This is a genomic window from Pseudomonas sp. SR18 (genome assembly GCF_023701505.1).
GTDB classification, from domain to species: Bacteria; Pseudomonadota; Gammaproteobacteria; order Pseudomonadales; family Pseudomonadaceae; genus Aquipseudomonas; species Aquipseudomonas cyclaminis.
On sequence record NZ_JAMQAU010000001.1, the window covers coordinates 512573 to 627915 of the forward strand.

The 115343-nt window shown below is 61.4% G+C and carries 88 protein-coding genes and 1 tRNA gene (2 of these 89 running past the window's edge); 42 read left to right on the forward strand and 47 right to left on the reverse strand.

Features of this window, described 5'->3' with window-relative positions:
* Both NDJ82_RS02475 and NDJ82_RS02480 read right to left on the reverse strand, forming a co-directional pair.
* Positions 1-27: transfer RNA gene (locus NDJ82_RS02475), tRNA-Asn, on the reverse strand (it extends 49 nt beyond the left edge of the window).
* A gap of 60 nt (positions 28-87) precedes the next feature.
* Positions 88-984: a LysR family transcriptional regulator gene (locus NDJ82_RS02480; RefSeq protein WP_099586317.1), complete on the reverse strand. Its 897-nt coding sequence runs from the start codon at positions 982-984 to the stop codon at positions 88-90.
* Between the two features lie 101 nt (positions 985-1085).
* Here NDJ82_RS02480 and lldD point away from each other — a divergent pair, with 101 nt between their 5' ends.
* Positions 1086-2228: an FMN-dependent L-lactate dehydrogenase LldD gene (gene lldD, locus NDJ82_RS02485; protein WP_250924885.1), complete on the forward strand. Its 1143-nt coding sequence runs from the start codon at positions 1086-1088 to the stop codon at positions 2226-2228.
* A gap of 281 nt (positions 2229-2509) precedes the next feature.
* Positions 2510-3436, forward strand: a complete 927-nt coding sequence (locus NDJ82_RS02490; RefSeq protein WP_250924886.1) for a GGDEF domain-containing protein — start codon at positions 2510-2512, stop codon at positions 3434-3436.
* 22 nt (positions 3437-3458) lie between these two features.
* Here NDJ82_RS02490 and NDJ82_RS02495 read toward each other — a convergent pair whose 3' ends face one another.
* The 5 genes from NDJ82_RS02495 to trhO all read right to left on the reverse strand — a co-directional run bounded on the left by NDJ82_RS02495 (position 3459) and on the right by trhO (position 10214).
* Positions 3459-4226, reverse strand: a complete 768-nt coding sequence (locus NDJ82_RS02495; RefSeq protein WP_194733786.1) for an iron-containing redox enzyme family protein — start codon at positions 4224-4226, stop codon at positions 3459-3461.
* Between the two features lie 78 nt (positions 4227-4304).
* A complete protein-coding gene (locus NDJ82_RS02500; RefSeq protein WP_250924887.1) occupies positions 4305-6767 on the reverse strand; it encodes an EAL domain-containing protein in 2463 nt (820 codons plus the stop codon).
* A gap of 71 nt (positions 6768-6838) precedes the next feature.
* Positions 6839-8641, reverse strand: coding sequence for an ABC transporter ATP-binding protein (locus NDJ82_RS02505; RefSeq protein ID WP_158878653.1), 1803 nt, complete (start codon positions 8639-8641; stop codon positions 6839-6841).
* Positions 8634-9269: a DsbA family protein gene (locus NDJ82_RS02510; RefSeq protein WP_099586323.1), complete on the reverse strand. Its 636-nt coding sequence runs from the start codon at positions 9267-9269 to the stop codon at positions 8634-8636. Before NDJ82_RS02510 ends, NDJ82_RS02505 begins: the two co-directional genes overlap by 8 nt.
* A gap of 3 nt (positions 9270-9272) precedes the next feature.
* Positions 9273-10214 carry an oxygen-dependent tRNA uridine(34) hydroxylase TrhO gene (gene trhO / locus NDJ82_RS02515; RefSeq protein WP_099586324.1) on the reverse strand — a complete coding sequence of 314 codons (942 nt, stop codon included), beginning with the start codon at positions 10212-10214 and terminating at the stop codon, positions 9273-9275.
* Between the two features lie 237 nt (positions 10215-10451).
* On the opposite strand from trhO, the gene NDJ82_RS02520 reads away from it, so the two are divergent.
* From NDJ82_RS02520 to NDJ82_RS02530, 3 genes are read left to right on the forward strand one after another with little or no spacing between them, the layout of a single operon-like run.
* On the forward strand, positions 10452-13232 hold the full coding sequence (locus NDJ82_RS02520; protein ID WP_250924888.1) for a Tc toxin subunit A: 2781 nt from the start codon (positions 10452-10454) through the stop codon (positions 13230-13232).
* 44 nt (positions 13233-13276) lie between these two features.
* Entirely contained in the window at positions 13277-18079 is a 4803-nt protein-coding gene (locus NDJ82_RS02525; protein WP_250924889.1) for a Tc toxin subunit A-related protein, read from the forward strand.
* Positions 18076-22566: a SpvB/TcaC N-terminal domain-containing protein gene (locus NDJ82_RS02530; protein ID WP_250924890.1), complete on the forward strand. Its 4491-nt coding sequence runs from the start codon at positions 18076-18078 to the stop codon at positions 22564-22566. Before NDJ82_RS02525 ends, NDJ82_RS02530 begins: the two co-directional genes overlap by 4 nt.
* A gap of 161 nt (positions 22567-22727) precedes the next feature.
* Here NDJ82_RS02530 and NDJ82_RS02535 read toward each other — a convergent pair whose 3' ends face one another.
* From NDJ82_RS02535 to NDJ82_RS02545, 3 genes are all read right to left on the reverse strand, one after another.
* On the reverse strand, positions 22728-25451 hold the full coding sequence (locus NDJ82_RS02535) for an RHS repeat-associated core domain-containing protein (RefSeq protein WP_250924891.1): 2724 nt from the start codon (positions 25449-25451) through the stop codon (positions 22728-22730).
* 124 nt (positions 25452-25575) lie between these two features.
* Entirely contained in the window at positions 25576-25869 is a 294-nt protein-coding gene (locus NDJ82_RS02540) for a BolA family protein (protein WP_099586329.1), read from the reverse strand.
* A 6-nt stretch (positions 25870-25875) separates the two neighbouring features.
* A complete protein-coding gene (locus tag NDJ82_RS02545) occupies positions 25876-26391 on the reverse strand; it encodes a DUF2059 domain-containing protein (RefSeq protein ID WP_099586330.1) in 516 nt (171 codons plus the stop codon).
* A 180-nt stretch (positions 26392-26571) separates the two neighbouring features.
* Between NDJ82_RS02545 and NDJ82_RS02550 the strand changes: the two genes are divergently transcribed.
* A complete protein-coding gene (locus NDJ82_RS02550) occupies positions 26572-27960 on the forward strand; it encodes a class II fumarate hydratase (protein ID WP_099586331.1) in 1389 nt (462 codons plus the stop codon).
* Here NDJ82_RS02550 and NDJ82_RS02555 read toward each other — a convergent pair.
* The 12 genes from NDJ82_RS02555 to pap form a co-directional block, all read right to left on the reverse strand.
* Complete coding sequence (locus tag NDJ82_RS02555; protein WP_250924892.1) at positions 27957-28913, reverse strand: DMT family transporter; 957 nt, start codon at positions 28911-28913, stop codon at positions 27957-27959. The genes NDJ82_RS02550 and NDJ82_RS02555 overlap by 4 nt on opposite strands.
* 93 nt (positions 28914-29006) lie before the next feature.
* On the reverse strand, positions 29007-29975 hold the full coding sequence (locus NDJ82_RS02560) for a fimbrial protein (RefSeq protein WP_112196323.1): 969 nt from the start codon (positions 29973-29975) through the stop codon (positions 29007-29009).
* 127 nt (positions 29976-30102) lie between these two features.
* Positions 30103-30651, reverse strand: a complete 549-nt coding sequence (locus NDJ82_RS02565; protein ID WP_250924893.1) for a fimbrial protein — start codon at positions 30649-30651, stop codon at positions 30103-30105.
* An 11-nt stretch (positions 30652-30662) separates the two neighbouring features.
* Entirely contained in the window at positions 30663-31142 is a 480-nt protein-coding gene (locus NDJ82_RS02570) for a fimbrial protein (RefSeq protein ID WP_158878646.1), read from the reverse strand.
* Positions 31143-31155: 13 nt separating this feature from the next.
* Positions 31156-31650 carry a fimbrial protein gene (locus NDJ82_RS02575; RefSeq protein WP_158878645.1) on the reverse strand — a complete coding sequence of 165 codons (495 nt, stop codon included), beginning with the start codon at positions 31648-31650 and terminating at the stop codon, positions 31156-31158.
* A 10-nt stretch (positions 31651-31660) separates the two neighbouring features.
* Complete coding sequence (locus tag NDJ82_RS02580) at positions 31661-32242, reverse strand: fimbrial protein (RefSeq protein WP_250924894.1); 582 nt, start codon at positions 32240-32242, stop codon at positions 31661-31663.
* Positions 32243-32267: 25 nt separating this feature from the next.
* A complete protein-coding gene (locus NDJ82_RS02585) occupies positions 32268-33026 on the reverse strand; it encodes a fimbria/pilus periplasmic chaperone (protein WP_191959193.1) in 759 nt (252 codons plus the stop codon).
* Entirely contained in the window at positions 33023-35626 is a 2604-nt protein-coding gene (locus tag NDJ82_RS02590; RefSeq protein WP_250924961.1) for an outer membrane usher protein, read from the reverse strand. Before NDJ82_RS02590 ends, NDJ82_RS02585 begins: the two co-directional genes overlap by 4 nt.
* Before the next feature lie 20 nt (positions 35627-35646).
* Positions 35647-36207: a fimbrial protein gene (locus tag NDJ82_RS02595; protein ID WP_099586339.1), complete on the reverse strand. Its 561-nt coding sequence runs from the start codon at positions 36205-36207 to the stop codon at positions 35647-35649.
* 51 nt (positions 36208-36258) lie between these two features.
* The gene (locus NDJ82_RS02600; RefSeq protein WP_099586340.1) at positions 36259-36780 is read right to left on the reverse strand and encodes a fimbrial protein; all 522 of its coding nucleotides are present in this window, start codon (positions 36778-36780) and stop codon (positions 36259-36261) included.
* A gap of 489 nt (positions 36781-37269) precedes the next feature.
* Entirely contained in the window at positions 37270-38454 is a 1185-nt protein-coding gene (locus NDJ82_RS02605; protein WP_250924895.1) for a thiolase family protein, read from the reverse strand.
* Positions 38455-38911: 457 nt separating this feature from the next.
* Positions 38912-40426 (reverse strand): polyphosphate:AMP phosphotransferase, encoded by a 1515-nt coding sequence (gene pap, locus NDJ82_RS02610; protein WP_158878642.1) that lies wholly within the window; start codon positions 40424-40426, stop codon positions 38912-38914.
* Between the two features lie 141 nt (positions 40427-40567).
* Between pap and mnmC the strand changes: the two genes are divergently transcribed.
* Positions 40568-42565 carry a bifunctional tRNA (5-methylaminomethyl-2-thiouridine)(34)-methyltransferase MnmC2/FAD-dependent 5-carboxymethylaminomethyl-2-thiouridine(34) oxidoreductase MnmC1 gene (gene mnmC, locus NDJ82_RS02615; RefSeq protein ID WP_158878641.1) on the forward strand — a complete coding sequence of 666 codons (1998 nt, stop codon included), beginning with the start codon at positions 40568-40570 and terminating at the stop codon, positions 42563-42565.
* Between the two features lie 10 nt (positions 42566-42575).
* Here mnmC and NDJ82_RS02620 read toward each other — a convergent pair whose 3' ends face one another.
* Positions 42576-47411, reverse strand: a complete 4836-nt coding sequence (locus NDJ82_RS02620) for an NEL-type E3 ubiquitin ligase domain-containing protein (RefSeq protein ID WP_250924896.1) — start codon at positions 47409-47411, stop codon at positions 42576-42578.
* A 240-nt stretch (positions 47412-47651) separates the two neighbouring features.
* On the opposite strand from NDJ82_RS02620, the gene NDJ82_RS02625 reads away from it, so the two are divergent.
* The 4 genes from NDJ82_RS02625 (at position 47652) to NDJ82_RS02640 (ending at position 52869) form a co-directional block, all read left to right on the forward strand.
* The gene (locus NDJ82_RS02625; protein WP_099586345.1) at positions 47652-49424 is read left to right on the forward strand and encodes an N-acetylglutaminylglutamine amidotransferase; all 1773 of its coding nucleotides are present in this window, start codon (positions 47652-47654) and stop codon (positions 49422-49424) included.
* A gap of 3 nt (positions 49425-49427) precedes the next feature.
* Entirely contained in the window at positions 49428-51176 is a 1749-nt protein-coding gene (gene ngg, locus NDJ82_RS02630) for an N-acetylglutaminylglutamine synthetase (RefSeq protein WP_099586346.1), read from the forward strand.
* 221 nt (positions 51177-51397) lie between these two features.
* Positions 51398-52582 (forward strand): osmoprotectant NAGGN system M42 family peptidase, encoded by a 1185-nt coding sequence (locus NDJ82_RS02635; RefSeq protein WP_099586347.1) that lies wholly within the window; start codon positions 51398-51400, stop codon positions 52580-52582.
* A gap of 59 nt (positions 52583-52641) precedes the next feature.
* Positions 52642-52869 (forward strand): YheU family protein, encoded by a 228-nt coding sequence (locus NDJ82_RS02640; RefSeq protein WP_003192759.1) that lies wholly within the window; start codon positions 52642-52644, stop codon positions 52867-52869.
* Positions 52870-52874: 5 nt separating this feature from the next.
* On the opposite strand, the gene NDJ82_RS02645 is transcribed toward NDJ82_RS02640, so the two are convergent.
* Together NDJ82_RS02645 and NDJ82_RS02650 are read right to left on the reverse strand one after the other, a co-directional pair.
* Positions 52875-53072 (reverse strand): carbon storage regulator, encoded by a 198-nt coding sequence (locus NDJ82_RS02645; RefSeq protein WP_099586348.1) that lies wholly within the window; start codon positions 53070-53072, stop codon positions 52875-52877.
* Between the two features lie 127 nt (positions 53073-53199).
* Positions 53200-54015: an SDR family oxidoreductase gene (locus tag NDJ82_RS02650; protein WP_099586349.1), complete on the reverse strand. Its 816-nt coding sequence runs from the start codon at positions 54013-54015 to the stop codon at positions 53200-53202.
* A 330-nt stretch (positions 54016-54345) separates the two neighbouring features.
* Here NDJ82_RS02650 and NDJ82_RS02655 point away from each other — a divergent pair, with 330 nt between their 5' ends.
* Positions 54346-54498: a DUF3309 family protein gene (locus NDJ82_RS02655; RefSeq protein WP_015885095.1), complete on the forward strand. Its 153-nt coding sequence runs from the start codon at positions 54346-54348 to the stop codon at positions 54496-54498.
* Positions 54499-54550: 52 nt separating this feature from the next.
* On the opposite strand, the gene NDJ82_RS02660 is transcribed toward NDJ82_RS02655, so the two are convergent.
* From NDJ82_RS02660 to NDJ82_RS02680, 5 genes are all read right to left on the reverse strand, one after another.
* On the reverse strand, positions 54551-56638 hold the full coding sequence (locus tag NDJ82_RS02660; protein ID WP_099586350.1) for an LTA synthase family protein: 2088 nt from the start codon (positions 56636-56638) through the stop codon (positions 54551-54553).
* A gap of 850 nt (positions 56639-57488) precedes the next feature.
* Positions 57489-57680 carry a PLDc N-terminal domain-containing protein gene (locus NDJ82_RS02665; RefSeq protein ID WP_003172956.1) on the reverse strand — a complete coding sequence of 64 codons (192 nt, stop codon included), beginning with the start codon at positions 57678-57680 and terminating at the stop codon, positions 57489-57491.
* Between the two features lie 67 nt (positions 57681-57747).
* Positions 57748-58278: a hypothetical protein gene (locus tag NDJ82_RS02670; RefSeq protein ID WP_191946554.1), complete on the reverse strand. Its 531-nt coding sequence runs from the start codon at positions 58276-58278 to the stop codon at positions 57748-57750.
* A gap of 41 nt (positions 58279-58319) precedes the next feature.
* The gene (locus NDJ82_RS02675) at positions 58320-58835 is read right to left on the reverse strand and encodes an ankyrin repeat domain-containing protein (RefSeq protein WP_112196335.1); all 516 of its coding nucleotides are present in this window, start codon (positions 58833-58835) and stop codon (positions 58320-58322) included.
* Positions 58836-58930: 95 nt separating this feature from the next.
* The gene (locus tag NDJ82_RS02680) at positions 58931-60757 is read right to left on the reverse strand and encodes a long-chain-acyl-CoA synthetase (RefSeq protein WP_250924897.1); all 1827 of its coding nucleotides are present in this window, start codon (positions 60755-60757) and stop codon (positions 58931-58933) included.
* Between the two features lie 395 nt (positions 60758-61152).
* On the opposite strand from NDJ82_RS02680, the gene NDJ82_RS02685 reads away from it, so the two are divergent.
* Positions 61153-61431 (forward strand): DUF3509 domain-containing protein, encoded by a 279-nt coding sequence (locus NDJ82_RS02685; RefSeq protein ID WP_010208870.1) that lies wholly within the window; start codon positions 61153-61155, stop codon positions 61429-61431.
* A gap of 60 nt (positions 61432-61491) precedes the next feature.
* Here NDJ82_RS02685 and NDJ82_RS02690 read toward each other — a convergent pair whose 3' ends face one another.
* From NDJ82_RS02690 to aroC, 4 genes are all read right to left on the reverse strand, one after another.
* On the reverse strand, positions 61492-61761 hold the full coding sequence (locus NDJ82_RS02690; RefSeq protein ID WP_099586354.1) for a response regulator transcription factor: 270 nt from the start codon (positions 61759-61761) through the stop codon (positions 61492-61494).
* Between the two features lie 207 nt (positions 61762-61968).
* A complete protein-coding gene (locus NDJ82_RS02695) occupies positions 61969-62499 on the reverse strand; it encodes a 1,2-dihydroxy-3-keto-5-methylthiopentene dioxygenase (RefSeq protein ID WP_099586355.1) in 531 nt (176 codons plus the stop codon).
* Positions 62496-63656, reverse strand: coding sequence for an MFS transporter (locus tag NDJ82_RS02700; protein WP_250924898.1), 1161 nt, complete (start codon positions 63654-63656; stop codon positions 62496-62498). The genes NDJ82_RS02695 and NDJ82_RS02700 overlap by 4 nt, the downstream gene beginning before the upstream one ends.
* A 70-nt stretch (positions 63657-63726) precedes the next feature.
* Positions 63727-64818 (reverse strand): chorismate synthase, encoded by a 1092-nt coding sequence (gene aroC / locus NDJ82_RS02705; RefSeq protein ID WP_099586357.1) that lies wholly within the window; start codon positions 64816-64818, stop codon positions 63727-63729.
* A 143-nt stretch (positions 64819-64961) separates the two neighbouring features.
* On the opposite strand from aroC, the gene NDJ82_RS02710 reads away from it, so the two are divergent.
* Together NDJ82_RS02710 and NDJ82_RS02715 are read left to right on the forward strand one after the other, a co-directional pair.
* Positions 64962-65924, forward strand: coding sequence for an alpha/beta hydrolase (locus tag NDJ82_RS02710; protein ID WP_099586358.1), 963 nt, complete (start codon positions 64962-64964; stop codon positions 65922-65924).
* A 100-nt stretch (positions 65925-66024) separates the two neighbouring features.
* Positions 66025-66831, forward strand: coding sequence for a hypothetical protein (locus NDJ82_RS02715; RefSeq protein WP_099586359.1), 807 nt, complete (start codon positions 66025-66027; stop codon positions 66829-66831).
* A gap of 67 nt (positions 66832-66898) precedes the next feature.
* Here the strand turns inward: NDJ82_RS02715 and prmB are convergent, their stop codons facing one another.
* The gene (gene prmB, locus NDJ82_RS02720) at positions 66899-67807 is read right to left on the reverse strand and encodes a 50S ribosomal protein L3 N(5)-glutamine methyltransferase (RefSeq protein WP_158876835.1); all 909 of its coding nucleotides are present in this window, start codon (positions 67805-67807) and stop codon (positions 66899-66901) included.
* Between the two features lie 239 nt (positions 67808-68046).
* Here prmB and NDJ82_RS02725 point away from each other — a divergent pair, with 239 nt between their 5' ends.
* The 5 genes from NDJ82_RS02725 to NDJ82_RS02745 all read left to right on the forward strand — a co-directional run bounded on the left by NDJ82_RS02725 (position 68047) and on the right by NDJ82_RS02745 (position 70828).
* A complete protein-coding gene (locus NDJ82_RS02725; protein ID WP_099586361.1) occupies positions 68047-68637 on the forward strand; it encodes a cysteine hydrolase family protein in 591 nt (196 codons plus the stop codon).
* A 142-nt stretch (positions 68638-68779) separates the two neighbouring features.
* On the forward strand, positions 68780-69100 hold the full coding sequence (locus NDJ82_RS02730) for a hypothetical protein (protein WP_099586362.1): 321 nt from the start codon (positions 68780-68782) through the stop codon (positions 69098-69100).
* A gap of 74 nt (positions 69101-69174) precedes the next feature.
* A complete protein-coding gene (locus NDJ82_RS02735; RefSeq protein WP_032888029.1) occupies positions 69175-69732 on the forward strand; it encodes a Smr/MutS family protein in 558 nt (185 codons plus the stop codon).
* A gap of 77 nt (positions 69733-69809) precedes the next feature.
* Complete coding sequence (gene folE, locus NDJ82_RS02740) at positions 69810-70355, forward strand: GTP cyclohydrolase I FolE (RefSeq protein ID WP_003442011.1); 546 nt, start codon at positions 69810-69812, stop codon at positions 70353-70355.
* Between the two features lie 101 nt (positions 70356-70456).
* A complete protein-coding gene (locus tag NDJ82_RS02745) occupies positions 70457-70828 on the forward strand; it encodes a glutathione S-transferase N-terminal domain-containing protein (protein WP_250924899.1) in 372 nt (123 codons plus the stop codon).
* A gap of 46 nt (positions 70829-70874) precedes the next feature.
* On the opposite strand, the gene NDJ82_RS02750 is transcribed toward NDJ82_RS02745, so the two are convergent.
* Together NDJ82_RS02750 and NDJ82_RS02755 are read right to left on the reverse strand one after the other, a co-directional pair.
* Positions 70875-71477 (reverse strand): glutathione S-transferase family protein, encoded by a 603-nt coding sequence (locus NDJ82_RS02750; RefSeq protein ID WP_099586364.1) that lies wholly within the window; start codon positions 71475-71477, stop codon positions 70875-70877.
* A gap of 10 nt (positions 71478-71487) precedes the next feature.
* Positions 71488-72654 (reverse strand): aminotransferase-like domain-containing protein, encoded by a 1167-nt coding sequence (locus tag NDJ82_RS02755; RefSeq protein ID WP_250924900.1) that lies wholly within the window; start codon positions 72652-72654, stop codon positions 71488-71490.
* A gap of 82 nt (positions 72655-72736) precedes the next feature.
* On the opposite strand from NDJ82_RS02755, the gene NDJ82_RS02760 reads away from it, so the two are divergent.
* The 3 genes from NDJ82_RS02760 to NDJ82_RS02770 all read left to right on the forward strand — a co-directional run bounded on the left by NDJ82_RS02760 (position 72737) and on the right by NDJ82_RS02770 (position 75362).
* On the forward strand, positions 72737-73171 hold the full coding sequence (locus NDJ82_RS02760) for a MarR family winged helix-turn-helix transcriptional regulator (RefSeq protein ID WP_099586399.1): 435 nt from the start codon (positions 72737-72739) through the stop codon (positions 73169-73171).
* A 187-nt stretch (positions 73172-73358) separates the two neighbouring features.
* Entirely contained in the window at positions 73359-74705 is a 1347-nt protein-coding gene (locus NDJ82_RS02765; RefSeq protein ID WP_250924901.1) for an NCS2 family permease, read from the forward strand.
* A 15-nt stretch (positions 74706-74720) separates the two neighbouring features.
* The gene (locus tag NDJ82_RS02770) at positions 74721-75362 is read left to right on the forward strand and encodes a LysE family translocator (protein WP_112196342.1); all 642 of its coding nucleotides are present in this window, start codon (positions 74721-74723) and stop codon (positions 75360-75362) included.
* A gap of 324 nt (positions 75363-75686) precedes the next feature.
* Here the strand turns inward: NDJ82_RS02770 and uraH are convergent, their stop codons facing one another.
* Positions 75687-76040, reverse strand: coding sequence for a hydroxyisourate hydrolase (uraH, locus tag NDJ82_RS02775; protein WP_099586368.1), 354 nt, complete (start codon positions 76038-76040; stop codon positions 75687-75689).
* Positions 76041-76054: 14 nt separating this feature from the next.
* On the opposite strand from uraH, the gene NDJ82_RS02780 reads away from it, so the two are divergent.
* From NDJ82_RS02780 to NDJ82_RS02815, 8 genes are all read left to right on the forward strand, one after another.
* The gene (locus tag NDJ82_RS02780; protein ID WP_250924902.1) at positions 76055-76399 is read left to right on the forward strand and encodes a hypothetical protein; all 345 of its coding nucleotides are present in this window, start codon (positions 76055-76057) and stop codon (positions 76397-76399) included.
* A gap of 24 nt (positions 76400-76423) precedes the next feature.
* Positions 76424-77350, forward strand: a complete 927-nt coding sequence (gene puuE / locus NDJ82_RS02785; RefSeq protein WP_158876847.1) for an allantoinase PuuE — start codon at positions 76424-76426, stop codon at positions 77348-77350.
* Positions 77347-77862 carry a 2-oxo-4-hydroxy-4-carboxy-5-ureidoimidazoline decarboxylase gene (uraD, locus tag NDJ82_RS02790; RefSeq protein ID WP_099586370.1) on the forward strand — a complete coding sequence of 172 codons (516 nt, stop codon included), beginning with the start codon at positions 77347-77349 and terminating at the stop codon, positions 77860-77862. The genes puuE and uraD overlap by 4 nt, the downstream gene beginning before the upstream one ends.
* A 41-nt stretch (positions 77863-77903) precedes the next feature.
* Entirely contained in the window at positions 77904-78899 is a 996-nt protein-coding gene (gene alc / locus NDJ82_RS02795; RefSeq protein WP_099586371.1) for an allantoicase, read from the forward strand.
* Between the two features lie 126 nt (positions 78900-79025).
* On the forward strand, positions 79026-79529 hold the full coding sequence (locus NDJ82_RS02800; RefSeq protein WP_003192823.1) for an ureidoglycolate lyase: 504 nt from the start codon (positions 79026-79028) through the stop codon (positions 79527-79529).
* Positions 79530-79580: 51 nt separating this feature from the next.
* Positions 79581-80864, forward strand: coding sequence for a urate hydroxylase PuuD (locus tag NDJ82_RS02805; protein ID WP_099586373.1), 1284 nt, complete (start codon positions 79581-79583; stop codon positions 80862-80864).
* 175 nt (positions 80865-81039) lie between these two features.
* Positions 81040-82389: a nucleobase:cation symporter-2 family protein gene (locus NDJ82_RS02810; protein ID WP_250924903.1), complete on the forward strand. Its 1350-nt coding sequence runs from the start codon at positions 81040-81042 to the stop codon at positions 82387-82389.
* 230 nt (positions 82390-82619) lie between these two features.
* Positions 82620-83405: an outer membrane protein OmpK gene (locus NDJ82_RS02815; RefSeq protein WP_099586375.1), complete on the forward strand. Its 786-nt coding sequence runs from the start codon at positions 82620-82622 to the stop codon at positions 83403-83405.
* Positions 83406-83448: 43 nt separating this feature from the next.
* On the opposite strand, the gene NDJ82_RS02820 is transcribed toward NDJ82_RS02815, so the two are convergent.
* Entirely contained in the window at positions 83449-84579 is a 1131-nt protein-coding gene (locus NDJ82_RS02820) for a patatin-like phospholipase family protein (RefSeq protein WP_250924904.1), read from the reverse strand.
* 31 nt (positions 84580-84610) lie between these two features.
* Positions 84611-85546 carry a lipid A biosynthesis lauroyl acyltransferase gene (locus tag NDJ82_RS02825; protein ID WP_112196346.1) on the reverse strand — a complete coding sequence of 312 codons (936 nt, stop codon included), beginning with the start codon at positions 85544-85546 and terminating at the stop codon, positions 84611-84613.
* Between the two features lie 119 nt (positions 85547-85665).
* On the opposite strand from NDJ82_RS02825, the gene minC reads away from it, so the two are divergent.
* The 7 genes from minC (at position 85666) to NDJ82_RS02860 (ending at position 92400) form a co-directional block, all read left to right on the forward strand.
* Positions 85666-86403, forward strand: a complete 738-nt coding sequence (minC, locus tag NDJ82_RS02830) for a septum site-determining protein MinC (RefSeq protein WP_099586400.1) — start codon at positions 85666-85668, stop codon at positions 86401-86403.
* 200 nt (positions 86404-86603) lie between these two features.
* Positions 86604-87416 (forward strand): septum site-determining protein MinD, encoded by an 813-nt coding sequence (minD, locus tag NDJ82_RS02835; RefSeq protein ID WP_017737535.1) that lies wholly within the window; start codon positions 86604-86606, stop codon positions 87414-87416.
* A gap of 3 nt (positions 87417-87419) precedes the next feature.
* Complete coding sequence (gene minE / locus NDJ82_RS02840) at positions 87420-87674, forward strand: cell division topological specificity factor MinE (RefSeq protein ID WP_003175252.1); 255 nt, start codon at positions 87420-87422, stop codon at positions 87672-87674.
* A gap of 96 nt (positions 87675-87770) precedes the next feature.
* Positions 87771-88406, forward strand: a complete 636-nt coding sequence (locus NDJ82_RS02845) for an RluA family pseudouridine synthase (RefSeq protein ID WP_057721392.1) — start codon at positions 87771-87773, stop codon at positions 88404-88406.
* Positions 88407-88565: 159 nt separating this feature from the next.
* Positions 88566-89855 carry a M18 family aminopeptidase gene (locus tag NDJ82_RS02850; protein WP_099586379.1) on the forward strand — a complete coding sequence of 430 codons (1290 nt, stop codon included), beginning with the start codon at positions 88566-88568 and terminating at the stop codon, positions 89853-89855.
* Between the two features lie 147 nt (positions 89856-90002).
* Positions 90003-90179, forward strand: a complete 177-nt coding sequence (locus tag NDJ82_RS02855) for a hypothetical protein (RefSeq protein ID WP_010208820.1) — start codon at positions 90003-90005, stop codon at positions 90177-90179.
* Positions 90180-90231: 52 nt separating this feature from the next.
* On the forward strand, positions 90232-92400 hold the full coding sequence (locus NDJ82_RS02860) for a mechanosensitive ion channel family protein (RefSeq protein ID WP_250924905.1): 2169 nt from the start codon (positions 90232-90234) through the stop codon (positions 92398-92400).
* 96 nt (positions 92401-92496) lie between these two features.
* On the opposite strand, the gene NDJ82_RS02865 is transcribed toward NDJ82_RS02860, so the two are convergent.
* From NDJ82_RS02865 to NDJ82_RS02885, 5 genes are all read right to left on the reverse strand, one after another.
* On the reverse strand, positions 92497-92718 hold the full coding sequence (locus NDJ82_RS02865) for an MbtH family protein (protein WP_017527671.1): 222 nt from the start codon (positions 92716-92718) through the stop codon (positions 92497-92499).
* Between the two features lie 83 nt (positions 92719-92801).
* Entirely contained in the window at positions 92802-94214 is a 1413-nt protein-coding gene (locus tag NDJ82_RS02870) for an aspartate aminotransferase family protein (RefSeq protein WP_112196347.1), read from the reverse strand.
* Positions 94215-94375: 161 nt separating this feature from the next.
* Entirely contained in the window at positions 94376-95143 is a 768-nt protein-coding gene (locus tag NDJ82_RS02875; RefSeq protein WP_158876851.1) for an N-acetylmuramoyl-L-alanine amidase, read from the reverse strand.
* Positions 95144-95267: 124 nt separating this feature from the next.
* On the reverse strand, positions 95268-96590 hold the full coding sequence (locus tag NDJ82_RS02880) for an ATP-binding protein (RefSeq protein ID WP_112196349.1): 1323 nt from the start codon (positions 96588-96590) through the stop codon (positions 95268-95270).
* Positions 96587-97267: a response regulator gene (locus NDJ82_RS02885; protein WP_099586384.1), complete on the reverse strand. Its 681-nt coding sequence runs from the start codon at positions 97265-97267 to the stop codon at positions 96587-96589. Before NDJ82_RS02885 ends, NDJ82_RS02880 begins: the two co-directional genes overlap by 4 nt.
* A 176-nt stretch (positions 97268-97443) precedes the next feature.
* Between NDJ82_RS02885 and dsbD the strand changes: the two genes are divergently transcribed.
* From dsbD to dsbG, 3 genes are read left to right on the forward strand one after another with little or no spacing between them, the layout of a single operon-like run.
* The gene (dsbD, locus tag NDJ82_RS02890) at positions 97444-99171 is read left to right on the forward strand and encodes a protein-disulfide reductase DsbD (protein ID WP_250924906.1); all 1728 of its coding nucleotides are present in this window, start codon (positions 97444-97446) and stop codon (positions 99169-99171) included.
* The gene (locus NDJ82_RS02895; protein ID WP_112196351.1) at positions 99171-100022 is read left to right on the forward strand and encodes a TlpA disulfide reductase family protein; all 852 of its coding nucleotides are present in this window, start codon (positions 99171-99173) and stop codon (positions 100020-100022) included. The genes dsbD and NDJ82_RS02895 overlap by 1 nt, the downstream gene beginning before the upstream one ends.
* Complete coding sequence (gene dsbG / locus NDJ82_RS02900; RefSeq protein WP_250924907.1) at positions 99998-100759, forward strand: thiol:disulfide interchange protein DsbG; 762 nt, start codon at positions 99998-100000, stop codon at positions 100757-100759. Before NDJ82_RS02895 ends, dsbG begins: the two co-directional genes overlap by 25 nt.
* Positions 100760-100848: 89 nt before the next feature.
* On the opposite strand, the gene NDJ82_RS02905 is transcribed toward dsbG, so the two are convergent.
* Both NDJ82_RS02905 and NDJ82_RS02910 read right to left on the reverse strand, forming a co-directional pair.
* Entirely contained in the window at positions 100849-113736 is a 12888-nt protein-coding gene (locus NDJ82_RS02905) for a non-ribosomal peptide synthetase (protein WP_250924908.1), read from the reverse strand.
* Positions 113737-113790: 54 nt separating this feature from the next.
* Positions 113791-114543, reverse strand: coding sequence for a thioesterase II family protein (locus NDJ82_RS02910; RefSeq protein WP_250924909.1), 753 nt, complete (start codon positions 114541-114543; stop codon positions 113791-113793).
* Positions 114544-114842: 299 nt separating this feature from the next.
* On the opposite strand from NDJ82_RS02910, the gene NDJ82_RS02915 reads away from it, so the two are divergent.
* Positions 114843-115343, forward strand: the 5' portion of a protein-coding gene (locus tag NDJ82_RS02915; RefSeq protein WP_034117025.1) for an RNA polymerase factor sigma-70. It continues 51 nt past the right edge of the window; 501 of the gene's 552 nt are visible here — the first part of the coding sequence; its start codon is at positions 114843-114845; the stop codon falls past the right edge of the window.

Sequence of the window (115343 nt, forward strand, 5' to 3'; positions counted from 1 at the left end):
TTGCTCTACCAACTGAGCTATCGCGGAATGCGCCGTATGTTACTGATTGAAAAGGAGAAGTCAAGCTTTCCCTGACAATCCTGGCGATTAATCCGGATGGCCGGTTGAACGCTGCGACTCCTTGGCCAACTCCAACCAGGCCCGGGCAGCGGGTGGGAGGTGGGCGCTGGCGCGCCAGGCCAGGGCGATGTGCCAGTCGGTATGGGGTTCGTCCAGGGGGATCAGGGCGATGCCGGGGTGTTGGTGCTTGTGCGCCAGCATGCGCGGCAGGAAGGCCGCGCCGAGGCCGGCGGATACCAGGTCGACAATGAAGTCGATCTGGCCGCTGCGCGCCGCCACGCGAGGTTGCACGCCTTTACGCTCACAAGCGGCAAGGATCTTGGCGTTAAGGGCGAAGCCGGCTTCGAACAGGATAAATGGCGAATCTGCCAGGTCGCTGAAATCGATCCGTTTGCGCTGGGCCAAAGGGTGGCTGATCGGCAGGACAGCCATCAGCGGTTCGTTACGTACGGGTTGGTAGTCGAACCCTTCGTCTATGGGCAACAGGAGGGCCGCCAGGTCGACCTCGCCTGCCTCCAGGCACTCGCGCAGCCGTTTGCTGCCGTATTCGGTGAGTTCGATGTCGATGTCCGGGTAACGGCGGCGATAGGTGGCGAACATTGTCGCAAACAGCACGCCGCAACCCACCGGCGGCAGGCCGATGCGCAATACGCCGCGCTTGAGGCCACGCAGGTCGTTGATCTCGGCCACCAGGTCGCTGTGTTCGGCGAGCAGGATTAGGGCGCGGCTGTAGGCGATTTCGCCAGCGGCGGTGAGTTCATTACGGTGACCGAGGCGGTTGAGCAGTGGCATGCCCAATTCATCTTCCAGGGTCTTGATCGCCTTGCTCACGCTCGACTGGGTCAACGCCACCACATCGGCGGCTTGGGAGAAACCGCCTTGGCGCACCACTTCGACAAAGGCACGCAGTGTTCTCAGGTTCATCAGTATTCCTTTCTCGACTGACCACTAGCGATAAAAGTTGCTTTTATCATGACAGAAGTTTGCCTATCTTGGAGGCACCTTGCCTTGCCGAGATTCCGTGCATGATCATTTCGTCCGCCTCTGACTACCGCGCAGCCGCCAAACGCAAGCTGCCGCGCTTCCTGTTCGACTATATCGACGGCGGCGCCTACGCCGAGCACACGATGCGGGCGAACAGTTCGGACCTGGCCGAGATCAGCCTGCGCCAGCGCGTCCTGCGTAATGTCGACAACTTGAGCCTCAAGACCACGCTGTTCGGCCAGACGCTGGACATGCCGGTGATCCTCAGCCCCGTAGGCCTGACCGGCATGTATGCGCGGCGCGGCGAAGTGCAGGCGGCGAAGGCGGCGGCCAACAAGGGCATCCCGTTCTGCCTGTCGACGGTGTCGGTGTGCCCGATCGAAGAGGTGGCCTCCCAGAGCCCGCAGTCGATCTGGTTCCAGCTGTATGTGCTCAAGGACCGCGGCTTTATGCGCAATGCGCTGGAGCGCGCCCAGGCGGCCGGAGTGACCACGCTGGTATTCACCGTGGACATGCCGACGCCGGGCGCACGTTACCGCGACGCCCACTCGGGCATGTCCGGGCCGTTCGCGGCGCAGCGGCGCATGCTGCAGGCGGTCACCAAGCCGCAATGGGCCTTCGATGTGGGCTTGATGGGCCGGCCCCACGACCTGGGCAATATCTCCAAGTACCTCGGCAAACCCACTCACCTGGAAGACTACATTGGCTGGCTGGCCAACAATTTCGACCCCTCCATCAGTTGGAAAGACCTGGAGTGGATTCGCGAATTCTGGAAAGGCCCGATGATTATCAAAGGCATTCTCGACCCCCAGGACGCCAGGGACGCCGTGAGTTTCGGCGCCGATGCCATCGTGGTCTCCAACCATGGTGGCCGCCAGCTGGACGGCGTGCTGTCCACTGCCAAAGCGTTGCCACCGATTGCCGAAGCCGTGGGCGATGACTTGACGGTGCTCGTGGACTCCGGCATCCGCTCCGGGCTCGACGTGGTGCGCATGTTGGCCCTGGGCGCCAAGGCCTGCCTGCTGGGCCGCGCCACCGCTTACGCATTGGCCGCAGGCGGCCAGCAGGGGGTGGAGAACCTGCTGGACATCTTTGCCAAGGAAATGCGCGTGGCGATGACGCTGACCGGCGTCACGTCGATTGACCAGATTGACCACTCCACGTTGGTCCAATCAGCCAAATAACTGACGTCATGCGCCAACAGCCGTTTTCTGCTTAGAAAACGGCCTTTGATTTATAAGGTTTTTTATTAAAGTAAACGAAGTGGCATGAATCTAGCTCTAACCACCTTCAAGCAGGTCAAGCGATGACAAGACGTGCGGCGGTGCCCAGGGGTTATAACCCCCTGTAAAGCGGTCTAGACTGTTACTCATGTTTTACGGAACTGAAGGAACAGTTAGACGCTTGGCACTCGCCACTCTCATCGAGCCTGTAAGACAGCTAAGTGCTTAGAGGCCGATCGCTTATGAAAACACCTACCCAGACCAACGCAATTGACTTTGACAGCGCTAAATTGCAACGCCTGGGCTTTGGTCAGCCATCGATCCTGCCCCACCGCTCGACGACCGTCGCACAACTTCGGCAGCAACTGGGCATGCAGTTGCAGACCAGCCTGGAGCCGGAGCGCATCCTGGCGGTGTTCTTCCGTGAGATCCAGCGCCTGGTGCCCCTCGACGCCCTGCACTACCGGCACCAAGCCAGTGACCTGCGCCTGGAATTCGGTCAGCGCGGCCACCACTCGGTGAGCTACAGCCTGAGCCATGAAGGCGAGCACTTGGGTGAGCTGATTTTCCGTCGCAACCAGCGCCTGGCCGAAGACGAACTCGGCCAACTCGAATCCCTGTTGGCCACCCTGCTCTATCCGATGCGCAACGCCCTGCTCTACCGCGCCGCGACCCGCAGCGCCCTGCGTGACCCATTGACCGATACGGGCAACCGTATTGCCATGGACCAGACCCTGCAGCGGGAAATCGACATGGCGCGCCGGCACCTGAACCCATTGTCCTTGCTGATGCTCGACATCGACCACTTCAAGGGAATCAACGACACCCACGGCCACGCCGCCGGCGATAGCGTCCTGCGCAGTGTCGCGTCGGCCATCAAGGGCCAGTTGCGGAACGTGGACATGGTGTTTCGGTTTGGCGGGGAAGAGTTTCTGATCCTGCTGTCCAACACGGGCCGGGACGCGTCAGCGATGGTCGGCGAACGGCTGCGCCAGGCGGCACAGGCCCAGGATTACTGGGTCGATGGCACACGGATTGAGTTGACGGTGAGCCTCGGCTGTTCGACTTTGCTGGCCGCCGAGTCGGCCGAGAGCCTGTTGCGCCGGGCGGACAATGCCTTGTACGTAGCCAAGCGCGAAGGCCGTAATCGCCTGGCGATGGCGGGGTAAAACCCCCGCCATCGCCGTTACCTCATGCCTCGCTGGCGACGCGCAGCGGGCGTTCACGCACGACGCTGGCCGGCTTGTCCATTTCCAGGCGCATGCAGCTTTCCAGGAACAGGTACATATAGTCGTAGCTCTTGCACACGGCCTGGCGAAGCTCTGTCTGCAGAGCCTTGGTCGGGTTCATCCCGGCCAGGGTGCAGATGATTTCCAGGGCTTCCCAAGGATGGGCATCGTCGTACTGGGCGTGCATCTTCAGCCATTTCATCGCACGCTTGCGGTCTTCCTCGGGGAAAGCCGCCGCATACACACCCGTGGAACACACCACGGCTGACCATTCCCCTGTCGCACCCTCGATGGCGTAGTTGGTCGCGGCTACGGCTACGATCAACGCATCGGAGGAGCTGGTGTGCCAGCACCAGTGACTCAGGGCATGCAGCTCCGGCGGCACGTTCTGGGCCTGCAACTCCTCAAGGCTGACGCCATGGGCGCGGGCCCAGTGCACCCAATAGTCGGCGTGGTTCAGCTCCACACGGATATTGCGCATCAGCCAGCGTCGCGCCATGTCCTCGCCGGGATGGCGGGCAAATTTGGTCTTGGTGAGGTTCTGTGCCATGTACAAGGCAAACTGTTCCACCACGGGCCAGCCACCGATCAGGTAGTGACGCATGGTCTTGGCGCTGAGCGTGTTGTCACGCATGCGTTGGTACAGTTCGTGCTCGACAACTCGGCGCTTGCTCTCGCTACAGTCCTGGATCAATTGCTGAGCCCAGACGGGGTAGCTTGAGGCTTCCATAAGCGGGCCGGTTCTGTTGAAGGTGTCGATCACTGTTAAGGCTCCTTTTTAAGTGTGATTTACAGACCAGCAAATGTTTCAGCGGAATGTGCCGGGCGCCCTGAACAACAGAGGCTGCGGCCGCACAGGTCGACACTGCAAGCTATCAAAGGTAAACAATTGCGGTCGTTCAATCAGGTAGCCCTGAGCGTAATCCACACCAATATCGAGCAATGCCTGTTCGATTTGCGGTGTTTCAACAAATTCGGCAATTGTGCGCTTACCCATGACGTGGCCGATATGATTGATCACTTCGACCATTGCGCGGTTAATCGGGTCGTCCAGCATATCCTTTACGAAACTTCCATCGATCTTCAGGAAGTCTACAGGTAAATGTTTCAGATACGCGAACGAGGACATTCCGGCGCAAAAGTCGTCCAGGGAAAAGTGGCAACCTAAGGCTTTGAGTTCATTAATAAAGCGAATAGCACTGCCTAAATTGGCGATAGCACTGGTTTCAGTTATTTCAAAACAAATCATTTCTGGCGGAATGCTGTAAGTGTCGAATTTCTCATGCAAAAACCCGAGAAAGTCATCATCGCCAATGGTTATTCCTGACAGATTGATCGCACACATGGCCATAGGTCGGCCCGGACGCTCGTGCATGCAACGGGCGATGATCCTGAACACGTTCTCCACCACCCAACGATCCAGCGACGTCATCAACCCGTAACGCTCCGCGGCCGGGATAAAGCTGTCGGGCAGGATGATCCGACCCGCCTCGTCATGCAGGCGCAGCAGGATTTCAACATGCCCGTTGCCCGCGTCGGTATTTCCCAGAGGCGAGATTTCCTGGGCGTACAGGCAGAACCGGTTCTCTTCCAGCGCCATGTGCAATCGTTGCACCCAGGCCATTTCGCCAAAACGCAGGGACAACTCCGAATCATCGGCGTGGTACACCTGTACCCGGTTGCGGCCTTTTTCCTTGGCCATGTAGCAGGCCATGTCGGCGGCGCGCAGCGAGGTCTCCAGAGTGGTCGGGGTCTGGGAGATATGCACCAGCCCGATGCTCACGGTGGTCATGAACGGCCGGCCCTTCCATACAAAATGCAGGCTCTGCACCGTATGCCGCAGGCTCTCGGCGATTTTTTCCGCCGCCGCCGCCGGGCAGTGTTCCAACAGGATGCCGAATTCGTCGCCGCCCAGGCGCGCCAAGGTGTCGCCTTCGCGCAAGGCAGATTGCAGCAGCGCGCAGATATGGCGCAGCAACTCGTCACCTGCCGCATGGCCGCAGGTGTCGTTGACCAGTTTGAACTGGTCGAGGTCGAGGAACATCAATGCATGCCGACCGCCTTCAGGCTGCCCGGCCATGTGCAGGACCTGTTCCAGGCGATATTCGAATTCGCGGCGGTTGGCCAGGCCGGTCAAGGCGTCATGCGTGGCTTGCCACGACAGGTTGGCAATATATTGGCGCTCCTGGGTCATGTCATGCAGCACCAGCACTGCGCCGCTGATCTTGCCGGCGCTGCGAATCGGCGCCCCCACCAAGGTGACCGAAACCGTGCTGCCGTCCAGGCGCTGGATGGTTTTTGAATGCTCGCTGCCGCCCCGGAAGTGGCCGTTGACGATGTGTTCGATCAGGGTAAAGCCGTCGGGTTGGGCGTTGTCATCCAGCAGGTTGAACAGTGCTGCCAAGGGCAGGCCCTGGGCCTGGGTTGAATTCCAGTGGGTCATGGCCTCGGCTGCCGGGTTCATATAGGTAATGGCACCGTCGACATCGGTGGTGATCACCCCGTCACCAATCGACTCCAGGGTGATTTGCGCGCGCTCCTTCTCGGCCTGCAGGGCATCGGCGAAGGCATGGCGCTGGGTCAGCAGCTTATGGGTACGTAACAGCGCCAGGACGATCAGGCCCAGCGCCGTCGCCAGGTTGGTGATCAGCAGCAACCGCAGGATCATCCGCGAGCCTTCGCCCAGGGCATCGCTGAAGGCTTTGGCGGCCGGCGTCACACCTTCGTTGATGGCGGTGATATGGGCCTTCCACTGCCGCACATCGTTAGGGTTGACCTGGTCGACGCTGATCGCGCTGTGCATTTCACGGGCCAGTTCGTCCAGCTGAACCAGATAGCGATCACCCACCGTCCACAGTTCGATGGCTTTTTCCAGGTAGCTGAAATGACGAAAGTTGAGGTACAGCCAGATCAGGCTGGTGGCATCATCCGGGTGGTTGCCGCCCTTGAGGATGCCCAGACGCGCGGCATCCAGGTCGGGAGTGGGACGGTCCAGGGCGATACGCAACTCATGGCCGCCCTGGGGCACGGCGATGGCTTGCTGGTATTTGAGATAGGTGGCCTGGTTGCGGTCATCGGCGTACAGCGTCAGGTAATAGATAGCGTCCTTCTGGCCCTTGGACCATAAGCTCTCGCCGCCCACATAGCCTCGTACCGCTGAAAGCATGTAGAGACTTCCGCAGCCCAACAATGCCTGGAACAGCACCACGGCGATAAAGGGCCAGACAATGCCCAACAGCCGAGGCGTTCCGAGAGTCCGCTTTTGCTTCATGAAGTCCCTTGCATATGCACTGCTGGATACGCACGCAAACACCCACTTCCGATAGCACAGCCTAGGCTAAATCAACGTACTTGTTGCAAATGCCCATAGAGTTTCGCGTACAAACCGCCATCGGCAATCAATTGCTGATGGTCGCCATCCTCAGCGATATGACCACCGTCAAACACTAAGACCCGATCGGCTTGTTTTACCGCCGACAGACGGTGCGCAATGATCAGTGTAGTACGCCCGCTGAGGAACCGCGCCAATGCCTGGTGCAGGTTGTACTCGGTGGCGGCGTCCAGGGCGGAGGTCGCTTCGTCGAGTATGACCACCTTGGGTTCGGCCAACACCATCCGCGCGATCGCCAGGCGCTGACGCTGACCGCCGGAAAAACGCACGCCGGAGCGCCCCACCACACTGTCCAGGCCGTGGGGCAGCGCTTTAACCGTAGCTTCCAACTGGGCAATTTCAAGGGCCTGCCAGCAAGCCTGGTCACTGCGCTCGCGGCCCATGGTCAGGTTGGCGCGCACGGTATCGTTGAACAGCGCCGGGTGTTGCAGCACCACCGCGACGTGCTCGCGGATCGTCTCCAGACCGATCTCCTGCTGGGTTGCACCGCCAAATCGGATGCTGCCCGCCTGCGGCGTGTACAGCCCGAGCAGCAGTTGCACCAGGGTGCTTTTACCGCCGCCGCTGGCGCCGACAATCGCGACTTTCTCGCCAGGCGCAATCTGCAGGTTCAGTTGATTGAGCACCAGGTCGTCGCCATAACCGAAGTCCAGGCCGCGCACTTCGATACCGACGGTTTCACGCCCGCTGAACGGGTCTTCGCCGCCCGCGTATTGCGGCTCATCGGCACGTGCCAGCAACTCATTGATACGGGTCAGTGCGCCGCCCGCCGCGTAGTAGGCGTATTGCAGGTTCAGCAACTGCTCCACCGGGCCGATCATGAACCACAAGTAGCTGAACACCGCGAGCATCTGGCCGATGGACAGGTCGGAAAACAGTACGGTGAGCATCGCCGCCGCGCGGAAGATGTCGATGCCGAACTGGAACAGCAACCCGCTGGCGCGGCTCGACGCGTCGGTTTTCCATTGGGAATGGATCGCGTAGTCACGCACTTCCTGGGCGCGCTGGCCCAGGCGCCCAAGGAAAAAGCCCTGGCGGTTGCCGGCGCGGACTTCCTGGATGGCATCCAGGGTTTCGGTCAGGGCCTGGGTGAAACGCGAGGTGCTGTCGTTTTCCAGCTTCTTGAGGTGTTTGACGCGCTTGCCCAACTGCACGGTGGCGTAGATCACCAGCGGGTTGAACAGCAATATCAGCAACGCCAGTTGCCAATGCATCCACACCAGGATCGCCGAGGTGCCGACCAGCGTCAGCATCGCCACCAGAAAGCGGCTGAGGGTTTCGCCGACGAATTTATCCAGGGTATCCAGGTCGGTGACCAGATGAGTCGTGACCGTGCCGCTGCCCAGGCTTTCGTATTCGCCCAGGGAGATGCGCTTGAGCCGCTCGATCAGGCGCACGCGGATGCGGTACACGATGTCCTTGGCCAACCGCGCAAACAGCCGCGCCTGCACCACGTTGAACACCAGTGCGCCACAACGCAGGGCCAGGGTGACCAGCAGCATCAGGCCGATATAACCGGCAGCTTTCTGCCAACCCAGTGGCAGCGCGTGATTCATCACCTTGAGCGCGGCATCGCCGTGGCCCAGCAGCACTTCGTCCACCAACAATGGCAACAGCAAGGGGATGGGCACACTGCACAGGGTCGCCAGCACGGCGACGCCATTGGCGATCCACAGGGATTTCTTGTGACGCAGGGCCAGGCGGCGAATTTCCGCCCAGGTCAGGCGGTCGGTGCGTGGGGCTTGCTCATGCACAGGTTGCTCGCTCCAGCCATCGGGCGAGCAACGGCGACAGCTCGGACAGCGGCTGGTAGCCGTTGGTCAGCAGCGCCAGTTGACCATTGCGCTCGGCCAACAGCGTCGGGAAACCGGCGATCCCCAGGTCCTGCACCCAGGTGAAATCAGCGGCCGTGGCGGCGTGCTGCTCGGAGCGGTCAAACTCGCCGGCAAACTCGATACGCGGGATGCCCGCCTGCTCGGCCAGTTCCACCAGCACGCTGGCGAGAGTCACGTCGCGGCCCTCGACATAAAACGCACGCTGGATCAGGCCCAACAGTGTCCACGCACAATCCGGCGCCAGGCTGCGGGCAGTGACGATGGCGCGGCAGGCAGGTTCGGTGTCATACACAAAACCGTCGGGCAGCGCGCCTTCGCGCTTGAACGGCTGGCCGGTGGCGTCGGTGACGGCCTGCCAGTGTTCGAGGATGTAGCGCCGCGTGGTCGGCTCCAGCGCCGCGCCGCTGCCGGTGCGCAGGCCGCCCACCACCAGGTGCACGTCCACACCGGCCGCGTGGGCCTGCTCAACCAGCGCCTGCGCCACCGGGGCAAAGCCCCAGCACCAGGAGCACATCGGGTCCATTACATAGAGCAGGCGCGCGGACATGGGTCAGGCCTCGGATGGAGTTTGCTTATAGTTGAAGCCAATCGGGTGCGGCATATTGCGGGCCTTGGCCAGTTCAATCTGCTTTTGCCGGTCGATTGCGCTGCGACGGGTTTTCTCCGGCAGTTTATCCCAGCAATGCGGGCAACTGATGCCAGCCACGTAGTGCTCGCTGGCGCGGTCTTCAACACTTACCGGTGTACGGCAGGCATGACACTGATCGTAGTCGCCTTCGCTCAAGTCGTGGCGTACGGTCACGCGATTATCGAAAACAAAGCAGTCGCCCTGCCATTTGGTTTCTTCCTGGGGCACCTCTTCAAGGTACTTCAGGATGCCGCCCTTGAGGTGATACACCTCACCGTAGCCTTCGCTGAGCATGTAGCTCGACGCCTTCTCGCAACGAATACCGCCGGTGCAGAACATGGCGACCTTCTTGTGCCTGGCCGGGTCGAAGTTGGCTTTGATGTAGTCGGGAAATTCGCGAAAACTGGTGGTTTTCGGGTCGATTGCGCCTTCAAAGGTGCCGATGGACACTTCGTAGTCATTCCGGGTGTCGATCAACAGCACTTCGGGATCGCTGATCAGGGCGTTCCAATCCTTCGGGTCGACGTAGGTGCCGACCTTTTTGTTCGGGTCGACGCCTTCGACGCCCAGGGTCACGATCTCTTTCTTGAGTTTGACCTTGGTGCGGTAGAACGGCTGGTCGTCGCAGTACGACTCTTTGTGGTCGATGTCGATCATGCGCGGGTCGTTCTTGAGCCAGGCCATCAGGCCATCAATGCCTTCGCGGCTACCGGAAACAGTGCCGTTGATGCCTTCTTCGGCGATCAGCAAGGTGCCTTTGATGCCGTTGTCGACCATCGCCTGCAACAAGGGCTCGCGCAGGGCGACGTAATCTTCGAGGGTGACGAACTTATACAGTGCCGCCACGACAATCGGTTGAGTCATGGGTGTTCTCTCCAGGTGGCTACCCTCGCAAAGGGTGAACCGGATGCAAAAAAAATGCGCCGACTGGCGGCGCGTAACGCATTCTAACAAATCCCTGGTCTCGATGGCATCGGCACGCTTGTTGATATTTCCTCACTGTCGTCGCGGCGTCGGCTGACCCCGGCCCTCGCAACCTGCGTGATAGCGTCCCTCGTCACTCACCGGACCCGCCGGTGGGACCGATGGAGACGCATGTACATGGAAGATGAACGCAGCCCGCTGCTCGCCCGGCTGATCGATGAATCGCTGCCGCCGGCGCCGGCGCCCGGCCGCCGCGACATGAAAGACACCTTGCAACTGCTGAGCATCAATTCGGTATTCGACATCGTCCGACTGCCCGAAACCGAGTTTTCCAGACAAGTGGCCCAGCACACCGATGACGATGCCACAAGCCTGCACCTCAAGGCCCGCAGCGCTGCCGCGCAACTGGAAACGCTGTTTCGCGAGCAACAGGTATCGCCACCCTCCCCCGCAAAGGCCACCAGCGGCGTGACCTACAACGCCCTGTTCAAGGAGGACTGGCAACACTTTTGCGCCAGCACCTCCATTGCCGCGATGGACTCACCCGTGGCGTATCTGCGGGCGCTGTATCTGTTCGCCCTGCAACTGGAAAAAAACGCCCACGGCACGGCAGTGACCACACTGGAGCAACGTCGACCCGACCTCAAGGACCTGCAGATCAACCCCCACAGCGTGTCCGGCCAACGCCCCATGCTGTCGATCATCAACCAGACGCTGCTCGACAATCTCACCGGGGGCGATCAGAAAAAAGCCTGCCAGCTCTTGAGCACCACGTGGTATCCGTTTTCCTTGCCCTATCACGCCCATCACCATCAGTGCGTGCTGGGGCTGTCTGAAAGCGGGCTGTCGCTGGGTGAACTGAACTACCGAATCAGCCGCAAGCTGCCCATCACCACCCGCGCCGTGCACGCCTACGGGCACGTCATCGCCGAGCATGATGACGCCCTGCCTCTATTATCCGGGCTGAGCCCACAGCAACAGGCCCTGCTCAAGCAGCCGTTGGCAAGTACGTCCGGGGCCCTCGGTTTTTATCACGACTACTACAACTGGGAGCCGGACGCAGACCTCAAGGGCCCGGAACAGGTCGCTGACTTCCTGCGCCTCACCGGCCTCAATGCCGAAACGCTTCAGGTATTGCTCGCGCAGACCACCCACAAGCCGCGTCGCTCTCCTAACTGCTTACTGGTCGCCGATATGGCGTATGGGGCCTGTTACATCAATGGTCCGACCGGCCCAGCGATCAACCAGGTCAGCAGCCGTCCGGCCCGGCTTGTGAATGTCACGGTCGAAGGCTTCGATCGCCTGCAACGCATGATTCGCCTACAGCGCTGGCTGGATATTCCGTTCGCCCAACTCGACACGCTACTGGTCAGCGCCATGCGCTGCGAAGGTGACGCCAACCCCTCGCTGTTGATCACCCACAACACCCTGCGGGCGCTGGGGGTTTATCGTTATTTGCACACGAACTACGGGCTGCAAGCCGAAGAATTTGCCGCGATACTGCACCAATTGCCGGTCGACGCCTCGGGCGAGCGCCTGTCGTTGTTCGATCAGGTATTCAACCCGGCCGACTCGGCGCTGCCGCCTCTACAACTGGATTCACAGCCCTTCGACGCCACGACCCGGCAACAGCTATGCGCCGGCCTGGGCCTGCAGGACTCGCCGAACTCGCTGCAACTGGTGCTCAGCGCCGACCGGCACCCCAGGCGCACCGTTGTCACGGTCAGCATCCTCTATCGGCATGCGCGCATCGCAAGGTTGTTCGGTTTGACGCTCATGGACTGCAAACACCTGCTGCACCTGCTCAAACCGGGGGGCTACCAGCAGCAACTGTCCAAACCGACACTGCGCACAACCTTGAAAGGGTCGCCGGACGTACTCGATGTACTGATGCATCTGGACTGGGTCAGTCGCTGGATCAAAAACAACGGCGGCACCCTCGCACGGGTGCGTCACCAACTACTGCTGGAACCGGTGAGCCTGGACCCGGGCGTCGGCATGCTGCTCAACGTGTTCAACAGCCATCCACAACCATCGCTCTCAACGAAGCTCAAAGAGCACACCTTCGTAGCGCAACCTGCGCAAGAACAACCGCGCTTGCCGGCGGTTGATTGGGAAGCCACCGCCCATCGCGCCTTGAAGCTGATGCGCCAGGGCAAATCCCAGAGTGCCGCACTCGATGACGCCCTGGCCACGCTCAAACTGAGCAATAACAGCAGCCACGCGTCCATGCTGATCAGGCAGGCCAAGGACACACTGCTGTCGACCCTGGACTCACTCAAGCACGACTTACGGCCTTTATACGCTCACCTCAAACAAACCCTGCAGAGCCTGCCCCACGCGCAGGGCAATCAAATCCGCTATTTGAAATACGACGAAGACGATCAATTACTGCGCCTGCTCGCCCCCGCCGGAGCCGCCGGTTCGCCGCTGCGAACCCTCGGCCACTTGGTGTTGCTGCTGCCTCACGCCGTGGACCTACTGCAATTGCCCGTCAGCCGGCAGGCGCTGGACCACTTGCTGGCCAATCCCCATTGGCTCAATGACACCTATCAACGCCCTTCACTGCTCGAACTGACCCTGCACAACCTGTTTTTGATGGAACAGTTCAAACACTGCATCGACCACTACGGCGTGTCGGAAGAACAACTGCTGGACTACTTCAAACAGGCCAACGCCGTTTCCGACGCACCGGAGTCAAGCAGCGCCGAAGCCAACAGCCAACTCGCCCGGTTGCTGGGCTGGAGCGCCAGTGAAATCGAGGTCTTGAGCCGCGCCTTGCAGCCCCCCCATGTCACCTCCGTCGAACGTCTGGAATGGATCCTGCGTTGTCGCCAGGCCAGCGCCGACACCGGCCTGCCCGTTGAACAGCTGCTGGAGGTCTGCGGCCTGCACGGCGGCTCGACGTTCGATGAATGGCAGGCCGTGGGCGAAGCGCTTACTAGTACCCATCAATAACGCTGCCTGGCAGCCCTCTTACACGACCTGTTCAAGGACTGATCATGTCTCACGTGCTCAATCAACGCCTCAATGAAAGCCTGCGCGACGCCATGCTGGCGTACTACCTGGCGCACACAATACCTGCCGCCCAAAAGGGCAAGATCAATAACCCGGACGACCTCTACGAGTACTGGCTGCTCGACGTGCAAGTTAGCCAGGCTGTGCCCACCAGCCCGGTGGCCTGCGCGATTGCCAGCCTTCAGCAATACATCACCCGCATCCAGCTGGGCCTGGAGCCGGGTTACGAAAAACAAGGCATGACCGCGCAGCAGGACCAGGTGTGGCGTGAACAACTGCACGCCTACCCTCTCTGGAGCGCCAGCCAGCAATTGCGCTACCACCCGGCCAATTATCTGGACCCCACGCTGCGCCGTAACAAGACCGACAGTTTCCAGCAACTGGAAAACGACCTGAGCCAATACCGGCTGCAACCAGACACGGTGCTCACCGCCGTGCAGAGCTACCTGGGCCGGTTCGAGGAAATGGCCAACATCCGCACCCTGAATGGGTACATCGATGGCAATGCCTCTGAGCTGCACACCAGCCGCTATTACTTTGTCGGTAAGTCCACCTCCGAAAAAGCCTATTACTGGCGCTCGCTCGACCTGTCCAAACGCTCGCCCAGCAATCCCCTCAAGCCCTCGATACAGGCCTGGTCGGACTGGAAGAAAATCAACCTGACGCTCTCTGATGACACGGTCGAGCAGAGCATCCGCCCGGTCTTCCTCAATAACCGTCTGTATTTAATCTGGGCCGAATGCGTCAAGCCCGAACCGACCCGCAACTTCAAGACGCCTGGCAACAAGGACGACGACGACAATCACCTGGACGAATGGCTCAACAGCCACTACGTCAGGTTTCGTCTTAATTATTCCTACAAAAAATACGATGACAGTTGGAGCGTGCCCCTGGCATGCATCAATCAGCACTGCGCAACCGAGGAGGTCAATGCTTGCACGGCCGCGTTTCTGAAAGCCGTCACCCAGACCGTCGCCATTGTCGATGCCGACTCACCGGCCACCTTGTTCCTGGGCCTGCATGTGCCGATGCGCAAGGATCCAAAACAGCAGGACTCGTTCACCGGCAAATTTTTCCAGGCGGTCCACCTCGATCCGCATTTCAACATTACCAAAGTCGCCGACGGCGGCAGTCCCGAGCGCTACAAAGTACTGCCGGGGTCAGAACTGTCCGAAGAGATCAGTCGCCTGCTGGAAGCCTTCGATTTTAACCAGCGCGAAACAGTACAGAACGTGCTCCGCGGGGAAGCGAGCGACCACAACGGGTATTACAGCGAGCTACTGCCTGATACGGCGCGGCAGTACTTCACGTACTTTGGTTATATCAACAAAGGTAACTTGCAGTTCAAGATTGCGCCTTACACCCAACGGCATGTCACGATCAAACACCAGCACGCGCCTTTTTCAGAGAAAGACAACTGGAACTTTGAAAACAAGCAACGCCATATTGATGAGGTAGTTGCCGGCTCGCCAACGTTCGACTCAAACACCAACAAACTGATTATCACCTCAACGCTCAAGGACAACTTTCGCCAAAACTACAGCGTCACGCTAACAAAAGAAGGTATCACCCTCACCTTGATGACCCAATCTTCGCTTGACGACCCAAAAGCCATGCAGCTCGAACTGGGCGAAGGCTCGGCCATTACGGGCCCCGCAGAAACACTTAAAACTGATTTTTATGCGCTGTACTTCAGAAACTCGCTCACCCATGAAGAGTTCCCCAACTTTGTGCACGACAAAGACAAACTCTTGATCACCGCCGATACAACACCCGCGCCGAATGAATCGATTTCGTTGGCGGGCAAGTTCATTGACAAATCGGCCTTTGTGCACCTCTTTACCCACGCGCATACCCCTATGCATGTGTCCCTCAATCGCTACGGCATTTATGCGGAACCACAGACAGGCTTGCATCTGCAAAACGCGCTGAAGCTAACAAATGTAGACGTGACCACCTCCCCGCTGCGGGCCTACAAACACATCATCATGAGCGCCAACTTTGATGACTACCCACTCACCGACACCATTGACGCCAACTCGAACCGCATCCTCAATTTCCAGGACACGGCCCACGACAGCCTGGCTGGATCGAGCCCGGAGTTGCCGGCAGGGCATCGGGTCACCGCACACATTCCAGTGCCAGATTCCACTGAATCGCTGATCACGCTGATCCACGGCGTATTGACCCTCAGGCCCAGCGAAGACGGGCCGCAGATCCTCGGCTATGCACTCAAGGCCGTCACAATCAACGTCGCGGCCGCCATTCCCGGCGCCGCACCGGTGCGGCAACGCGCACCCACCATCACCCGGCTGTCTTCAGACGCGCTGGGCACTGCCGAATTCATTGACTTCTCCGCCAGCACGCTGATCAAGGACCCGCTGGCCGCCATCCGCTTGAATACCTGCTTTGCCGGCAAACTGGCAGAAGCCGCCAACATCAGCCTGGAGCGTCTGTTCTCGTTGACGCCAAAGCAGTGGCAAGAACCGCCGCTGACAGCCAATGGCCCGCCCCAGGACGTTGACTTCCAGGGCGCCAACGGCAAGTACTTCTGGGAATTGTTCCTTTACCTGCCCTGGCTGGTGGCCCACCGACTGAATCATGAACAGCAATACGTCGAGGCCCTGGCGTGGCTCAACTACATTTTCGACCCGGGACGAAGCGCCGACGCCGCCAGTGATCGCCCGGCGTACTGGGGCTTTCGCGAACTGACGCGCCACGATCAGGCTACGGGTGAAGCGAGCGCTGATCCCCATCAATTGGCGCTGGCAGCGCCGGTGCATTTGCGTAAAGCGGTCTACCAGTTTTACCTCGATATCCTGCTCAATCGCGGCGATGCGGCATACCGGCAACTGACCGCTGACAGCCTGACGCAGGCCAAGCTCTGGTACACCCGCGTCAATCAGTTGCTGGAGGCTCGGCCGCGGATTACACAGGTCGAGCCCTGGGCCAGCATCACCCTGGATGCATTGGCAAAGAGCCAATCCACCGCGTTGAGACGCCTTGAGTGGCAAAGCCCGCACATCGACGAAAACCTCGCCGTTGACGGGTGTTCGTTGCCATTACTGACCGACACCGACAACCTGTGCCTGCCCTTCAACCCTGAGCTGGTTGCGCGGTGGGACAAGCTGGAAAGCCGCCTGCACAACCTGCGGCACAATCTGGACATCAGCGGCAAGCCGCTGCGCCTGGCGCTGTATGCCACCCCACTGTCACCCCAGCGGCTGTTGGTCAGCCAGGCCAAAGGCGCGCCGGACCAGGACAGCCTCGCGTCATTGACGCCTGCGCCGTCCACTCACTATCGCTTCCAGGTGATGCTGAGCCACGCCAGAGAAGCCACCGAGACGCTTATCCAGTTCGGCAACACGATGCTCAGCCTCAACGAACGCAAGGAGCAGGCTGAATTGCTTGAGCTGCAACAACAGCAGGCCTGGGACTTGGCCAATATCATCGTGAGCCAACAGCAGCAGGCCGTATTGCTGGACGAAAAAAACCGCCAGGCGCTCGCTGCCGGCCGGCGGGTCATTGAGCAAAGGGCGCATTACTACGAGCGCCAACTCGCCGAAGGGGTCAGCGGCGCGGAGGCTCAGGCCGGCCTGCTGCACCTGCGCAGCGCCGGCTTCGAGGCCGCTGCCGCAATCGCCGGCGCAGCCGCGGGCGTCGCGATGCTGGCGCCGAATATCGTCGGCACGTCGGTGGGTGGTTCGCGCTGGGAAGGCCCCTTCCATGCGGCGCAAGCCGTGGCCCAGGGCGCCGCCGGCGCCATGCGCAGCAGCGCCGCCGACCTCGACCGTACCGAGCAGTTCAACCGGCGTGCGCAGGAGTGGACCCTCGCGCGGGATCAAGCGCACCTCGAACTTGCCCAGATCGACGTGCAGCAACAAGCCTATGCCGAACAGGAAAAAGCCACGCGCCTGCAATTGCGCCTGGCCGAGACTTCGCTGGCGCAAGCGTGGTCCAGCTATCAATTGCTGACCAAGCGTTTTGCCAAGGCGCGACTCTACGATTGGCTCAATGTCCAACTCGGCCAGTTTTTCTACCAGGCCTATGACCTGTGCCTGTCCCTGTGCCAGGCGGCCGAAGCCTGTTGGCAATATGAAATGGCGGACTTCGAGCACACGTTCATCAGGCCCGGCGCCTGGAATAACAGTTATCGCGGGTATCTGGCAGGCGAGGCGCTGAAGTTGTCCCTGCTCAACATGAACCGGGACTACCTGAGCCATCACGTTCGCGACCTGGAGATCGTCAAAACCCTGTCCCTGCGCGATCGCTTGAGCGAATGCGAAGTCAACAGCTTTGGTGCCACCCAGCCAGTGGACACACGGGACCCGTGGAGCCTGCATAAAGGCAACTTGGTTGAAAAAGGCACGCTTGGCTTCAAGCTGACCAAGGCGCTGTTTGACCAGGACTACCCCGGCCACGTGCTGCGGCGAATCAAGAGCATCAGCGTGTCATTGCCGGCGATACTCGGCCCCTATCAGGACATCAGGGCCCTCCTGACCCAGACCGGTAACGAAATCGAACTGCCCAACGGGGTCTCGCGCAAGGATGTTCGCGCGCACCAGCAAATCGCCCTGTCTACCGGCCTGGATGACAACGGGCTCTTCACGCTGATGTTCGAAGGCAATGATCGTTACCTGCCGTTCGAATACACCGGCGCCATTTCCAATTGGACCCTGATGTTTCCCGAACCGGCCCGGCAGAAAGCCATGCTGGAGTCGATCAACGACATCGTGATTCACGTGCGCTACACCGCCAGGGCGACAGGCAAGGGTGAGCGCTTATGAACAGCACGCCCATCAACGCCCCGGCGCTGCCCAAGGACGGCGCCTCGATTCAGGCCACGAGCAAGGGCTGGGGCGATATCGGCTTGAGCGGTGGCGCAACGCTTGAAATCCCCCTGCCCGTTTCTGCGGCGCGCGGCTTCGCTCCCGCCATGACCTTGGCGTACCACAGCGCAGCGGGTAACAGCCCATTCGGAATGGGCTGGACGGTCCCCGTGAACACGGTGAGCCGGCAAACCTCCCTGGGCGTGCCGGCCTACACCGTCCACGACCGGTTTATAGGCCCCAATGGCCAGCCCCTGCTGCCCGAACAGGACGCCGAGGGCAACCCGATCAGCCGCCACGAGACTGGGCAAGCCGCTACCCGTTACGCCGTGACCCGCTATTGGCCCAGGGCCGAGCGTGAGTTTGATCGCATTGAGCGCTGGCAATCGGCGGGCGACCCGACGGGGTTCTGGTTGATTCACAGTGCCGACGGCAGCCAGCACCTCTATGGCAAAACCGCCGCCGCGCGGATTGCCGACCCGGACCAGCCTGAACACGTCGCACAGTGGCTCTTGCAGGAAAGCCTGAGTGCCCACGGTGAGCACATTTACTACCACTACATACAAGAAACCGAGACGTCGCGCGCGCCACGCGACTGCCGCGCCCAGCGCTACCTGGACAAGGTCTGCTACGGGAATTTCACCGCTCGGGACAAGGAGCGTCTGTACCTGCTTGAAACCGACGAGGCTGCATCCAGGGGCTGGCACTTCCAGTTGCTGTTCGACTACGGGCAACGCACCGCCGAACTGGACAAGGTGCCGTCCTACGCACCGGACACGCCCTGGACGCTGCGCAAAGATCCCTTCTCCAGCTTCGCCGACGGTTTTGAATGCCGAACCTTGCGCCTGTGCCGGCAGGTGCTGCTGTTTCATCATTTTCCCGACGAAGCCCAACTGGGCGGCTCACCGGTGCTGGTCAAGCGCTTGGTGCTTGAATACCAGACGCTGCGCAATGGTGTGAACCTCCTGCTCGCCACCCACGAACATGCCATCGACCGGCACGGCAGGATCAGCAGCCTGCCCCCCCTCGAATGCCTGTACCAGAAAGTCGACCTCAAGCTTGATACCACGCGGTTCCAACGCCTTGACGACTTCCCCGGACTGAACGACGGCCAGCGCTATCACCTGGTCGATCTGTACGGTGAAGGGTTGCCGGGCATCCTGTACCGCTCCGACAAGGCCTGGTACTACCGCGAACCGCAACGGGCCGAATCCGCCGCGGCAGATGAGGTGAGCTACGGCACTGCCCGGAAAATCCCCGCAATCCCGACAGCGGACAGCGCCTATCCCATGCGCCAGCAACTGACCGATGTCACAGGTGACGGGCGCCTTGACTGGGTGAGCGGCCGCCCCGGCCTCAGAGGTTTTTTCAGCCTGAGCGCCCAGCTCAATTGGTCAGGGTTCATCGGCTTCGACGCACTCCCCCAGGAGTATTTTCACCCCGACGCGGTCTTCGGCGACCTGATGGGCCGTGGCAATAACGACCTGGCCCTGGTCGGTCCGCGCAGTGTGCGCCTGTATGCCAACCGCCAACACGCCGGGTTCGCCCCGGGTATCGACGTGCCCCACGCGCCAGCCGATGACGCGCTACCCACCGTCTCCCGCTCAAACCGGGAATGGGTCGGTTTCAGCGATGTCCTCGGCAGTGGTCAGCAGCATCTGGTGCGCATCCGCCACGACCGGATCGAATGCTGGCCCAACCTGGGGCGTGGTCGATTCGGCAAGGGTTTTGTGCTGGCAAACCTGCCCTTCGACCACGAGACGTTCGACGCCGCCCACGTAGTGCTGGCGGACCTGGATGGCTATGGCGGCGCCGACCTGCTGTACCTGACGCCCGATGAGCTGCGCATTTTCAGCAACCAGGGCGGCAACCGCTTCGACATCACGCCCCGCGTGTTGTCATGGCCTGAAGGCGTGCGGTATGACGCACTCAGCCAGGTCAGCCTGGCCGACTTGAACGGCCTGGGCTGCCCCAGCCTGATCATCAGCGTCATGCACCCACAGCCTCGCCATTGGCGCTATGACTTCTACACCGACCGGCCCTACCTGCTCGCGTACACCACCCACCACCTCGGCAACCGGTCAAGGGTATTCTACCGCAGCAGCGCCCAGGAATGGCTGGACGAAAAAAAACAGTGCAGAGACCAGGGCAACCCGGCCATCAGCCAATCGCCGGTGGCCATGCCTGTGGTCAGCCGTCAAACCCAGCACGACGAAATCAACGACAGCACCCTGAAGCGGCGTTTCAGTTACCGACAGGCGTATTACAACGCCGTTGAGCGGGCCTTCCAGGGCTTCGGCCTGATCCTCCAGACCGACACCGAGAACGCCGCTGACGGCGCGACGCAAACGCGACGCCTGGCCAAGCGCTGGTTCCATACCGGCCAAGCGCTGGATATGCCGGTTGCGGGCTACAGCCAGCATGATTTACAAGCGATCAGCCTGGGTAAAACCCTGTTGTGCAGTTATCAGGCGCCGGGGCAAGCGCACCCCACCGACCACAACGACGTGCAATTGCCCGCCCCCACGCCAGAGACCCTGGACGACGCGGCCTACGCGCTCAAAGGCGTGCTGCTGCGCGAGGAAATTTTCGCCGATGACGCCGCGCAGAATGTGCCCTATTCGGTGCAACAGCATCGCTATCTGGTACGCCAGCTTGCCAACACACAACCGTGGGCGCGCATGCTGGTATTGCCCGTGGAATCCATCGACTGCCAATACGACCAAGTGCCCGATGACCCCGTGTGCAAACAGCAGATCAACCTGCGCTGGGATGCGTTTGGCAGCCTGGTCCACAGCGTCACCGTGCACCTGGCACGCAACAAGACCGCCGACGACGCTCCGCCCGCCACCCTGGATGACGGCCATCGGCAACAGTGGTGGCGCGACAGCCATGACCCGGCGCAACAAGCCTATTACCTGAACGAAACCCTGGCACAGTGGATTCATCTGACACAAGACTCGCAATGGCGCCTGGGCCTGCCCTATCGCCAGCGTGACAACGCCTGGGTGTTGCCCAAAGGCCAGCCAGGTGGGCTGAGCGGTTCGGCGCTGTCCTATGAACACTTTATCGACCGGCGCTCCGGGCCGTTAGGGCCGCAGGCGCCACGGGTGCTGAGCGGGCTGTCGGTCCAGTATTACCGCGAAGCCGGGCCCGGCGGTCATGCGCTGGAGGCCGGCACTGCCACGCTGCAGGCCCTGAGCGACGGCCTGGAAACCGCTGAACTGGGACCCGAGGCGCTGCAGGCTTACCAGGCGATACCGCAAATGCCCGGCCAGGCCCCCTGGAAACTCACAGCCCAGTTGCAACAGAGCGGCTATCGCCCGATGAGCGTATTTTTCTCTATCGGCGACGCCGAACAACAGGCGCCACCGCAGCTCTGGTCGATGTGCCAACACAGGTCTCGGTATCTGGACGCAACGGGGTTTTACCAGTTGCACAGCTGGCGCCTGACGCAAGCCCTGGGTGAAACCACGCTGACCTACGACCCATACGGGTGCCAGGTCACCCAGGTACAGCAGGCCGACGGTTGCGTCAGCCGAGCCGAGCATGATTACCGGCTGCTGCTGCCGGTCAGCCTCACCGACGCCAATGGCACCGTGCAGCAGGCGCTGTATGACGGCTTCGGCCGACTGATCGCTACACGTTATGAGGGACGCGAATCAGGCAAGACCCAAGGCTTCGGACCCTTGCCGCAGAGCACGCGGTTGCTGGACACCACTGTCGAACAAGCCATTGAGACCCCTCAAAGCTGCCTGGGGCAGGCGGCCAGTGCGCATTTTTACGCGGCACTCAGTTGGATGGGCACGATCGCCGAGGCCGATAGACGAGACGAATGGGTGACTAAGGGTTATCTGCTGCCCGGTGGACAGATCCGCGCCAAAGCCAGATTGCGCGCAAGCAACCCGGCGCAAATAACCCATGCCGACACCCAACGGCTCGCCACCTTGATTGCCCAGGCACGCCGAGAGCCGGCCCATCGCCTGACGCTTTTGGCCGACCGCTATCCCGACGACCCCGAACGCACTGTGCGCCTCAGCCTCACCTATTGGGATGGCAGGGGTCGCCCCTTGCAGCGCGTGCACCAAACCGAGCCGGGCGACGCTTGCCTGATCCTGCCCACCGGAGAGGTGAGCGCTGAACACGGGGTCATCAACCAGGTGCACGCCAACCCACGCTGGTGCGTCGTCGAACGCGTCGAATACAACCACCAGGACGCGATGACGCGCATCTACCGCCCTTACTTCGCCAGCCGGCCCTCTTACAGCCACGATCGCGCCTTACGTGACATCGCCCACAGCGACCGGCAGTTCCATGATGCCCTGGGGCGTGCCATACGCACCGACACCGCCAACGGCGCGATAAAGCGCATGCGCTATTGCGGATGGTATGTGGTCAGCGAGGATGAAAACGACACCTGGGAGGAAACGGCCGGCGGCACTTGACCCGAATGGCACAGGTATCCGCACTTCTTCATACAAGCAGCTGTCGAGCGCAAGCGAGGCTGCGTTGGCGCCCCGCAGATCGCGGGGTGTCAATACGTACGCCACGCAGCCTCGCCAAGGCTCGGCAGCTGCTACATAAGGGGTTCACTCGAAATGTGTAGTCAGCGCCGAGCGGCCGTTCGCACAGCGGCGCTGCGTGGACGGTAGGCTTTCCAGGCTGACGCACGTGTGTCCCAGGGCGCATCGACACGCTGCTGGCCTCGATAGAAAATCACCCTGCCTGCCAGTTGCTGGCGATGCCGGTAGAGCCAGCGCAGTTCGGAACCGGTCACCGAGCGCCGGGTCTTGCGAATCACTGCCTCCATATCCACTCCCTCCAGCGCAAAATGCACCACCGCCCTGCTCTGCGGGCTCGTCAGGGTTGCCAGTGCCGACTTGCTGCTGCGGCTGATCACCTTTTCTTGAATCGCCCTCAGCCCATGGCCCATGTGCTGACGTACAGTCGTGGTAAACGAATAATCGCTTTCAGCCAGTTCTTCGACAAAACGCCTGACGAACTGCCGATTGGCGGTGGTTGATGAACAACCTGAATAACGCGCCAGAATATTTTGATAGAACTGTCGCGCAACCGCTGGAACTTGAATGGCAAGAGTGCGCTCACGTCCGGTGTCGCGCTCTTGGGGTTCGGGTGTGCCCATTTCTCGAAAACGCCCGAACTCACTCAACGCGCTCGCTAATCCACCTGTCCACCGCTCCACATCGGGACCGGAAAAATACGCCGCCAGAATATCCCCCCGCGCAGTCAGCTTCGACCAGAAGCTCCTGTAGTGGGTCACCGCAGCACTCAGTCCAAAAATCATGTCGCCACGGCTGGGCTGGAACTGCTCACCAAAGGTCGCCTGCCCACCCCATGCATCGGTGAAACGCAAGGGGTTGCCCCTCACCATGGCGTACAGATTCAAGCCATCCCCATCCCCCGCCGGGTCCGGGCTGATCCAGCGCTGCAGCCAGGGCGCGTAATACCGCGCGCCGTAGTAATACAGCCCGGTGGCGTCGCGCTCCTTGCCCGCATACCGGTAAAGCCTGTCGTCGCCCTGGATCGCCGTCCTGCTGGCGCTCCATGACGTCGCGCCATAAGGGTAGTAGCCTTCCTGGCTCAGCAACCGCCCCTGCTCGTCAACCACCAACAGGCTGCTGTTGAGATGGTCGAGCACGTGAAACTGAACCTGCTCGGCGTCCAGGCCATCGGGGCGGCCATGCTCCCATTGCAGCACCGTTACTCGACTGCCCTCCACGTCGAGGTCCAGCAGGTTGAGACGCTGGCCCCTGCGCCAGTGCATCTGCAGGCCCGGCAAATAATAGGTGCGTTGGGTATGCGAGGTGTCGCCGACCTGATTGCGCCTGACCTTGAGTACGCGCTGGCCCTGGGCATCGTAGAGGTAGGCCTCGACGTCCGGCTCGCCCTCCGCGCGCACGACCTGGGTCACGTAGGCCAACTGGTTGCGCACATTCCAGACCATCTGCTGGCCGCTGCCCAGCATGCGCTGGTTGCCATTGCCATCAAACGCCGCAGCGGTAGGCGGCGAGTCGCCGGGCACGGCGCGATTGCTGTCGGGGGCGAGGGTCATGCGTCGGGTATAACCGGACCCAATGCCCGAGGCATGGCGCACCAGCGTCAGGTTGCCACCTTCGTCGTAGGTGTAACGCTGGGTGTAAGGGCGCCACAACCCATCATCCGTCGCCCCGAACAACACCTGCGGCGGCGGCGCCTGACCCGCCGTGCTGCGGGCGTTTTCCCACCCCGTGGCGAGGGTGAGTTGGTACAGCGTGTCGTATTCGTAACGGTTGCGCGCCTCGATGCGCGTGTTGCTGTGCCATTGCGTGGGCTGTGCCCGGTCGCTGAGGCTGAGGATATTGCCCACCGGGTCGTAGGTGTACGCCAGGTCCTGCAAGGGCTTGTCGGCTTCGCCCTGACGATAGGTCTTCATCTGCAAGAGCCGCGCACTTTGCGGGGCATAACGCAGGGTCTTGATCAACGTGGTGCCGGCCCGTTCGAAGGTCAGTTGCCCGTTGGCGTTGTACGCGCGCTCGTGCAGCAGCAGGTTGCGCACGCCACCCTCAGGGGTGATGGCGAGAGCCTTGAGACGCCCATGCAGCCCATAGGTCCGATGCTGGCGATTGCCCTTTGCATCGATCTGCTCCAGCAATCCACCCACAGCGTCATAACGACGAGTGGTGGTGTATGCCGCCCTTTCCAACAGCAGATCCTGCGCCTCGACCGTTGCAGGCCAGTCGACCGGTGCGGCATCAAGCCGAAAGCGCCGGGTTTGCTGCAGCTCGCTCTGGTCAATCGCATAGGCATTGATCAGCAGGGTACCGGCAGGATCGGCATGCCGGACCAGGCGACCGCAGCTGTTCAGCGCTGCGGCTTCGGGGGTGGCCCCCGCGTATGTGAGGCGCTCGACACACCGCTCGCGAGGCTCGTCGGCCGCCTGTTCGAATACGGCGACCGGGCGTTGCAACGTGTCGTAGGCGTAGCGTTGACAGGCGCCCCTGTTGTCCCAGGTACGCAGCAATTGCCCCGCCTCGCTCAGCAGCATCAGGCGGCGGCCGGCGTCCGCACTGTCGCGCAAAAGCGTCGTCCCGGAGAGGCTGTGGACCAGGGTTTCGCAAGCCCGTGCCCGGGGCGCCTGGGCACTCGCGGCATACTGACGCGGATCCCACTGTTGCTGCACAAAACCGCTGGCGCCATACACCTGGCGACTGATACGCGGCTGCGGTTCAGTCTGGGCGTTGGCGCGATGATAGGCCAGGGTGCGGACCGTTAACCCGCGGGGGTCGAACGCCACAATCGTGGGGGTGTTTCGATGGAGTGAAGCAGACATGATCACATGACCCAAGTTGCACTATGGTCAGCAGAGCCTAGGGATCAAGGAAAGGAAAAAGAGGTAGCGGGTTATGGCACCCCCGCTTCAACCGGCGGCTGCCGGTTGAAGCCAGGGCGGGGGTTTAATGCCCGCCAGCACAGGTCGGCGAAGCAGGCGCCGCGCCGATTTGCACCCACTCTTCAGGGGTGTAGGTATGCAGCGCCAGCGCATGAAATTCGCTCATCAGGTCACCCAGGGTGGCGTAGACCTTCTGGTGGCGCTTGACGCGGTTGAGCCCCTCGAACTGCTGGCTGACCAGCACGGCCTTGAAGTGGGTCTGCAACCCACGGCTGTGCATGTGGCTTTCATCCAGCACGCTCAAGTGTTGCGGGTCCAGGGCGGCGAGCGCCGTTTCGATACGCTGTTGCATGGTCATTCCTGCTTACTTCTTCTTGGCCGGGGCAGCTTTGGGCGACAGCTCGTTGGTCATGTCTTCCAACAGCTTGTTGACCACCGGTACGGCGCTTTCCAGTTTGGCCTGGGTCATCTGGGCCGATTGCTGGGTCAGTTGCGGCATTTTTTCCAGGACTTTCTTGCCCAGTGGCGACTGGTAGAACGCAACCAGGTCCTTGAGCTCGGATTCGCTGAAGTTGGTGGTGTAGAGCTTGACCATGTCCGGCTTGAGCTTCGGCCAGCCGATGGCTTGGTCCAGGGCGGCGTTGGCCTTGGCCTGGTAGCTGTCCAGAACGGACTGCTTGGCGGCTGGCGCCTTGGTCTGTTCGAAACGCTGGGCGAACATCTGCTGCACTTGCATGTACACCGGGGTACCCAGCTTGTCGGCATGGGCCAGGGTCAGGAAGGCTTCGGCACTGGCGTTGTGGCTGGCGGTATCGGCAAAAACCTGGCCGCTGGCGCAAACCAGAGCAACCGCGGTACAGATGGCACGAAGACGAGTCATCGAGTTTCCTTTCTAGCTGGCGAGGTAAGACCCCAAGGGCGCCCATTCTGCGCCTAAAAAACCTCGCGGCTCAACCCCGAGCCTTGTCGGGCGCGGATTGCCCGATGAAAAGTCTTTTAGGGAACCCACCTGGCCGATCACGGCCTAAACTGCGCTAACTGACTTCAAGGAGAGTGCCCGATGAGCCGTATCGAAACCGACAGCCTGGGAGACGTGAGCGTCCCGGATGATGCTTACTGGGGCGCCCAGACCCAACGCTCGCTGGTGAACTTTGCCATCGGTGAGCAGCGCATGCCCTTGGCGGTATTGCACGCCCTGGCCCTGATCAAGAAGGCCGCCGCACGGGTCAACGACCGCAATGGCGACCTGCCCGCCGACATCGCCCGCCTGATCGAACAGGCCGCCGACGAAGTGCTCGCCGGCACCCATGACGACCAGTTCCCGCTGGTGGTGTGGCAGACCGGCAGCGGCACTCAAAGCAACATGAACGCCAATGAAGTGATCGCCGGTCGTGCCAACGAACTGGCAGGCAACCAACGCGGCGGCAAGAGCCCGGTCCACCCGAACGATCATGTGAACCGCTCCCAGAGTTCCAACGATTGCTTCCCGACGGCCATGAGCATTGCGGCGGTGCAGGCTGTCCACCAACGCTTGTTACCGGCGATCGCCACGCTTTCCGGCGGTCTGGCCGAGCAGGCCGCACGGCATATGAAGCTGGTGAAGACCGGCCGCACCCATATGATGGACGCCACGCCGATCACGTTCGGCCAGGAACTCTCGGCGTTTATCGCCCAGCTCGACTACGCCGAACGCGCCATCCGCAGTGCCTTGCCCCAGGTGTGTGAGCTGGCCCAGGGCGGCACGGCCGTCGGCACCGGGCTCAATTCGCCCCATGGTTTCGGCGAGGCGATTGCCGCCGAGTTGGCGGCACTGTCCGGGCTGCCGTTCGTCACCGCGCCGAACAAATTCGCCGCGCTCTCCGGCCATGAGCCGCTGGTAACCCTTCACGGCGCGCTGAAAACCCTGGCGGTGGCGCTGATGAAAATCGCCAACGACCTGCGCCTGCTGGGTTCCGGACCGCGCGCCGGGCTGGCGGAAGTGAAGCTGCCGGCCAATGAGCCGGGCAGTTCGATCATGCCCGGCAAGGTCAACCCGACCCAGTGCGAAGCGCTGTCGATGCTGGCCTGCCAGGTGCTGGGCAACGACGTGACCATCGGCATCGCCGCGAGCCAGGGGCATTTGCAGTTGAACGTGTACAAGCCGGTGATCATTCACAACCTGTTGGAGTCGATCCGCCTGCTGGCCGATGGCTGCAACAACTTTCATGAACACTGCATCGCGGGCCTTGAGCCCGATGCCGCGCAAATGGCCGAACACCTGGAGCGTGGGCTGATGCTGGTGACCGCGCTCAACCCGCATATTGGCTACGACAAATCGGCAGAGATCGCCAAGAAAGCCTACGCCGAAGGCCTGACGCTACGGGAAGCGGCGCTGGAACTGGGCTACCTCACTGACGAAGAGTTCGACCAGTGGGTACGCCCGGAAAACATGCTGGAAGCCGGGCATTAAGACGCCAAACGCAGCCGCCGGGCCTTGAGCCCGGCGAGCAGCGACGGCGCCAGCGCAACAGCCGCCGAACCCAGCACCACCACCAGCGCCCCGACATAGCCCAGGGCGTTGATGTCTTCGGCCTGCACGTAATCCGGCCACAGCCAGGCCGCCAGGGCCACCGCCACAAAGGTCACCAGCGGCGTGAGCGCCAGCGTCGCACTGACCCGCGAGGCTTCCCAGTGGGCCAGGGCTTCGGCGAACGCGCCGTAGGCGACCAGCGTATTCATGCAGCACGCCAGCAGCAGCCAGCCTTGCAGAGGACTCAGTTGCAGCGCCTCCAGCGGATGGGCCCAAGGCGTGAGCAACAAGGCGCAGGTGAGGTAGATCACCATCATCACTTGCAGCGAATTCCACACCGTCAACAATTGCTTCTGGCCCAGGGCATAGAACACCCAGACCGAGGTGGCGAGCAGGACCGTCAGCACGCCGGCGGTGTAGGCGCCGAGGGACGTCAGCAATTCTTCCAGGCGCTGGTTGAAGAACAAGCCGAACCCCGCGATCAAGACGAACAACCCCAGCACTTGCCCGCAGCTGAAACGCTCCTTGAACACAAACACGCTGGCGATCATCAAGAAGATCGGGCCCATCTGCACCACCAACTGGGCGGTGCCGGGGCTGAGCAGCTTCAGGCCCACCAGATACAGCACGTAGTTACCCACCAGCCCGCACACGGCCATCGCTACCAGCCAGCCGCCCTTGGGGCCGAGCACCTTGCGGCTGGGTAAACGCTTGGTCGCGGCGAGGTAAACGAACAGGCACGCACCGGCCACGGTGAGGCGAAACCAGGTGACGGTGACCGGGTCCATCACTTGCAGCACTTGCTTGAGTTTGATCGGCAGAATGCCCCAGAGGAATGCGGTCAGCAGGGTCAGGAGAAAACCGTAGACCCAGCGGCCGGAGGAGATGTGCATGAGTGCCCCAAAAGCCAGAGGTGTAGGAGCACGCATTCTAGGGGTATGCAGTGCCCTTTGGGTACTGCCGCAAAACCTGCCCTCGCGCAGGCGTCATGGCACCCCCATCACCAGCACACCGCTGCCGCTGATCGCCCCTGGGGTCGGCAGGGAGCCGTTTCGCCGGACCAGGGAAAACGTGACGTCGTCGCCGCCCACGCTGTTGGTGATGCGGGTCAGGAACGAACCGTTCACTTGAACCGCAGAGCCTGCACGGACAAGGGCAGTGCCCACATCGGGGTTGGTCATCCTCAGCAGGCGCGAGTCAAACCCCGTTGAAATGCCTTTGTAGGTAATGGTGATCGGTGTGTTAATCCCACCGTCCGGGCATGAGTAGGTGAGTCTGCGGTTGCTGACAATGGTCGATGTCAGCGGGTCGGTGCCGATTGCTCGCTGGTGTACGTTGCCGAAGTTGATTTCGATAGGGTTGTTATTATTGATCGTGCAGGTTGACGGAGAAATACTGAAGTTGTTGGCAGCGGTGTACGTGAGTACAAGCACCGTACTCGTGGAGGCGTAATTATTAGTCTGGCGCAGTCGTAACACACCAAGAACGTCCCCTATGCGCACGTCAATCGGGTTAGTCGGGTTGTTGCGTATCAAAATATAAGGTGTTGCATTGATCGGGACACCCACCCCGTTGTTGGGCATGGAGGCCAGGTGTATTTCATACGGGACAGGGGTGTTCAAGTACGCTCCGTTTATTCGTAAGCCAGTGCCTTGGCTAGCGAATTTTGGGCCGGGCGTCCAAGGAGCACCGGCTAGCGCTGAGGTTCTCCAGAAATCCACAAACGAAGGGAACGGTTGACCGGGAGTGAATCGGCATTCCAACCTGGCTCCTTCCAGCACGACACGGCTACTATCCGAGTCCAATCGGACAGTTACAGGGACCTGCAGGTTCAGAGTACCACCAGCCCCTACGTGTACCCACTGTCCACCATTTACCCGGCAATCGGCTGCTCTCACGGTCGTAGTAACACCAATCAAGACGAGAAGCACAACGGCTCCATATAGTCGTTTCATTTTGATCTCTCGTTGCCCCTCCCCCCAGGCACAGCCCAACGCAAACTTACGTCCGGGTTTTAAGCCGCCTGGCAGAGAGTTGAGGTTTATCTGAGGCTGTTTTCAACCTATAAATGGCGGTTCGCAGCTATGGGTAATCCAACGTAAACGTGGAGGTCACCGTGTACGCGCCATGCCCTATGGTTTGATCGCGGATGGCGTCCGGCTCCCCCTGCACATAGGCTTTGAGCTCGATCACGTTGTTGCCATTGCTCAGCACCTGTTTGTCGCTGACGGCATTCAAGGGCAGCGGCTTGTCGCTCAGCGTCTCGATACCCACCCCGATACCCGAGGCACCACTGCCACCGTCCAGCGCGAGCAAGCCGGGAAGCGCCGTGTTTTCCCTGCCGCCGAACATGATGGTGACCGTGTTGCCGACCGTGGTATTGCAGTCGTCCAGGTGCAGCCTGAACCCCTTTCCCCGTGAACGGGTGTTGAGGTACAGATGCTTGCTGGTCAAATCCCAGAGTTCCAGCGTGATCGCCTCGTCGCCGGGCCGAATGGTGCAGGCCTGCTCAACCAGGTTGCCCTTGAAACTCAGGTTGTCCGCCGCCCACCCCTGAGGCATCAGGCCGAAGGTGAGCAGAAATATCAGCCCGACACAGGACCAGCACTTCAGCGTCATTTCATGTCCCATGGACTCAACTCCTACTGGTATTCGGCCAACAACGTGGCCACCGCCGAAAACCTGGCGGGCGTCAAAATGGCACCTGGCCGTTTCACCGGGACCACATCCAATGTCGGCGGTGATGACAGGGTGATGTTCAGCGGCTTATTGAGCGCAAACGGCAGGTTGTCCTGGAAAATCCGAATGCCCAACTCAGGCACGCTGGTTTGCACAGCGGCGCCATCAAACGTCGTTGAGGTGCCGTTGACGCTCAATTTCAAGACCCACGGCAGTGTGTCGGTACCACAACTGATGGTGTAACCAACGCCCTTACGGTATTTCTCGCCGTCGACGCGCTGTACCCCGACATCCCCAAAGTCGACTTCAATCGTGTTCCCCGCATCAATCGTGCAGGGAGGAGGCTCGTTGAGCGTTCCACTGAACGTCAAATTGGCTGACGCACCACCGCAAAGGCCAAGAGAACACAAGGCGAGCAACGCTCGCCGCTGCCAATCGCTCATTGATCGTTCCTCTTCATTGGTATTCGACCACAAGGGTGGCGGCGGCATCGAACGCCCCGCCCGTCAGTGTGCTGCCCGCGCGTTTGACAGGCACCGCCTGCACCACCGGAAAGTTGGGGTGCGTAAAATTCACCGCGGTGTTGAGCGGCCAGTCGGCACCATTCACAAACAGCTTTACCCCCAGGTCCGGCTTGCGGGTCAGGAGCACCCGGCTGTCGAACGCAGCTCCCGCCCCCTTGAGTTCCAGCGTCATCGCGTTGCTGAACGGTGCGCCGCAGGTAACGGTGTAAGGCACGTCCCGCCGATAGTTGACCCCGTCAACCCGTGACGTCAGCAGGTCATTGCCAAATGGCACATCCAACGTACTGCCACCGTTGATGACACACGGCGGTGGCGCAACGATGACCGCACGGACGGTCAGGCTGGTCTCGGCCTGCACACCCTGGCTGACAGCCCACAGCATGCTGCTGCCGACAAAAATGGCCAGCGGGCCAATTGATTTCGCCATTGCTCTGCCCTTACTCATAATTGAGCCTGAATTCCACCACGGCCCGAAATACCCCACTGGTCAACGGCGCAGCGGTGCGCGTGGGCCGAACATTCCAGGTCTGGGTGTTTCGGCCAACGGGCAAGAACAGCGGCTCGCCCCTTGAACCCAACTGCACATCACGGCCCAGGGCATCGGTCAAAAGCAGGCCCATCCCGGTGACGCCCTGGACTTTGACCAGCCGTGAATCCTGCGCATCGGCAGGCGCGCTGAACGCCACCGACAGCACGGGTTGGTAGGCACTCCATGTCAGGTTCCCCGTACGTTCGCTGCGCACCCGGCCTGCGGTGCGCTGGCAATCGGTAAAACGCAGCTGGAATGCCTTGGCCGGCGCCTGGTCACCCGGCCGCTGCAACTGGCTGGTCGACACAGCGTCCAGGTCAACCGTCTGATGCAGTGATGCCATCTCCACACTGCACGGCGATTCATGCATGGAGCCGAGCACATTGAGCAACCCACTCATGCCTTCGATATCCTCTTCATCCTCGGCATGCGCCCCCACCGCCAGGACCCACAGCAGGCCGCCCAGGACTTTCACACGTTGCGAGGTCATAACGTTCTCCAGCAGCAGGCAAGACTTATTCAGGCGATACAGCCTGCACGTTCACGTTGCAGGTGCCGCCACTGCAGGTGAAGACCAGCAGGGGACGACCGCCGTAATCATTCACGTAGGTCAGGTGAGGCGTGGCGCCCAATGCAGTGGCCGTCGGCCCCAGCGTCATCGCACCTTTGGGCGGGACCATAAGGGGCGCGAAGCCCGGCACGGTCTTGCCATCCTTGCTGCTGCGCGCATCCACCAGGGTCACGTAGTAAGGCGTAGGGTTATTGACCCGGTATTGATCGCCCTCTCGGGTGAGGGTCAATCGTTGCTGCCAAGGGTTGGAAAAGTCCTGCTGGCTTGGCGTGATCGCTTGCGGTCGGTAGAACAGCTTGACGCGGGTCTGCAACGCGATCTGCAGCGTGTTGGACTTATCGCTGCGTGGCGGGATTTCCCTCAAGTTGAAGTAATAGACCGTCTCTCGATCCTGCGGTAACGACTTGGCCGCCGGCAACGCCTGGACTTTCACCTGGCTTTGTTTGCCGGGCTCCAATCGTTGAACCGGTGGGAGCACGATCAAGGGCGAGGTGATTTTGTTACCCGACTCGTCCTCGATCCAGCCCTGGGCCAAATACGGCAACTGCTTATTGTTGTTGGTGATGTTCACACTGGTAGCGTCTTTGCCACCATCGAAAATCACTCGGGTACGATCCAGGCCGATTGCGGCGCTGGCGCTTTGGCTCAAGCCCAGTGCCAGCAGCAACAGGGCGCTGGAGGTAAAGCGTGTGTCAAGCATCATGAGGCTGTGTTCTCCGTATCGTTGGGCTGGCCGGTCATCGCGGCCGGCTCGGGCGAGGATGGGGCAGCGGCTACGCGCTGGCAGTGCAGTTGCAGGGCATCGGTCAAGCCATCAGCGGGCAGAATGACCGGGAGCGTGAGGACGCATCGCTCATCACCGCCCCAACTGACGACCATTTGCTCGCCGGCCCGAATACCGCTCAGGTAGACATGGCCGCCGTCATTCACAATCCCGGTGTCCTGTTGTTTCAGGTTCTTCACTGTCGCGCCGAAGGGCGGTGAGCTGCCATTTGGAAGACGCAGAACGGCCATGGCCTTTTCCCCGGCAATCACATCCAGCGTGCGATAACCAATCGCCCCCTCTGTGAGCGTGAGTTGCGTGACGGATTGAGTCGCTTCGACATTGCTCGGCAAGCGCTCCAGATCAACACTGGCCGCCGTACGCTGATAGCTGCTGATATCGGCGATGACCGCTTTGCCGAACGCGTTACTGCGCGTCGGTGAGCCGTAACCGCGCACTGGAACATCGGGCACACCGCCGGTATCGATCATCAGGCGAGTGCCGCCCGTACTCGTGGTCCGGTGCAATGCAGCGCCGTAGGCCGTGAGCGTGCCGCCACCCCGCGCAGACACACCGAGGGTTCTGGAGTCGCCCTCTTGGGTACTGGCGCTTAGATCGATGTCGGCCCGGTCGCCCATGTGGTTCAGGTAACCACTGACGGACGTGTCGCTTGCACTGAGCTGATAACTGTTGCGCTCATCGAGGCGATCGCTGTAGCGCGCTGCACCGCCGTTTTTGCCGGCGGTCCTGTTGGCATCCAGCGACAATGTGCCGGAACGCCCCAATGGCAGGCTGACCGTGATTGCCATCCCGTTGTCGCGGTAGTTGTATTCCTGGGTGCGAAACAGATTCATGGACAGGCTCATGTTTTTAACCGAGCCCACGTTGAAGTACCGCGACAGCGAGAGGTTCCAACGCTGAGTGTCCGGCCGGTCCCAGTAGGTTTGTTTGTGGTAGCTGGCGTAGACCGTCGCACTCAGCTCACGCAGCTGCTTGTTGACCGTCACCGTATACAGCGCCTTGCTGCCGCCAATAGGTCTCCACCCCTCATCGGGATCCCGGTAATCCCCGCGCCCGCCAAGTTCGCCGTTCAACCCGTAATACCGGGCATCCAGGTATTCACTCATGGTCAAGAAATTCTTCTCGGAAAACCGGTAACCGGCGAAGGTCACCTGGCTGTCGTACTCTTCAAAGTTCTTGGAATATTGAAGGCGATAGGATTTGCCCGAGAGCGTCTCGCCCCACACGCTCGCATGGGACTGCGTCACGTCCAGCGAGACGGCCCCGAACGCCAGCAAGTCGCGCCCCGCCCCAACGGATAACGCCCGATAGTTGTTATCGCTCACTGCGCCGCCAAACAACGACCAGCCGTTGCTGATCCCCCAGGAAAACTCTCCGGTACCGAAAAAGTCCCCATCAGAGCCGTTCTGAAGATTGGACGGTCGCCCGGCCGCCAATTTGTAGCGAACTTGCCCGGGCCGCGTCAGGTAGGGGACACCTGCCGTATCGATCTGGAAGCTGTGTACCGTGCCGTCCTGTTCCTCCACACGCACGTCCAACTTGCCCGTTACCGCGTCCTGCAAGTCTTGAATACGAAACGGACCTGCCGCGACCAGGGTTTCGTAAAGCACACGCCCCTGCTGACTGATGATGACTTTTGCATTGGTTTTGGCTACCCCAACCACTTCCGGCGCGTAACCACGCAGGTTGGGCGGCAACTGGCTCTCATCGGAGTTGAGCGCGGCACCGGTAAAACGAAAGCTGTCAAACAGATCCGAATACAGGTAGTTCTCGCCCACCAGCAGACGCGCCTTCAGCGAAGGAATTGCGCGATACGCGTAGTAGCGGCTCCACTCCAGCTTTTGAGGCCCTGCCGCCTCTTGCCGACCACTCTCGACACGCCCCTGCCAATCCGCCCTCAAGCGCCAGGCGCCAGCATTGGCCCCGACGGTGCCGTTGCCACTGAGGTTCCTGCGACTGCCATCGCCCCTCTGGTAGTTGGACTGCGCCGTCAGGCTGTAGTCAATCAACACCCCCGCGACCCCCTCATCCCAACGGGAGGGTGGATCCCAATTAGTGGCGTTGTACTCAAGATACGCCTGTGGCAGGTTGATGCTCAGCGTGGAACTGGCCAGATCACCAGTGACCTCCATGCCGGGCATACTTTGAATTTCCAGGCACTCCCCGTCCTTCCACCATATAAGTTTGCTGGCATCGGAAACTTTCAGGCCCAACTGTTCCACAAGTGTGCGGGATAAACAGGCCTGACTGCCCTTGGGATCTTCATCGGGGGGATAGAACGCCACCGGTTGTTCCGCAATAGGCTGGCCGTTGATGTGCACTACCATCGAATACGTGCCGGGCAAAATAAACCCGCTGCGCGCAAATTGAGACAAGTCAATATTGGTGCGATCAATCAGGTCGAGAACGTCGGTATTGAACTCGATATCCGCGCCACCCAATGCAGTTCCCGCCAGTGACATCAGCCCGCCAAACAGTCCAGGGCGCAGCGTATTTTTAATCTTCGCTGTATTCAACATGAAAGCCTGCCCGTCAATATTCAAAAATATTCCAACTTGAACCGCACTGCGGCACTGTGGGCCCCCACCACCAGCGGCAATCCATTACCGACCAGGAAGAATCTGTAGTTGAGTGTCATATCGCCCTCTCTCAACGGAGTCGGCGTCATGCGCTGCCCGGGAATACTTTCTTCGCCAGCAGCGTCCACAATGTGCAAGGCAACGCCCTGCGAGGCGCCAAAGACAGCAAAGGAGAGCCCGGACCTGTCGGTAGGGCCGTCAAATGTCACTCGCATATGCTCCCAATCAGGCAGGGTTTGCCCTGGGCGCAACGGGTCCGGACGAGTCAATGAGCAATTGACCAGACGCAACTGGAAGGGATGGTCTTCCCCACGCGCGTTGCGTAACAGCCGGCCAACCGGCTCCGGCGGCATCTCGATGGTTTGATCGGCATTGCCCAGTTCCAGCCCGCAGGCTGAGTCAACAACCTCTCCCCCTAACAGCACGACCCCTTCGCCCTGCGAAGACACCTGGGCGAAAACGCAGGGGTTGATAAGGGTCGTCAAGGAAGAAGCGAGAGCGAAACGTATGAATGTTTTCACCTGGAACTCCCGTCAGCGTCCCCCGCCACACTGGGTGACGGGGGGGGAAACTTACTGATAAGCCAAGGTGAAATTGGTGATGGCGCTGAAATCGCCAGGAATGATGGGGGCCGTCGCGGCGCCTTGCACGTAGGCACCGAACTCCAGCGTGTTGTCGCCAGTGGAAATGATCTGCGGGGCGGTAGGAACGCCCAACTGAACCAGGTCGCCGCCGTGGGTCATCATGATGCCCACGCCGCCTGCGCCACCGACCGTACCGATCGCGCCAGGCACAACGCTGGAGGGTGCACCGGTGAATGTGGTGGTCACGGTGTTATCGGTGAGGTCGGATAGATCGCAGCCTTCAAGCTCGATCAATACACGCCGGGCCTCAGACTTGCCACCCGCTTGCAACTGATGCTTTGCAATCGCACCCAGGCGCACGGTCTGGTCGACAGAGTCCGGCTTGATGGAACAAGCGCCCGAGTGGACTGACCCCAAAAACGTGACCGTACCATCTGCCGCCTGAGCAACGGACACCGAGCCCGCCAACAGACCGCCAGCCAACAGCGCAACTTTCATTTTGGTTTTCATTCACAGATTCCCACTTAACAAATGTCATTAAAGGCGCCCGGCAGCCGATAAGTGCAGGGCTGATTTAAACGAGCGGTGTCGCCCGCGCCATTAAGTCGGTTGATCCTGAAGTACTTTTACAACTTTTTGTATTGCTATTCAGGCTCCGCTCAACGCCAGGAAAGTCTCCACCCTGCACTTTAAAAATGTAAGTCGTATACGTCCTATAACGTAGTAGTCGCAAGGCACTAGGACGCGCAGGAAAACATGGCTGTTTTCCAACAAAAATTAAAATGGCTGAAGGAAATGAACTACACGCCGACCCATATCAAAGCCTCAGCGTGCGAGATATCTTTAAGAAATAGACTACATACACTAAAAATAACCGCAGAGACGGGCCAACACTAACTACCGAGTTAAAAAAGTGGTGCCTTGTTATTACTGAACAGTAGATGCGCAGAGAGGGAGCACGCTCCCCCTCTGTATCGATGCGCCAGGAACCCTCGACGACTAGCGAACGGCTTCGAACAAACCCGTCGCCCCCATGCCGCCGCCCACGCACATGGTGACGATGCCGTAACGCAGGTTGCGTCGCTGCAGCTCACGCACCAGATGCCCGACTTGCCGCGAGCCGGTCATGCCGAAAGGGTGGCCAATGGAGATCGAGCCCCCGTTGACGTTGTACTTGGCATTGTCGATTTCCAGGCGATTGCGCGCATACAGGCACTGGGAAGCGAACGCTTCGTTGAGTTCCCACAGATCAATATCCGCCACTTGCAAACCACGCGCCTTGAGCAGCTTGGGCACCGAGAACACCGGGCCGATACCCATCTCGTCCGGCTCACAGCCGGCCACGGTAAAACCTCTGAAAAACGCCTTGGGCTTGAGGCCCAGTTCCAGGGCTTTTTCCAGGCTCATCACCAGGGTCATCGACGCGCCGTCGGACAGTTGCGACGAGTTGCCTGCGGTCACCGAACCGTCCTCGGCAAACACTGGCTTGAGACCCTGCAGGCTGACCAGGGTGGTGTCGGGGCGGTTGCAGTCGTCGCGCTCGACCACGCCGTCGAGAATCTGCACCGCGCCGGTGTTCTTGTCCTCGACTTTGTACTTGACCGCCATGGGCACGATTTCATCGTCAAATAGGCCATCAGCCTGGGCTTGGGCCGTGCGTTGCTGGCTTTGCAGGGCGTATTGATCCTGCTCTTCACGGCTGACGTTGTAGCGGCGCGCGACGATTTCGGCGGTCTGGCCCATGGGGAAGTAAATGCCCGGCACCTGCTCTTTCAGCAGCGGGTTGATCAGGTTGTCGGTGTTGACGCTTTTCATGGTCAGGCTGATGGACTCCACGCCACCGGCGACAATGATGTCGCTGCACCCCGACGCAATCTGGTTGGCCGCGATGGCAATCGCCTGCAAGCCCGACGAGCAGAATCGGTTGAGGGTCATGCCCGCCGTGCCAGTGCCCAACTGCGACAGCACCGCCACGTTGCGCCCGATGTTGTAGCCCTGTGCGCCCTCGTTGGAGCCGGCACCGACGATGCAGTCTTCCACCGTGGCCGGGTCGATGCCGTTGCGGGTCAGCAGCGCATTGACGCAATGGGCCGCCATGTCATCCGGGCGGGTCTGGTTGAACTTGCCGCGAAAGGACTTGGCCAGGCCGGTTCGTACGCTGTCGACGATGACTACTTCACGCATGGGCTACCTCGATCTTGTGGTTATGGGGTATGGATCGAGAATAGATGCAGGCCCCCACAGCCGCGATGATCATTCATCCGGCATATACAAAACCATGGCCGGGCGAGGCGATAGGGCTATTGGGGGGAACCGGCTCGTTGTGGTGAACCTGATATCTCTGGCGAACTTGGTCCCTCTGATTAACCTGCTCCCTGTGGTGAACCTGATCCCTCTGATGAACCAGGTCCCTCTGATTAACCTGATCCCTCTGATTAACCTGATCCCTGTGGTGAACCTGATCCCTGTGGTGAACCTGATCCCTGTGGTGAACCTGATCCCTGTGGTGAGCAGGCTTGCCCTGCGCTGGGGCGCGAAGCGGCCCCAATCCAATCGACGCGTTTTTTCAGACAAAACTGATCGGCAGTGTTGGGGCCGCTTCGCGCCCCGGCGCAGGGCAAGCCTGCTCACTACAAAAATCTTATTTCTTTTTCTTCTTATCGTGCTTGTCGGTTTTGTCGAACGCCTCCTCCAACGCCCGGTTGATCGTGCGCAGCACCTTGACCCGCGCCCAGCGCTTGTCATTGGCCTCCACCAGGGTCCAGGCCGAGATTTCGGTGCTGGTACGGTCCACCATATCGCCCACCGCAGCACGGTAGTCGTCCCATTTGTCGCGGTTGCGCCAGTCGTCTTCGGTGATTTTGAAGCGTTTGAACGGGATTTCCTCGCGGGCCTGGAAACGCTCCAGCTGGGTGTCCTTATCAATGGCGAGCCAGAACTTGACCACGATCACCCCCGCATCGCGCAGTTGCTCTTCGAAGTCATTGATCTCGCCATAGGCCCGCATCCAGTCTGCCGTGCTGCAAAAGCCTTCGACGCGTTCCACCAGCACGCGGCCGTACCAGGAGCGGTCGAACACGGTGAACATGCCGCGCGCCGGGATCTTCTGCCAGAACCGCCACAGGTAAGGCTGGGCGCGTTCGTCTTCAGTGGGCGCAGCTATCGGCACGATGTGGTACTGGCGCGGGTCCAGCGCCGCGGCCACCCGACGGATCGCACCGCCCTTGCCCGCTGCATCATTGCCTTCGAAGACGCTGATCAACGCGTGCTTGCGCATGCGTTTGTCGCGCATCAGGCCAGAGAACCGTGCCTGCTCGGTGATCAGCTGTTCTTCGTAGTCGTCCTTGTCCAGGCGCAGGGACAGGTCGAGGCTGTCCAGCAGGTTTTTCTGGTCAACCGAAGGGATCAGGGGTGCGGGGTTCATCCCGCTGGCCTTGCCTTTGGCCTGCTTGAGCGCATTTTGCAGGCCATCCAGAAGGATCTTGCCCACGGTCAGGCTGCGGTAATGCGCGTCCACACCTTCGATCACATGCCAAGGCGCATAGTCGCGGCTGGTACGGCGCAGAATGCGTTCGCCGAAGTGCACAAACTTGTCGTAGGTCTCGGACTGCTGCCAGTCCAGCGGGCTGATGCGCCAGCTGTGCAGCGGGTCGTCGGCCAGGGCCTTGAGCCGCGCTTTCATCTGTTTCTTGGACAGGTGGAACCAGAACTTGAAGATCAGCGCACCTTCGTCACAGAGCATTTTCTCCAGGCGCTCGGCGCCGGCGATGGCCTGGTCGAGCCGTGCGTCCTTGATCTGCCCGTGCACGCGGCCTTGCAGCATCTGGCTGTACCAGTTGCCGAAGAAGATGCCCATGCGCCCCTTGGCCGGCAGCTGGCGCCAGTAGCGCCAGGCAGGTGGTCGGGCCAGTTCTTCGTCGGTCTGCTGGTCGAAGGTGCGCACTTCGATCAGGCGCGGGTCCATCCATTCATTGAGCAACTTGACGGTCTCGCCCTTGCCCGCGCCTTCCACGCCGTTGATCAGGATGATCACCGGGAAGCGTTTCTGCTGTTGCAGCTCGTACTGCACTTCCAGCAAGGCCTCGCGCAGGGCCGGCACTTCGGCCTCATAGGTGTCTTTGTCGATGGCGTGACCGATTTCGGCGGATTCGAACATGGGCAGCTCCGTTTCAAGATGGCTCAAGACTAGCGGATTGGGCCGCAACACGCGGGAGGAAATTGCACACGCGCTTGCCATGGGTCAATTCAATGGCGGTTGATCAGCTAGAATGGCCGCCTTGTCTTCTTCGAGCCGCCCATGAACCCCGTATCCCACGCCCAGCTCGACTGGGATGACCAAGGCCGCCCGCACTCGCGGGTCTTCGACGATGTGTACTTCTCCGACAAGTCGGGCCTGGAAGAAACCCGCTACGTGTTTCTCGAACAGAACCGTCTGCAGGCGCGTTTTGCCGACCTGCCCGAGGGCGCGTGCTTTGTGATCGGCGAGACCGGCTTCGGCACCGGGTTGAATTTCCTCTGCGCGTGGCAGTTGTTCAATGAGCACGCACCGGCCAGCGCCCGGCTGCATTTTGTCAGCGTTGAAAAATACCCCCTCAGCCCCGCCGACCTGACCCGCGCCTTGTCCCTGTGGCCGCAGCTCAAGGCCCTGGCCGAGCCACTGCTGGCGCAGTACATCGCGATTCATCAAGGTTTCCAGCGCCTGGTGCTGGACAGCGGGCGCGTCACCCTGACCCTGTTGATCGGCGACGCCCTGGAGCAATTGCCGCAGCTGGATGCCCAGGTCGACGCGTGGTTTCTCGACGGTTTCGCCCCGGCGAAAAACCCCGACATGTGGACCGCCGAGCTGTTCGCTGAGCTTGCCCGGCTGGCGGCACCCGGTTCAACCATCAGCACGTTCACCAGCACCGGCTGGGTCCGGCGTCTGATCAATGCCGCCGGCTTCAAGATGAAACGCACCCCCGGCATCGGCCACAAATGGGAAGTGCTGCGCGGGGAGTTCCTCGGCTGGCCGGACGACGTGCCACCTCCCGCCGCCCTCAAGCCCTGGTTTGCCCGCCCGCCCGTGCACACGGGCGAGCGCCGCGCCTTGGTCATCGGCGGCGGGCTGGCCGGTTGCGCCAGTGCCGCCAGCCTCGCGGCGCGGGGTTGGCAGGTCAGCCTGCTGGAACGTCACGCAGGGCTCGCTCAGGAGGCTTCCGGCAATCCGCAGGGCGTGCTCTATCTCAAGCTGTCGGCCCATGGCACGGCCTTGTCGCAGATGATTGTCAGCGGGTTCGGCCACACCCGGCGCCTGCTGCAACACTTGCAACGCGGTGTGGAGTGGGACGGCTGCGGCGTGCTGCAACTGGCCTTCAATGCCAAGGAGGCCGAGCGCCAGGCGCAGCTGGCCCAGGCGTTCGCGCCGGAACTGTTGCATCTGCTGGATAAAGACCAGGCCCAGATTCAGGCCGGCGTTACCTTGGCCACGGGCGGGATGTTTTTCCCCGAGGGTGGCTGGGTTCATCCGCCGGCGCTCTGCCAGTGGCAGGCGCAGCAACCGGGGGTTCAAGTGCTGGCCCACCACGAGGTGCTTGAACTGCGCAAAGTCGACGGACACTGGCAGGCCTGGGAAGGCCAGACGCTGCTGGCCAGCGCGCCGGTGGTGGTGCTCGCCGGCGCTACGGAGGTCAAGCGCTTTGCCGCCTGCGCCGAGCTGCCGCTCAAGCGCATCCGTGGGCAGATCACCCGCTTGCCGCAAACCGCCGCCAGCGCCGCGCTGGCCACGGTGGTGTGTGCCGAAGGCTATGTGGCACCCGCACGCCTGGGGGAACATACCCTCGGAGCCAGCTTCGACTTCAAGAGCGATGACCTGGCCCCGACGCCCGCCGAACACGCCAGCAACCTGGCCCTGCTGCAGGAGATCTCCACCGACCTGACGCAACGCCTGCACGCTGACACGCTCGCCCCGGAGACGCTGGACGGTCGCGCCGCATTCCGCTGCACCAGCCCGGACTACTTGCCGATTGTCGGTCCGTTGGCGGATCACCCAGCCTTTGCTCACACCTTTGACGCGCTGCGCAAAGACGCGCGCCATGTGCCGCAGACGCCTTGCCCGTGGCTGCAAGGCCTTTACGTCAACAGCGGCCACGGCTCCCGTGGGCTGATCACCGCGCCGCTGTCGGGCGAACTCTTGGCGGCCTGGCTGGATAACGAGCCCCTGCCCCTGCCGCGAAGCGTGGCCGAGGCCTGTCACCCCAATCGATTCGCCGTGCGGTCGTTGATTCGAAGCAACGCGGCCAAACCCGAGCAAGGTTGATCAGGCATCCTTAACCAATGGGGAGCGCACACACCTGGGGCGTTTCATCGAGCTTCAGCGCTTCGAGGGTCAAGCGCTCAATTTCGGCTTTTTCCGCCAGCCCTTGTTCGCGCAGTATTTCGTTCATCTGATCACGGTAATCAACGTCGTCAAGGGTCAGGCTCTGGTCGAAGACCGTTTGCATGCGCTGGTCAAACGGCTCATTCAAGGCGTCGAAGGAAGCGCTGGAGGTGCGTTTCAAATAACGCGTCCAAAACGGTAATTCCATCAAAAACTTTATAAGCCTGGGAGACAATTCATCCGCTTTGACTTTAAGTTCGGCGGTGTTCAGCGCCGCTTGCGAAACCCCGGCCAAACGGGAAAAGCGCATGTGCCGGGGTTGCCCCGGCAAATAGAATTTGTCGACCAGCCCCGTTCGGTACGCCAGGCTGACTTCCAACGGATCGGCAGTGGGATGCTCCGTACTGTGGGTTTGCGCCATGCGCTCCAACCGGTCCAGACGGAACAGACCTCGACCCAGCCTCAACAGTGACTGGGCCGTCACGTGGCCGCCTTCGACCTGTTGCGCCGCCTCGTGAATTTCGACCAATACCTCCAGGTTACTGAAGCTCGTGGCGGCAGCATCGTCGCAATTCAAAGGTGTCGCTGCGCGCTCAAACACCTCCTCACGCAACTCCGCGTGGGCACTCGCAGCCTCCAGTACCCGCCAGACCCGGTGTTCAAGGTCCTCACGCACATGGGTGGAGTCCGCCGTCCCCCCCAACTCCGCCAGCAGCTTGAACAGACCATCAGATCCCGGTTCATCCCGCAGCCCTGACCACGTCGTGCTCCGTTGGGAGTAGTGGGCAAGCCACTCATCCGCCAGCCACAACTCCCGGGCTTTCTGCTCGTTCAGGCGGGCAATGTCGTCCTCCAGGAACCCCATGCCCACGCCTACGTTGTTGCGATAGTTGCGCAACAATTGACGACTGCGCAGGCCCAGCGGGTTATGGCGCAGATTAATCACCTCGGCGCGCGTGCGTGGCGCGCTGAACAGCCAATCCGGCAGCTCAAGCAGATCATTTTCACGAAGATCGACATGCTCCAGATAGGGCAGGCGCAACAAGCCGACGGGCACGTTTCTCAACCGGCAATTTCGCAACGCCAGGGTGCGCAGATCAAACATTTTGCTGATCGCAGGCGGATCTATCAGAGGGTTGTTGTTCAGATTGAGCAATGTAAGGCCAGTCAGGCCGGCCAGTTTTACACGGGTGTGCTCCGTCAGTTGCAAGCGATTGCTGTCCAGGTACACACGCTTGAGTTCCGGCATCCGCGACAGCACCTCAGGCAGCCGCGTGAGCTGATTGTCGGAGAGTTCCAGCGTGCGCAATTGCTTGAAGTGCTTGAGGAAGTACGCCACATCATCATCAAGCCCCATATGATTCAACGACAAGCGCTGGACATGATCAAAGTTGACCCCTGGCGGCAAGGTCGGCAGCGAGCCCAAGGCCATGCCATCAAGCATCAGGCCGGGCACCTTTTCCCCCAACTCATCGGGCAGCAACGAGGCGTGCTGCCAACTGCTCTCGATTGCCTGCACCGCTTGCAGGCGACTGAGTCGATAGTCCGCCGACGTATAACCCGCCGGCGTCGACGCAACCCTTTCCCTGGCCCACCGGCCCAATGCTCGACGCAATTGCTCAAACTGTTCTTTAAGCGCCTTGACCGCTCTGGCGCGAGACAAGTGATCGGTTCCCAGCGCTTGGAGGAATGTCGCGATGCGCTGATCGTTGAACGACGGGTAGAGTTTGCGCACCTTGCGCACCAGGCCCCTGGGAAACCGGGCCGGCTCCCCAGGCCAGGACTGAATACAGGATGCTGGCATTTCCTTGGGCTCGGCACGTTCGGGCCAGACGAAACGCGAGAGTTGCCTTCGCTGCTTCTGCGCCTGCTCGGTTATCCGATAACGCAACTGACTCGCGCTCTGCACGTCCATACCGGCCAAATCAACAGGGAGCAACGCATCGACGAGGGCCTGATACAGCCCCTCACGCCCATTGCTACGTATCCCCAGCGGCGCCCCCGTCTCATCGAACGCCTGGAAGTCTGCGCCCACTTTGACCAGGGTACGCGATGCCGTGGCCGTATCGCTGCCGACCTGGCCCAGCAGCCGTCCTGTGGGCGACCCGTCGCGCAATTGCAGCCTCAGGTCAGCCGGCCACCCCTCAAGGCCAGGGGCCAAGCCGAGCACCATGCGGCGTGTCGCATCGTTAGCCAACTCCGGCAGGTACAAGCCGATCAGCGCTTGGTCCTCGACCAATGTATCCAGGGCCTCGCGCGCCTGCTGAGCCAGCCGCAGAGGCACCCGCCCGGTCTGGCGCAACCGCCAGCGATTGGCGGCCGATGCCTGACCTACAACCTCCCTTGACACGCCCAGAGGCAACTGCGGGTAATGGCCCTTGAGCAACCCATGATCGGTCTGATCGATAACATCGCCGTTTTGGTAAAGCGCCTCATAGACCTGTCGATGGCGTTGCTGCAGCGATGCCATCAATCGTTGCTTGAGCACGCCGTGCTCCGCGCCGGACTCAACAGCTCCCCCCAGCAACAGCGCCTTCTCCTCGTGATCAAGCGCGGCCAGCGTGGTTGACATCACCTCGCCTTCCTTCAGTTGTTGCTCGGTGAGGTGGATACTCAAGTCTTCATAGTCAAACGGCGCCGTATCGGGGTGACGCTCAAGCACATACCCTTCAGGGTCCAGTACCTCGAAAAAGCGCCCTTTGGGCCATCCCTCCATAAAGGGCAAGGCCATCATCTGGACCTTTGCGGTAGTGGGATCAAGCGGCGCATCGTGTTCCATTTGCCAGCGCAGATCACGCACCTCCTGGTTGTATTCAAAGCGCAACGCGCATTCATGAAATCGCTCGGACAGCGGGCGGTTCTGCCTCGCCAGTTGTTGCAAGCGCGCCAGGGTCATGTCGGTGATGGCGGCAATATCCTGCAGGTGCCCCTCTGGCAACGAGGCCAGGCTGGGGTCCAATCGCTGCAAGATATAGTTGGGGTTATCCCATTCTTCAGGGCGTTCGAACGCAAACTGCCACCCGCCCTGGCCGTTGTGCTGCAACGAGGGTCGGTAGGCAGTGTCGCGTTTCGGGTGACGGGCTCGCCAACGACCGATCCGCTCATCGTAGGCAATCGAGTAAACGCCGCCATCGATCTTGACGTATGACTGGCCATTGGCCTGATACACCCCTTTTGGGCTGGCAACCTTGCCTTCCAGCGTCAACGGCTGTCGATACGGCGTACTGCTTCTACGCCACAAGCGCACCGCGTCATCCGACGGACTGACAGCCTCCACGCCTTCAAAAAAATCGGGTGCCCTGCTGAGTACCCGCCTGGCCACCCCGCCTACCACTTGGACCCCAGTGGCGAACAGCGCCATGGACGCGATGCTTTGCGCCACGTTAATCAGGTGCTCAAGGGCGTGGGCGTTGTCGCGATGTTTCCAGTCTTCCACGCCCTCAAACACCTCACCCAACAACTCGCCAACGGCCACGCCCATCATCAACTGCCCCAACGCCGGCACCACCAGCCCGGCGACATTCAACAGCGTCAAACCGATATTCAGGTAGCGCTGCAGACGCTGCTTACGCGCGTCTTCGTCGACGTCCGCAACCGGTACTGCCAGCTCCCTGGCATCCAACTGCAGTTTTCCGACACAACTGTTGAAAAAGAATGTGGTCAGGCTGGTGAGCACCGGCAAGGGATCCATTTGATCCAGGTTTTTGTCTTTATCGAACTGCTCAAAAAAACTAAGCCGTTCGGACTCATCCAAATAAGCGGCGAATGCGCTGCGATAGCTGGCGACTTCGAGTCTGGAGGTCAAGTAGGTGCTGAAATCGTGCAGCGTCGAGTACTCGAAAAGAGGACGCAGCGGATCTTTGGGCATGTACACCACCAACGGACCGTGGACAAAGTCGGTCTGTGAGTTACCGCAAAACACCAACACACTCCATACACACGCGCCACGAATTTTCAGGCCATGCCATACCAGCGGCCGCCCATTGAACAACAGTTCGTTGAGTTGACTGGCTGCCAGGCCGGTGTTGACGGCCTTGAGTAACAGACCGTACGTCGATTCCGCGATGTCGCCCTTGGCGCAGGCGATGTGCAAATCAACTTTCATATCACTGCAGCGCGATTGGCCAATATCGGAGACAGCCGGGTTGTAACCTCGCAAAGTCTCCATGGGCGCTTCATCGGGGCCCGGCAGGTTGAAGTGCTCACGCAAATGCGCCTGGTAGGCTTCGCCCACATCCAGCTCCCGGCAATAACCAATGAACTCATGGGCCTTGGGACTTGCCAGCACCTCCCCTTTGGCACCCTGGCGGATCACGGTTCCTTGCGGCAGACCATCAGGTTCGGCGCGGGATGCGGGAAAGTTTTGCATGGCCGCCTGCAGCAGGCTGTGGTGCTCCAAGGTCTGCGTCTCGATAAGCATGCCGCCCAACAAAGGACTTATGCCGCTGATGGTGCGCCAGGGAATTTCCAGCAGATCATGGTCGAGGTCCAAAGAGCCAAGGCCCTTGGCCGCTAAATACGCCTTGAGCTTTTCGCGGCAAAATTCGTCGAGCGGTTTGATCTGCTTCAGCAGCCGCAAAGCACGCTCGCGTGGGAACTGACTATCGCGATAATCGTCTTCCAGGGCTTTCAAAACCTCAGGTTTGGCTTTGATCAGCCAAGGCGGCAGCGTTGCCTGGAGCACCATGGCTTTATCCAGGTCGCCGGTTATTTCCAACAGCGCGCCGAGCAGTTGGTCCTGCGTCAACGGGTGGGTGACTTGCGCCAGTGAGTGTTGCTGTGTCATCAGCAGGGGTCCTTATTGAGTCGAATGGGCTCGAACAATAGGTCCGGTATCACGGCCAAAGGCGGTATAAAAAGCCGCTGGTTGTACGCTTGCTCCGAGGCCTTTCAAGGGCTGCGGCCATCTGCCTTATAACAGATTGATCTAAAACTCCGCGCATCCACCCCGGTCAGTTTCTGGGTACCCGCCGTTTTGGCGCTTGGTACTTCTTCCCTCCCCAACGGAAAAACCGGTAAGGACTTTATGTGCGGATTAGCTGGAGAACTGCGTTTCGATCACCAACCTGCCGACCTGGCAGCCGTGGAGCGAATCACCCATCACCTGGCGCCACGCGGACCTGACGCGTGGGGTTTCCAGGCTCAAGGGCCGATTGCCCTGGGCCATCGACGCCTGAAAATCATGGACCTGTCGGACGGCTCCGCCCAACCGATGGTCGACGCCCAATTGGGCCTGTCCCTGGCCTTCAACGGTGCGATCTACAACTTCCCGGAACTGCGTGAAGAGCTTGAAGCCCTGGGCTACGCCTTCTATTCCGGCGGCGACACCGAAGTGCTGCTCAAGGGCTACCACGCCTGGGGCGAAGCGCTGCTGCCCAAGCTCAATGGCATGTTTGCCTTCGCCATCTGGGAACGCGACGCCAAGCGCCTGTTCATCGCCCGTGACCGCCTGGGCGTGAAGCCTCTGTATCTGTCGCGCACCGGCCAGCGCCTGCGCTTTGCCTCAAGCTTGCCGGCGCTGCTCAAGGGCGGCGATATCAACCCGATCCTCGATCCGGTGGCGCTCAATCACTACCTGAACTTCCATGCTGTGGTGCCTGCGCCGCGCACCCTGCTGGCGGGGATCGAAAAACTGCCGCCAGCGACCTGGATGCGCATCGACGCCGACGGCAAGACTGAACAGAAAACCTGGTGGACCCTGCCCTACGGCCCGCGTGAGGACGAAAAAAACCTCACCCTGCAAGACTGGACCGACCGCGTGCTCGACAGTACCCGCGACGCCGTGGCGATCCGCCAACGGGCGGCGGTGGATGTGGGCGTGCTGCTTTCCGGCGGCGTCGATTCGAGCATGCTCGTCGGCCTGCTGCGGGAAGTCGGCGTACAGGATCTATCGACCTTTTCCATCGGTTTTGAAGACGCCGGCGGCGAAGCGGGCAATGAGTTCCAGTACTCGGACCTGATCGCCAGGCATTACGGCACCCGTCACCACCAACTGCGCATCGCCGAAAGCGAGATCATCGAACAACTCCCGGCCGCGTTCCGCGCCATGAGCGAACCGATGGTCAGCCACGACTGCATCGCCTTCTACCTGCTGTCGCGGGAAGTGGCCAAGCATTGCAAAGTGGTGCAAAGCGGCCAGGGCGCCGATGAGCTGTTCGCCGGTTACCACTGGTACCCGCACGTCGATGGCGCCAGCGATCCGTATGCGGCGTACCGCGAGGCGTTTTTCGACCGCAGCTACGACGACTACGCCGCCACCGTCGCGCCCAAGTGGCTGACCGCCAATGACGCCGCTGGCGACTTCGTGCGCGAGCATTTTGCGATGCCCGGCGCCGATGCAGCGGTGGACAAGGCCTTGCGCCTGGACAGCACCGTGATGCTGGTGGACGACCCGGTCAAGCGCGTCGACAACATGACCATGGCCTGGGGCCTGGAAGCGCGCACGCCGTTCCTCGACTACCGCCTGGTGGAACTCTCGGCCCGCGTGCCAGGCCAGTTCAAGTTGCCCGACGGTGGCAAGCAGGTACTCAAGGAAGCGGCGCGCCGCGTGATCCCGAGCGAAGTCATCGACCGCAAGAAAGGCTACTTCCCGGTGCCCGGCCTCAAGCATTTGCAAGGCGACACCTTGAACTGGGTGCGTGAACTGTTGCTGGACCCGAGCCAGGATCGTGGCCTGTTCAACCCGGCCATGCTTGATCGCCTGCTGACCGACCCTCAAGGCCAATTGACCCCGTTGCGCGGCTCCAAGCTGTGGCAATTGGCGGCGCTGAACCTGTGGCTCAGCGAACAAGGAATCTGATTGATGAAACCCCACGCAGCGGCTTATAGCCAACGCTTGCTCAAGGGCCAGGCGCCGACCTACGAGCGCCTGCAAGCCCGACTGGCCGAAGATGGCAGCCCCCTGGCCGCCGAACCGATTGCGGTGCATTGCGGCTGGGGCCGGTTGTTGATCGGGCATACCTTTCCTGATCCAGCAAGCTTGGCGCAGGCGTTGCTCCACGAGCAGCCCGGTGAGCGCGACATCGCCCTGTATGTGGCCGCGCCCCAGCAGATTCTCGGGATCGACCCGCAGCAGTTGTTCCTCGATCCGTCCGACACCCTGCGCCTGTGGTTTACCGACTACCGCCCGGCTACGCGGGTATTTCGCGGCTTTCGTATCCGCCGGGTGCAAACCGAAGCTGACTGGCTGGCCGTGAACCAGCTGTATCAGGGACGCGGCATGTTGCCCGTCGACGCCGAGCGCCTCACGCCGCGCCATCAAGGTGGCCCGGTGTACTGGCTGGCGGAGGATGAAGACAGCGGCGCGGTGATCGGCAGCGTCATGGGCCTCAATCACCAGAAAGCCTTTCACGATCCGGAGAACGGTTGCAGCCTGTGGTGCCTGGCGGTCGACCCGCAATGCACGCGGCCCGGCGTCGGCGAAGTGCTGGTGCGCCACTTGGTGGAGCACTTTATGAGCCGGGGCCTGAGCTACCTGGACCTGTCGGTGCTGCACGACAACCGTCAGGCCAAAAGCCTCTACGCCAAGCTCGGTTTTCGGGCGTTGACCACATTTGCGATCAAGCGCAAGAACGGCATCAACCAACCGCTGTTTCTCGGCCCCGGCCCGCAGGCAGGGTTCAATCCCTATGCGCGGATCATTGTCGAAGAAGCCCATCGTCGTGGCATCGATGTGCAGGTGGACGATGCCGACGCGGGCCTGTTCACCCTCAGCCACGGCGGGCGCCGTGTGCGCTGCCGTGAGTCATTGAGCGACCTGACCAGCGCCATCAGCATGACCCTGTGCCAGGACAAGAGCCTGACCCACAAGGTGCTCAAGGCCGCCGGTCTACAATTGCCGTCGCAGCAACTGGCGGGCAGCGCCGATGACAACCTGGAGTTCCTCGACGAACATCAGCGCATCGTGGTCAAGCCGCTGGATGGCGAACAAGGCCAGGGCGTGGCGGTGGACCTGCACAGCATCGAAGAGGTGCAACAGGCCATCGAAGCGGCGCGCCAATTCGACAGCCGCGTGCTGCTGGAAAGCTTCCACGAAGGCCTGGACCTGCGCATTCTGGTGATCGGCTTCGAAGTGGTCGCCGCCGCGATCCGCCGTCCCGCTGAAGTGATTGGTGACGGCCATCACTCCATTGGTGCGTTGATCGAAGCCCAGAGCCGACGCCGCCAGGCGGCTACGGACGGCGAAAGCAAAATCCCGCTGGACGCCGAAACCGAACGCACCCTGGCCGCCGCCGGCTACGACTACAACAGCATCCTGCCCCCCGGTAAAACCCTGGCCGTGCGCCGCACCGCCAACCTGCACACTGGCGGTTGCCTGGAAGACGTGACTGCGATCCTGCACCCGACCCTCAAGGACGCCGCCGTGCGGGCCGCCCGCGCCCTGGATATTCCCATGGTGGGCCTGGACCTGATGGTGCCCGCCGCCGACCAACCCGAGTACGTGTTTATCGAAGCCAATGAACGGGCCGGCTTGGCCAACCATGAGCCGCAGCCGACTGCGGAAAAGTTTGTGGATCTGTTATTCCCCCATAGCCAGCCGACGGCCCAATAACCTTGTGGTGAGCGGGCTTTTTGTGGTGAGCGGGCTTGCCCCGCGCTGGGCTGCGAAGCAGCCCCTAGCCCAGGCACCGCGCTCTTTCAGTCAAAACTCATTGCCAGGTTTTAGGGCTGCTTCGCAGCCCAGCGCGGGGCAAGCCCGCTCACCACAACAAGCCCCTTCGCCACAAAAGCCACACAGGCCAAAGAATTGCCCTTATTTCATCAGGAGTTTCCATGAGCCGAACCATCCCCGAACCGGATCTCAACTACCTGCAAAAAGTGCTGCTGGAAATGCTCGCCATTCCCAGCCCCACCGGGTTTACCGACACCATCGTGCGCTATGTCGCCGAGCGCCTGGAAGAACTGGGCATCCCATTTGAAATGACCCGGCGCGGCACCATTCGCGCCACCCTCAAGGGGCAGAAGAACAGCCCCGACCGCGCTGTCTCTGCGCACCTGGACACCATCGGCGCCGCCGTGCGCGCGATCAAAGACAACGGCCGCCTGACCCTGGCGCCCGTGGGCTGCTGGTCCAGCCGCTTTGCCGAAGGCAGCCGCGTCAGCCTGTTCACCGACAACGGCGTGATTCGCGGCAGCGTATTGCCGTTGATGGCGTCCGGGCATGCGTTCAACACCGCCGTGGACGAAATGCCGGTGAGCTGGGACCACGTAGAACTGCGCCTGGACGCCTACTGCGCGACTCGCGCCGATTGCGATTCCCTCGGCATCAGCGTGGGCGACTACGTGGCCTTTGACCCGCTGCCCGAGTTCACCGAGAGCGGGCATATCAGCGCCCGTCACCTGGACGACAAAGCCGGCGTCGCCGCCCTGCTCGCCGCGCTCAAAGCCATCGTCGACAGCGGCGAACCGTTGCTGATCGATTGCCATCCGTTGTTCACCATCACCGAGGAAACCGGCAGCGGTGCAGCCGCCGCCCTGCCGTGGGATGTGAGTGAGTTTGTCGGCATCGACATTGCGCCGGTCGCCCCCGGCCAGCACTCCAGCGAGCATGCGGTCAGCGTGGCAATGCAGGATTCCGGCGGGCCGTATGACTATCATCTGTCCCGCCACCTGCTGCGCCTGGCATCGGAAAACGACCTGCCGGTACGCCGCGATCTGTTTCGTTATTACTTCAGCGATGCGCACTCGGCAGTGACCGCTGGCCACGATATCCGCACGGCGCTGCTGGCGTTTGGTTGCGACGCGACCCACGGATACGAGCGCACCCATATCGACAGCCTGGCCGCTCTGAGTCGCCTGTTGGGCGCGTACATCCTCAGCCCGCCGGTGTTCGCCAGTGATGCGCAACCGGCCCAGGGTTCACTGGATCGGTTCAGTCATCAGTTGGAGCATGAGACGCAGATGGAGAGCGACACCCGCGTGCCGTCGGTGGACAGTCTGGTGGGTCAGAAGTCCTGATACTGGCAACCAGCGTCCCGGCGCAGTAGCATCGCCGGGACTTAACCCCTGAGGCTTGTATGCTGATTCCCTACGATGCACTTGAAGTCGACACCCTGACACGCCTGATCGAAGACTTCGTCACCCGCGACGGCACCGACAATGGCGACGACACGCCCCTGGAAACCCGCGTACTGCGCGTGCGCCAGGCGCTGACCAAGGGCCAGGCGCTGATTGTGTTCGACCCGGAAAGCGAGCAATGCCAGTTGATGCTCAAGCACGATGTGCCCAAGCATCTGTTCGATTGAGGGGGTCAAGGGTTGGTAGCAGGTTGGGGTTGAGTGGCTTGGCGTTCGAGGATTTTGCGATGCACCTCGGCGCGGTGCACATTGATTCCCGCTGGCGCGACAATGCCGAATTTCACCTGGGTACCGTTCAGTTCGAGGACGTGCAAGGTGATGTGATCCCCGATGGAGATGATTTCGCCTACAGCGCGGCTTAAGACCAGCATGGCGGTTGTCCTTTTGGAGTGACAGGACCCCGACCATGCGCGATGACTGGAGTGGCTTCAATGGCTGGCAGCCAAATCAGGCAACACCTACAAACGCAGGTAAATTGCCTGACAGACCAACACTGAATCAGCCCTTCACTGCCTGCGCCTTGGCGCGCATCTTGTCGGCCATGGTGGTCATTTCGTTGTAGAGCAACTGCGGGTTTTTCTGCTTTAGCGCCCACGCCATGCGGCCCTGCTCGTGGGGCAGGATCATGAATTCCCCTTCAGCCACGCGTTGATAGATGTAATCAGCGATATCCGCCGCCGAGATCGGCGAACTCTCCAGTAACTTGCCCACCTGGGCCTTCATCGCCGGCGTCGGCCCACGGAACGAGTCCAGCAGGTTGGTCTGGAAGAACGACGGGCACACCACATGCACGCCGACTTCCTGTTGCTTGAGCTCGACCAGCAGGCTTTCCGACAGCGCCACCACACCGGCCTTGGCCACGTTGTAGTTGCTCATGGCCGGCCCTTGCATCAGCGCCGCCATGGAAGCGATGTTGATGATGCGGCCCTTGCTCTTTTCCAGCAGTGGCAGGAACGCCTTGCAGCCCTTGACCACGCCCATCAGGTTGATCGCGATCTGCCAGTCCCAATCCTCCAGGGACAATTCTGCGAAGAAGCCGCCTGAGGCGACGCCGGCATTGTTGACGATCACATCAATGCCGCCCAGCTTCACCTCGCACGCCTGGGCGAACGCGGTGAGCTGACTGTAGTCGCGCACGTCGCAACGCTGGATAAAGCCATCGCCCCCGGCCTCACGTACGAGTTTGAGGGTTTCCTGCAAGCCCGGCTCGCTGACATCCGACAAGGCCAACTGCCAACCCTCGCGGGCCCAGCGCAGAGCGATTTCACGACCCAGACCGGACCCGGCGCCAGTGATCATCATGCGATTTTGCATAGGAAGTAGCCTTGTGGTTCACAGAAGAAGTGATCGGCAGTGTAGCGAAGGTTTTTCCCCCACCCACTCACCATCAGACTGCTGAATGCCCCAGGCAAACCGTGGGCCGGGTCGGATGCCTGCCTATAGCCTAAGTTCAATCTTTTTCAACTAGGACGGGGTAGTCGCGAGCGTATTAAAAGAAATAAGCACGTTTGCAAAATGCTTTAAAAAAACACGGAATTTTCTGCGACGCGCAGCAGTCGGAGTTGTTAAGGCGCCCGTAATTAAACCTGCGGTCCTAATGTTTAATCATCAGTCCTTGCACAAGGCCTATAAGGAAATAAAACCATGAGCCTCATTCTAATTATCATCCTGATCCTGCTGCTGGTCGGTGGTCTGCCAGTGTTCCCGCATTCGCGCAACTGGGGCTATGGCCCGTCGGGTATCCTGGGTGTCGTGCTGGTTGTCCTGCTGGTCTTGTTGTTGCTCGGCCGGATATAAAAACCGCATAAAAAAAGAGGCCTGAAAAGGCCTCTTTTTTATTGCCGGTTAGTTAGTCCGGCTTGCCGTCAATTACGCCGGCGGTGTTATCCAACAGGCTTTTGGTGGCCGTCTGCAGGAACGATTCAAGTTTCTGCTTCAGCGCGGCCTCGTCCGGCGATTCAGCAATCACCTTACCGGTCGGGTTGGCGCCCAGTTCGTATTGCCACAATTTCGGTGGCATCTCCTTGGGCAGCACGAGGATGCGGTCTGCGGTAACCAAGGCCACGGTCTGGTCGCTGCCCGAAGGCTTGATCACGCCGAAGCCTTTATCGCCTTCCGGCAGGTTCAGCAAGTCACGGCCCCAGCACTGGTGCAGGGTGTCGCCACCGAGGCGGCCCATGATGGTCGGCACAATGTCGATCTGAGTGCCCACGGTGTGGTCACGCTCGCCGAACTTCTCCTGCATGCCCGGTGCGATCATCAGCATCGGCACGTTGAAGCGGCCCAGGTCCATCTCGGTGATCTGCTGTTCGTTGCCAAAGCCGTGGTCGCCCACGATCACAAACAGAGTTTCCTTGAAGTACGGCTCCTTGCGGGCCTTTTCAAAGAACTGGCCCAGGGCCCAGTCGGAGTAGCGCATGGCCGTCAAATGCTCGTTGAGGCTGCCACGGTCAGTGACTTTCTCAACCGGCAATGGGGTTGGCAACGCGTACGGCGTGTGGTTGGACAGGGTTTGCAGCAGTGCGTAGAAAGGCTTGCCACCTTCGCGGGCTTTCAACTCCTGCAGGCCACGGTTGAACATGTCCTGGTCGGACACGCCCCACGTCGGGTCGGAGAACACCGGGTCGACGAAGTCGTTACGGCCGATGAAGTTGGTCATGCCCTGATTGCTGAAGAAGCCCGACTGGTTGTCCCAGGCGAAGTCGCCGTTGTAGACATACACGTCGTTGAAATCACGCGCGCTGAGCAACTGCGGCAGGCCAGACAGCTTGTGGCTGCCTTCCGGCGTCTGCATCAGGTATTCAAAACCCGGCAGGTTCGGGAAGCAGGCCATGGTGGCGAACATACCCTGGTGGGTATGGGTGCCGTTGGAGAAGAAGCGGTCGAACAGCAGGCCTTCCTTGGACAGTTTGTCGAAGGATGGCGTGATATTGCCCGGACGACCCAATGCACCCACCGAGTGACCGGCGAAGCTTTCCATCAGGATGACCACGACGTTCTTGATCGGCAGGGTCTTCTCGGCCGGTGGCATGTAGTCACGGCGCACGGCGGCGGTGTCGGTATCCACCAGTTTCTCTTGGGGCAGTACCAGCATGTCGCGCACGGTCTGAGTCGCCAGCGGCTGATCCAGGGTGGCCTTCCAGATATTGGCACGGTCTTCACCGAACCGGGCCTTGGCCGCCGCGATCAGCGACAAGGTGCCATTGAGGCCCAACTGGTTGGCGAAGTTCGAGTCGGTGGTGTACACGTCACCCCAACGCAGCGGCGGGCCCTGGCGCAGGGTGCCACGAGCGGCAACCACGGCGATCAGCAGGCAGACCACGAACACCGCGATGCGGTTGTACCACGGCGCCACCTGGCGCGTGCCAATGCTGCCACCGCTGAACGGGCCGCGTGGGCGCGTGGCGCGGTCGGCGCCTTTGAAGGCGATGCTCAGGATCAGCGTGCCCACGGCCCAGGCCAGCAGGTAGCGCACCACCGGGAAACCGTACCAGAGCATGCTCATCACGGTTTTCGGGTCTTCCTTCACATACTGGAAGACCAGGCCGTTGAGGCGCTGGTGGAACTCGCGGTAGAAGTCCATCTCCATCAAGCCCAGGAACAGGGCGATGCTGGACGCGATGGTCAACCAGAAACGGAAGAAGCCCCGCGCTGCCATGGCCCGTACGCTGAACAGTGCCAGCAGCAGCGGGATCAGCAGGTACACCACCAGGCGCAGGTCAAGACGCAGACCGTTGGCGAACGCTTCCAGGAAAGTCGAAGCCGGTGTGTCGAGGATCATCTCGCGGTTGTAGACCAGCAGCGCCAGGCGCAGCAGGGAGAACATCACCATCATGACCAGTGCGCAGAGCAGCGTGTACGCCAGATGGGATTTGACGGTCGGTTGCAGCAGGCGATTAGAAGCTCGCTGCTGACTCAGGGCGTCCGGGTTTGCCATGTCGTTTCAGGACCCATTGGAAGTTTAAGTGACGAAATATCGCAGTGGCGCGAATGGTGCCCGATCAGTCACAGCAAGGCTATTAATTACTGAACGTGCGCCGCTGCAGCGCCTTTAATGGCAGGCAGAAAAAGCCGGGGAATTGTCTTGGATGAGTTGTGAAAATTGTGTGCAGCGAATATTTCGATACACAAATGTCGCGGGCGCCCTAAAACCAAATGTGGGAGAGGGCTTGCCCCCGATAGCGGTGTGTCAGTGCCAGATGAGTGGCTGATACACCGCTATCGGGGCATAGGTAGCTACACAACTGCTTGCTCTTACGCTGTTGCTGTTGCTCTGGCTTTTGATCTTGATCTCAGGCGCCCCGTCAAACACGCTGGCCGAACGCAGGCTTGAATCCGTGGGTAACCCGGCAGGACGCCGGGTTAGCCGCCCTGCGCCATGGATGGCGCGTGGCGGCGGCCCACGGATTCAAGCCTGTGTTCGGGCACACCGAGCCTAAGCGAGGTGCCGAGTGTTGGGGCGAAGGCCTTTTGGTTACTTTTGTGCCTTTACAAAAGTGACACGCCGTAAGGGCGTAACCCTAAGTAGCCGTTACCGCAGAAACGGATATGTACTCGGTCAGATCCAACATCCTGGTCGGCTGTCAAGCCGCCATCGGGGGCAAGCCCCCTCCCACATTTAAATCGCGGGGCATCAATTAGATACGCGTCGGCTATCAGGTTGTCACGGGAGCAAGCCCCTTCACCACAGGTTCAGGGCCACGCCAAAGTTGTGTAGATACCTATGGCCATCGGGGGCAAGCCCCCTGCCACACTGGATAGTGCCTACTCCGGGTAGAGTGAGGCGATCAGATCCGCACGTTGCCCCGTGGCCCGGCAATCGCCCAGATAATCAGGCCCAGTACAGGCAGCAGCAGGATCAACAGGATCCACAACACCTTGGCGCCCGTGCTTGCGCCACTTTTGAACACGTTGATGATCGCCCAGATATCCAGCGCGAGGATGATCAACCCAATCAAGCCATTAAAAGTGGAACCCATGGTGTCGCTCCTAAGTGAGGGCATGCCCTTGTAGGATAGTCAGCCCTGGCCGGGGTTCCGTTTTATTTCAGACGTGGATTGCCACCTTCAGCGCTTCCAGGGATGGCTCGGCCTTGATGCCGACTTCGCCACACAGCTCCAGCACCCGTGGCAGGTCGTTGCCGAACACCAATACAGCCTGGATCTCATCATCCAGCGGCTGGCTGAAATCAAGCAGCACATAGCCGCCATCTTCCGGGCTCAGGGCACTCATCTGGATCTGAATGCGGTTCAGGGCAGTGAGGCTTTCGGTCTTGGCCAATTGCTTGGGCTTGAGGTTGAACGCAACGCCCGGGCCGAACGAGGCGACGATCTGCGCAAACAGCTCACCGTACGTGTCGGCCTGGAACAGCACGGTCTCCGGCAGGCTGCCCACCACCACCCACTCCCCCAACGGAATCGGGAAGCTGTCGTCGTAGTTGATGTCCGGGTTGGCGGCCAGAAATGCAGCAGGATCCGCGTAGGCTTGGGCAGCCTCATCGGCGATCTTCGCGACCTCGTCGTCGCCCATGACCCCGGCGCTGATTTTGCTGATGAGTTCGACGAGGCTGGTTTTCATGGGGCGATCCTGTAGCGGGCTGGTTTTTGAGGGCGCAAAGCCTACACCAGTTTCTGCAACTGCGCCGCCGTATCCACTGCGCCCATGGTCTGGGCGGCTGCCAACGCGGTTGCGCCTTGGGCATCCGTGGCCTTGGGGTTGGCGCCCTGGCCCAGCAGGTAGTCAACCATGTCGACGCGGTTGAACATGGCCGCCATCATCAGCGCGGTGCGGCCATCAGAGGACGCGGCGTCTACCGGCGTACCGCCTTCGATCAGCGCCTTGACCACCGGCAGGTTGCCTTTGAAGGCGGCACCGGCAATCGGCAGTTGGTTCTTGTCATTGGCGATCAGCGGGTCGGCCTTGAACTCCAGCAGGACTTTTACCGCCTCGGCGTGGCCGTGGTAGGCCGAGAGCATCAGCAGGGTGTCGCCATTGTGATTGCGGAAATTGGCTGGCAAGCCTTTGGCCAGCAGCGCGGCAAGCATGGCCGCGTCACCGCGGCGGGCAACGTCGAAGACTTGCTCGGCAAATTCAGCGGCTTCATCTTCGGTCATTTGTTTCGGCTGGTCGGACATGTGGGGCTCCTTATCTGGTGCTTATAGGGCGCCAAGTGTCGCGAGGGAGTTCCCACCTGTCATGGTTTTTTTGTCAAAAGCCCCGATAGGCACAATCAATAGCGGAATTGACCGCCCTGGATCTGCGCCAGCAATTGCCCGGTGACCGGCACGTAGCAGTCCGAACCCGGCAGCCAGGCATACACCGGGTCATTGCCCGACTTGCCCGGATCAAAGGCCTCCTCCTTGAGCTTGACCTTCTGGTACTTGAAGGTGCCGGTGGTTTCCATCTTGACCTTGATCCGCAGGAACAGCGGCACCGCATAGGCCGGCAATTGGCCGTGGGCGAACTGCAGCAGTTCGCGCATATCCAGCGCGGCCAGGGATTCGCTCGGGGTGATGGCGACCATGCCCGCACGGCCGTTGGTGTTTTCGATCTCGACGCCATAAGCCACCACTTCGGCGATCTGCGGGTGTTGCAGCAGGACGTTCTCGACTTCGGTGGTGGAGACGTTTTCACCTTTCCAGCGGTAGGTGTCCCCCAGGCGATCGACAAATTGCGCATGGCCGAAGCCAATGCTGCGCAACAAGTCGCCGGTATTGAAGTAGCGGTCGCCCTTTTCAAACACGTCGGTGAGCACGACCTTGCGGTTCTTTTCCGGGTCGGTGTAGCCGTCGAAGGGGGATTTTTCATCGATTCGTGCCAACAACAGGCCCTGCCCGCCCGTGGGCACTTTATGCATGAAGCCATCGCTGCCACGCAGCGGCTCGCCGCCTTCGTGGTCGTAGTCGACGAGGGCCCAATGCTGCAGGCAAAAGCCAATGGTGTTGTCGAAATTCAAGACGTTGGTAAAGCCGATATTGCCGTCGCTGGCCGCGTACAACTCGCAGATATGCTCGACGCCGTAGCGCGTCTTGAACTGCGCCCACACGCCAGGGCGCAGGCCGTTGCCGACCATCTTGGTGACGCGATTGTCACGGTCGTTCTCGCCGGGCGGCTGGTCAAGCAGGTAACGGCACAACTCGCCGACGTAACCGAGGGTGGTTGCCTTGAACTTACGCGCGTCATCCCAGAACTGGCTGGCGCTGAACTTGCGGCGGATGGCAAAGCCCGACGCGCCGACAATCGCAGAGCCCCAACACACACATAATCCGGTGGCGTGGTACAGCGGCAAGGTGCAATAGAGGACGTCATCCGGGCCCATGTCCAAGGCGATGCCGCCGAAGCTGACGGCAGTCTTGGTCCAGCGACCATGTTTCATGATCCCGGCCTTGGGCAGGCCGGTGGTGCCTGACGTGTAGATATAAAAGCACGGGTCATTGAAGAAGATCTGCGCGGTGCTGGCCGGGTTCTGCACCGAGCACCCGGCACTGGCCGCCATCAGGTCGATGTAACCGTCCGGCACCTCGCTGGACGGCTGGTCGGCGACGAACCAAGTTCGATCAGCCGTGATCGCGACCTGATCACGCACGTCTTGATAGGACGCCACCAGTTCCGCACCGACAATAATGGCTACCGGGCTCACCAGGTTCAGGCTGTGCACCAGGGCCGCTTGGGTTTGCGCAGTATTGAGCATCGCGCAGACGCCCCCCAGCTTGGCCACGGCCAGCACGTTCAAGAGTAATTCGGGGCGATTTTCGACAAACAACGCCACTACGTCGCCTTTGCCAATGCCCTGGGCATGCAGGTGATGGGCGATACGATTGGCACGCTGGTTGGCTTCGGTATAGCTGAGCGCCCGGTCGCCGTACAGCAACGCATTGCCATCGGGATTGCGCAGGGTAGCTTGCTCAAAGTGCCACCCCAACCCGCAAGGCTGCGCGGGGTCGGTGACATTGGCGGCACGCATGCCACGCACGACGCGTGGCAGGGCACGAACAATGGAGGGCACCTTACGCAGCAACTTGCCCCAGGTGATCATGTCGTTGTGCGGGTGGCTCATGGCGGAACATCCTTTTTCTTATTGTTCGTATGATCCCAACGCATCCATACCTCCGTAAGAGGGAGGCCGAATGCATTGCAGGAAAATACGTCAGCCCTTCTTCGACTGTACACGCGGGATTTGAAAAGTTTTGTATCCCGACCGACGACAGCGGAATAACGGAATTTAGCGGCGCAAAGGCAGTCTTCATAAATAACGGGGCGCCGATTCGACCGTCCCGAGTAGCGCAAAATGCAGGATGCATGATGGCCATTCATGCAAATTGCACGAAACCGAAAATTTTATATTTTTATAAACTGCTGATTTATAACGATATTTTAATAAATCAGAAGCTGGCACAATCACTGCACCTATCACTCCATGCTTGCCAACTTGAGCCAACGGAGCTGATAGACATGAGCCTGATCCAAGATAAATTCGCTTCAGTATTCTCCAACTACGACGTGACCACCCAGCCACGTCCCGACGGCGGTATCCTGTTGACCCTGCGCAACAGTGAAGGCAAACAGGTCAAGCGCTCGATTTCCTACCAGCAGTTGCACACTGCCGATCAACTCACCTGGGTGATCAGCGCCATCCGCCGCGACCTGGCCGAACAAGCCAGTGACCTGCCACAGATTTCGATGCTGCAAAGCCAGAACCGCTTTGCACTGCCGACCTACCATTCGGCTTAAGCACTGCACTATAAAAAGGGCCGCGACGCCGTTGAGCGTCGCGGCCCTTTTTCGTTGAAGTCAGCACAGGCCTTGGCGAGTCGCCTCGTTCATCGCCTGCACACGGTTGTTGACTTCCAATTTGCCGTAGATGTTGCGCAAGTGAAATTTGACCGTGGCTTCGGAAGTGGCACGAATCTGACTGATTTCCCAGACGGTCTTGCCCTCCGAGGCCCAGCGCAAGATCTCCAGTTCCGCAGGGGTCAGCGGCTTGCCGGACAAACTCAGGCGTCTCCTGACGGCATTGGGCACGAAATACGACGACTGAGACGGCTCCTCTGGGCCATTCATTACATCTCTCCTATTTATTGGCTGATGCCCAATCACCTCTCGGATTCCTCCTATTGACAGGTGATACAGCTGGTGCCGCAAAGAGTTACATAACGAACGGTTACAGTGCGCATGGGTCGCGATAAACAGCCAAACCCTACAAGCAACTAAGCTTCTTCCCACAACAACTTCCAACTTGCCGGGGTTGAAGATTCCAGTTGCCTGGTTTCAATCGTCCAAACCAGGGAAACGGCTGGCAATATCGTCGCCGGTGAATGCCGGCACCGCCCCTTGCGCGCAGTTAAACAAGTGCAGTGTGACCAAGTGGGGGTTCTCGCCCATATCAAACCAGTGCGCCATGCCGGCCGGGATCACCAGCAAGTCGTTTTTCTCGCAGCGCACGGCGTAGACGTAGTCGCCGATGTGCAGGGTGAACAGGCCTTGGCCGGCGATGAAAAAACGTACTTCATCTTCGCTGTAACGGCGCTCATGGAGGAACCGGGCACGCAATTCGTCCTTCTGCGGATGGTCGCTCGTGACACTGAACACCGCCACCGCACCGTAGCCCAGCGCATCGATCTGCAGCTTATAGGCCGCAATCAGTTGCGCCTCGCTGGCGCCCTTCTCGATCAGGGCGGGCTGCCAGCGCTCGAACCGCACGCCGTGCTCGGCCAGCGTCGCGGCGATGTCGTCGGTGTGGGTCAGGACCTTGTTCGGGGTGTCCGGCGTAGCAACGTGGTAGACAGCGACATAACTCATTGAAGGGTTCCTTGGTTCTGCTCGTGCAATCGAAGGCCAATGATAACGGCCGCAGCCAGGGCGGCGACGCTGGCAATACTAAAGGTGAAGGTCGGCCCCAGCAGGTTCCAGCTATAGCCGGAGTACAGCGCGCCCAGCGCACCGCCGGTGCCCGCCAACGCGGCGTACAGCGCCTGGCCCTGGCCTTGTTGCTTGTCGCCAAAGCTGCGTTGCACAAAGGCAATCGCCGCCGCGTGGAAGCTGCCGAAGGTGGCGGCGTGCATCACCTGTGCCAGCAGCAGTACCCAGAGGAATTCGGCAAACGAGCCCAACAGCAACCAGCGCAGCGCCGCCAACAGGAAACTGGCGAGCAGCACGCGGCGTACCGAGAAGCGCGTGAGGATGCGGCTCATGGCCAGGAACATCAGCACTTCTGCCACCACCCCGAGGGCCCACAGCATGCCGATCACGCCACGGCTGTAACCCAAGTGCTCCAGGTGCAAGGTGAGAAAGGTGTAATACGGCCCATGGCTCATCTGCATCAACGCGACGCACGCGTAAAACGCCAGTACGCCGGGGCTGCGCAACTGCTTGAGGAAACCATCACCGGCCAGGCGATTGCCCTGGGTGGCAGGCAGCGCATTCGGCACCCACAGGCTGGCGCCGATGATCCCGGCCATGATCACCACGACCACCACCGGGTAGATATCCAGACTCAGCCAGTCGAATAGCCGGCCCATGATCACCACGGTGAGGATAAACCCGATGGAGCCCCACAACCGAACCTGGCTATAGCGCGACGTCTGTTTTTGCAGGTGCGCCAGGGTGATCACTTCAAACTGTGGCAGCACCGCGTGCCAGAAAAACGCGTGCAGCGCCATCACCAGAGCCAGCCAGGCGTAAGTCTTGCTGACGAAAATCAGCGAAAAGCTGATCAGGGTGCACACTGCGCCAAAGCGCACGATGCCCAGGCGGCGACCGGTATAGTCGCCCAGCCAGCCCCACAGGTTGGGGGCCACGCAGCGCATCAGCATGGGGATGGCCACCAGCTCGCCGATGCGCGCGCTGGAGAAGCCCAAGTGATCGAAGTACAACGCCAGGAAAGGTGCCGTCGCCCCCAGCAGGGCGAAGTAGAACAGGTAGAAGCTGGAGAGGCGCCAGTATGGAAGAGGAGTCATGCAGGGGGCTGCTTCGCAGCCCGGCGCGAGCAAGCTCGCTCACCACAACAAGCTCGCCCGCCACACATCGTCACAGTTGGCCCAGTACCGGGGTGTCCACCTGCACATCAGCATTTTGCCCGCGGTTGCGCAGCAAGTGGTCCATCAACACAATGGCCATCATTGCCTCGGCAATTGGCGTGGCACGGATGCCGACGCACGGATCGTGGCGGCCCTTGGTAATCACGTCCACCGAGTTGCCGTTGACGTCAATCGAGCGGCCTGGGGTAGTGATGCTCGACGTGGCCTTGAGCGCCAGGTGCGCAACGATGGGCTGCCCGGAGGAAATGCCGCCAAGGATGCCGCCGGCGTTATTGCTGAGGAAGCCTTGTGGGGTCATCTCGTCACGGTGCTCGGTGCCGCGCTGGGATACGCACGCGAAGCCTGCGCCGATTTCCACGCCTTTGACGGCGTTGATGCTCATCAGCGCATGAGCCAGTTCGGCGTCCAGGCGGTCGAATATCGGCTCGCCCAGGCCCGGCTTGACGCCCTCGGCGACCACGGTGATCTTGGCTCCGACGGAATCCTGGTCACGGCGCAACTGATCCATGTAGGCCTCCAGCTCAGGTACTTTGTCCGGGTCAGGACTGAAGAAAGCGTTGTCATCTACGCTGTCCCAGGTCTTGAACGGGATTTCAATCGGGCCCAACTGGCTCATGTAGCCACGGACCACGATGCCCTGGGTGGCCAGGTACTTCTTGGCGATGGCACCGGCGGCCACGCGCATGGCGGTTTCGCGCGCCGAACTGCGGCCACCGCCACGGTAGTCGCGCTCGCCGTATTTATGGTGATAGGTGTAGTCGGCGTGGGCCGGGCGGAACAGGTCCTTGATCGCCGAGTAGTCCTTGGACTTCTGGTCGGTGTTGCGGATCAGCAGGCCGATGGCGCAACCGGTGGTGCGACCTTCGAAGACACCGGAGAGGATCTCGACTTCGTCGGGTTCCTGGCGTTGGGTGGTGTGGCGGCTGGTGCCGGGCTTGCGGCGGTCGAGGTCGCGCTGCAGGTCCTCCAGGGACAGTTCCAGGCCGGGCGGGCAGCCGTCGACAATGGCGACCAACGCCGGGCCATGGCTTTCGCCCGCGGTGGTGACAGTGAATAGCTTGCCGAAGGTATTGCCGGACATGCAGGGCGCTCCGTGAAATCAGTTGAATCAAGTCAACCGTAATAACTTAAGGCGGCCAGTATACGCAGGCTAACCGACTAGTTCATCCTCGAAACCTTACCGGTCGACACGGGTCCAACCGGCACTCCCCGGATAATGGCACGATAATGCTGCGAGCTTTGCTGTTCACCCTCACCCTGTTCACCGCCCTGGCTCATGCCGCGTCCCCCGTCGTACTGCAACGGCCCATCAGCCTGGACACCGGCAGCGGCGAACTGTTTGGTTCGCTGCTGCTGCCCCAGTCCGACAAACCCGTGCCCGTGGTGCTGATCATCGCGGGCTCCGGCCCCACCGACCGCAACGGCAACAGTGCCGACGGCGCGCGCAACGACAGCCTCAAGCGCCTGGCGTGGGTGCTGGCCCGGCACAACATCGCCAGCGTGCGCTACGACAAGCGCGGTGTGGCCGCGAGCCTCGCCGCTACACCGGACGAACGCAACCTGACCCTCGACGCCTATGTGGCCGACGCGGTGGCATGGGGCAACATGCTCAAGGCCGACAAACGCCTGGGCCCGCTGATTGTGCTGGGCCACAGCGAAGGTGCGCTGGTCGCCGCCCTCGCCGCCCCGCAACTCGACCCGGCGGGCGTGATTTCCCTGTCCGGCAGCGCCCGCCCGGTGGACCAGGTGATCCGCCAGCAACTGGCCGATCACCTGCCCCCTGCCCTGCTGCTGCGCAGCAATGAAATCCTCGATCACCTCAAGGCCGGCCAAGTGGATGCCGATGTACCTGGCCCGCTGGAGGCCATTTTCCGACCCAGTGTGCAGCCTTATCTGATCAGTCTGTTTCGCGCGGATCCGTCGGCAGCCTTTGCCAAACTGCGCATGCCCGCCTTGATCGTTCAGGGCACCAACGATATTCAGGTCGGTGTCGGCGACGCTCAGCAACTGAAGAGGGCCAAGCCCGATGCCGAGTTGACCGTGATCGAAGGCATGAACCACGTCATGCGCATCGTGCCCAACAACGTGAAGCAGCAACTGGCCTCCTACAATGACCCGCAATTACCCCTCGCCGCGGAGCTGGGCAACCGCGTGGTGCGCTTTATCGACGGACTTCAACCCCGTTAAGCGACAATTTGCCTCCAGTCCTGGGAAAACCGGCCGATAAGCCCAGTGTCGACAGCAAAAAAGACTGTCGGCTCGCTGGGCATGGACAGGATCGCGCCGCATGACAACCACTGAAGAAACACCCGAACAGACCGCCGACACCCCGGCTGAAAATACCGAGGCCGTCGACGCGGCGTCGTTGCCGTGGGCGGATGTCCAGGCCGAACACTTCAAGATGCTGCGCCTGGCGCCCCTGGCCATAGATCGCGCCACCGGCGTGCGGCCGTTGCGGTTTGTGCAGTTCGGCTATGCCGAGCGCAATGACAAACACCACAGTCTTTTGCGCATGGTCATTCAATTGCCCGGCCAGCGTGTACGGCGCGAGCAAAACCATCTGGATATCTGGGTCGACCACGACACCCATCGCGTGCATTTCGGTCCGGGCAACAGCCTGGAAATCGAGCCGGCCAACCGGGGCATCGGCCGTTTCCTGGTGGCTCAAGGCGCGGCCTGGGCGAAAAAGAAGTGGTCACACTACCGCGTCGACGGCGTCGACCTGGCCAACAAGGACGCGCTCAACGAAGCCACGCGCCTGCGCCGCGATCACTTCCTGCGCGTGCAGGGCTTTGATGTGGCCTACGCCGACGTGCAGCACCTCAAAGGCAACGTACAGCCGGGCAAGGTCAGCGATGTGCTGGACAGTTGGAACACTGAGAAGGTGCAGTTCGTCGAGATCCTCGAAGCCGCACAGATGCTGCAACAGGCCGATCAGAACCTGTTGGAGCAGGAAGTGAAGCTGCGCAAGGAAGAGGAAAAGGTCACCAAATTCAAGCGGGAGGACAGCGGCTTGCGCTTTACCATCACGTGTCTGGTGGCGTTTACCGTGTTTCAGGCGGGGTTGTTGATCTGGATTGCCACGCACCGCTGATGGGTTGTAATGCAATAAAAATGTGGGAGGGGGCAAGCCCCCTCCCACACTCACCGTGCTTCTTCAGTCAGATCCTGGCGGCGAAGACTGCCTGATGTTCCCGGCACTGCTCGGCCGTGAGCATGAATACACCATGCCCACCGCGCCGGAACTCCAGCCAGGCAAAGTCCACTTCCGGGTACAGCGCCTCGACGTGAACCTGGCTATTGCCCACTTCAACGATCAGCAAACCCTTTTCGGTCAGGTGATCCGCCGCTTCGGCGAGCATCCGGCGCACCAGGTTCAAGCCGTCGTCGCCACAGGCAAGGCCCAGTTCCGGTTCGTGCTGGTATTCGTCCGGCATGTCGGCGAAGTCTTCGGCGTCCACATACGGAGGATTTGACACGATCAGGTCGAAACGCTGGCCCGGCAGGCCGTCGAAGCCATCACCCTGCACGGTGTAGACGCGCTCGTCGGCGCCATGGCGCTCGATGTTCTGGTTGGCCACTTCCAATGCTTCGAAGGACAAATCGCCCAGCACCACTTCGGCGTCCTGGAACTCGTAGGCACAGGCAATGCCGATGCAACCGGAACCGGTGCACAGGTCGAGAATGCGCGCCGGGGGTTGGGCCAGCCACGGTTCGAAGCGGTTTTCGATCAGTTCGCCAATGGGGGAGCGCGGGATCAACACACGCTCGTCGACGATAAACGACATGCCGCAGAACCACGCCTCGCCCAACAGGTAGGCGGTCGGTACACGCTCATGGATACGGCGGTGAAGCAGGCGCTGCACATGGGAGATTTCCTCTTCTTCCAGGTTGCAGTCCAGGTAGCTATCAGCAATTTCCCATGGCAGGTTCACGGCGCCGAGCACCAATTGCCGGGCTTCGTCCCAGGCATTGTCGGTGCCATGGCCGAAAAACAGGTCTTCCCCATGGAAACGGCTGACAGCCCAACGGATGTGGTCGCGCAAGGTGCGCAGGCGGGAAGTGATCACGGGGGCAGACTCCTGGAAAAAACGACTGGCGATTCTAACAGCCTTCACCTGCACCGACGATCCACGAAAACCTGGCACCGCACGTCGGATTTTGTCCAAATCGCCATCATTCGGTTAAATACGCGACCCTCTTGACAGAGCTGCACGCCAGCAACGGCGTACCTTACGATAGTAGCGATTCACAGAACCGCTCAGCCAGTGGACAATGTCGCAAAAGCCCCCCTCACAGGAGCCCCAGAATGTCCGTTCCAAAGACGATGTTTCAACTCAGCGGTCGCGGTTACGCAGCAGCCAACCTGAATCATGCGACCCTCGTGATCATCGACGCCCAGAAGGAATACCTCAGCGGTCCACTCGCCCTCTCGGGCATGGACGCGGCGGTTGACCATATCAAGCAGTTGGTTGATGCGGCCCGCAACGCTGGCCGTCCGATCGTGCATGTGCGCCACCTGGGTACCGTCGGTGGCCTGTTCGACCCGCAGGGCGAACGCGGTGAGTTCATTCCCGGCCTTGAGCCTGCAGGTGACGAAACCATTATCGGCAAGCTGCTGCCCAGCGCCTTCCACGGCACCGGCCTGGAAAAACACCTGCAAGACCTCGGCTCCCTGGACCTGATCGTCTGCGGCTTCATGAGCCATTCCAGCGTCAGCACCACGGTGCGTGCCGCCAAGAACCTGGGCTTTCGCTGCACCCTCGTGGAAGACGCCTGCGCCACACGCGATCTGCCTTACAAGGGCGGCGTCCTGAGTGCCGACCATGTACAGCAGACCGAAATGGCCATCATGGCTGACAACTTCGCCACCCTTGCGCTGACCAAAGATCTGATCTGATCGCCCTTCTGATGAGCGGCGCGGCACTGTTTATTGCCCCGCTCATCCGCTAAGCCCTCTCATTTGGCGCATTTACCTCGGGTACAGGAACAACCTGTGTATCTTCCGGTCGAAGGGCCGATACCCTGGAGGAAAGGTCGGAATGAAGATATCCGATGGTTTTGACGCTCGTCGCTTGCGCCCCAAGGGCCCAAGCAACTGGCGTCTGCGCCTGGTGGCGTGCATTGCCGCGCTGCTGGCGATGGTTGGTTTATTGTTGGCCGGTGCTGGTGGCGCCGGTTTGTTTGGCCATTCGCCGGCCCTTGGCGAACTGAATGCCAGCCCCGGTGGCTCTGCTCTTCTGCTGGGCATCGGCCTGCTGGTGTTGTGGTTGGGCGTGTGGTTGTGGCGTCGTAGCCGTCGCAAAATGCGTCAGCCGTTGTCACTGAATATCGCTGCGCACCTGATGAAAAAACACGACTGATGGCGCTTGGATAGCGTTTCCTGCGCCCGGCTGCCGCGAATTAGGTAAACTGCCCGCCCTTCGCGGAGGCCGACATGCAAGACGACGATTTTTCCCTGTTCAAAAACGAGCTGCGCGGCGTCAAGCCGATCAAGCACGACCGCGCCGACACCGGCAAACCCAAGGCTGACCGGGCGCAAATCGCCAAACTGCGCCAGGCCGCGACCGTGCGCACCGATGCCACCACGGTGGATGGCCTGTCGGACCAGTTCGTCATCGACGTAGGCCCCGAAGACGAACTGATGTGGGCCCGAGATGGCGTGCAGGAAAGCCAGATGCGCAAGCTCAAGGTCGGCCAGATCCCCTTCGAAGGCAGCCTCGACCTGCACGGCATGACCGTGGAGAAAGCCCGGGAAACCCTGTGGGCCTTTCTCGCCGAAGCGACCAAATTCGAAATCCGCTGCGTGCGCGTCACCCACGGCAAGGCCGTGCGGCTGGACGGCAAGCGGCCGATGATCAAAAGTCACGTCAACACCTGGCTGCGCCAGCATGCCCAGGTGCTCGGTTTTACCTCCTGCCAGGCCCGCCACGGCGGCGCGGGGGCGGTGTATGTGATGCTCAAGCGCACCATGATGGAAGGGCGCGACGAGTAACAAGGCCATCGTCAGGCTTGCAGCGATGTGTCCGCCACCGTAACCTTGCGCTTTGCGAAAATCCCACAGGTAGTTTCATGTCCCTGGAACAGAATTATACGGCGATCCTCGGCCAACTCGGCGAGGACGTCTCCCGCGAGGGCCTGCTCGACACGCCAAAGCGTGCCGCCAAGGCGATGCAGTACCTCTGCCGCGGCTATGAGCAGACACTCGAAGAAGTCACCAACGGTGCCTTGTTCAGCTCCGACAACAGCGAAATGGTGCTGGTCAAGGACATCGAGTTGTACTCGCTGTGCGAACACCACCTGCTGCCGTTTATCGGCAAGGCCCACGTCGCGTATATCCCGAGCGGCAAAGTGCTGGGCCTGTCGAAGGTCGCGCGGATTGTCGACATGTATGCGCGCCGCCTGCAGATCCAGGAAAACCTCAGCCGCCAGATCGCCGATGCAGTGATGCAAGTGACCGGCGCCCTGGGCGTGGCCGTAGTGATCGAGGCCAAGCACATGTGCATGATGATGCGCGGTGTGGAGAAACAGAATTCGTCGATGATCACTTCGGTGATGCTCGGTGAGTTCCGCGAAAACGCGGCCACCCGCAGCGAATTCCTCAGCCTGATCAAGTAACCGGCCGAGCAGGAAAAAACCGGCGTTCATCGCCGGTTTTTTTTCGCCCGCAGAAATCAGGTAAGCTGCGCCCCCTCAGTTATGGGCAAGAGGTATCAGCCATGTTCGTCAAAGCACTTCGAGTGGGCCTCGGCCACGTCATCATCGCGGGCGACTTCCTGACCCGCCCACGTAAAAAGCAGCGCACTGCCGAGCAACAGGCCAAGGTGAACGAGGCGGCCAAGGCGTTGACCCTGTATCAATTCCACGCCTGCCCGTTCTGCGTGAAGACCCGCCGCACCCTGCACCGTCTGAATGTGCCGGTGGCGTTGAAGGACGCGAAGTACAACGAGCAGGACCGCCAGACCCTGCTGGAGCAAGGTGGCAAGATCAAGGTGCCGTGCCTGCGTATCGAAGAGAATGGCCAGACCACCTGGATGTACGACTCCAAGGTCATCATCGATTACCTGGACAAGCGCTTCGCCGCGATCTGAATGTGGAAGGGGGCAAGCCCCCTCCCCCATTTTTTGACCGCGGTGATCAGTCGAGCATGGCCACATGCTTGGGATGGCTCGCCACGCGCTGCAACCAGGCTTGCACGGCCGGGTACGGCGCTAAATCAAAACCACCTTCGTGGGCCACATGGGTGTAGGCATACAGCGCGATGTCGGCAATCGAATACCGCTCGCCCACCAGGTACGGCGTGGTCTGCAACTGGCGCTCCATCACCCTCAATGCCTTGTAACCGCCCTTGTGGGTGGTCTTGTATTCCTCAAGGCGATCCTCGGGCATGTTCAGGTAAAACTGAATAAACCGCGCGACCGCGATATACGGCTCGTGGCTGTATTGCTCGAAGAACTGCCACTGCAACACTTGCGTGCGCAAACGCGGCTCGGTCGGCAGGAACTCGCTGCCATCGGCCAGGAAGTTGAGAATCGCGTTTGACTCCCACAGGCACGTGCCGTCTTCCAGTTCCAGCACCGGGATTTTGCCATTGGGGTTCTTGGCCAGGAACTCGGGAGTTTCGGTGCCGCCGTTGAGAATGTCGACATCCACCCACTGGTACGGGATACCCAGCAGGTTGAGCATCAATTTGATCTTGTAGCAGTTGCCCGACTTGTAATCGCCATAAACCTTGTACATGGGGCTCCCCTTATGCCGCTTGCGCGTGCTGTGCGTGACGGACCACCGCGGCCAGGCGCTTGAGACCTTCGTCCAGGCGGGCCGGGTCGATATGGCTGAAATTGAGCCGCAACGAGCCCAGGTGTTGGTCCGGCTCGGCAAAGAACGGTTCACCGGGCATGAACGCGACGTTCTGCTCCAGCGCTTGGGCCAATAAGGTGCGGGTGTCCAGCGGCTGTTTCAAGGTCAGCCAGAAGAATAATCCGCCCTGGGGCACTTGCCAGTCGGCCAGCTCGCCGAAATGACGCTCAAGCGCGACCTGGAATGCATCGCGGCGCTGGCGGTAAAAACGGCGCAGTTCCACCAGGTGTTGCTGGTATTTTTCGCTGCCAATCCATTGCATCGCCTGCCATTGGCCGACACGGTTGGTGTGCAGGTCCGCCGATTGCTTGAGCTTGAGCAGGTGCGGGAACAGGTCCGGGCTGGCGATCAGGTAACCCACGCGCAGGCCAGGTAACAAGGTCTTGGACACGGTACCGGTGTAGATCCAGCTGGCCTTTTTCAAGCGACCGGCGATGGGTTTGGCGCTGCTGCCATCAAAAGTAAGCTCGCGGTAGGGTTCGTCTTCGATCAGCGTCACGCCGAACTCATCAAGCAAGGCTGCGACGGCCTCACGCTTGGCCTCGCTGTAGCGCACCGCCGACGGATTCTGGAACGTGGGAATCAGATAGATGAACGCCGGGCGATGGCGTTCGAGGTTGGCGCGCAGCGCGGCGAGGTTCGGTCCATCGGCTTCCAGCTGGACCGTGAGGCACTCGGCACCGAACAGTTGGAAAATCTGCAATGCCGCCAGGTAGGTCGGGCCTTCCAGCAGGATCTGCGTGCCTTTGTCGATATACAACTTGGCCGCCAAATCCAGGGTCTGCTGGGAACCGCTGACCACCAACACCTGGCTGGCCCCGCACGGCAAGCCCAGTGCCCGCGCCTCGGCGGCAAGCAATTCACGCAATTGCGGCTCGCCTTCGCTCATGCCGTATTGGCCAATGTTCAGCGGCATTTCATCCCAGTTCAGCGCAGGCAGCATGGCTTCGGCCGGCAGGCCTCCGGCGAAGGACATCACCTCGGGACGCTGGGCCGCCGCGAGGATTTCACGGATCAAGGAGCTTTTGAGGCGCGTAACACGTTCAGAGAAGGCCATGGAGGTCACCGCTAGCGAAGGCTGTGGGAAATACGTCAAACTGGTTGACCGAAATTACGACAGCTTGAGTGGATACGTCAACATGCTTGACCTTAAAAACCAGAGCAGCCAGCAACAGGCCATGGAAGCGTTCTTCTTCGGCTACCAGGCGTTTACCGCCAAGGCTGACGAGATGCTTGAACGCCGAGGCCTGAGTCGGGTGCACCAGCGCATCGTGTTTTTTATCGCGCGTTACCCGGCGCTGAGCGTTAAGGAGTTGCTGGAATTGCTCGGTGTCAGCAAGCAGGCGCTGAACATGCCGCTGCGCCAATTGCAGGAAATGCATCTGGTGGACAGCGTGGCGTCCGAAGCCGATAAGCGCAAACGCCTGCTGCAACTGACCGAAGAAGGCCTGCGTTTCGAGCAGTCGCTGCGCCGTGAACAGGTGAAACTGTTGCAGCGCGCGTTCAGTGAAGCCGGGGAAGAAGCAGTGATGGGCTGGCTGGCGGTCAACCAGGCACTGAGTGCCGGGAATTAGCCTTTCATCCCCTTTCGCACAGTTAATCGAAAACATTATTTGCTTTCTTTGTATACAAAAGCATAATTCGCTTCGTGCGAGTTCCTGACCTATTGGTCAACAAAACCCGCCAGTACCTCAAAGCGCTGTTGCCCACTCATGTGACCGGCGCTGGAAATAACAATAAAACTCTTGAGGAGTACTCGCTGTGGATAGCCGCAAATCCGAAGCACCAACGCTGGATCTCTCCCCCTCGCAGGGTGGCTGGCTGGAACGCCTGTTCAAACTGCGCCTGCATGGCACCACAGTGAAGACCGAGCTGATCGCCGGCCTCACCACCTTTATCACCATGGCCTACATCATCTTCGTCAATCCCAACATCATGGCCGATGCCGGCATCGATCACGGCGCGGCGTTCGTCGCCACCTGCATCGCCGCCGCGCTGGGGTGCCTATTGATGGGCCTGTACGCCAACTGGCCGGTGGGCCTGGCGCCGGGCATGGGTCTGAATGCGTTTTTCACCTACACCGTGGTCGGCACCATGGGCTACCACTGGGAAACCGCGCTGGGTGCGGTGTTCATTTCCGGAGTGCTGTTCATGGGCCTTACGCTGTCGCGGGTGCGTGAATGGTTGCTCAACAGCATTCCGGTAAGCCTGCGCCATGCCATGGGCGCGGGGGTCGGTTTGTTCCTCGGGGTGATCGGCCTGAAAACCGCCGGCATCATCGTCGACAGCCCGGCCACGCTGATCAAACTCGGCTCACTGCATGAACCGGCACCCCTGCTGGCGGCGATCTGCTTTCTGCTGATTGCGATCCTCAGCTACCACCGTGTGTTCGGCGCGATCCTCATCAGCATCATCGCTGTGACGCTGGCCGGTTGGGGCCTGGGCCTGGTGCACTACAACGGCATCCTCTCCACGCCGCCGAGCCTGGCGCCGACCTGGATGGCGATGGACGTAAAAGGTGTATTCAATATCAGCATGATCAGCGTGGTATTTGCGTTTCTTTTTGTGCACATGTTCGATACCGCCGGTACACTCATGGGCGTTGCACAGCGCGCCGGGCTGGTGAATGCCGATGGCAAGATCGATAACCTGTCCCGCGCGTTGAAGGCCGACAGTGCTTCCAGCGTATTTGGCGCCATGGTCGGCGTGCCGCCGGTGACCAGCTACGTGGAAAGCGCCGCCGGTGTTGCTGCAGGTGGTCGCACCGGCCTTACCGCCGTGACCGTGGGCATTCTGTTTGTGGCGGCGATGTTTTTTGCCCCGCTGGCCGGCATGATTCCGGCCAACGCCACCGCCGGCGCGTTGATCTACGTGGCGATGCTGATGATGGCAAGCATGGCCCACATCAATTGGGATGAGGCCACCGACAGCATTCCGGCGATCGTCACGGCGATCATGATGCCGTTGACCTTCTCGGTCGCCGACGGCATCGCGCTGGGTTTTATCACCTACGTGGCGCTCAAGGCCGGCACCGGCAAGTACCGCGAGATTTCCGTGAGCCTGTGGGTGCTGTGCGTGATCTTTATCGCCAAGTTCGTCTTTCTATAACAAAAGGAGCAAGCAATGAGTCTGGAAACCTGGCTGCTGTTCAGCGGCGCTGCACTGGTGGTGATCCTGATCCCGGGGCCGCTGTCGTTGCTGATGATCAGCAACAGCCTGAACTACGGACTGCGCCGCTCGTACCCGGCGTTTCTCGGCGGGGTGATCGCCTCGATCTGCCTGCTGAGCGCGTCGGCCCTGGGCCTGGGCGCATTGCTGCTCGCTTCCGAACAACTGTTCAGCGCGCTGAAAATCGTCGGCGCGTTGTACCTGTTCTACCTCGCCTGGCAAAGCTGGCAACAGTCGCGGCAACCAGCCCAGGGTGCAACCGTGCCGCAGGCTGCGCCAGTGCCACGCTTTCGCGCACTGTTCGGCCGCGCCTTTGTGCTGGGCGCCAGCAACCCGAAAGACATCCTGTTTTTTGCCGCGTTCCTGCCGCAGTTTCTCAGCACTGAGCAGGCGTTCCTGCCGCAATTGCTGATCATGATCGCCACCTGGGCCGCCCTCGACCTGCTGTGCAAGTTGGCGTACGGCCTGGGTGCCCACGGCGCTGCACGGTATCTGCGCAGCGGTGCCGGCCAGAGCTGGTTCAACCGCGTCAGCGCCGCACTGTTTTCAGGCGCTGGCGTCTTGTCGCTGATCCACGTCAGGACCGGCTCACTTTGACGAAATAGACGCTCGTAGGGACCGTGCCCGTAGTAGGCCGTTGAATGCCTGCCACAATCCGAACCAGGCGATTGTGTTCCATCGCCTGCTTGACCTGCGCAAGTGGTGCCAACGTTGGATGACTGCTGGGCCGTGAATTGGTTGACGTTGATCGACAACGAAGGCCAGGTCATAGCCGCAACGCGCGGTATCCTCTTCAAGGAAAACACCCGCCTATGCAGCGCAAACACCCATGAGGCGCTAGATAGTTAAACGAAAAAAAGCCCGCAGTGTGCGCGGGCGAAACCAACGAAGAGCTTTGGGGGTGTGAAGCGAGGTGACGGCTCAGCTACCGCGATAGGTGGAGTAGCTGTAAGGCGAAATCAGCAGGGGCACGTGGTAGTGATCCTGTTCGGCACTGATGCCGAAACGCAGTACGACGACATCAAGGAAGGCCGGCTCCGGCAATTGCACGCCACGGGCACGGTAGTAATCGCCGGCGCTGAATTGCAGCTGGTACACGCCGCTGCGGTAGGCGTCGCCTTGCAAAAGCGGTGCGTCGCAACGGCCGTCGCTGTTGGTCAGGGCGCTGGCGACCAACTCCAGCTGTGCGCCTTCGACGCGGTACAGTTCAATCTGGATGGCGCTGCCGGGGCAGCCGTGGGCGGCGTCCAGTACGTGTGTGGTCAGTCGTCCCATGGAACGGGGCTCCCTTGAGTGGAGTGAAGATAGGCCGCACCTTTACAGGGCATGCAAAAGCCGGCGATGGGCTGATTAAGACACTTTTAATAAAAATTGTACACAATAAAAATCACAAAAATTTGCTGACGGTTGCGATGGAAGATTCTTGCGCTGGATTCTCAGTAAGCCTTGCTTTTAAACGACCTTTCATCCTTTTATTGACCCATCAGGCAAGTTTCTTGCAGTACAAGCCCGTGGCAACCGTCTGGAAAAAATGCAGAAATACAGGCTTACAAAGTGACCACCAAGTTGTATACAATCAGCCCATCGCTGTGACGCCACCCAGTCTTTTCACTGCCCGGCCGCCACATGACTGACCACGAACAAGAAGGAAGACTGCAGTGAGCGCTGACTATCCACGCGACCTGATCGGTTACGGCAGTAACCCTCCTCACCCCCACTGGCCGGGCAAGGCACGCATCGCGCTGTCTTTCGTACTCAATTACGAAGAAGGCGGTGAGCGCAATATCTTGCACGGCGACAAAGAGTCCGAAGCCTTCCTCTCGGAAATGGTCTCGGCCCAACCGCTGCAAGGCGCGCGCAACATGAGCATGGAGTCGCTGTACGAATACGGCAGCCGTGCCGGCGTGTGGCGCATCCTCAAGCTGTTCAAAGAATTTGATATCCCGCTGACCATCTTCGCCGTGGCCATGGCCGCCCAGCGCCACCCGGACGTGATCCGCGCCATGGTCGAGGCCGGCCATGAGATCTGCAGTCACGGCTACCGCTGGATCGACTATCAGTACATGGACGAGGCCCAGGAGCGCGAGCACATGCTCGAAGCCATCCGCATCCTCACTGAACTGACCGGCGAGCGCCCACTGGGCTGGTACACCGGTCGCACCGGCCCCAATACGCGCCGACTGGTGATGGAAGAAGGCGGTTTCCTGTACGACTGCGACACCTACGACGACGACCTGCCCTACTGGGAACCGAACAACCCCACCGGCAAGCCGCACCTGGTCATCCCCTACACCCTGGACACCAACGACATGCGCTTCACCCAGGTGCAGGGTTTCAACAAGGGCGATGACTTTTTCGAGTACTTGAAGGATGCGTTCGACGTGCTGTACGCCGAGGGTGCCGAGGCACCGAAGATGTTGTCCATCGGCCTGCATTGCCGCTTGATCGGCCGCCCGGCGCGCCTGGCTGCGTTGAAGCGTTTTATCGAATACGCCAAGGGCCATGAACACGTGTGGTTCACCCGCCGCGTCGATATTGCCCGCCACTGGCATGAAAACCACCCGTACACGGGAGCGGCCAAATGACTGCGTTCCAGACCCTGAAGCCATCGGCCCTGAGCCGCGATGAGTTTGTCGCCGCCTTCGCCGATATCTACGAACACTCGCCATGGGTGGCCGAAAGGGCCTACGACCTGGGCCAGGACCCTTCGATCGACCAGATCGAAGCCCTGCACCAGCGCATGAGCGACATCCTGTTGAGCGCTGATCACGCCTCGCAACTGGCGCTGATCAATGCTCACCCGGACCTGGCCGGCAAAGCTGCCGTCCAGGGCCAACTGACCCAAGCCAGCACCGATGAGCAAGCTGGCGCGGGGATTCACCAATGCACGGCCGAAGAGTTCTCGCGCTTCACCGAGCTGAACGATGCCTATAAGGCCAAGTTCAAGTTTCCCTTCATCATGGCGGTAAAAGGCAGCAACCGGCATCAGATCCTGGCCGCGTTCGAGACGCGCATTCACAACTCGGCAGACGCCGAATTCAAATGCGCCCTGGCCGAGATCAACAAGATCGCGTTGTTCCGTTTATTGACCCTCTAAACGACCATCCCCAGCCACTCTATCCAAGGCAGACAAGAAGAATGAAAGCTTACGCCGTACCTTTCGAAAAGTTCGTCAACCTGGCCGACGCCCGCCTGGGCACCAAGATCATCTCGGTCACCGATGACTGGTTCGCTGACGCCAACCGCCTGTTCCAGCCGACCCCGGCCGTGTGGAAGGAGGGCGTTTTCGATGACAACGGCAAGTGGATGGACGGCTGGGAGTCTCGCCGCAAGCGCTTCGAAGGCTACGACAGCGCCGTGATCCGCCTGGGTGTGCCCGGTTCGATCAAGGGCGTGGACATCGACACTTCATTCTTCACCGGCAACTTCCCGCCGTCGGCCTCCCTGGAAGCCTGCTTCCTGGCCTCGGGCGAGCCGGATGACAACACCCAGTGGACCGAAGTGCTGTCGGCCGTAGAGCTGCAAGGCAACAGCCACCACTATCACGAAATCAGCAACGACCAGGCGTTCAGCCACCTGCGTTTCAACATCTACCCGGATGGCGGCGTCGCACGTCTGCGTGTGTACGGGGTGCCGTTCCGCGACTGGTCTTCGGTGGGCGACAACGAACAGGTCGACCTGGCTGCCGCACTGAACGGCGGTCGTGCCCTGGCGTGCTCCGATGAACACTTCGGCCGCATGAGCAACATCCTCAACCCAGGCCGTGGCATCAACATGGGCGACGGCTGGGAAACCGCCCGTCGTCGTACACCGGGCAATGACTGGGTGATCGTCGCGTTGGGCCACCCAGGCGAGATCGAGAAGATCGTCGTCGACACCCTGCACTTCAAGGGCAACTACCCGGACACCTGCTCGATCCAGGGCGCTTTCGTCAAAGGCGGCACCGACAGCCAGATCGAAACCCAATCGCTGTTCTGGCGCGAACTGCTGCCGGCGCAGAAGCTGGAAATGCACGCTGAACACAGCTTCGCCGAGCAGATCAAGGCGCTGGGGCCGATTACCCACATCCGCTTGAACGTGTTCCCGGATGGCGGTGTGAGCCGCCTGCGTGTTCTGGGCAAAGTGTCGAAATAAGCGGTGATGCCATCGCAGGCAAGCCAGCTCCCACATTTGAATGTATTCGCAAATCAAAATGTGGGAGCGGGCTTGCCCGCGATAGCAATAGACCAAACAACACAGCATTTGGATAAGAAGACAGCCATGCGCACACTGATGATCGAACCTTTGACCAAAGAAGCCTTCGCCCCTTTCGGAGACGTTATCGAAACCGACGGCAGCGATCACTTCATGATCAACAACGGGTCGACCATGCGCTTTCACAAACTGGCCACGGTCGAAACCGCGAAGCCGGAAGACCACGCCATCATCAGCATCTTCCGCGCCGATGCGCAGGACATGCCGCTGACCGTGTGCATGCTGGAGAGACACCCGCTGGGCAGCCAGGCTTTCATACCGCTGCTCGGCAACCCCTTTCTGATCGTGGTCGCGCCACTTGGCGATGAACCTGTATCGGGCTTGGTCCGCGCCTTCGTTACCAACGGCAGGCAGGGCATTAATTACCATCGCGGCGTCTGGCACCACCCGGTGCTGACGATCGAAAAGCGGGATGACTTCCTGGTGGTTGATCGCAGTGGCACAGGCAATAACTGCGATGAGCATTTTTTCAAAGAGGATGAGCGGTTGATCCTCGCCCCCCACCAATAAGAGAAGGCCGGATCACCCGACAACAAGGGTGACAGGCGAGAGGTAAAGACTGTGGAAGCACATCTGTTGGAATGGCTGAACCTTAGCGTGCGCTGGGTTCACATGATCACTGGCGTCGCGTGGATCGGCGCTTCTTTCTACTTTGTCTGGCTGGAAAACAACCTCAATCGCGTCAACCCCAAGAGCGGCCTGGCCGGTGACTTGTGGGCGATCCACGGTGGCGGTATCTACCACCTGGAAAAATACAAACTGGCCCCGCCAACCATGCCGGACAACCTGCACTGGTTCAAATGGGAAGCCTATTTCACCTGGATGTCGGGCGTCGCGCTGCTGTGCGTGGTGTTCTACCTCAACCCGACGCTGTACCTGCTCGCCCCCGGCAGCAGCCTCAGCGGCACCGAAGGCGTGTTGCTGGGCATCGGCTCACTGTTCGCCGGCTGGTTCATCTACTCCTTCCTCTGCGACTCGGCCTTGGGCAAACGCCCTGCCCTGCTCGGGTTCATTCTGTTTGTGCTGTTGATTGCGGCAGCCTACGGCTTCAGCAAAGTGTTCAGCGGCCGTGGCGCCTACCTGCACGTCGGTGCGGTGATCGGCACCATCATGGTGGGCAACGTGTTCCGTATTATCATGCCGGCGCAGCGCGCCCTGGTGGCGGCCATCGCCGAGAACCGCACGCCGGACCCGGCCCTGCCGGCCAAGGGCTTGCTGCGTTCACGCCACAACAACTACTTCACCTTGCCGGTGCTGTTCATCATGATCAGCAACCACTTCCCGAGCACCTACGGCAGCCAATACAACTGGCTGATCCTGGCCGGTATCGCCGTGGCGGCAGTGTTGGTACGGCACTACTTCAATACTCGGCATAACAGCCAGAAGTACGCATGGACCTTGCCGGTGGGCGCGTTGGCGATGATCAGCCTGGCGTACGTGACCGGGCCAAAACCGGCCGAACCGATTGCCAAGGCTCCGGCGGCCATCGAGTACCAGCCATTGCCTGAAACGGCGTTGGGCGGTGGTTTGAAACCCGCCGCACCCGCAGCTCCCGCCGCCGAACCTGCACCGGCACAAGCCTCTACGGACTTCGGCCAGGTGCACAGCGTGATCGAGCAACGCTGCACCGTGTGCCACTCGGCCAAGCCGACCAGCCCACTGTTCAGCACCGCGCCGGCCGGCGTGATGTTTGATACGCCAGCGCAGATCCAGCAGCAAGCGGCACGCATTCAAGCGCAGGCCGTAGCGAGCCAGATCATGCCGCTGGGCAACATCACCCAGATGACCCAGCAGGAGCGCGATTTGATCGGCACCTGGATCAACCAGGGGGCCCGTACCAACTAATAGCCTGTGCAAATCCAATGTGGGAGGGGGCTTGCCCCCGATGGCGGCGTGTCATTCAAAACATCAGTGACTGAACAACTGCAATCGGGGGCAAGCCCCCTCCCACATTTGGCCCTACTGCGTTTTGAAGATTGCGTTCCACACAACACAACAATAAAAAGATCCGAGGTGTTGCATGACCGAGTTAGTCGAACCGCAGATTCCTGCCGCGCCTGCCATGGAGCGGCTGCCCCTCTTGCAACTGATTCTGGTAGGCCTGCAACACGTCTTGCTGATGTACGGCGGCGCGGTCGCCGTGCCCCTCATCATTGGCCAGGCCGCCGGCCTGAGCCGTGAAGAAGTCGCGTTCCTGATCAATGCCGACCTGCTCGTCGCCGGCATCGCCACCATGGTCCAGTCGTTCGGCATCGGCCCGGTGGGCATCCGCATGCCGGTGATGATGGGCGCCAGTTTCGCCGCCGTCGGCAGCATGGTTGCCATGGCCGGCATGCCGGGTATCGGCCTGCAGGGGATCTTCGGCGCGACCATCGCCGCCGGGTTCTTCGGCATGATCATCGCGCCGTTCATGTCCAAGGTGGTGCGCTTCTTTCCGCCGTTGGTCACCGGCACCGTGATTACCGCCATCGGCCTGTCGCTGTTCCCCGTGGCCGTGAACTGGGCCGGCGGCGGCAGCGCGGCAGCCACCTTCGGCTCGCCGATTTACCTGGCGATTGCGGCGCTGGTACTGGGCACCATCTTGTTGATCAACCGCTTCATGCGCGGTTTCTGGGTGAACATTTCGGTGTTGATCGGCATGGGCCTGGGCTACGGTCTGTGTGGCGTCATCGGCATGGTCGATCTCAGCGGCCTGGCCCAGGCGCCATGGGTGCAGGTGGTGACACCGCTGCACTTCGGCATGCCCAAGTTCGAGTTGGCGCCCATCCTGTCGATGTGCCTGGTGGTGGTGATTATCTTCGTGGAATCCACCGGGATGTTCCTCGCCCTGGGCAAGATCACCGGCCAGGAAGTGTCGCCCAGGATGCTGCGTCGCGGTTTGCTGTGTGATGCCGGTGCGTCGTTCTTCGCCGGCTTTTTCAACACCTTCACCCACTCCTCGTTTGCACAGAACATCGGCCTGGTGCAGATGACCGGCGTGCGCTGCCGCTCGGTGACGATCATGGCGGGCGCGTTCCTGATTGTGCTCAGCCTGCTGCCCAAGGCCGCGTACCTGGTGGCGTCGATTCCACCGGCAGTACTCGGCGGGGCGGCGATTGCGATGTTCGGCATGGTCGCGGCCACCGGCATCAAGATCCTCCAGGAGGCGGATATCGCCGACCGTCGCAACCAGTTGCTGGTGGCCGTCAGCATCGGCATGGGCCTGATCCCCGTGGTACGCCCGGAGTTCTTCGCGCAACTGCCGTTGTGGATGAGCCCGATAACCCACAGTGGCATCGCCATGGCCACCCTCAGCGCCTTGTCGCTGAATATCCTGTTCAACATCCTCGGCGGTTCAGAACGCCCCGCCGTCGACCCCGCCCACACCTGACAAGTGCTCCATTGTTGTCCTGTGCGCGCTGTAACGGCGCACTTGAGCCAAGACGTGAGAGCCAGTATTCTCCGCGCCCGCTTGAATTGACGGTTGTTTAGCGCCTTGGCGCGGCTCTTGCTATAACCATAAAGCTGACCATTCAGACCACTTTCAGCGATCCAAAAGGCGCCGCACTAGAGCGCCTGCGTAGAAGAAAAACCAAAAAATCTTAACTCGGGAGCAACCGAATGAAACCTATGTTCAAAGGCCTGATGCTGGCAGGATCCCTGCTGGCGGGTGGCCAGGCCGTGGCCGGTGACTTGTTGCAGTGGCAGAACAACAGCCTGACGTACCTGTGGGGCAAGAGCTTTACCGTCAACCCGCAGATCCAGCAAACCGTCACTTTCGAACACGCCGATGCGTGGAAGTACGGCGACAATTTTGTATTCGTCGACCGCATCTTCTACAACGGCAAGGAAGACGGCAACGTCGGCCCAAGCACCTACTACGGCGAGATCAGCCCACGGTTGTCATTCGGCAAGATCCTCGACAAAGACCTGTCCTTCGGCCCGATCAAGGATGTGCTGCTGGCCTTCACTTACGAGTTCGGCGAAGGCGATAACGAATCGTACCTGCTCGGCCCGGCGTTCGATTTGAACATCCCTGGTTTCGACTACTTCCAGCTGAACTTCTACCAGCGCCAGACCGAAGGCAATCGCCCGGGTGATGGCGTTTGGCAGATCACCCCGGTGTGGTCGTACACCCTGCCGGTGGGCAACTCCGACATCCTGATCGATGGCTTTATGGATTGGGTGGTGGACAACGACAAGAACGCCCGTGGCACCTACCACGCCAACCTGCACTTCAACCCACAGGTTAAATACGACCTGGGCAAGGCGCTGCATTGGGGCGACAAGCAATTGTATGTAGGTTTTGAATACGACTACTGGAAGAACAAGTACGGGATCGAAGATTCTGGGGCGTTCAAGACGACTCAGGACACAGCGAGCTTCCTGGTCAAGTATCACTTCTAACCGACACTAAAAAATTAGTGGGGGGGCTTGCCCCCTCCCACATTTAGATTGATTCAAGTCCCAGGAACCGGCTGATTTCTTCGCGCTTGGCCAGCGCATCTTTCCTACCCAACTCAATCAACTCGCTGCAATACCCCGCCTCGAACAGCAGGTAACTCAACACCCCTGCCCCGCTCGTCTTGGTCGCCCCCGGCCCCCTCAGAAACAGACGCAACGCCGCCGGCAATTCCTGGCGATGCCGCGCCGCAATTTCATCGATCGGCTGGCTCGGCGCAATCACCAGCACCTCTACCGCCGCCAACCCAGGCGCGGCATGACTGAACTGATTCAAGCGCTCCAGCAACTCGATGTCGCTTTCCAGGCTGTCAATGAACGTACTGTTGAGCATATGCCCGCCGATCTGCGCCAGGGTCGGTTCCTGGCCGGTGAAGCTGCGCTGCACCGCCGGTTCATTGCCCCGTGGGTTGCCGCTGACGCCCACCACCAGCACGCGGCTTGCGCCCAGATGCAGGGCCGGGCTGATCGGTGCTGATTGGCGCACTGCGCCGTCGCCGAAATACTCCTGGTCGAGTTTCACCGGGGCAAACAATAACGGGATCGCCGAACTGGCCAGCAAGTGCTCTACCGTAAGCGCGGTGGGTACGCCAATGCGGCGGTGACGCAGCCAGGCATTGATGGTGCCGCCGCCCTGATAGAAGGTCACCGCTTGCCCGGACTCATAGCCGAACGCCGTGACCGCAACCGCATGCAGATGTTTGTTCCGGATCGCCTCGTCGATACCTGCCAGATGCAGCTTGTCCTGCAGCAGATCACGCAGTGGCGAACTGTTGAGCAGCGCTACCGGAAATTGCCGCCCCAGACCCAGCAGGCTGTGGATCAGGAAGCGACTCGCCTGACGGATCACACCGGGCCAATCGCTGCGCAATACCAGATGGCTGCGAAAGCCCTGCCAGAATGCTGTAAGGCGCTGGACGGCTGCCGTGAAATCCATCGCCCCACTGGCCAGGCTCACCGCATTGATCGCCCCCGCCGACGTGCCGACGATCACCGGAAACGGGTTGGGTGCCCCCGGTGGCAGCAATTCGGCAATCGCCGCCAACACCCCCACCTGATACGCCGCTCGCGCCCCGCCGCCGGAAAGAATCAAGCCTGTTACCGGTTCAGTTGGGCGCATCGCATCACTCCGTGTCGGGGAAAAATCTGTCTTATCGGCGGCGTTTTTCGTACAGCTTGGGTTCGCCCGGTGGCCGGCTCTTGAAGCGGCGATGGGTCCACAGGTATTGCTCGGGGCATTCGCGTACAGAGGCTTCGACCCACTGGTTGATGCGCAGACAGTCCACCTCATCGCTTTCGCCAGGGAAGTCGGTCAACGGCGGGTGGATCACCAGGCGGTAACCGCTGCCATCCGCCAGGCGTTCCTGGGTGAACGGCACCACCAGCGCCTTGCCCAGACGGGCGAACTTGCTGGTGGCGGTGACGGTGGCGGCCTGGATGCCGAACAGCGGCACGAAGATGCTTTGCTTGGCGCCGTAGTCCTGGTCCGGTGCGTACCAGATGGCGCGGCCGGCGCGCAGCAGCTTGAGCATGCCGCGCACGTCTTCGCGCTCAATGGCCAGGGAATCGAGGTTGTGGCGCTCGCGGCCACGGCGCTGGATAAAGTCGAACAGCGGGTTGCCGTGCTCGCGGTACATCCCATCGATGGTGTGCTTCTGGCCCAACAGTGCCGCGCCGATTTCCAGGGTGGTGAAGTGCAGGGCCATGAGGATCACGCCCTTGCCATCCAACTGGGCCTGCTTGAGGTGTTCAAGGCCCTCGACGTGGGCCAGGCGCGACAGACGCTGGCGCGACCACCACCAGCTCATGGCCATCTCAAAGAAGGCGATGCCGGTGGAGGCAAAGTTTTCCTTGAGCAACTGCTTACGCTCTTCGGCGGTTTTTTCCGGGAAGCACAGTTCCAGGTTTCGTGCGGCGATGCGGCGACGTTCGCCAGCCACACGGTACATGCCCGCACCCAACAACCGACCAATGGCCAGCAGGGCGCGGTAAGGCAATTGGGTGACCAGCCACAGCAGGCCGAGCCCAAGCCATAACAGCCAGAAACGCGGGTGAAAAAATGCAGCTCGAAAACGCGGGCGATCCATTACAGATTCCGGTAAAGACAGGGCCGCGCATTCTACAACGGTTCGACCCGGCTTGCGGCCAGTGGATGTTCTCGTTATAAGTCTCGACACTTTTCGTGACAAGCCGCTTTATGCCGACCATGAGCCAAACCGAACCGCTAGACCAAGATCCCGTGTTCCAGCTGAAAGGCAGCATGCTCGCCATCACCGTGCTGGAACTCGCCCGCAACGACCTCGACGCCCTGGACCGCCAGCTCGCCGCCAAGGTCGCCCTGGCGCCCAATTTCTTCAACAACGCCCCGCTGGTGCTGGCCCTGGACAAACTGCCTGCCGGCCAGGGCGCGGTCGATCTGCCCGGCCTGATGCGCGTGTGCCGCTCCCACGGCCTGCGTACGCTGGCCATTCGTGCCAGCCGTATCGAAGACATTGCCGCAGCCATCGCCATTGAACTGCCAGTACTGCCACCGTCCGGCGCACGCGAGCGTCCGCTCGAACCATTGGTCGGTGAAGAGAAGAAAAAACCGGAAAAACCACCGGAGCCGACGATCAAGCCTACAAAGATCATCACCTCGCCCGTACGCGGTGGGCAGCAAATTTACGCAGAGGGAAGCGACCTGGTAGTGATCTCCTCGGTCAGTCCCGGCGCGGAACTTCTGGCTGATGGCAATATCCATGTATACGGCCCGATGCGCGGACGTGCCCTCGCCGGCATCAAGGGCGATACCAAGGCCCGTATTTTTTGCCAGCAATTGACCGCTGAGCTAGTGTCCATCGCGGGTCGGTACAAGGTTTCCGAAGATTTGCGCCGTGATCCGCTGTGGGGGGCCGGGGTGCAGGTCAGCCTTTCGGGCGACGTGTTGAACATCATCCGTCTTTAACGGATACTGCCGCATTTTCCAAGCATCTCTAGACTCTGATAGCACAGCGAAACCGGCAAGACTTGCGTAGGAATAATTGGAAGTTGGCGTTTCCCCATGGAAACCACATCTTTTTCCTACAATGGCTGTCCGCCTGCGGCGAGTTCCAAGAGATGTTTTTCAGGGACTGAAAAGTCCTTTTTCCTTAGGGGTGAAACACCTTGGCCAAGATTCTCGTGGTTACATCCGGCAAGGGTGGTGTGGGTAAGACCACCACCAGCGCCGCTATCGGTACCGGTCTCGCTCTGCGCGGCCACAAGACAGTCATCGTCGACTTCGACGTCGGTTTGCGTAACCTCGACCTGATCATGGGCTGCGAACGCCGCGTGGTGTATGACTTCGTCAACGTGGTGAACGGCGAAGCCAACCTGCAACAGGCCCTGATCAAGGACAAGCGCCTTGAGAACCTGTACGTGCTGGCCGCCAGCCAGACCCGTGACAAAGATGCGTTGACCAAGGAAGGCGTAGGCAAAGTCCTCGCTGAACTGAAGGAAACCTTCGAATACGTGGTGTGCGACTCCCCGGCCGGTATCGAAACCGGTGCTCACCTGGCGATGTACTTCGCCGATGAAGCGATCGTGGTGACCAACCCGGAAGTGTCCTCCGTACGTGACTCGGACCGCATGCTCGGCCTGCTGGCCAGCAAGTCCCAGCGCGCCGAAAAAGGCGAAGACCCGATCAAGGAGCACCTGCTGCTCACCCGTTACAACCCTGAGCGCGTCAGCAATGGCGAAATGCTTGGCGTTGAAGACGTCAAGGACATCCTCGCGGTCACCCTGCTGGGCGTGATCCCGGAATCCCAAGCAGTCCTGAAGGCTTCCAACCAGGGCGTGCCGGTGATTCTTGACGACCAGAGCGACGCCGGCCAGGCGTACAGCGATGCGGTTGATCGCTTGCTGGGCAAGACCGTGGAACATCGCTTCCTCGATGTAAAGAAGAAGGGATTCTTCGAGCGTATCTTTGGAGGCAACTAAACAATGAAATTTCTCGACTTCTTTCGCGCCAACAAAAAGCCAAGCACCGCGTCGGTCGCGAAAGAGCGTCTACAGATCATCGTGGCGCACGAACGCGGCCAACGCAGCACCCCGGACTACCTGCCCGCCTTGCAGAAGGAACTGGTCGAGGTGATACGCAAGTACGTCAATATCGGCAACGATGACGTGCATGTCGCTCTGGAAAATGACGGCAGCTGCTCGATTCTGGAACTCAATATCACCCTGCCTGATCGTTGATCGAACAGGCGGCCGCCACGGCGGCTCGATCACCTTGATCCCCTTGCGGGAACCGGGTGGTCGAGCCGCCGTTGGCGTTTGTTGCGAGGCTGTTTAATGCCGCTGTCCAATATCCATATCCTGCATCAGGACGACGCTGTCCTGGTGGTGAACAAGCCGACCCTGCTGCTCTCGGTGCCTGGCCGCGCCGACGACAACAAGGATTGCCTGATCACCCGCCTGCAGGAAAACGGCTACCCCGAAGCCCGCATCGTCCATCGACTGGACTGGGAAACCTCGGGGATCATCCTGCTGGCCCGGGACGCCGATAGCCATCGCGAACTGTCCCGTCAGTTTCACGACCGCGAAACCGAAAAAGCCTACACCGCATTGGCCTGGGGCCAGCCGGAACTGGACAGCGGCAGCATCGACCTGCCCCTGCGCTACGACCCGCCGACCAAGCCCCGGCATGTGGTGGACCATGAGTTCGGCAAGCATGCGCTGACCTTCTGGAAAGTGCTGGAGCGTTGTGGGGACTGGTGCCGCGTGGAGCTGACGCCGATCACCGGGCGCTCGCATCAGCTGCGTGTGCATATGCTGTCCATTGGGCACCCGTTGCTCGGCGACGGGCTGTATGCCCATGAACAGGCCCTGGCTGCCTGGCCGCGCTTGTGTCTGCACGCGAGCATGCTGAGCTTCACTCACCCGCAAAGCGGTGAGCGCTTGCGCTTTGAGTGCCCTGCCCCCTTTTAAGCTGTGAACACAGTCAAATGTGGGAGGGGACTTGCCCCCGATTGCGCTCGGCAGCTGCTACGGATTACCGCTATCGGGGGCAAGCCCCCTCCCACATTTGTTCTGTGCACTTCTGGCCATCGGACGGTAAACTCCGCGCACTGCTGTCTGGAGCTATTTATGCGCGAAGCGTTGAATCAAGGCCTGATCGACTTCCTCAAGGCCTCCCCTACTCCTTTTCATGCCACTGCCGCCCTGGCCCAGCGCCTGGAAGCGGCCGGTTACCAGCGTCTCGACGAGCGCGAAACCTGGACCACCGAAGCCAACGGTCGCTATTACGTGACCCGCAATGACTCCTCGATCATCGCCTTCAAGCTCGGCCGCCACTCGCCGCTGCAGGGCGGGATTCGCCTGGTCGGCGCCCATACCGACAGCCCGTGCCTGCGGGTCAAACCCCAGCCCGAGCTGCAACGCCAGGGTTTCTGGCAATTAGGTGTGGAAGTCTACGGTGGCGCCTTGCTGGCCCCGTGGTTCGACCGTGACCTGTCCCTGGCCGGCCGCGTGACGTTCCGCCGCGACGGCAAGGTCGAAAGCCAGCTGATCGACTTCAAACTGCCCATCGCCATCATCCCCAACCTGGCCATTCACCTGAACCGTGAAGCCAACCAGGGCTGGGCGATCAATGCCCAGACCGAACTGCCGCCGATTCTCGCGCAATTTGCCGGTGACGAGCGCGTGGACTTCCGTGCCGTGCTCACCGAGCAACTGGCACGCGAGCACGGGTTGAACGCCGACGTGGTGCTCGACTACGAGCTGAGCTTCTACGATACCCAGAGTGCGGCCGTGATTGGCCTTAATGGCGACTTTATCGCCGGCGCGCGCCTGGACAACCTGCTGTCCTGCTACGCCGGCCTGCAAGCCTTGCTCACCAGCGAAAGCGACGAAACCTGCGTGCTGGTGTGCAACGACCACGAAGAAGTCGGTTCCTGCTCGGCCTGCGGCGCCGATGGCCCGATGCTGGAACAGACCCTGCGCCGCCTGTTGCCCGAAGGTGATGAGTTCGTACGCACCATTCAGAAATCTCTGTTGGTGTCTGCGGACAACGCCCACGGCGTGCACCCGAACTACGCCGACAAGCACGACGCCAACCACGGTCCCAAGCTCAACGCCGGCCCGGTGATCAAGGTCAACAGCAACCAGCGCTACGCCACCAACAGCGAAACCGCCGGGTTCTTCCGCCATCTGTGCATGGCCGAGGAAGTGCCGGTACAGAGCTTTGTCGTGCGCAGCGACATGGGTTGCGGCTCGACCATCGGCCCGATCACCGCCAGCCACCTGGGCGTGCGCACCGTGGACATCGGCCTGCCGACGTTTGCCATGCATTCCATTCGTGAACTGTGCGGCAGCCATGACCTGGCGCATCTGGTGAAGGTGTTGGGCGCGTTCTACGCCAGCCACGACTTGCCCTGATCCAAAGGCTGAATACAGTCAAAAATGTGGGAGGGGGCTTGCCCCCTCCCACATTTGGTTTTGCGTACACCTGATCTATATCACCTGCACTTCCCGCAATCCGACCTAGACTTGTCAGTATTCCCACTCCGACAAGGCCGTCGCCCCATGATCTCCATGTCTTCCTTCCACGCCATGCTTATCCCTATCCTGATCGGCATGATCATGCTCGCGGTCGGCTTCAATTTTCGCGACAAACCCCTCGGCGTGTTCGGCATGTGGATCGGTATGCTGCTGATCCTGGGCACTGTGGTGTACAAGATCCTCGCCAAACTGGCCGAATGACCCGTGCACTCGTACACTCGCTCAACCCGTCGTTTCCAAGGTTGAACGCCTCGTGTTTTCCCGTCTGTTTGCTCTGCCCTGCTACCTGCTGATCGCCCTGCTCACCCTGCTGCCCCTGGCGTCTGCCCAGGCGGTCGGCCTGCCCGGCCTGCTGGGCAGCACCAACAAGTCACAACCCCAGGCAGAAGTGCCCCTCGGCCAATCGCTGGACGAGGTGATCAAGACCCTGGAAAACGACCAGCAACGCACCCAACTGCTCAGCGACCTGAAAAAGCTGCGTGCCGCCACGCAAAAAGCCCAGCCGGCCGCCGAACAAGGCGTGCTCGGGCTGATCGGCAACACGCTGTCGACCCTTGAGCAACAGTTTTCCGGTAACGACAGCCCGCTGGGGCGCTGGTCCAATGAGATCGACCTGGCCAAGGACGAGCTCGATGCGCTGATGCTGCCGGCCAGCGAATGGCTGCCGATCATCTTTGGTTTCGCGCTGATTCTGGCGGTGTGGAGCCTGCTCGCCTATGCGTTGATATGGCTCAGCCACCGCATCCGCGAACGGTTCGGCCTGCCTGAAGAGTTGCCGCAGCACCCACGTACCTGGGACATGGTGCGCTTTGCCCTGCGCAAACTCGGGCCGTGGCTGATCGCGCTGGTGATCACCGTGTACATGAGCTACGCGCTGCCCTCGTCCCTGGGCAAGTCCCTGGCGATGGTACTGGCTTATGCGTTGGTGGTCGGCACCTGTTTCTCGGCCATCTGCGTGATCGCCTTCTCGCTACTCGACGGCCCGCACCGCCATCGCGCGCTGTACATCCTGCGGCACCAGGCCTTTCGTCCGCTGTGGTGGATCGGCAGCTTCGCCGCCTTTGGCGAAGCCCTGAGCGACCCGCGCCTGGTAACGGCCCTCGGCCAACACCTGTCGCACACCGCCGCAACCGTCGCCAATGTGATGGCGGCGCTGTCCACTGGCGTGTTTATCCTGCGTTTTCGCCGGCCGATCGCCCACCTGATCCGCAACCAGCCGCTGTCACGCCGCCTCACACGGCGCGCCCTCAGTGACACCATCGAGATCATCGGCTCGTTCTGGTACATCCCGGCCCTGCTGCTGGTGGGTATTTCCCTGTTTGCCACGTTCGTCTCTGCCGGCGACACCAGCACCGCCCTGCGTCAATCGCTGCTGTGCACGGTATTGCTGGTGTTGTGCATGGTGATCAATGGCCTGGTGCGTCGCCATGCCCTCAAGCCGCAACGCGGGCACAAGCGCCATGCGCTGTACTCCGAGCGCCTGAAAAGCTTCATCTACACCCTGGCTCACCTGGTGGTGTGGCTGGTGTTTATCGAACTGGGCCTGCGGGTCTGGGGCCTGTCGCTGATTGGCTTTACCGAAGGCGAGGGGCATGAAATCGCGGTCAAACTGTTCGGCCTGGCAGGCACGCTGCTGTTTGCCTGGTTGATCTGGATCCTCAGCGACACGGCAATTCACCACGCCCTCACCCGCTCGCGCAAAGGCCTGGCCAATGCGCGGGCGCAGACCATGATGCCGTTGATCCGCAACGTGCTGTTCGTGACGATTTTCATCATCGCCGCCATCGTCGCCCTGGCGAACATGGGCATGAACGTCACGCCGCTGCTGGCCGGTGCCGGTGTAATCGGCCTGGCCATCGGTTTTGGTGCGCAGTCGCTGGTGGCGGATTTGATCACCGGCCTGTTCATCATCATCGAAGACTCCCTGGCAATCGATGACTACGTGGACGTGGGCGGCCACCTCGGCACCGTCGAGGGCCTGACTATCCGCACCGTGCGCCTGCGCGACATCGACGGGATTGTGCACACGATTCCGTTCAGCGAGATCAAGAGCATCAAGAACTACTCGCGGGAGTTCGGCTACGCGATCTTCCGCGTGGCGATCCCGTACAACATGGACATTGATAACGCGATCAAGCTGATCCGCGATGTCGGCCAGAAAATGCGCAACGACCCGCTGCAGCGCCGCAACATCTGGTCGCCGCTGGAGATTCAGGGCGTGGAAAGTTTTGAGTCAGGCAGCGCGATCCTGCGGGCACGGTTCAAAACGGCGCCGATCAAACAGTGGGAAGTGTCGCGGGCGTTCAACCTGTCGCTGAAACGGCATCTGGACGAAGCGGGGTTGGACCTGGCCACACCGCGCTTGAGTGTGCAGGTGGTCACGGGGGCGTCGGGTGGGCTGGAGAAAGAGAAGGAAGCTTGAAGGCATCGCACCCACCGTTGCCAAGCGGGCTTGTTGTGGTGAGCGGGCCTGCCGCTCACCACAACAAGCCCGCTCGCCACATAAAGCCTGATTACCTCAGGCCAGTGCCGCGCCATCCATCTTCTGACGCAGGCTCAGCGGGCGCATATCGGTCCAGGTTTCTTCGATGTAGGCCAGGCACTCTTTCTTCAGGCCGCTCTTGCCTACGGTGCGCCAGCCTTCCGGCACGGCCTTGTAGTCGGGCCAGATGGAATACTGTTCTTCATGGTTGACCACTACCTGAAACAGGATGTCGTCGCGGTCAAATACTGAGGTCATTGCTGTTCTCCATCGCAAAAAAAGCTGGCTGCGCACCACGCGCAGCACTGATATCTGTAGAAACGTACCAAACCGTCGAAAAATTAGAGGCTGGCCACAGCGGCGGCCAGGGCGCGCCCGAAGATCTCGGCCACACGGTCGACTTCTGCGGCGGTGATCACCAGCGGCGGCAGGAAGCGCACTACGCTGCCATGACGGCCGCCCAGTTCCAGGATCAGTCCGCGCTTGAGGCACTCGCGCTGTACCAGCGGCGCCAATTGGCGGTGCACCGGTGGGTGGCCCTGGATGTCGAGGGTACCGTCCGGGTCCACCAACTCCACGCCGAGCATCAGCCCGCGGCCGCGAATATCGCCCAACTGCGGGAAGTCCCGTTGCAGGATGCGCAGGTGTTCGCCGAGGCGCTCGCCCATCGCTGCCGCATGGCCGGGCAGATCGTGTTCCTTGAGGTAGCGCATCACCGCCGAACCCGCCGCCATCGCCATCTGATTGCCACGGAACGTACCGGCATGGGCGCCCGGCAGCCAGGTGTCGAGCCAATCGCGGTACACCACCACCGCCAGCGGCAAGCTGCCGCCGATGGCCTTGGACATCACCACCACGTCCGGAATGATGCCGGCGTGTTCAAAGGCGAACATCTTGCCGGTGCGCCCAAAACCGCTCTGGATTTCATCGACGATCAACGCCACGCCCGCCTGCTCGGTGATCCGCCGCAGGCCGCGCAGCCAGTCGAGGTCGGCCGGGATGACGCCGCCCTCACCCTGCACCACTTCAACAATCACCGCTGCGGGCAGCAATACCCCGGCTTCCGGGTCGTTGAGCAGGTTTTCCAGGTAATGCAGGTTGACCTGCACACCTTGCGCACCGCCCAGGCCAAACGGGCAGCGGTAGTCATAGGGGAATGGCAGAAACTGCACGCCATTGCCCAGCAACGCACCCAAGGGTTTCTTCGGCCCCAGGCTGCCCATCAGGCTCAAGGCGCCTTGGCTCATGCCGTGATAGCCACCCTGGAACGACAGCACGGTGCTGCGCCCGGTGGCGGTACGTACCAGTTTCAGCGCAGCTTCCACCGCGTCGGTGCCGGTAGGGCCACAGAACTGAATCTTGGCTTCCCGCGCCAGCTCGGCCGGTAACAGGCCAAACAGATCCTGTACGAATTGATCCTTGACCGGTGTCGTCAGGTCGAGGGTGTGCAACGGCAGTTCGTCACTCAGCACTTGCTGGATGGCTTCGATCACTACCGGGTGGTTATGCCCCAGCGCCAGCGTGCCAGCGCCGGCCAGGCAGTCGATGAACTGGCGGCCTTCCACGTCTTCCACATAAATACCCTTGGCACGCTTGAGCGCCAGGGGAATGCGCCGCGGGTAACTGCGGGCGTTGGACTCCTGCTGGCGTTGACGGGCCAACAGCGGTGTTTCATCGAACTGGTAGAGCGTTTCCGCAGGCGCCGGGCTGCCATGCACCGGGGCGCTTTCGATACGGCTGGTAGCGACTGACATCTCTCTGTCCCTCAATACGCTGATGATGGTGACCAAACTGCCAATCCGTTGGCGTCTGGCCCAAGGGCATGCGCACGGATTTCCTGTTCTGGAAACGCATCAGCGGCTGAGGGATTTAGGGCTATTGATCGTTAGCGGATGCAGTTGAACGGTACTCGGCGTCAAAGTCCCCGGTATTTTTCGTTCAGGGCATACAGGATCGCGCACGTCTCGGCATCCAACACGCCCCGGTGATCTCGCGGCCTGAAGTGCATCTGGAACGCCCGCGTGCGCTGTGCAAACGCCTGTCGGTTCTGCGCCGGCTTATACCCATACCGCTCAAACGCCCGCTCGACCTCTACCTCCGGCGGCAGCCCCACACCAAACCGACGCTGGTACATCGCCCGCGTCGCCTCATCAAACCAGGCGCCAACCCCGGCGTCGTACAAGCATCGCCAAGGCAACCGGGGCCCTGGATCACTCTTGCGCCAATACGCCACGTCCGAATGCCCGAGAATGTCCGCCGGGCCGATCTGCGGGTAACGCCCGAGGATGTCGCGCACCAGTGCAATCAACACCGAAACCTGCTCCTGGGCGTACGCAGGAAAGGTAAACACCCCCGCGTCATCCCGCGCCAGGTTGACGATCTCGATACCAATCGAACGGCTATTGAGGTTATCCCGCCCAGCCCATTGGCTCGCCCCGGCATGCCACGCACGCTTGGTTTCATCCACCAGGCGAAACGCGCGCAGTTCGTCATACCCGGCAGCGCGGTAGCCGGGCTCATCGGGATCAGGCAGAAGATAGTGGGCGCTGACCCCGTCCTGGGTCAGGGTTCGCAGGGAGGACGCGAACGGCGCGGCGGTGTAATGCAGGATCAGTTGCCCCACAGGCTCGCCGTTGCGGTCGTTGAAGTGCCTGGCTGGGAAACTGGTGTCGATGACCAACATAAGAACCATCCTTTTCAATACAGGCCGAGTCATTCGGCCCGTTCAAGCGCAAAAAAATTAGCGCCATCCTGAAGACTTGAACGTCAGGAGGGTGGTAATTATTTGGCACTTGAAAGGACGGCGTTCAGCGTCGCAGCGGCATGCCCAACTCGACACGCAGGCCATCGGCCTGGCTGTCGAATGTCAGTGAACAGGAGCAGCGCTGCACAATCGCTTGCACGATCGCCAGGCCCAGGCCGCAGCCTTCGCTGTTGCCATTGCGCCAGAAGCGCTGGGTCAGGTATTGCAGGTCTTCACTGGAAATCTGCTTGCCATGGTCGCGCACGCGGAACACCACTTGATCTGGCGCGGTGAACACACTCAGCTCTACCCGCGTGTCCGCCGGCGTATGGCGCAAGGCGTTGTCCAGCAGGTTACGCAGGGCGGCAACCGCCAGGCCCACGGGCATTTCCACCGGGGCAGCGGACAGGTTGTGCGGCAGGATCAGATCGATGCGCGAATTATCGCCAGCATTGGCATCCTGGATCGCCAGCCGTGCGACTTCTTCGGCGCTGGACTGCAGGCCATCGTCAAACGACAGGCTGCCTTCCACCCGGGCCAACAGCAGCAACTGCTCCAGGGTACGGTGCAAGCGGTCGGCGCCCTCCTCGGCGTGGGCCAGGGACTGGTCGCGGGCCGCGCCTTCGGTCATGCGCGCCACTTGCAGGTGGGTCTTGATCGCCGTCAGCGGGCTGCGCAGTTCGTGGGCGGCATCGCCGGTGAGACGGCGTTCACGCTCGATGGTCTTGGCGATGCGTTGCAACAGTTGGTTCTGGGTGTCCAGCAGCGGTTTGAGTTCGCTGGGCAGCGGGTGGATCTGCAGCGGTTCGAGGGAATCGGCACTGCGCCGCATCAGCGCGTCGCGCATGCGGTTGAGCGGCAGCAGGCTCTGGCCGATGCCCAGCCACAGCAGGCAAAGGCAACCGAGCATGGCCACGCCCACCGGCACCGACGCCGCCAGCAGGATCGAGAGGTTCAGGGCCTCGCGCTCAACCTGGCGGTCGGCGGTGGTAATGAGCAGGTCGCCACGGGACAGGGTAAAGCTGCGCCAGCCCACGCCGTCGATCATCTGGTCGCGAAAACCGCTGCGTTGCGACTCCAGGCCCTGATCCGGCGTGGTGTGGCTGCGCGCCAGGATTTCGCCGCGCAAGGAACTGACCTGGCAGGCCATGCCGCCCGGCACGTGCAGTTGCTCGGCACTGAAATGCGCGCCGCCGCTGACACTGGCCAGGCCCGGCATCTGCTCGGTGAGCCCCGCCACCATGCGTGCCGACGCCACCAGGCGCTGGTCGAGGGAGAACATCATCTGGTTGCGCAGGTCGTTGAGCATCCAGGCTGCTGCCAGGGCCCAGATCAGCACGAAGGCGGCGCCGAGCTTGAAAGTCAGGCGCAGGCGCAGGCTTTTCACGAAGCGTTCTCGCCGTCATCCGCCGGGCCCAGGCGATAGCCCAGGCCGCGCACGGTCTCGACAATGCCATTGCCCAATTTGCGCCGCAGGTGGTGGATATGCACGTTGAGGGCGTTGCTCTCCAGCTCATCGTTGAAGCCGTAGACGCTGTCCTTGAGCTGCTCGCTGGACAGCACGCGGCCCTTGTTGTGCAGCAGCGCCTGCAGCAGCGCTTGTTCACGCCGGGACAGATCCACCGGCTGGCCGCCCAACAGGGTTTCGCGGCTGCTGGGGTCATAGGTCAACCGGCCGTGTTCGATCAGGTTGACACTGCGCCCCGCCATCCGGCGCAGCAGGGTTTGCAGGCGGGCAGCCAGTTCGCGCAGGTCGAAGGGTTTGAGCAGGTAGTCATCGGCGCCGGCTTGCAGGCCGTCGACGCGGTTGGTCACCGAATCCCGCGCAGTGAGGATCAGCACCGGAATCTCCAGACCCTGGCTGCGCAGTTGCTGCAGCAGCTTGAGGCCGTCTTCGTCGGGCAGGCCGAGGTCGAGCACCATGATGTCGAAGGTCGCCGCCTTGAGCATCGCCCGCGCAGCCGCCGCCGTGGCCACGCGCTCAACCGTAAAGCCCTGGGCGGTGAGGCCGGCCACGATGCCGCTGGCAATCAGTTCGTCGTCTTCACAGACCAGTACGTGCATGGTGAACCCTTCATGAAAGATGGGGGGATTAAAGGTGCAGCGGATTAAGCGCAGATTATGCCGTGAAAAGAGTCACGCTCAGATATTCCCTACACTTTAGAATAGCCCCCGGTTAATCATCGGTTAATCAACGCCACACATTGTGTGCCTCACTTGTATCGGACTAAGGCTTGACCATGCGGCATCTGTTTACCTTTCTGCTGGTGTTGTTCGCCGGGTTGGCCCAGGCCGCGCCGGGCAACCCGTTTGAGACCAAACCCGATTTCCTCCCGGTGGGCAAGGCCTTTACCTTTACTTCCGAACGTCTTGAAAGTGGCGAGACCCAGTTGTATTGGCAAATTGCCGACGGTTATTACCTGTACAAGCAGCGCATGAAGTTCGAAGGCCTGGCCGCCCAGCCGGCGCTGCCGCAAGGCGAGGCCCATAGCGACGAGTTCTTTGGCGAGCAGGAAGTGTATCGCCAGGGCCTGGAAGTGAAGCTACCCGCCGGGGCCACCGGCCAGGTCAAACTGGGCTGGCAGGGCTGCGCCGATGCAGGCCTGTGCTACCCGCCGCAGTCGATCACTCTACACCTGGGCGGCAACCCCGCCGTCGCCGCCACCGCGCAAGCCCAGGACCAGAGCCTGGCCAGCGGCCTGCAACAGCGCAGCCTGGGCTGGAGCCTGCTGGTGTTCTTCGGCCTGGGCCTACTGCTGGCATTTACGCCGTGTTCACTGCCGATGCTGCCAATCCTCGCCGGCCTGGTGGCGGGCAGTGGCGCCAGTCCTCGCCGTGGTTTCGCCCTGGCCAGCAGCTACGTGGTGTGCATGGCGCTGGTGTATGCGGCGCTCGGCGTATTGGCGGCATTGCTCGGCGCCAATCTCGCCGCGCTGCTGCAAACCCCCTGGATTCTCGGCAGTTTCGCTGCGTTGTTCGTGATCCTCGCCCTGCCGATGTTCGGCTTCTTTGAACTGCAACTGCCCGCCTTCCTGCGCGATCGCCTGGACAACGTCAGCCGCAAGCAAAGCGGTGGCAGCCTGATCGGCGCCGGGGTGCTGGGCGCGCTGTCCGGCCTGTTGGTCGGCCCTTGCATGACCGCGCCACTGGCGGGCGTCCTGCTGTATATCGCGCAAAGCGGCAATGCGCTGCACGGTGGTTTGATCCTGTTCTACATGGGCATCGGCATGGGTGTTCCACTGTTGCTGCTGGTGACCGTGGGCAACCGCTTCCTGCCCAAGCCGGGCAACTGGATGAACGTGCTCAAGGGCATCTTCGGCTTCCTGTTCCTGGGTACCGCCGTGCTGATGATTCGCCCGGTGGTCGGCGAAAGCCTGTGGATCGGCCTGTGGGGCGCATTGGCGCTGGTGATGGCCTACTGCGGCTGGACCCTGGCCCGCGAGTACGGCCTGGCGGCCAAGGTATTCGGCGCCGGTTCCCTGGTGCTGGGCCTGTGGGGCGCAGTGCTGGTGGTGGGCGCGGCCGGTGGCGGCGACGATCTGTGGCAACCGCTGAAGGTGTACCGCGGCGCGCAGGTCGCCGGTGCGCCCACCGCCCATGACGCCTTCATGACCATCAACGACCCCGCCGTCCTGCAAAATCAACTCGACAGCGCCAAGGCCCAGGGCCAATGGGTGCTGGTGGACTACTACGCCGACTGGTGCGTGTCGTGCAAGATCATGGAAAAACAGGTGTTCGGCCAACCCAAAGTCCTCGACGCCCTCAAAGACGTACGCCTGCTGCGCCTGGACGTCACCGCCGACAATGCCGCCAGCCGCGAACTGCTGGGCCGCTACAAAGTACCGGGGCCACCGAGCTTCGTCTGGATCGGCCCCGACGGTGAAGAACGCCGCGCCCAACGCATCACCGGCGAAGTGAATGCCGACGCCTTCCTGCAACGCTGGACCCAAGCCCGGGACGCCCTCTGATGCTGACCCTGACCATCGGCACCTTCGCCATCGCGCTGAATCACATTCTGCTGATCAGCGCGTTGATTCTCGCCACCCTGGTGGGCTGGCGCGTGGCCAAGCGTGGCGGTGAGAACCCGGAATCGGTGCTGTTCAGCCTGTTCCTGCTGGGCATGCTCGCGGCACGCGTCAGCTTTGTGCTGATGTACTGGAGCTACTACAGCAGCGACTGGCTGCAGATGGTCGACCTGCGCGACGGCGGCTTCCTCGCCTGGCCCGGCATCATCACCCTGATCCTCGGTGCGCTGGCCTACGGCTGGCGCCGCCCGGCGCTGCGTAAGCCACTGAGCGCCGGGGTCATCACCGGCCTGCTGTTCTGGGGCATGACCAGCCTGTCCTTGAGCGTGTATGAAAAAGGCACGCGCCTGCCGGACATCACCCTGCGCAACGCCAATGGCGAAGTGGTGCAACTGGCGGATTACCAGGGCGGCCCGCTGGTGATCAATCTGTGGGCCACCTGGTGCCCGCCCTGCCGCCGCGAAATGCCGGTGCTGGAAAGCGCCCAGCGCATGCGCCCTGACGTGACCTTCCTGTTCGTCAACCAGGCCGAAAGCATGCAAAGCGTCAGCACCTACCTGGCCACCCAGGGCCTGAACCTGGACAACGTCCTGTTTGACGCCAGCGGCCGCCTCGGCCAGGCCGTGGGTTCCATGGCCTTGCCGACCACCTTGTTCTACCAAGCCGACGGACGCCTGATCAACAGCCACTTGGGCGAGTTGTCCCAGGCCAGCCTGGCCCGTGCCATGGAACCCTTCGACACCGCCCCTGCTGCCACAAGGAAACCGACATGCCAAGCCTCCGCCACCTGCTGACCCTACTGCCGCTGACGCTGGCGGCCACCCTGGCCCAGGCCGAAGACTGGCCGGCGCCGATCAAACAGATCGAAGCCAAGGGCGCCAGGATCATCGGCAAATTCGACGCCCCCAGCGGCCTCACCGGCTACGCCGCGCAGTACCAGAATCGTGGCATGGCGCTGTACCTGACGGCCGACGGCAAAAGCGTGATCGCCGGCAACCTGTACGACGCCCAGGGCAATGACCTGAGCACCGCGCCCCTGGAAAAACTGGTGTACGCGCCGATGGCCAAGGAAGTCTGGGCCAAGATGGAACACAGCAGCTGGATCCAGGACGGCGACGTTAAAGCGCCACGCATCGTCTACCTGTTCAGCGACCCTAACTGCCCGTACTGCAACATGTTCTGGGAACAGGCGCGGCCATGGGTCAAGGCCGGCAAGGTGCAGTTGCGCCACATCATGGTCGGCATCATCCGCGAAGACAGCGCGGCCAAGTCCGCCGCCCTGTTCGCCGCCAAAGACCCGCAAAAAGCCCTGGAAGAACACGAAGCCGCCGGCAAGGGCAGTAAATTGCAGGCAATGGCGAAGATCCCGGCCGATATCGAAGCCAAGCTCGATGCCAATATGAAGTTGATGGATGAGCTGGAGTTGTCGGCGACGCCGGCGATTTTCTACCTGGATGACAAGGGTGGCTTGCAGCAACAGCAGGGGGCGCCGTCGCCGGATAAGTTGGTGAAGATTCTTGGGTCGAGATAGGCGTTGCCTGGGATGATGCCATGGGGGCAAGCCCCCTCCCACATGTTGATGTGTGAATACATTCAAGTGTGGGTGGGGGGCTGCGACGCTTAAAGCCCCTCCAACTCCGCCATCAAATCACTCAGCCGATCCACCTTCTCCGCGCTGATCTCATTGGCCGCCAACCCGTCGATGTACTCCGCCAATTGCGCCACTGTGCTGCACTCGAACATCGCCCGCAGCGGCACATCCCGCTGCAAGGTCTTCTGCACCCGCGAGGCAATCTGTGTGGCCAGCAATGAATGCCCGCCGAGTTCGAAGAAGTTGTCTTCGACGCCCACCCGCTCGACCTTGAGCACTTCGGCCCAGATTGCAGCCAAGGAGGTTTCCAGTTCGTTGCGCGGCGCCAGGTAGTCCTGGCTGTGCAACTGGCCGATTTCCAGTGCCGGCAGGGCCTTGCGGTCGAGTTTGCCGTTGGCGTTGAGCGGCAGGCGGTCAAGCCATAGCCAGTGCAACGGCACCATGTATTCCGGCAGCTCGGCGCGCAGGCGTTGCTTGATGCGGTCCAGGCGCTCGCTTGGGCTCAGCGCTTCATCGGCCGCCACCAGGTAACCCACCAGGTGCTTGCCGTTGACGCCCTCTTGCACGCCCACTGCGGCATCGCGCACTTCGGGTTGTTCGTGCAGGCGCGCTTCGATTTCACCCAGTTCGATGCGATAGCCGCGAATCTTCACTTGATGGTCGATACGCCCAACATATTCCAGCACGCCATCGCTGCGCCGACGCGCCAGGTCGCCCGTGCGGTAAAGCCGGTCGCCCGGTGCACCGAACGGGTTCGGCACAAACACTCCGGCCGTGCGCAACGGGTCGCTGACATAACCACGGCCGACGCCAGTGCCGGCCACACACAACTCACCAACAGCACCTTGGGGCACCAGCTCCAGCGCGCCATCCAGCAGATACAGACGGTTGTTGTCGGTCGGTGTGCCGATCGGCAGATAGGTGCCACGGGTCGACGCCAGATCGACGCGGAAGAACGCCACGTCATCCGAGCATTCGGCCGGGCCATAAGCATTCACCAAACCGATCTGCGGGTAGCGCAGCAACCATTGGTGCGCCAGTTCCGGTGGCATCGCTTCACCGGTGGGCAGCATCCAGCGCAGGCCGTCGAGGCTGATGCGGTCCTGGGCCAGCATGCCCTGGATCAGCGACGGCACGCTCTCCAGCACGGTGATGCCCTGCGCCTCAACGTGGGCCAGCAAGCCTTGGGGATCGTGGGCGATGGTGTTCGGCACGATGTCCACCCGCGCGCCGAACAACGGCGCGGCGAGAAATTGCCACACGGAAATATCGAAGCTCTGCGACGCAGTTTGCGCGATCACATCCGCCGGGCTCAGGTCCAGGTACGGCAGTTTGCTCAATTGGTTGTTGAGCATGCCGCGCTGTTCGACCATCACGCCTTTGGGCAGGCCGGTCGAGCCCGAGGTGTAGATCACGTAGGCGAGGTTGTCCGGGCCGCTGTAGATGCCTGGGTTTTCACCACGCGCCGGCACGTCTTCCCATACCAGCAATTGGCAGTCGACACCGTCAAGCAACTCGATGGCCTGCTCACGGCACGCCTCGGTGCACACCAGCAACGGCGTACGGCTCATGTCGATGATGCGGCTCAAGCGCTGGCTTGGCAGGCCTGGGTCCAGCGGCAGGTAACCGGCACCGGCCTTGAAGCTGCCGATGATCATGCCCAGCAGGTCGAGGTTACGCTCGGCCAACAGTGCCACCGGTTGATCCAGGCCGACGCCCGCCGCGATCAGCGCATGGCCGAGGCCATTACTGCGACGGTTGAGTTCATCGAACGTCCATTGCTGGTCCAGGCAACTGGCGGCGATCCGCTGCGGATGCTCGCCGACTTGCGCTTCGAACAGCTCTATATAGCTGCGGTCCAGCGGGTAGGCGTGCTCACTCTGGTTGCAGCCTTCTACCAGGAACTCGCGCTCCTGCGCGCCAATCAACGGCAGGTCGGCCATGTCGCCATGGAAGCCCTGCACCAGCGCCAACAGCAGGCGCTTGAACTCGCCGAGCATGCCTTGCACGGTGGTTTCGTCGAAGTAACGCTGGTCGTAAGACAGGTGCAAGCCCAGGTCATCACCGGGGTAGCAAACCGCGGTCAGCGGGAAGTTGGTGTGGGTGCGACCGGAATCCGAAGTGGCATTCAGGCTTTGCGCACGGTCCAGCACAGAGGTTTCCACCGGGGCGTTTTCGAACACGAACAGGCTGTCGAACAGCGGCAGGCCCTTGGGCAGTTCGCTGTGTTCCTGGATCGTCACCAGCGGCAAATATTCGTACTCGCGCAGCTGCATATTGCTGTCGAGCAGGCCGCTCAACCATTGGCGCACGCTGCACGGTTGATCGTCTTGCGGCAGCTTCACGCGCAGCGCGATGCTGTTGATAAACAGGCCGACGGTGCGTTGCATCTCCGGCATTTGCACCGGGCGCCCGGCCACGGTGACGCCGAACAGCACGTCGCGGTCGCCGCTCAAGCGGCGCAGCACCAGGGCCCATGCCGCTTGGGCAAAGGTGTTGATAGTGAGCTGATGGGCCTGGGCCAGTTCCCGCAGTTGCGCGCCATCACGGGCATCCAGGCGGGTGTAGCAGTCGCCCACCACCATGCCGCCGCTGTGGCCGGCGTGTTCGCGCAGGAACGGCCGGTCGCTCGGGATCGGCGTGGTGCGCTCGAACCCTTGCAGGTTCTGCTGCCACCACTGGCGTGCTTCATTCAGGTTCTGGCGTTGCAGCCAGGCGATGTAGTCGCGATAACGCGGCGGTGTGGCCAATTGCGCCTCAACGCCTTCGCCCAGGGCCATGTAGATCTCGAAGAAGTCATTCATCAGCAGCGAACGGCACCAGGCATCGATGAGGATGTGGTGGTTGCTCATCATGAACCAGTAGCGCGCTTCACCGACGCGGATCAGGCGCAGGTGGAACGGCGCCTGGTTGAGCAGATCGAAGCCGGCTTCACGTTCGGCCTTGAGCAGCGCTTGCAGGCGCGGCTCTTGCTCAGCCTCGGGGTCCTGGCTCCAGTCGAGGTACTCAATAGGCGTGCTGCCGGGTTTGTGGATCACTTGCAGCATGTCTTCGCCGACGTTCCAGCAGAACGAGGCGCGCAAGGCTTCATGACGGGCGATCACCGCTTGCCAGGCCTGGGCAAAGCGCTCCGGGTCGAGGGCGCTGTTGATGCGGTAGCGGTCCTGCATGTAGTACAGGCCGGTGCCTGGTTCGAGCAAGGTGTGCAGCAACAGGCCCTCTTGCATCGGGGTCAGCGGGTACACGTCTTCGATGGCGCTGGCCGGAACCGGCAAGCTGTCGAGTTGCGGCTGGGTCAGGTGCGCCAGGGGGAAGTCGGACGGCGTAAGGCCGCCGGCATCGTCCCTGAGGCAATGCGCGATCAGGCTGTGCAGCTCGGCCAGGTAGGCTTCGGCCAACTCGCGGACGGTGTGTGCATCGTGGCGTTCGCGGCTGAAGGTCCAGCGCAGCACCAGTTCACCGCCATACACCTGGCTGTCGACGCTCAGGACGTTGGGCAGCGGCGCATCCGGGTCGTGGGCCAGGCCCGCCGATTCATCCAGCGGATGGAACAGCGCCTCGCTGCCGAAACTCTGGTCGAACTGCCCCAGGTAGTTGAAGGTGATGTCGGCGGTCGGCAGCGCGGCCATGGTCTGCTTGCACAGGTCGTCCGCCAAGTAGCGCAGCACGCCATAACCGAGGCCCTTGTGCGGCACGCCGCGCAGTTGTTCCTTGATGGCCTTGATCGAGTTGCCCTGTTCAGCCTGCGGCGTCAGGCGCAATGGGTAGGCACTGGTGAACCAGCCGACGCTGCGGGTCAGGTCGATCTCGTCGAACAGGGTTTCGCGGCCATGGCCCTCCAGTTGGATCAGCGCCGAGTCGTGCCCGCTCCAGCGGCACAAGACGCGGGCCAAGGCGGTCAACAACAGGTCGTTGACCTGGGTGCGATATGCGCTTGGGGCTTGTTGCAGCAACTGACGGGTGTGTTCGGCATCCAGGCGCACGCTGACGGTTTCGGCATCGCGATTGCGTAACGAGCCCTGCGCACGGTCCACCGGCAACGCCACGGCCGGGCCCGCCAATTGGTCCTGCCACACATTCAATTCTTCGCGCAGGGATTCGCTGCTGGCATAGGCCTGCAAGCGTGCGGCCCAGTCACGTAGCGCGCTGGTCTTGGCCGGCAGGCTGACGGATTGGCCTTCGCTGAGTTGGCGATAGACGTTCTGCAGGTCTTCGAGCAACACCCGCCACGACACGCCATCCACCACCAAGTGATGGATCGCGATCAGCAAGCGTTGCTGGCCTTCGGGGCCATCCACCAGCAAGGCGCGCAGCAGCGGGCCGTGTTCCAGGTCGAGGCTGCGCTGGGTATCGGTGAACAGCGCCGTGCACTGCGCCATATCGCGCACTTGCGCCTGCATCAGCACGCCGCCCTGGGGCACGGCCAAATGCTCGGCATGCCATTGCGCATGGCGCCGGGTGAAGCTCAGGCGCAGCGCGTCGTGGTGCTCCAGCACCGCCAGCAACGCTTGCTCCAGGCGATGAGGCTCCAGCAATTGCAGCGGCTTGAGCACCAGCGCCTGGTTCCAGTGCTGACGCGCCGGCACGTCGGTGTCAAAGAACCAATGCTGGATCGGCGTGAGGCCCGAGCTGCCGGTGAGTACGCCCTGCTCCGCCGTGACCTGCTCGGAGCGCGTGGCGACGGCGGCCAGGGTTTGCACGGTCTGATGCTGGAACAGGTCGCGGGGGCTGAAATGAATCCCCGCCTGCCGCGCCCGGCTGACCACCTGGATCGACAGGATCGAGTCGCCACCCAGTTCAAAGAAATTATCGTCCAGACCGACTTGCTGCACGTTCAACACCGCGCACCAGATCGCGGCCAAGGTGCTCTCCAGTTCGTTGCGCGGGGCCACGTACTGTTGGCGATTGGCCTCGGGGTCCGGTTGCGGCAAGGCGCGGCGGTCGAGCTTGCCGTTGGCGGTCAGCGGCATGCTGTCGAGCACGATCAGGTGCGCCGGCACCATGTAGTCCGGCAATTGCGCCTTGAGGTGGGTCTTCAATGCCTCGCGCAATGGGCCGTGCTCTGCGTCGCTGACCAGGTACGCCACCAGCTGTTTGCCACTCGGCGAATCCAGCGCCAGCACCACTGCCTCGCGCACGGCTTCGTGTTCCAGCAGGCGGGTTTCGATCTCGCCCAGCTCGATGCGGAAACCACGGATTTTCACCTGATGGTCGATACGCCCCAGGTACTCCACCAGGCCATCGGCGCGTTGGCGCACCAGGTCGCCGGTGCGGTACAGGCGGCCGCCATTGGCGGCAAACGGATCGGCGACAAAACGCTCCGCCGTCATGCCCGGACGCTCGTGGTAACCCTGGGCCAGGCCCGCGCCGCCGACGAACAACTCACCGGTCGCACCTTGGGGCACCAACGCCAGATCGGCGTCGAGAATGTACGCCACGCGGTCGCCGATAATGCTGCCGATCGGCACGCTGCCGGCGCCCTCCTCCAACTGCTGCGGCGCCAGGCTGGCCAGCGGCATCACCACGGTTTCGGTCGGGCCATAGGCGTTGAAAAACACCTCGGGCTGGAAGGCTGCGCGAATGCGCTGCAAGTGTTCGCCGGTCAGGGCTTCGCCGCCAGTGATGCACATGCGTACCGGCAGGGTCTGGTGTTGAGTCGCCAGCCACTGCGCCAATTGGCTGCCGTAGCTCGGGGTAAAACCGAGAATATTGATGCCATGGGTGCGGATCAGCCCGCAGATTTCCTGCGCATCCCACTGGCCCTGAGCCCGCAAGACCACTTGCGCGCCGCTGAGCAACGGCACCAGCAAACGCTCGGTGGCGGCGTCGAAGTTGATCGAATAGAAATGCAGCTCGCAGTCATCCGGGCGCATGCCGAAACGCTCGATCACGGCCTGGCAATGCATGGCGATTTCGCCGTGGGACACCACCACGCCTTTCGGTTTGCCGGTAGAGCCGGAGGTGTAGATCAGGTACGCCTGGTGTTGCGCCAGGCTGATAAACGGCAGCTCATCGGCCGGGTAGTTCGCCAGCACGGGCGAGTCATCCTCCAGGCACCAGCACGCCACTGCAGCCGGCAGTTCACCGAGGGCTTCGAACATCGCCGCGTCGCTGAGCAGCAGGCCGATGCCGCTGTCTTCGATCATGTAGTGCAGGCGATCCAGCGGGTATTCCGGGTCCAGCGGCACATAGGCGCCGCCGGCCTTGAGGATCGCCAGCAGGCCGACGACCATTTCCAGGGAACGCGGCAGCGCCAGGCCGACCCGCACCTGCGGGCCGACGCCGCGTTCGCGCAGCATCCAGGCCAGGCGATTGGCACGGGCATTGAGTTCTGCGTAAGTGAGGGTCACGCCGGCAAAGGTCAGGGCCGGCGCATCCGCACGCTTGAGTGCCTGCTGGCTGAACAACTGGTGGATACACTGATCAAGGCGGTGTTCACCGGCCTCGACGCCCAGGCTGTCCTGCAATGCGCGTTGTTCGGTGGCGGTCAGCAGCGGCAGTTCACTGAGGCGTTGTTGCGGGTCGGCAATCAACGCTTCCAGCAGGTTGCGCCAATGTTCAGCCATGCGCGCAATGCGCGGTTCGTCGAACAGATCCGTGCTGTACGTCAGGCAGCAACCCAGACGGTGGTCGAGGTCGGTGACTTCCAGGTTGAGGTCGAACTTGGTCGCACGGGCATCGTTGGCCAGGTATTCGACGGTCATGCCGGCCAGTTGGCGGCTCTGCTGGAATTCCCAGCGCTGCACGTTGCACATCACCTGGAACAGCGGGTTGTAGGCGGCACTGCGCGGTGGTTGCAGGGCTTCCACCAGATGGTCGAACGGCAGGTCCTGGTGGGACTGGCCCTCGATCACGGTGTGACGCACCTGCTCGAACAATTGGCCGACATTCATCTGCCCATTGAGCTGGCAGCGCAGCACCTGGGTGTTGAGGAACGCGCCGATCAGCCCTTCGCTTTCCGGGCGGATGCGGTTGGCCACGGGGGCGCCGATGCGCAGGTCGGTCTGGCCGCTGTAGCGGTAGAGCAACACGGCCAGGGTCGCGGTCATGGTCATGAACAGCGTGAGGCCGCGTTCGGCATTGAAGGCGCGCACGCGGGCGGCCAGTTCGTCGCTCAGATCGAAGCGGTACAGCTCGCCCTGGTGGCTTTGCACTGGCGGCCGTGGACGGTCGCTCGGCAGCTCCAGCAGCGGATGTTCAGTGCCCAGTTGCGCGGTCCAGTAATCCAGTTGGCGTTGACGCTCGCCGGATTCCAGCCACTGACGCTGCCACACGCTGTAGTCGAGGTATTGCACCGGCAACGGCGCCAGGGGCGACAGGCGCTCGTCGATAAAGGCTTCGTACAGCGCGCTGAGTTCACGGGCAAAGATGTCCATGGCCCAGCCTTCGGTGACGATGTGGTGCAAGGTCAGCACCAGGTAGTGTTCCTGCTCGCCGGCCTTGACCACACAGGCGCGCAGCAACGGCCCGGTTTCCAGGTTGAACGGCGTGTGGGCCTCATGATCGGCCAGTTGCTGCAAGCGCTGCTGGCGCTCGGTTTCGTTCAGCGTGGAAATATCCTGCCAGTCCATGCGCAGGCCAGTCTGCGGCGCGACCTTCTGACAGGCCACACCGTCGACGCTCGGGAACGTGGTGCGCAGGGTTTCGTGGCGCATGATCAAGGCCTGCAACGCGGCTTCGAAACGCCCCACGTCCAGCACACCCCGCAGGCGCGCCATGCCGCCGACGTTGTAGGCCGGGCTGTCCGGTTCCATCTGCCAGAGGAACCACATGCGCTGCTGGGAATAGGACAACGGCACCGGTTGGCTGCGGTCGACCTGGGCAATCGCAGTTTGCTGGTTGCGCTGGCCCGATGCCTGGATCTGCTCGACTTGCTCGGCAAACGCGCCCAGTTCGCTGGCTTCAAACAAGGTGCGCAGCGGCAGTTCGACGTCACAGGCCTGGCGGGTACGGGAGATGATTTGCGTGGCCAGCAACGAGTGGCCGCCAAGGGCGAAGAAGTCGTCGCGCAGGCCGATTGTTGGCAGGCCGAGCACTTCGCGCCAGATCGCGGCGATCTGCTGCTGCAGCACTGTTTCGGGTTCAATGTGTTCGCGGGTTTGCCACACCGGCTCCGGCAATGCGCGGCGGTCCAGCTTGCCGCTGGGGCTCAGGGGCATGGCGTCCAGGCGCATCAGTTGCGCGGGCACCATGTACTCAGGCAGCTCGGCGGCCAGGGCGGCTTTCACGTCCTGTTCATCCAGTGCGGTGCTGGCGGTGTAGTAACCGATCAGCGTGGCGTTGCGCACCAGCACCACGGCCTGGGCGATACCGTCCAGGGCCAGCAGGCGTGCTTCGATTTCTTCCGGTTCCACACGGAAGCCGCGCAACTTGACCTGTTGATCGAGACGGCCGAGGTATTCGAGCACGCCGTCAGCGTTCCAGCGCACGCGGTCACCGGTGCGATACAGGCGTGCGCCGGCCTCGCCCAGCGGGTCGGCAATAAAACGTTCGGCGGTCAAACCGGCGCGCCCGAGGTAACCCCGCGCCAGGCCGATGCCACCGATACACAGTTCGCCAGGCACACCGGCTGGCAACAGGTTGAGGTGATCGTCCAATACGCGGCAGATCACATTGCCCAGCGGTCGGCCAATGGGCGAGCGCTCGCCATCTTCTGCGCTGCAGTGCCAATGGGTGACGTTGATCGCGGTTTCGGTCGGGCCATAGCGGTTGTGCAACTGCACCGCCGGCAACTGCGCCAATACGCGGTTGCGCAGTTCGGCGGGCAACGCCTCACCGCCAGAGAACAGGCGACGCAGGCTGGTGCATTCGGCCACCAACGGCTCGTCGATAAACAACTGCAACAGCGGCGGCACAAAGTGCAGGGTGGTCACGCCGTGTTCCTGTACCAGCTGCGCAATGCGGTGCGGGTCGCGATGCTCACCCGGGCCGGCCAGCACCAGGCGGCAGCCGGTGATTAACGGCCAGAAGCATTCCCACACCGACACGTCAAAACTGATCGGTGCCTTTTGCATCAGCACGTCGGTGTCGTGGAGTTGGTAAGTGGCCTGCATCCACTGCAAGCGCTCGGCCAGCGCGGCATGGGTATTGCCCACGCCTTTGGGCTGGCCGGTGGAGCCGGAGGTGTAGATCACGTAGGCAAGGTTGTCGCCGTGCAGGTGCAGGCCCGGTGCCTGGGTCGGCCAGCGGTCCAGGTGCAGGCTGTCCATGGCGATGACGCACACGCCGTCGGCGCTCGGCAGTTGCTCCAGCAATGCGGTTTGGGTCAGCAGCAGTTGCACGCCGCTATCCTTGAGCATGTAGGCCAGGCGCTCGGTAGGGTAATCCGGGTCCAGCGGCACGTAGGCGCCACCGGCCTTGATGATCGCCAGCAGGCCGATCAGCAGTTGCGGCGAACGCTCGGCGGCGATGGCCACGCACACGTCCGGGCCGACGCCTTTGTCGCGCAGGTAATGGGCCAGGCGGTTGGCCTGGGTGTGCAGTTGGGCGAAGGTCAGGCTGCCGCCCTGCCAGACCAGCGCGGTGGTGTCCGAAGTCTGCTGGTTGAGCAGCTCGGGCAACCATTGCTCAGCGGGCGCGCACGGCGCCTGGCTCCACGGTTGCTGCTCGTCCGCCAGCAGCAACTGCAGGTCGCCGAGGGCTTGCTGGGGTTGCTCGCAGATGGCGTGCAACAGGTTGATGAAGTGTTCGGCAAGGCGCTGGATGGTGGCGCCTTCGAACAGCTCATCGGCGTAGTCGAACGCCAGGCTCAGGCGGCCGTTGCGGTCTTCTTCGGTATGCAGTTGCAGGTCGAACTTGGCTTCGCGGCTGTGCCACGGCAACTCATCGGCGAGCATGCCCGGCAGGCGGCGCAAAGCGCTGAGGTCGCGTTGCTGGTGGTTGAACATGACCTGGAACAGGCCCTGCTCGCGGGCCTGGGGGAAGGCTTCCAACAGCTGTTCGAAGGGCAGGTCCTGATGGGCCTGGGCGCCCAAGGCGGTTTCGCGGGTGGCGGCCAATAGCTGGTTGAACGGCAGGCGCCCGTCCAGCTCGGCACGCAGCACCAGGGTGTTGATAAAGAAGCCGATCAGGCCTTGGGTTTCCTGGCGCGGCCGGTTGGCGTTGGGCACGCCGATGCGGATATCGCGCTGGCCGCTGTAGCGATAGAGCAGGGTCTGGAACGCCGCCAGCAACAGCATGAAGGGCGTGGATTCGTTGGCCTGGGCGGTCTGGCGAATCGCTTCGCTGAGGCCGGCGCTCAGGCGCACGCTATGGCGCGCAGCACTGTGCAGGTGGTGGGCGGAGCGTGGGTGGTCCGTGGCCAGGCTCAGGGTCGGATGCTCGTCCCCCAGTTGGTTTTTCCAGTACGCCAGTTGACGCTGGCCTTCACCTTCGGCCAGCCATTGGCGCTGCCAGCTGCCGTAGTCGGCGTATTGCAGGGCGAGCGGCGGCAGCGCCAGGGATTGTCCCTGGGAGGCGGCGGCGTACAGGCGCGAGAACTCATCGATCAGGATGTTGAGCGACCAACCATCGGCAATGATGTGGTGCAGCGTCACCAGCAATTGGTGGTCTTCATCGTCCAGGCGCACCAGGGTCACCCACAGCAGCGGGCCTTTTTCCAGATCGAATTGCGTGCGCGCTTCGTCTTCGCGGATCTGCTGCGCACGGGCTTCGCGCTCGGCGGCGGGCAGGTCGCTGAGGTCGATGACTTGCAGGTCGAACGCTGCGTTGGCGTCAACGCGCTGAAAGGCTTGGCCATCACGCTCGTAGAAGCGGGTGCGCAGGGCTTCGTGGCGCTGGATCAGGTGCTGGAAACTCAGGCGCACCGCGTCTTCGTCCAGCTCGCCACGCAGGCGCAGGCCGCCAGGAATGGTGTAGGCACTGCTCTGCGGGTCCAGTTGCCAGGTGATCCACAGGCGATTCTGGGCCAGGGACTGGGGCAATTCGTCCTGGCGTGACAAGGCATGAATGGCGCCTTGGGCGACGCCGCCGTCCTGTTGCAATTGCGCAACATGGGCAGCAAATGTCGACAGGGTCGGTGCCTCGAACAGCATGCGCAGGTTCAGCTCCAGGCCAAGGGTTTCACGCAGGCGTGCGACCACTTGGGTGGCGGTGATGGAGTTGCCGCCGAGCAGGAAGAAGTGATCATCGGCAGCGACACTCGCGACCTGCAACTGCTCGCACCAGATCGCCGCGATCTGCTGTTGCAAACCGCCGTCCAGCGCCACATCCCCAGCCTGCCCTTGCAGATCGGGGAATTGCGCGTAGCTGTCGAGGCTGCCATCGGCGTGGCGCAGCGCACAGGCCGCACGTTGCACCTTGCCGCTGGAGGTCTTGGGCAACGCGCCGGGGTTGAGCAGCACCACCACGCTCGGCGCCTCTTGGTACGCCTCGGCCACGGCCTGGCGGATGGCTTTGATCAGCGCTTCGGGCGGCAGGATTTTCTGCACGCTGCGGCTGATTTCGGCGGCGATGCCGATGCCTTCCAGGCCCTGGTCATTCACCGCAAACGCCGCAACCCGGCCTTTACGCACCACTTCCACTTCGCGCTCGATGGTTTGCTCGATGTCTTGCGGATAGAGGTTGTGACCGCGCACGATCAACAGGTCTTTGAGGCGACCGGTGATGTACACCTCGCCAAAGCGGATAAAGCCCAGGTCGCCGGTACGCAGCCAGGTCCGCCCGGCGTGCTGGACGAAGGTCTTGGCGGTGGCTTCAGGATTGCGCCAGTAGCCGTGGGCGATGCTCGGACCGGTGGCCCAGAGTTCGCCGACGCTGCTGTCGGGCAATTCATCCAACGTGTGGGGATCAACGATCAGCACCGCGTGTTCCGGCTGGCTGGTGCCGCAACTCATGATCGCACTGCCCTGCCCCGGCTCTGCGCGGTTGGCGGCCAGCGCCGTCTCGTCGACGCGCAGCGCCGGGATGCCATGACCCCGGGTGCCGCCAGCGACAAACAGCGTCGCCTCGGCCAGGCCGTAGGACGCAAAGAAATGGTCTGAGCTGAAACCACAGGCGGCGAATTTTTCGGCGAAGCGCTCCAGGGTGTCGAGACGGATCGGCTCGGAACCGGAATAGGCCACGCGCCACTTGCTCAGGTCCAGGCGCTCCAGGGCTGACTCGCTCACGCGCTCACTGCACAGGCGGTAGGCGAAATCCGGACCGCCGCTGATGGTGCCGCCGTATTCGCTGATCGCTTCGAGCCAGCGCAATGGCCGGCCAAGGAAGTACGCCGGCGACATCAGCACGCACGGCACGCCGCTGAAGATCGGTTGCAGCAGGCCGCCGATCAGGCCCATGTCGTGGTACAGCGGCAGCCAGCTGACAATCACGTCGTCGGGGTTGAGGTCGATGCCAAAACCCCGACGGATCAGCACTTCGTTGGCCACCAGGTTGCCGTGGCTGACTTGCACGCCCTTGGGCAGCGCCGTGGAGCCGGAGGTGTATTGCAGGAAGGCGATGTCGTCGGGATGCAGCTCGGGGGCGACCCAATTGTCAGTGCCGTCCAAGGTGTCGACACTCAACACCGGCGGCGCATGTTCGATCTGCGCCAGGCCCTCGGCGAGGCTGGCGACGGTCAGCAGCAGGCGCGGTTCGGCGTCGCTGATGATCGACAGCAAACGCTCCTGGTGATGACGGCGGGTGGACTCCGGCGGGTAGGCCGGCACCGCGATCACCCCGGCGTACAGGCAGCCAAAGAACGCCGCGACGTAGTCCGGGCCGCTGGGAAACAACAGCACGGCGCGGTCGCCCAATTCGGCATTGGCCTGCAGGGCGCTGGCGATGGTGCGGGCGCGCTGGTCGAGGTCGCGGTAACTGAGCACAACGCTGTGCTCGGCGGACTCGGCCAGGAAGCGCAGAGCCACCTGGTCCGGGGTCTGCGCGGCGCGACGTTGAAGGGACTGGACCAGGGTGCGGGGAAGTTCGAAGGCGTCCATCTTGGGGTTCCTGCCTGAAATCGGCTTACGGGAAATTCGGGAATTGAGTAGCTGTCAGCCGGCGACCAGTTGCCGCGTCACGCCATTGCGCCAGCGGGCCAGGTGTTCGTCGGCGTAGCGCCGCAGGCAGCGCAATACCGCGCTTTCGTGCTGCACGAGAAAGAAGTGGTGGCCGTCGAACATGTCGAGGGAAAAGCCGCTGGCGGCATCGAGTTGCCAGTCGAGCAATTGGTCGGCGCGCACGCTGTCCTGCTTGCCGCCGAACACATGGATCGGCATGGCCAGCGGCGTGCGTTCGCCATAGTTGAAGCTGCCGCACAGCAGGAAATCGGCACGCAGGATAGGCAGCATCAGTTGCATCAATTCGGGGTTGGCCAGGGCTGCTTCGGCGGTGCCCTGCAGTTCACGCAGGCGGGCGATCAGTTGCTCATCGGTCTTTTCGATGGCGTATTCGCTGACATCGCGGCGCGCCGGGCCGGCAGTGCCGGAGGCGAACAGCGCCAGCGGCGCAGGGACGTTGCGGGCGTTCAATGCGTGGGCCAGCTCAAAGGCGAGCAGGCCGCCAAGGCTGTGGCCGAACAACGCGTAGGGGCCACCCAAATCGTGGCTGATTTCATCCGCCAGTTGCGCAGCCAGGGCCTTGATATCGCGCTGCAAGGGCTCGTCCATGCGCATGCCGCGACCAGGCAATTCCAGCGGGCAAACCTGCAGCCACTCGGGCAACGCTCGGCGCCACCGTGCGTAGACCATGGCGCTGGCGCCTGAATAGGGCAGGCAGAACAGGCGCAGTCGGGTCGGCGTGCTCATCGCTCGAAGACTCCAAACTGAGACACGCTGTGTGCACGGTAAAAACCCATTTCGTCCTCCTGCGGGTGCTGATCCTTGGCCGCCTTGCTAACGGACCTGTCACCCAGAAGAACGGACGGCAACCGCAAATAATTAGTCGCCGGGGATGAGCGAGACGTGGTTCACACCGAACAAGAAAGCATAAGATTAGTTCGCCTTCTCATTTGACAATCATTATCATTCAGCCTAATTTGTTGCCCGATGTGTAGGAGGCCTCAGCAAGGACGCCCTCCCCCAACCTATTTATCAAGGTGATTTCCATGACGGAACAAGTATCCACAGGCAGGTGCGACTCACCACTTCTCCAGGCGTTCGTCGACAATCGATTGATTCTGGTGAAGATCGCAGCACGTATTACCGGCTGCCGCTCCCGCGCCGAAGATGTCGTGCAGGACGCCTACTTTCGCCTGCAATCGGCGCCGACGATCACCTCATCGTTCAAGGCCCAGCTGAGTTACCTGTTCCAGATCGTGCGCAACCTGGCCATCGATCACTACCGCAAGCAGGCCCTGGAACTCAAATACTCCGGGCCGGAAGAGGAAGGCTTGAATGTGGTTATTCACGGCGCTTCACCGGAAACCTCCCACATCAATTTCAACACCTTGGAAAACATCGCCGACGCGCTGACCGAGCTGCCCCAGCGCACCCGCTACGCGTTCGAGATGTACCGCTTGCACGGCGTGCCGCAAAAGGACATCGCCAAGGAACTGGGGGTGTCGCCAACGCTGGTCAACTTCATGATCCGCGATGCGCTGGTGCAC

What these genes read in the sequence shown, in the direction of transcription:
- NDJ82_RS02480 (WP_099586317.1), bottom strand. Translation starts at nt 984, where the DNA reads ATGAACCTGAGAACACTGCGTGCCTTTGTCGAAGTGGTGCGCCAAGGC.
- lldD (WP_250924885.1), top strand. Translation starts at nt 1,086, where the DNA reads ATGATCATTTCGTCCGCCTCTGACTACCGCGCAGCCGCCAAACGCAAG.
- NDJ82_RS02490 (WP_250924886.1), top strand. Translation starts at nt 2,510, where the DNA reads ATGAAAACACCTACCCAGACCAACGCAATTGACTTTGACAGCGCTAAA.
- NDJ82_RS02495 (WP_194733786.1), bottom strand. Translation starts at nt 4,226, where the DNA reads ATGGAAGCCTCAAGCTACCCCGTCTGGGCTCAGCAATTGATCCAGGAC.
- NDJ82_RS02500 (WP_250924887.1), bottom strand. Translation starts at nt 6,767, where the DNA reads ATGAAGCAAAAGCGGACTCTCGGAACGCCTCGGCTGTTGGGCATTGTC.
- NDJ82_RS02510 (WP_099586323.1), bottom strand. Translation starts at nt 9,269, where the DNA reads ATGTCCGCGCGCCTGCTCTATGTAATGGACCCGATGTGCTCCTGGTGC.
- trhO (WP_099586324.1), bottom strand. Translation starts at nt 10,214, where the DNA reads ATGACTCAACCGATTGTCGTGGCGGCACTGTATAAGTTCGTCACCCTC.
- NDJ82_RS02520 (WP_250924888.1), top strand. Translation starts at nt 10,452, where the DNA reads ATGGAAGATGAACGCAGCCCGCTGCTCGCCCGGCTGATCGATGAATCG.
- NDJ82_RS02525 (WP_250924889.1), top strand. Translation starts at nt 13,277, where the DNA reads ATGTCTCACGTGCTCAATCAACGCCTCAATGAAAGCCTGCGCGACGCC.
- NDJ82_RS02530 (WP_250924890.1), top strand. Translation starts at nt 18,076, where the DNA reads ATGAACAGCACGCCCATCAACGCCCCGGCGCTGCCCAAGGACGGCGCC.
- NDJ82_RS02535 (WP_250924891.1), bottom strand. Translation starts at nt 25,451, where the DNA reads ATGTCTGCTTCACTCCATCGAAACACCCCCACGATTGTGGCGTTCGAC.
- NDJ82_RS02540 (WP_099586329.1), bottom strand. Translation starts at nt 25,869, where the DNA reads ATGACCATGCAACAGCGTATCGAAACGGCGCTCGCCGCCCTGGACCCG.
- NDJ82_RS02545 (WP_099586330.1), bottom strand. Translation starts at nt 26,391, where the DNA reads ATGACTCGTCTTCGTGCCATCTGTACCGCGGTTGCTCTGGTTTGCGCC.
- NDJ82_RS02550 (WP_099586331.1), top strand. Translation starts at nt 26,572, where the DNA reads ATGAGCCGTATCGAAACCGACAGCCTGGGAGACGTGAGCGTCCCGGAT.
- NDJ82_RS02555 (WP_250924892.1), bottom strand. Translation starts at nt 28,913, where the DNA reads ATGCACATCTCCTCCGGCCGCTGGGTCTACGGTTTTCTCCTGACCCTG.
- NDJ82_RS02560 (WP_112196323.1), bottom strand. Translation starts at nt 29,975, where the DNA reads ATGAAACGACTATATGGAGCCGTTGTGCTTCTCGTCTTGATTGGTGTT.
- NDJ82_RS02565 (WP_250924893.1), bottom strand. Translation starts at nt 30,651, where the DNA reads ATGGGACATGAAATGACGCTGAAGTGCTGGTCCTGTGTCGGGCTGATA.
- NDJ82_RS02570 (WP_158878646.1), bottom strand. Translation starts at nt 31,142, where the DNA reads ATGAGCGATTGGCAGCGGCGAGCGTTGCTCGCCTTGTGTTCTCTTGGC.
- NDJ82_RS02575 (WP_158878645.1), bottom strand. Translation starts at nt 31,650, where the DNA reads ATGGCGAAATCAATTGGCCCGCTGGCCATTTTTGTCGGCAGCAGCATG.
- NDJ82_RS02580 (WP_250924894.1), bottom strand. Translation starts at nt 32,242, where the DNA reads ATGACCTCGCAACGTGTGAAAGTCCTGGGCGGCCTGCTGTGGGTCCTG.
- NDJ82_RS02585 (WP_191959193.1), bottom strand. Translation starts at nt 33,026, where the DNA reads ATGATGCTTGACACACGCTTTACCTCCAGCGCCCTGTTGCTGCTGGCA.
- NDJ82_RS02590 (WP_250924961.1), bottom strand. Translation starts at nt 35,626, where the DNA reads ATGTTGAATACAGCGAAGATTAAAAATACGCTGCGCCCTGGACTGTTT.
- NDJ82_RS02600 (WP_099586340.1), bottom strand. Translation starts at nt 36,780, where the DNA reads ATGAAAACCAAAATGAAAGTTGCGCTGTTGGCTGGCGGTCTGTTGGCG.
- NDJ82_RS02605 (WP_250924895.1), bottom strand. Translation starts at nt 38,454, where the DNA reads ATGCGTGAAGTAGTCATCGTCGACAGCGTACGAACCGGCCTGGCCAAG.
- pap (WP_158878642.1), bottom strand. Translation starts at nt 40,426, where the DNA reads ATGTTCGAATCCGCCGAAATCGGTCACGCCATCGACAAAGACACCTAT.
- mnmC (WP_158878641.1), top strand. Translation starts at nt 40,568, where the DNA reads ATGAACCCCGTATCCCACGCCCAGCTCGACTGGGATGACCAAGGCCGC.
- NDJ82_RS02620 (WP_250924896.1), bottom strand. Translation starts at nt 47,411, where the DNA reads ATGACACAGCAACACTCACTGGCGCAAGTCACCCACCCGTTGACGCAG.
- NDJ82_RS02625 (WP_099586345.1), top strand. Translation starts at nt 47,652, where the DNA reads ATGTGCGGATTAGCTGGAGAACTGCGTTTCGATCACCAACCTGCCGAC.
- ngg (WP_099586346.1), top strand. Translation starts at nt 49,428, where the DNA reads ATGAAACCCCACGCAGCGGCTTATAGCCAACGCTTGCTCAAGGGCCAG.
- NDJ82_RS02635 (WP_099586347.1), top strand. Translation starts at nt 51,398, where the DNA reads ATGAGCCGAACCATCCCCGAACCGGATCTCAACTACCTGCAAAAAGTG.
- NDJ82_RS02640 (WP_003192759.1), top strand. Translation starts at nt 52,642, where the DNA reads ATGCTGATTCCCTACGATGCACTTGAAGTCGACACCCTGACACGCCTG.
- NDJ82_RS02645 (WP_099586348.1), bottom strand. Translation starts at nt 53,072, where the DNA reads ATGCTGGTCTTAAGCCGCGCTGTAGGCGAAATCATCTCCATCGGGGAT.
- NDJ82_RS02650 (WP_099586349.1), bottom strand. Translation starts at nt 54,015, where the DNA reads ATGCAAAATCGCATGATGATCACTGGCGCCGGGTCCGGTCTGGGTCGT.
- NDJ82_RS02655 (WP_015885095.1), top strand. Translation starts at nt 54,346, where the DNA reads ATGAGCCTCATTCTAATTATCATCCTGATCCTGCTGCTGGTCGGTGGT.
- NDJ82_RS02660 (WP_099586350.1), bottom strand. Translation starts at nt 56,638, where the DNA reads ATGGCAAACCCGGACGCCCTGAGTCAGCAGCGAGCTTCTAATCGCCTG.
- NDJ82_RS02665 (WP_003172956.1), bottom strand. Translation starts at nt 57,680, where the DNA reads ATGGGTTCCACTTTTAATGGCTTGATTGGGTTGATCATCCTCGCGCTG.
- NDJ82_RS02670 (WP_191946554.1), bottom strand. Translation starts at nt 58,278, where the DNA reads ATGAAAACCAGCCTCGTCGAACTCATCAGCAAAATCAGCGCCGGGGTC.
- NDJ82_RS02675 (WP_112196335.1), bottom strand. Translation starts at nt 58,835, where the DNA reads ATGTCCGACCAGCCGAAACAAATGACCGAAGATGAAGCCGCTGAATTT.
- NDJ82_RS02680 (WP_250924897.1), bottom strand. Translation starts at nt 60,757, where the DNA reads ATGAGCCACCCGCACAACGACATGATCACCTGGGGCAAGTTGCTGCGT.
- NDJ82_RS02685 (WP_010208870.1), top strand. Translation starts at nt 61,153, where the DNA reads ATGAGCCTGATCCAAGATAAATTCGCTTCAGTATTCTCCAACTACGAC.
- NDJ82_RS02690 (WP_099586354.1), bottom strand. Translation starts at nt 61,761, where the DNA reads ATGAATGGCCCAGAGGAGCCGTCTCAGTCGTCGTATTTCGTGCCCAAT.
- NDJ82_RS02695 (WP_099586355.1), bottom strand. Translation starts at nt 62,499, where the DNA reads ATGAGTTATGTCGCTGTCTACCACGTTGCTACGCCGGACACCCCGAAC.
- NDJ82_RS02700 (WP_250924898.1), bottom strand. Translation starts at nt 63,656, where the DNA reads ATGACTCCTCTTCCATACTGGCGCCTCTCCAGCTTCTACCTGTTCTAC.
- aroC (WP_099586357.1), bottom strand. Translation starts at nt 64,818, where the DNA reads ATGTCCGGCAATACCTTCGGCAAGCTATTCACTGTCACCACCGCGGGC.
- NDJ82_RS02715 (WP_099586359.1), top strand. Translation starts at nt 66,025, where the DNA reads ATGACAACCACTGAAGAAACACCCGAACAGACCGCCGACACCCCGGCT.
- NDJ82_RS02725 (WP_099586361.1), top strand. Translation starts at nt 68,047, where the DNA reads ATGTCCGTTCCAAAGACGATGTTTCAACTCAGCGGTCGCGGTTACGCA.
- NDJ82_RS02730 (WP_099586362.1), top strand. Translation starts at nt 68,780, where the DNA reads ATGAAGATATCCGATGGTTTTGACGCTCGTCGCTTGCGCCCCAAGGGC.
- NDJ82_RS02735 (WP_032888029.1), top strand. Translation starts at nt 69,175, where the DNA reads ATGCAAGACGACGATTTTTCCCTGTTCAAAAACGAGCTGCGCGGCGTC.
- folE (WP_003442011.1), top strand. Translation starts at nt 69,810, where the DNA reads ATGTCCCTGGAACAGAATTATACGGCGATCCTCGGCCAACTCGGCGAG.
- NDJ82_RS02745 (WP_250924899.1), top strand. Translation starts at nt 70,457, where the DNA reads ATGTTCGTCAAAGCACTTCGAGTGGGCCTCGGCCACGTCATCATCGCG.
- NDJ82_RS02750 (WP_099586364.1), bottom strand. Translation starts at nt 71,477, where the DNA reads ATGTACAAGGTTTATGGCGATTACAAGTCGGGCAACTGCTACAAGATC.
- NDJ82_RS02755 (WP_250924900.1), bottom strand. Translation starts at nt 72,654, where the DNA reads ATGGCCTTCTCTGAACGTGTTACGCGCCTCAAAAGCTCCTTGATCCGT.
- NDJ82_RS02760 (WP_099586399.1), top strand. Translation starts at nt 72,737, where the DNA reads ATGCTTGACCTTAAAAACCAGAGCAGCCAGCAACAGGCCATGGAAGCG.
- NDJ82_RS02770 (WP_112196342.1), top strand. Translation starts at nt 74,721, where the DNA reads ATGAGTCTGGAAACCTGGCTGCTGTTCAGCGGCGCTGCACTGGTGGTG.
- uraH (WP_099586368.1), bottom strand. Translation starts at nt 76,040, where the DNA reads ATGGGACGACTGACCACACACGTACTGGACGCCGCCCACGGCTGCCCC.
- uraD (WP_099586370.1), top strand. Translation starts at nt 77,347, where the DNA reads ATGACTGCGTTCCAGACCCTGAAGCCATCGGCCCTGAGCCGCGATGAG.
- alc (WP_099586371.1), top strand. Translation starts at nt 77,904, where the DNA reads ATGAAAGCTTACGCCGTACCTTTCGAAAAGTTCGTCAACCTGGCCGAC.
- NDJ82_RS02800 (WP_003192823.1), top strand. Translation starts at nt 79,026, where the DNA reads ATGCGCACACTGATGATCGAACCTTTGACCAAAGAAGCCTTCGCCCCT.
- NDJ82_RS02810 (WP_250924903.1), top strand. Translation starts at nt 81,040, where the DNA reads ATGACCGAGTTAGTCGAACCGCAGATTCCTGCCGCGCCTGCCATGGAG.
- NDJ82_RS02815 (WP_099586375.1), top strand. Translation starts at nt 82,620, where the DNA reads ATGAAACCTATGTTCAAAGGCCTGATGCTGGCAGGATCCCTGCTGGCG.
- NDJ82_RS02820 (WP_250924904.1), bottom strand. Translation starts at nt 84,579, where the DNA reads ATGCGCCCAACTGAACCGGTAACAGGCTTGATTCTTTCCGGCGGCGGG.
- NDJ82_RS02825 (WP_112196346.1), bottom strand. Translation starts at nt 85,546, where the DNA reads ATGGATCGCCCGCGTTTTCGAGCTGCATTTTTTCACCCGCGTTTCTGG.
- minC (WP_099586400.1), top strand. Translation starts at nt 85,666, where the DNA reads ATGAGCCAAACCGAACCGCTAGACCAAGATCCCGTGTTCCAGCTGAAA.
- minE (WP_003175252.1), top strand. Translation starts at nt 87,420, where the DNA reads ATGAAATTTCTCGACTTCTTTCGCGCCAACAAAAAGCCAAGCACCGCG.
- NDJ82_RS02845 (WP_057721392.1), top strand. Translation starts at nt 87,771, where the DNA reads ATGCCGCTGTCCAATATCCATATCCTGCATCAGGACGACGCTGTCCTG.
- NDJ82_RS02850 (WP_099586379.1), top strand. Translation starts at nt 88,566, where the DNA reads ATGCGCGAAGCGTTGAATCAAGGCCTGATCGACTTCCTCAAGGCCTCC.
- NDJ82_RS02855 (WP_010208820.1), top strand. Translation starts at nt 90,003, where the DNA reads ATGATCTCCATGTCTTCCTTCCACGCCATGCTTATCCCTATCCTGATC.
- NDJ82_RS02865 (WP_017527671.1), bottom strand. Translation starts at nt 92,718, where the DNA reads ATGACCTCAGTATTTGACCGCGACGACATCCTGTTTCAGGTAGTGGTC.
- NDJ82_RS02870 (WP_112196347.1), bottom strand. Translation starts at nt 94,214, where the DNA reads ATGTCAGTCGCTACCAGCCGTATCGAAAGCGCCCCGGTGCATGGCAGC.
- NDJ82_RS02875 (WP_158876851.1), bottom strand. Translation starts at nt 95,143, where the DNA reads ATGTTGGTCATCGACACCAGTTTCCCAGCCAGGCACTTCAACGACCGC.
- NDJ82_RS02885 (WP_099586384.1), bottom strand. Translation starts at nt 97,267, where the DNA reads ATGCACGTACTGGTCTGTGAAGACGACGAACTGATTGCCAGCGGCATC.
- dsbD (WP_250924906.1), top strand. Translation starts at nt 97,444, where the DNA reads ATGCGGCATCTGTTTACCTTTCTGCTGGTGTTGTTCGCCGGGTTGGCC.
- NDJ82_RS02895 (WP_112196351.1), top strand. Translation starts at nt 99,171, where the DNA reads ATGCTGACCCTGACCATCGGCACCTTCGCCATCGCGCTGAATCACATT.
- dsbG (WP_250924907.1), top strand. Translation starts at nt 99,998, where the DNA reads ATGCCAAGCCTCCGCCACCTGCTGACCCTACTGCCGCTGACGCTGGCG.
- NDJ82_RS02905 (WP_250924908.1), bottom strand. Translation starts at nt 113,736, where the DNA reads ATGGACGCCTTCGAACTTCCCCGCACCCTGGTCCAGTCCCTTCAACGT.
- NDJ82_RS02910 (WP_250924909.1), bottom strand. Translation starts at nt 114,543, where the DNA reads ATGAGCACGCCGACCCGACTGCGCCTGTTCTGCCTGCCCTATTCAGGC.